This window comes from Erwinia persicina NBRC 102418 (genome assembly GCF_001571305.1).
Lineage (GTDB): Bacteria > Pseudomonadota > Gammaproteobacteria > Enterobacterales > Enterobacteriaceae > Erwinia > Erwinia persicina.
This window is the reverse complement of sequence record NZ_BCTN01000001.1, coordinates 228,484-343,826: the sequence shown is the minus strand read 5'-3', so window position 1 is coordinate 343,826 and position 115,343 is coordinate 228,484. Positions and strand designations below refer to the sequence as shown.

The window sequence follows — 115,343 nt, the reverse complement described above, 5'->3', positions numbered from 1 at the left end:
GTCGTACCAGGTATCAATGCCGACCACGATGCACTGCACGCCGAAGCGGTCAGCCAGGCGAGTGATCAGTTCAGGATCGGCCAGTGCCGGGGAGTTAATCGAAATTTTATCTGCGCCGAAAGAGAGCAGCAGGGCGGCATCTTCCACCGACTTAATCCCGCCCGCCACGCAGAAGGGAATATCAATCACCTCTGCCACGCGCGAGATCCAGCTCTTATCGACGACGCGTCCGTCGCTGGAGGCCGTAATATCATAAAAGACCAGTTCGTCCGCGCCTTCCTGCGCATAGCGCTGTGCCAGCGGCACGATATCACCGATGATCTCGTGGTTGCGGAACTGCACGCCTTTCACCACCTGGCCATCACGTACGTCCAGGCAGGGGATTATCCGTTTTGCCAGCATGAAATTGCCTCCGATACGGTAAATTTATCTTCCAGCAGGGCGCGACCGACGATCACACCCTGTGCGCCACAGCCGCGCAGGGCGGCAATGTCCTCCAGTGAGCCGATGCCACCAGAAGACTGGAAAGCAATGGTCGGGTAGCGCGTGGAAACTTCGCGATACAGCTCAACGTTAGACCCGCTCAGCGTGCCGTCACGAGAAATATCGGTACAGAGCACGTGTTTCAGCCCGAAGGGTAAGAACTGGTCAATGACATCTTCCAGTGTAATACCACTGGCTTCCTGCCAGCCGCTGATGGCCACGTCTTTACGGCCGCCGTTAATGCGTACGTCAAGGGCCAGCACAATGGCTTCTGCGCCATACTGCCGGAACCAGGCCTGCACGTCCTCCGGCTGTTTCACCGCCGTGGAGCCGACCACTACGCGCGTAGCGCCGGCATTCAGCAGGGCCTCTACATCCTCTTTCGTGCGGATGCCGCCCCCTACCTGCACCGGTACGCTGACGCCCGCCAGCAGTTTGGTCAGCAGCGGGATCTGACGCGCTGCCGGATTTTTCGCCCCGGTCAGGTCCACCAGGTGCAGCAGCTGCGCACCCTGTGCTTCATAATCCTGTAAGCGCGGCAGCGGGTCGCTGCCGTAGTCACGCTGCTGGCCGTAATCGCCCTGATGCAGACGTACCACGTTGCCATCAATTAAATCTAATGCCGGGATAATCATGCCGGTTACATCTCCAGGAAGTTTTTCAGCAGCTGCGCGCCGGCGGCACCGGAACGTTCCGGGTGGAACTGCACGCCAAAGAAGTTATCTTTCTGCACCGCGGCGGTAAAGGCTTCGCCGTAATGGCATTGGGCAATGGTGTACGCATTCACTGGCATGGCGTAGCCGTGGACAAAGTAGAAATACGCACCGTCATCAATGCCGCGAAACAGGTGATTACCCGCCTGGGCGGTGATCTGGTTCCAGCCCATATGCGGCAGCGGCAGACCATGGTCGGTCATCCGCTGCACCGGATGCTCAATAATATTCAGCGTGGTAATACCGCCGCTCTCGTCGCTGCCGCTTCCCAGTAGCTGCATGCCCAGGCAGATGCCCAGCACCGGTTGGGTACAGGCTTTGATCAGGTCAATCAGGTCGCGTTCGCGCAACTGATCCATTGCGGCCTGGGCCGTGCCCACGCCGGGCAGGAACAGCTTATCCGCGTTGAGTACCACATCGGCTTCTTTGCTGACGACGGGCTCATAGCCCAGTCTCTGCACCGCCCATTTAACGGAGGAGAGGTTGGCACAGCCGGTATCCAGGATCACCACATCCATCACAGCACTCCTTTTGAGCTGGGCAAGGTATTACCCTCTACGCGGATCGCCTGACGCAGTGTGCGGCCAAAGGCTTTAAACAGGCTTTCGACACGGTGATGATCGTTTTTGCCCTTAGTCCGCAGGTGCAGGGTACTGGCCATGGTGTAAGAGAGTGAGCGGAAGAAGTGTTCGACCATCTCGGTACTCAGGTCACCGACACGCTGATAGCTGAACTCGGCTTTATATTCGAGGTGCGGGCGGCCGGAGATATCCAGTGCACAGCGTGCCAGACATTCGTCCATCGGCAGGACAAAGCCGAAGCGGCCAATGCCGCGTTTGTCGCCCAGCGCCTTCAGCAGCGCCTCACCCAGCGCAAGGCCGGTGTCTTCGACCGTGTGGTGATCGTCGATATACAGATCGCCTTTCACATCGATGTTCATGCGGAAACCGCCGTGAGTGCAGATCTGGTCAAGCATGTGATCAAAGAAGCCCACGCCGGTATTAATTTTGCTGTCACCTTCACGATCCAGCCACACTTCGACTTTAATCTGTGTCTCTTTGGTGTTGCGCTGTACCAGTGCATAGCGGTCGCGCTTTGTCAGCTGCTGTTCAATAGCGTTCCAGTTAAGATCTTTGCCGTACAGCAGGCCGGTAATGCCCATGTTCTGCGCCAGCTGCACGTCGGTGGCACGGTCGCCAATCACATAGCTGTTGGCGGTATCGATCGCGCCTTCTGCCAGCCAGGCGTCGACCATTTTGGTTTTTGGCTTGCGGCAGTCGCAGTTATCTTCCGGCAGGTGAGGGCAGATCAGCACATCGCTAAAATTGACCCCCTGCGAGCGGAGGATCTGCATCATCAGATTGTGCGGACCGTCGAAGTCACTTTGCGGGAAACTGCGGGTGCCCAGACCATCCTGATTAGTGATCATCACCAGCTGGTAGCCTGCTTTCTGCAGGGACAGCAGGGCCGGGATCACGTCCGGCTCAAAGGCCAGTTTGTCCATACGGTCGACCTGATAATCTTCCGGTGGCTCAGAAATAAGGGTGCCATCGCGATCGATAAAAAGGACTTTCTGACTCATGCTTGCTCCTGAGAAACGGGGGGGCCGGGTAATAATTTTAGTGCAGCAACGGCGCGTTCGCACTCTGCGGGTGTACCGATTGAGATGCGCAGGCATCCGGCCAGACCTGGCTGCTTATTCTGGTCGCGCAGGATAATACCCTGGTTCCAGAGCGTCTTAAACACGCCAGCTGAGTCAGCGAAACGCGCCAGGATATAGTTGGTGTCGCTCTCAAACACCTGTTCAACACAAGGTAAGGTGCGCAGGTCGGCAATCATCCGCTCACGGGTGGCAATCAGCTCGCTGACATGCTGGCGCATCAGGGTAATCCCCTCGTCACTCAGCGCCTGACCCGCAATATCTGCGACCGGTGTAGAGAGCGGATAAGGAGCAATCACCTTCATCAGCAGCGCAATCACGTCCGCATTCGCCAGGGTGAAGCCACAGCGCAGGCCCGCCAGGGCAAAGGCCTTGGACAGCGTACGCAGGATCACAAGGTGTGGGTAATCCTTCAGCCAGCCGGCGAGAGACGCCTGCGGACAGAACTCAATGTAGGCCTCGTCGGCCACGACCAGGGCCTGACCTCGCGTCATTTCCAGCAACTGACGGAGATCGTCCGGGTTAATCAGGTTACCGGTCGGATTGTTCGGGCTGCAGACATACACCAGCTTTACGCCATCCAGCTGCCCGGCAATGGCCGGCAGGTTGAGCTGCCAGCCTTCACCGGCTTCCACCGTGCGGTATTCAATGCCAATGGTTTCGGCGCTGACGCTGTACATACCGTAAGTCGGCGGGCAGAACAGCACGGCATCGCGGCCGGGCTCACAGAAGGCGCGCATCAACAGTTCGATGCCTTCATCGGCCCCACGGCTGACCAGCACCTGCTGTGGCGTCAGGCCGGCGTAGGCGGCATACCGTTCGATCACCCGCTTTGGCTGACATTCCGGATAACGGTTCAGCGTCTGCTGACTGAGTTCAAACGGCACCGCCAGCGGATATTCGTTGGCATTCAGCCAGACGTCACCGTTACCCCCCAGGCGGCGTGCCGACTGATAGGGCGTCAGTGCGCGCACGTTAGCACGCGCCAGGTCTTCTATGCTGTTGCTCATGATGGCTCCCTGTTCAGTGCGGCCACCCGCAGGGTGACGGCGTTTTTGTGGGCGGTCAGCTGTTCGGCCGCCGCCAGGATCTCAATGGTCGCAGCCAGACCCATAAAGCCCTCGCGGGTCAGCTCCTGTACGGTCATCCGCTTCTGGAAATCCGCCAGCCCCAGGCTGGAGCAGGTCGCGGTATAACCGTAGGTCGGCAGCACGTGGTTGGTGCCTGATGCGTAATCCCCGGCAGATTCCGGTGACCAGTCACCGAGAAACACGGAGCCGGCGCTGGTGATGCTGTCCACCAGGTCGCGCGCCTGGCGCGTCTGGATAATCAGGTGCTCCGGCCCGTAGCGGTTGCTGATCTCGACGCACTGCTGCAGATCACGCGTGACGATCAGGCGGCTGCTCTGCAGCGCTTTCGCCGCCGTCGCGGCACGTGGCAGTTCAGCCAGCTGACGCTCAACGGCGTCTGCCACCCTTTCGGCCATCTTCTGTGACGGCGTCAGCAGGATCACCTGTGAGTCAGGGCCATGTTCTGCCTGCGATAGCAGGTCGGAGGCAACAAAGTCCGGCGTGGCACCGTCATCGGCAATCACCAGAACTTCAGAAGGCCCGGCCGGCATATCGATGGCGGCGCCATCCATACGCTGGCTCACCTGGCGTTTTGCTTCGGTGACCCAGGCATTGCCCGGGCCGAAGATTTTATCCACTTTCGGCACGGATTCGGTACCGAAGGCGAGAGCGGCAATAGCCTGGGCACCGCCCACCTGGAAGACTTCCGTCACGCCGCACAGCTGCGCCGCGTACAGAATTTCATCGGCTACCGGCGGCGGAGAGCAGAGCACCACGCGACCGCAGCCGGCGATACGCGCCGGGGTAGCCAGCATTAATACCGTGGAGAACAGTGGCGCTGATCCCCCCGGAATATAAAGGCCAACGGAGGCAACCGGGCGGGTCACCTGTTGACAGCGCACCCCGGGCTGCGTTTCGACATCCACTGCGGGCAGCTGCTGCGCAAGATGAAAGGTCGTGATGTTGGCGACCGCAACGGCCATCGCCTGTTTGATCTCGTCACCCAGTCGTGCACAGGCATCGGCGATCTGCTGTTCGCTGACGCGCAGCACATCGACCCGGGTTTTGTCGAAGGTCGCACTGTATTCACGCAGTGCGTCATCACCTTCCGTTGATACTCTGTCCAGGATGCCACGGACGGTAGCACTGATGCTGTCAGAGGCTTCCAGCGCCGGACGGCGCAGCAGCGCCTGCTGCTGTTCCGTACTGCAATCCTGCCAGGAAATCGGGGTCATCAGGGTCGCCATCGGGTTACTCCATCATCTTCTCAATCGGCAGTACCAGAATGGAACTGGCACCGAGCGCTTTCAGTTTTTCCATGGTTTCCCAGAACAGCGTTTCACTGCTCACCATGTGCATAGCCACGCGGCTTTTGTCACCGGCCAGGGGCAATACGGTCGGGCGCTCGGCACCGGGCAGCAGGGCGATGATATCGTCCAGACGCTCGCTGGGAGCGTGCAGCATGATGTATTTGGACTCACGCGCCTGGATCACGCCCTGGATGCGGGTCATCAGCTTATCAATCAGCTCCTGCTTGGCCGCCGGCATTTCACCGTCGCGCTGAATAAGGCAGGCTTTTGAACGGTAGATCACTTCCACTTCACGCAGGCCGTTGGCTTCCAGCGTGGCACCGGTGGACACCAGGTCACAGATCGCATCGGCCAGACCGGCACGCGGCGCGACTTCCACCGAACCGTTCAGCAGGCAGGATTTGAAGTTGACGCCCTGCTTATCCAGGTACTTTTTCAGCAGGTGAGGGTATGAGGTGGCGATGCGGGTATTTTGTAAGCACTGTGGGCCGGTATACTCATCGTCTACGTTCATTGCCAGCGACAGGCGGCAGCCGCCAAAATCAAGGCGGCGCAGCGTAAAGTAACGCGGATCGTCACCCTGGGCGCGGCGGGTCAGCAGCTCTTCTTCCAGCACGTTTTCCCCGATAATGCCCAGGTCAACCACACCGTCCATCACCAGACCCGGAATATCGTCATCACGCACCCGCAGAATATCGATGGGCATGTTTTCTGCGAAGGCAATCAGGCGCTGCTGCTGCAGGTTAATTTTGATACCGCAGCGGGCGAGCAATTCGCGTGATTCATCGCTTAAACGGCCAGATTTCTGCATAGCTATGCGTAAACGGGTGTTATCTAACATGGGTTATTATCCTTTTCCTGTCTGATGTTGTATCCGCGTTCTGCTTATCTCAGGGCATAAAAAAAGCCCCCGGAAGGCGATCTTCCGGGGGCTGAGTTTGCGTTCTGCACCACTGGAAGATCCTGATCGTCTTCCAGCACACATCGCCTGAAAGACTAGTCAGGGTGATGGTGATGATGGTGATTGAACTGAACGCGTTTCATAAAATTCTCTTGGATGAATGGATATTCATTTCGTGACAATTAACCTAACGAGATTAGGCGCGTGGCGCAACCCTTTTTTATGAATGTTGAAAAATTCTCTTATCATCTGTGGGTTGTCACCCGGGAAGGGCTGGCGTAGCCTGAGGGAATTACCGTCTGTATAAACAGGAGCTGAGGGATGAAACGAGTCGCAATAGTGGGGCTGGGATGGCTGGGAATGCCGCTGGCCATGTCGCTGACGGCCGCAGGCTGGCAGGTGACGGGGACGAAAACCACCCTTGACGGGGTGAATGCCGCCCGTAACAGCGGTATTGACAGCTACCAGCTGGAGTTGACGCCGGAGCTACACTGCGAGGCCGATGACCTTGACGCGCTTCTTGACGTGGATGCGCTGGTGATCACCCTGCCTGCCAGCCGGACCGCCGCCGGGGGTGAAAATTATCTGCTGGCGGTGCAGCAGCTGGTGGACAGCGCGCTGGCCTATAGCGTGCCACGCATTATTTTCACCAGTTCGACCTCGGTCTACGGCGATGGCCAGGGGCTGACGAAAGAGAGTCATGCGCTGGAGCCGGTCAGCGTGGCTGGGCAGACGCTGAGGACGCTGGAAAGCTGGCTGCATCAGCTGCCGAATACCTCTGTTGATATCCTCCGGCTGTCGGGACTGGTGGGGCCAGGGCGTCATCCCGGTCGTTTCCTGGCAGGGAAGACCGATCTGAACAATGGTTCGCAGGGGGTTAACCTCGTGCATCTGGACGATGTGATAGAGGCGATAACCCTGCTGCTGCAAACGCCCAAAGGCGGTCATATTTATAACCTCAGTGCACCCGCCCATCCGGCGCGTAAAGCATTTTATCCGCAGGTTGCCCGTCAGCTGGGCCTCGAGCCGCCTACCTTTGTTGACGACAGCGACAGCAACACCGGCAAGCTGATTGATGGCAGTAAAATCTGTCGCGAGCTGGGGTTTGAATATCAGTATCCTGACCCGAACCGAATGCCGCTGTCGTAATGAATGACGGCTGACCCAAACAGCAGGTCAGCCGGTACAACGGGGGAGGCCAGCCGCGCCATTGTCCGACCTTTTTTACGATCCCCCTTACACCCCCAACCTGTCTCTTAACGCATACCACGCCGCGCCGATAGCCGTTAACGGCACCCGCAGGCGGCGTCCCCCCGGGAAAGGCAGATGGGGAAGTTTTGCAAAGGCATCAAAGCGTTCCGCATCACCTCGCAGTGCTTCAGCAATCAGTTTGCCTGACAGGTGAGTGCTGGTGACTCCATGCCCGCTGTCCCCCTGCATATAATAGACGCCATTTTCCAGCCGCCCGAACTGCGGCATGCGCGACAGGGTCAGCAGAAAGTTGCCGCTCCAGGCATAGTCAAACTTTATTCCGGCCAGCTGCGGGAAGGTTTTCAGCAGCTTGGGGCGGATCAGGGCATCGATATCCCCCGGGTCGCGCGCGCCGTAGATCACGCCACCGCCGTACAGCAGTCGGTTATCGGCGGTCAGGCGAAAATAATCCAGCAGATAGTTGCAGTCTTCTACGCAGCGGTGATTGGGCAGCAGCGCCAGGGCCTGGTCAGCTGACAGCGGCTCGGTGGCGACAATCTGCGAGCCACAGGGCAGGCTTTTTTTCGCCAGGCGCGGCTCAAGATGCGGGGCAAGATAGGCATTGCCGGCAAAGATCACAAAGCGTGCGCTGACGCTTCCGCGTTCAGTACGGAGGCGGTGGGGAGAACCATAGTGCACTGCCGTGACTGCGGAGTGTTCATAAATACGCCCGCCGTGACGCCGCACCGCCTCCGCTTCACCCAGCGCCAGATTCAGCGGATGAATATGCCCGCCGCGCTTGTCCAGTAGCCCGCCGACGTAGCGTTCTGATCCCACTTCCCGGCGAATACCGCTCTGGTCAAGCAGCTCAACGTCATGATTACCATAGCGCTGCCACAGCTGATGCTGGGTCGTGAGATGCTGCATCTGACGGTTATTCAGCGCGGCAAATATCCCCCCGGGGCGATAGTCACAGTCAATGGCATAGCGATCGATACGATCGCGGATAATCGCCGCCCCCTCGAACATCATGCTACCCAGCAGGCGCGCTGTTTCTTTACCGTAGCGCTGCTCAATCACATCAACATCGCGGCTGTAAGAATTGACTACCTGACCGCCGTTGCGTCCGCTGGCACCGAAGCCTACGCGCGCGGCCTCCAGCAGGACCACATCGTAACCCGCTTCGGTCAGGAACAACGCGGATGACAGCCCGGTAAATCCGCCGCCAATGATGCAGACATCACACTGAATATCCTCTTCCAGCTGCGGCCAGGGAGCGTGTGCGTTGGCGGTGGCGGCATAGTAGCTGTGAATATGTTCCATGCGCTCTCCTTGATTCCGTAAATAAGTCAGAGTGTGGCCGGAGTATGTGCGCTGATAATTCGGCACGGCCGGGTGGACGAATTGGTAAAACTGTGGGGTTGACCGGTGTCGATGACATAGCTCTGACCGGTATGCAGCCTGTAGTTCTGGCCGCTGAGGGTCAGAACGATCTCGCCTTCCAGCACGGTACCGGTCTCTTCACCCTGATGGCGGATCCGCTCACCGGTGGTCGCCCCCGGCTCATACGTTTCCAGCAGCATCGCCAGCGTGCGCTGTGGATCCCCGTTATGGATCAGGCGCAGTGAGACGCCCTGACTGCCAATCTCAACCAGCTCGTGGGCATCAATGACCACTTTTGGCGCTGCATCGATGACCTTTTCGGCAAAAAACGCCGACAGCGACAGGCCATAGACCTTCAGGAGTTTTTGCAGGGTACTGACGGCCGGACTGACTTTGTCCTGTTCGATGGTGCTGATGGCGCTGTGCGTCAGCCCGGACAGCTCGGCCACGCGCCGCTGCGACAGCCCCATCTGCTGGCGAATTTCTGCCAGTCGCCGTCCGGGGGCGAGAGAGGTTTCGCTCATTGTCGTGCATCCGCTCTGGCCTGCTGACAGGCCGCAATAAAGCCCGCAAACAGCGGGCGGGAGAGGGGCGATGAGTCGCTATGCCATTCCGGATGCCACTGGACGGCGAGGGCAAACGGGTGCTGACGATGGCTGACCGCTTCAATCAGGCCGTCTGCGGCGCGGGCCTCAACGCGCAGGCAGTCACCCAACGTGCGGATACCCTGCTGATGTAATGAGTTGACCCGGAATGTCTCTCCGTCACCGGCCAGCGAAGCCAGCAGGCCACCGGGCGCAAGCCAGACTTCATGGGCCGGGGCATACTGCTGGTCAAGAGGGAGCGCTTCATCCTCGCGGTGTTCCTGCAGGCCCGGCACCTCGTGCAGCTGACGGTGCAGCGTGCCGCCGGTGGCCACCACCAGTTCCTGCAACCCCCGGCAGATCGCCAGCAGCGGCATGCGATGTTCAAGCGCGTAGCGGATCAGGGCAAAGGCGAGGCGGTCGCGCCCGGGGTCAGCCAGCGACTCCACACCACTTTCACCGTAGTGCCGGGGTTCAATGTTGCTGGGACTGCCGGTCAGCAGGATGCCATCCAGAACGGTCATCGCGTTTTCTAATAGATCAGGAGACGACATCAGCCCGTGGGGAAGGGCCAGCGGAACGCCGCCGTGCATCAGGATCGCGTCGAGATATTTGTTATGCACCATCTGCGTGGGATGGCCGCCTTTGTCAATCTGGCACATCACCACGCCAATCAATGGCTTGTCAAAAATAATGCCCATTACTCCCCCTGTCTGGCTGGTCAATATATCAACCACGCGGGCCCCGAAAGGCCGGAAACTGTGCAATATATTTTCAATCTAGCAATCACCTGCTTAATATTCAAACGCAATAAGGCCAGAAATAAAGCGCCCTGTAACATTTGCACACTTTTTCTGTTAGCGCTATGTTAAGAGAGTGGCTGTTATTTTGAGCAGTTTTCAACAACCTGAAAGGGTGACGTGATGACCAATATTGTCGAAGTAGAAGACTTCACGCGGCACAGTGAAGAGAAACGAACCAGCGCGTTCCGGAATGAGGTGAAGGCCTATCTGGAACGCTATCCTGACACGCAGTATGCCGATATTCTCCTCAACGATTTAAACGGCGTTTTTCGTGGAAAACGCATCCCCATCGCCAGCCTGAGCAAGCTTGATAAGGGCTGCTACTTCCCCGCCTCGGTTTACGCCATGGACATTCTGGGCAATACCGTAGAAGAAGCCGGACTCGGTCAGGCTATGGGGGAGCCCGACAATATTTGTATGCCGGTTGAAGGCTCGCTCACCCCCTCTGCCGCCGACCCGCAGCATCTTGCACAGGTCCTGCTGACCATGTGCAATCAAGATGGCACTCCCTTTGACGTTGAACCCCGAAATGTCCTCAATCACCTCTGGCAGCGCCTGCGCAACCGGGGACTGTTTCCGGTGGTAGCGGTAGAGCTGGAGTTCTATCTGGTCGATAAGCAGCGCGATGCGGAAGGGGATATTCAGCCGCCGTGTGCGCCGGGCAGCGACGAACGTAATATGCAGAATCAGGTTTACTCGGTCGATAATCTTGATCATTTCTCTGCGGTGCTCAGTGATATTGACGCGCTGGCACATTTACAGGGGATCCCCGCCGAGGGGGCGCTGGCGGAGGCCTCGCCCGGGCAGTTTGAAATCAACCTGCACCACACGCGCAATGTGCTTAATGCCTGCGACCATGCCGTACAGCTGAAAAGGCTGGTGCGTCAGGTGGCCGAGCAGCACGGCATGAACGCCACCTTTATGGCGAAACCTTATGAAGCCTATGCGGGTAGCGGAATGCATGTGCATATCAGCATGCTGGACGCGGCAGATCATAATGCCTTTGCCGGGGATGACGGCAGTGATTCACCGCTTCTCAGGCGCGCGCTGGCCGGGATGATCGATTTGATGCCCGCCTCCATGGCGCTGCTGGCCCCCAATGTAAATGCTTATCGCCGTTTTCTGCCGGATGCGTTTGTACCGCTGCAGGCCTCATGGGGCCACAATAACCGCACCGTGGCGCTACGCATCCCCTGCGGGGATCGTGACAACCACCGCGTCGAGTATCGGGTGGCCGGAGCGGATGCCAATCCTTATCTGGTGATGGCGGCGATACTGGCCGGCATTCTGCACGGTCTGGATAATCAGCTGCCGTTGCCCCCTGCGGTAAAAGGCAACGGGCATGAAGCGGAGGGGAACCCGCTGCCCATTCGTCAGAGCGATGCGCTGGTAGCCTTTGAGCAAAGCCATGCGATGCAGGCGCTGCTGGGCACGCGTTTTGGTTTTGTCTGGCATCAATGCAAACACCATGAACTGATGCAGTTTGAACGGCTGATTACGGCGACAGAAATTGACTGGATGCTGAAAAATGCCTGAGGTTTCCCCCCTGCAGGCGTGCCTGTCACGCCTGGCTTACTGTTGAGATAACAATTAATTGTAAGTGAAGCTCTCGGGGGGTTGTCTTCGTGCCTTAATCTGGTGCAAAATACGCGCCCTGCAAAACGATACCTGTAAACCGACGCTGATTTACCCGGCGGCGGTATTTTTTTATTCGTCGCTTAAGCAGGAACTTTTTTCGCCTTTAAAGAGGCCGGTCCAGAACCGGATAGATATTCGCTTTTAAATACACTTTGACGTGTCTTATTGAGGAAACAACCATGGGGCTTCACCTTCTTACTCCAGCGTTTGCTGGGATCCGCCAGCGCGATGACTACGGCGCCACAGCAGGTAATACCTTCACGCCTGCCTGTTATTCCCAGAATCCTCTTTTGAAAAGCTATCGCACCCTGCGTAGCTCCCCTGTGGTTCAACCCAGAACGGTTGATGCTATGGGGAGATTGAATCATGTCGCTTGATCACCTGAATCCCGCCGCCCAGCCGCGTGCAAAACTGAAAAAAACGCTGACGTTACTGCCTGTTGTCATGATGGGTCTGGCTTATATGCAGCCAATGACCTTGTTTGATACGTTTGGCATCGTTTCTGGCCTGACGGATGGCCACGTCGCGACCGCATACGCATTCGCGCTGATTGCTATTCTTTTTACCGCACTGAGCTACGGCCAGTTGGTACGTCGTTTCCCTTCTGCGGGTTCGGCTTATACCTATGCGCAGAAAGCGATCAGCCCGCACGTCGGCTTTATGGTCGGCTGGTCTTCGCTGCTTGATTATCTGTTTATGCCGATGATCAATATTTTACTGGCGAAAATTTACTGGGAAGCGCTGGTTCCCGGGGTTCCCTCGTGGATCTTTGTGGTGCTGCTGGTGGGCTTTATGACCCTCTCGAACCTCAAAGGCATTAAAACCGTTGCCAACTTCAACAGCGTGATTGTGGTGCTGCAGGTGGTGGTGATGGTCGCGATCATGGCGATGGTGGTCTGGGGTGTGGCGCACGGTGAAGGCGCAGGCACGCTGGTCAGCAGCAGGCCATTCTGGTCGGAAAACGCCAACGTGGTGCCGATGATCACCGGGGCGACCATACTCTGCTTCTCGTTCCTCGGTTTTGATGGCATCAGCTCGCTGTCCGAAGAGACGAAAGACGCAGAGCGCGTGATCCCAAAAGCGATCTTCCTGACCGCGCTGATCGGGGGCGTCATCTTTATCGTGGTGTCCTACTTCCTGCAGCTGTACTTCCCGGATATCTCGCGCTTTAAGGATCCGGACGCGTCACAGCCGGAAATCATGCTTTACGTGGCGGGCAAGGCCTTCCAGTTCGGCATTCTGATCTTCTCCTGTGTCACGGTGCTGGCTTCCGGTATGGCTGCGCATGCGGGCGTTTCGCGTCTGATGTATGTGATGGGGCGTGACGGGGTCTTCCCGGTCAGCTTCTTCGGCTACGTTCATCCGAAATGGCGTACGCCAGCGCTGAACGTGCTGTTGGTCGGCGTGATCGCGCTGTCCTCCATCACCTTCGATCTGGTGACCGCAACGGCGCTGATTAACTTTGGTGCGCTGGTGGCCTTCACCTTCGTTAACCTGTCGGTGATTTCACAGTTCTGGATCCGTGAGAAGCGCAACAAGACCTTCAAAGACAACATCAAGTTCCTGGTGCTGCCGCTGATGGGGGCGCTGACCGTCGGGGCACTGTGGGTTAACCTGGAAGAGAGCTCAATGATTCTTGGCCTGGTGTGGGGGGCGATTGGCCTGCTGTATCTGGCATTTGTTACCCGCAGCTTCCGTAACCCGGTGCCGCAGTGCAGTGAAGATCTGATGTAATCCTGCGGGGTCATCAATCTGTTTTAAGGGCGGGCCGCCTGTTGCGGTCCGCCTTTTTCATATCAGGACACCAGTTCCCTTGCATACTCAAACAGCGCCTTCAGCTGGCCGAGCTTCACCTGATCCCCTTCGTACTGATTAAATAGCATTTCCAGCTCCTGGACGTAGCGCTGTACCCGTTCCGGGTTCAGCATCTCGCGGCGATGCTGTAACCAGCGTTTCTGTTCCGCGTCGTCCAGCGTGCCGGGGAAGTTGCGTGCGCGGAAGCGGAACAGCAGCTTCTCAATACGCCCGTCATTAAAGGCTAAATCCAGTGCCGGCAGGTTTTCCGGGGCGGTCTGCCGAATGATATTCATCGCATTCCGGTCGGCGTCGCTGAAGAAACCGTTATAGAGCTGGGCATCTACGTCGTCCGACGGCGTAAAGGGTTCCGCTTCGGCAAACAGGGCCACCACTTTTTCGCGAATTTCCGGATGCTGGCGCAGCAGGGCAAGGTTGTCCAGGCAGCGCTGGCGGTCAATGCCGATGCGTTCGGCATCTTCCGGACGCAGCGTATTCGCCGGGGCCACCACCGGGCACTTATTGATATGCACCAGCTTTAACGGCACCGCAGAGGCACCATCCAGCTCGCTGCGCGGGGTATACAGCCGTTCGCGCAGCGCGTCGGCATCCAGCTCAAGCAGGGGGGCCATATCGCCGCCGAGATCGCAGGTAATCAGGGCATTGCGGTTATCCGGGTGCCAGGCCAGTGGCGCTATCCAGCTGGTGTTGCCGCGTGCGGCACCAAACATGCCCGAAATGTGCACCAGTGGCTTCATCTGGGGAATATCCACCAGTGCGCTGATCTTCTGTTTGTTGCGGTGGCTGAACAGGAAGTCATACAGGCGTGGCTGCTTCTCTTTAACCAGCTTCGCCATGGCAATAGTGGCGTAGACGTCCGACATGGCATCATGGGCGTTTTCGTGGGCGACGCCATTGGCTTTGGTCAGATGTTCCAGGCGGAAGCTGGGTAAACCGTCGTCATTTTCCGGCCATTCAATGCCGTCCGGGCGCAGAGCATAGCAGGCCCGCATCACGTCCAGCAGATCCCAGCGGCTGTTGCCGTACTGCCAGCTCCAGGCATAGGGATCGTAAAAATTGCGGTAGAGCAGATTACGGGTGACTTCATCGTCAAAACGCACGTTGTTATAGCCGACCACGCAGGTATTGGGCTCGCTGAACAACTGATGAATACGGCGGGTAAACTCCACTTCACTGACGCCGCGTTCGCGGGCAATCTGCGGAGTAATGCCGGTGATCATCACGGCTTCGGGCTGCGGCAGGTAATCATCCGCAGGCTGGCAGTAGAACACCTCCGGCTCACCGATAATATTAAAATCCATATCGGTACGGATACCGGCGAACTGCGCAGGGCGGTCCAGCGACGGGCTTTTACCGAAGGTTTCGTAATCATGGAAAAGGAAGGTCGGTTGGTTCGCTGTGTCTTTCACTGTTTCGCTGTCCACTTCTGTTTGTTAACTGTTGAAAACGCAGTGCCTGATTCCCTGTGTGAACCTTCCCGCATTGACATAGGCTGTCAGTGTAAACCATATCTGAAGATGCACGAAATGGGTCAGCGGCTGACCGCTCTGGCTCCCTGGCATTGCCTCGCGGCAGGACGGAAACATCCCGCAGGCAGGAGAGGGAGAGCCAGAAAAAAAATTTCCGCTAATCCCCTGATTTATTCATATTTTCTTGCAATTTAGTCACGCAAAGACATGGCGGATGCCGTACAACAGGCGCAGTTTTTTATTCTGGATATGTTGAGGATTGATCGTTGAAAAAGCATCAGCTTGTAAGTTTCTGTCTGGCCATGGCGCTGAGTCGTGTCGCCGTTGCTGAAGTCCAGCCCGCGCTGGCATTCCCGCTCACGTCCCCGGCGATTGATGCCGCCTCCTGGGTGCTGATGGATGCGACCACAGGCCAGATCCTGACCTCAGGCAACCCGGATGAACGCCGCAACCCGGCCAGCCTGACGAAGCTGATGACCGGCTATGTTGTGGATCGCGCCATTGATAAAAAGCGCATCACCCGTGACGATATTGTTACCGTTGGTAAGGACGCCTGGGCCGGGGGCAATCCGGTGTTTAAAGGCTCTTCGCTGATGTTCCTTAAGCCGGGTGATAAAGTGTCCGTTCGCGACCTCAGCCGGGGGGTAATTATTGATTCAGGCAATGATGCCTGTGTTGCCCTGGCCGATTATGTTGCTGGCAGCCAGGCGAGTTTTGTCACGCTGATGAACCAGTACGTTGAAAAGCTGGGTTTGAGTAATACCCACTTTGAAACCGTACACGGGCTGGATGCGCCCGGACAGTTTACGACGGCTCGTGACCTCGCCATTCTCTCCCGGGCCATTATCAGCGGGGAACCGGATTTTTATCAGATGTACAGTGAAAAGTCGCTCACCTGGAACGGTATCACCCAGCAGAACCGCAACGGGCTGCTGTGGGACAAAACGCTGCACGTCGACGGCCTGAAAACCGGGCATACCGAAAGTGCCGGCTTTAATATCATCGCCTCCAGCGTCGACGGCCAGCGCCGCCTGATTGCGGTGATCATGGGCGGGAAAAGCTCAAAAGGGCGGGAAGAGCAGGCGCGTAAGCTGCTGACCTGGGGCCAGAATAACTTTGATACGGTACAGCTGTTCCACGCTGGCAAAGAGATTGGTCATGAAACCGTGTGGTACGGCAACCCGCACCGTATTTCTCTGGGCAGTGAAAAAGACGTTTTCCTGGCGCTGCCACGTGAAGAGGTGCAAAAGGTGAAAGCGAAATATGTCATTGACCGTAAGGATCTGGAAGCGCCAATCAAACTGCATGAGCAGGTGGGCACCATCCAACTGGTAGAAGGTGACAAAACGCTGGCCAGCTATCCGCTGGTGGCGCTGCAGCCGGTTGAGGAGGCTGGGATCGTGACCCGCATCAGCGACTGGATCAAGCTGAAGCTATGATCCTCGTTGTGATAAAAGTGTGAATGTCATCCGTCAGAAGAAAACGGTTGATTAATGCTATGTTTCCGCAGGGTAAGTTAAGTGTTTTCTGCTGCTTACCCTGATTAAATGAGAGGAAAAACAGCCGTAAAACGACGATTCTCCGTCTGCTCCCGTCCCCCGCTTCAGGTATGATGTCCCGCTCATTCTTCTTCTTTCGGAGCCACCTTTGCGACCGGACAAGCCGCTGACGGCCTTTGAATTCAGCCTGTATCGTAATTATCGCATCGTGCACGGCGTGCGTATCGCGCTGGCTTTCATTCTGACGTTCCTGCTGGTCAGGGTGATGGCGATCCCGGAAGGCAGCTGGCCGCTGATCACCCTGGTGGTGGTGATGGGGCCGATCTCCTCGTGGGGCAATGTTTTCCCCCGCGCGGTGCAGCGTATTGGCGGCACGATCTTTGGTTCTATCTCCGGACTGATTGCGCTCAAACTGGAGCTGATCTCCCTGCCGGTGATGCTGATATGGTGTGCAGCGGTAATGTTTATCAGTGGTTTTCTGACGCTGGGTAAGCACCCGTATATGGCGCTGCTGATTGGTATCACGCTGGCGGTGATCTGCGGCGGGGTGCCGGGCGATATGACCACCGCACTGTGGCGCGGGGGCGATGTGATCCTCGGGTCGCTGCTGGCGCTGCTGTTTACCAGCATCTATTCACAGAAGGCCTATACCCACTGGCGCATTCAGCTCTCCGACCTGCTGCTGGAAACCGCCCGCGTCTATCATGCCGGATTTTCGCCTAACCTGGTGGAGAAACCGCGCCTGACGCGTCCGCTGCAGCGTCTGCTGAGTAATGTGATCAAAATGCGGGCGCTGATTGAACCCTCCAGTAAAGAGACGCGCACGCCGCGCTCGGTGTTTGAGGGGATCCAGACCCTGAACCGTAACCTGGTCTGTACGCTCGAGCTTCAGCTGAATGCCTGGTGGGCATCGCGTCAGAGTCATCTGATTATGCTCAATGCCCCGGCGCTGCGCAGAACCCAGCAGATGACGGAAAATACCCTGCGCGCGCTGTCACGTGTGATCGTTGAAGGTGATACGGGTAAAATGGCGGCTAACAGCGAGGAACTGGCAGAGATCACCCGTGAATTGCGCCAGCTGATCGCGGAATCGGACAGCGATGAACTGGTTGAAACGCCCATCCACGGCTATGTCTGGCTGAGCCTGGAAATGGCCAGTCAGTTAGAAAGACTGACCGAGTTGATCCGCCTGACGTTGCGAAAATAGAATGTTCCAGCAACAACTTACTGCGAGCTGACTCGCTTCAGGGTAAGATAGGGGGAATCCGGTTCAGTAAGTTTAAAATTGCCATCGGCAGCGGCCCGCCGTTAAGCTGATAGCCACGATAATGATGCCTGTATGCGCAGGCCCAAATGAAAGGTGTCTTCATGGAAAATGCAAAACAATCATTTCAGGACGTACTGGAGTTCGTGCGTATGTTCCGTCGTAAAAACAAGCTTCAACGTGAAATTACCGACAATGAAAAGAAAATCCGTGATAACCAGAAGCGTGTGCTGCTGCTGGACAACCTCGGCGAATACATCAAGCCAGGCATGAGCGTAGAAGCTATCCAGGAAATCATCGCCAGCATGCGCAGCGATTATGAAGATCGCGTTGATGACTACATCATCAAAAATGCTGACCTGTCGAAAGAGCGTCGTGACCTGTCCAAGAAACTGAAATCTCTGGGCGAGCCGAAAGCGTAACAACGCACGGTCAGAGCAGAGCAGTACGATAAAGCCGGGCTTCAGCAGCCCGGCTTTTTTTATGGCACGTCATTGTCCAGCTGCTGCGCCAGTCGTCGCAGCTCAGTCGCAATCGGATGCGCGAGGCGTTTTGCCGCGCGCGGTGCGGCCGTGCTGGCGCGCACCACCAGATCGGTGGCAAAGGGCGGCAGCAGCGCCTGTCTGCCGGGTTGTTCAAGCTGCCCGGTCAGCCACTGAACGCTTCTTTCACCCAGATGGCGCATATCCTGGCGCACAGTGGTCAGGGGCGGCTGATACCAGGCACTGTCGGCCGTATCATCGTATCCCACCACGGATACCTCCGCAGGGACGGCCACGCCCATCTGATGCAGCGCCTGCATCGCCCCTAATGCCATCTGATCATTTGCCACCAGCAGGCCAGTCGGTAACGCCTGCCCTGCCAGCTGCATCACGGCCAGATAGCCCGACTGCGCACTCCAGTCACCTTCTAACTGCCGGAAGGGCGTCAGATGATGCTCCTCCAGCACCTGACGCCAGACTGCGGTGCGCGCGCGTGCCGCCACGGAGTCTGCCGGACCGTTGAGCAGTGCAATACGCTGGTGCCCGAGCTGCAACAGATGCTCCGCGCCCTGGCGCGCACCGGTATGGGCGCTGAAGCTACAGCTGGCCACATTGGCATCGTCAGCGACATCCAGAAACAGACAGGGCAGGGAGGCCGCCATTCGTTCTATCTGCTGCGCCGCCAGGGCATCCAGCGGCACATTGATTAACAGCGCATCCACGCGTTGAGAGAGCAAATCGCTGACCGCCTGCTGTGCGCCACCCTCGTCGGCCATGGCAATCACCAGATGATAGCCCAGCTGGCTGGTTCGCTGCTGGATGGCTGACGCGATCTGCGCCGGGGCCAGCAGCGCCAGATCGCTGGTGGCGAGACCGAGCGTACGGGTGTTTTTCCCGGCCAGCTGCTGCGCCACCCGGTTGGGCACGTAATTCAGCGCCTGCATGGCCGCTTCCACCCGTTTGCGGGTCTGTTCTGCAACCTGGTCTGAATGGTTCAGTACCCGGGAAACGGTCTGATAAGACACACCGGCGGCGCTGGCGACATCTTCCAGCGTCACAGAGCGGGATCTCATGGTTAACTCCTGTTTTTAATCGCGCAGTTTAGCAATAAAAGTGATCCGCATTCGGTGCTGCGTAGCGGCACCGGTTCTGTCCATCCGGTTGAACTCTGGTTTAATTTTGATTTAACCCCGGGAATATACTGTTCGCTAATCTCACAGGATCTTACCGCAGTCTATAAGGATATAATATGGCAGAACAATCGTTATCCCGGGAGCAGGTCATCTGTACGCTGCCCCTGACCCGCTGGGATGAGTTACTCCCAGACACCCACGCACTGGAGTCGCTGGAGCAGGGTAAAGTCCTGTTTCTACCCCGCCTGACGTTCTCCCTGCTGCCGGAGGAACAGGCGTTACTTACCCCCGCACTGACCGATCCTAAGCGTAAAAACATTAGCTTTAATGCCGGAAAAGGGCAGCTGCGCGGTCTTGCCCGTCCGGAAAATGCGCCTCAGGTCAGCCAGCTGCTGGCACGTTATTATCAGCACTGCCTGCAACTGGTGGATGCGCTTCTGCCCGAATACCGGCATGCGCTGCACTCGCCGGTCAATACGCTGCGCCTGCACCCGGTCACGGCGTGGCGGGAAAAGAGCTCATGGCGCAAAGATGACAGCCGCCTGCATGTTGATGCGTTTCCTTCCCGACCCATTCAGGGGGAGCGCATCCTGCGCATTTTTACCAATATCAATCCCGCAGGTGAGAGCCGCGAGTGGCGCGTCGGTGAGCCGTTCCCGGTGCTGGCGCAGCGCTTTATGCCGCATATGAAAGGCTATTCTCCCCTGAACAGCTGGCTGCAACACCGTCTGGGCATGACCAAATCCTACCGTACGCGCTATGACCATATGATGCTGCGGCTGCATGATGCGATGAAAGCTGACCAGGGCTATCAGGAGCAGGGGCCTCAGGTCGCTCTGACCTTACCTGCTGGCAGCAGTTGGGTCTGTTTTGCTGACCAGACGCCCCATGCCGCCATGCGCGGTCAGTTTATGCTGGAGCAGACGTTTTTACTGCCGCTTACCGGCATGAAACATCCTGAACAGGCCCCCGTCGCGGTGCTGGAAAAACTGTTGCACCGGCGGCTGCTGTAAAGGGACCGGGCGGCCCCGGGCCGCCGCCTTTTTTTGCCGTATTTTGAAACATAAAAAGACTTTGCATATTGACCGGTCTTTTACCATCATCTGGTTAGCGTAGGCTCATTTCTCCTGTGAAAAACTGGATCAATCTTGCAAAACCTCAGCGTTTCTCTGCAGCAGGCGATAAAGCGTACTGCATGGTATCCGAAAAGACGTTCTTCGCGGGTACTGTTCTGGCGTGAAATAACCCCTCTGGCCGTGCCTATCTTTTTTGAGAATCTTTGCGTCCTGCTGATGGGGGTACTCAGTACCTTCCTGGTAAGCTGGCTGGGCAAAGAAGCGATGGCCGGGGTCGGTCTGGCCGACAGTTTCAACATGGTGGTTATCTCCTTTTTTGCCGCTATCGACCTCGGTACCACGGTAGTCGTGGCGTTCAGCCTCGGTAAACTTAACCGGGAAAGAGCGGTCGCCGCAGCCCGACAGTCGCTGATTATTATGACGGTGTTTGCCGTCCTGCTGGCGCTGACGATTGAGTTTGCAGGCCCGCAGATCATCGATCTGATTGCCGGTGAAGCCGAGCCGCAGGTGAAAGCGCTGGCGCTCTCCTATTTGCAAACCACGGCCTGGAGCTACCCGGCTGCCGCCATTGCGCTGATCGGCTGCGGGGCTCTGCGCGGGGCGGGAAATACTAAAATTCCGATGCTGATCAACGGCGGGATGAATATCCTCAACATCATCATCAGCAGCATTCTTATCTACGGTTGTTTCTCATGGCACGGGCTGGGATTTGTCGGCGCGGGGTTAGGGCTGACCATCTCGCGCTATATCGGTGCGGCGGCAGTGATTTACGTGCTGGTGATTGGTTTTGTCCCGGCGCTGAAAATCTCGCTGAAAAGCTATTTCACCCGTCTGAATATGAGCATCCTGCGGGAAGTCCTCGGGATTGGTATTCCGGCCAGTATCGAATCCGTGCTGTTTAACGGCGGCAAGCTGTTAACCCAGATTTTTGTCGCCGGGATGGGCACGGATGTCATTGCCGGTAACTTCATTGCTTTCTCCATCGTGTCGCTGATTAACCTGCCGGGCAATGCGCTCGGCTCGGCCTCCACGATTATTGTCGGCACGCGCCTCGGACGCGGGCAGCTAGGCCAGCCGGAGCGCCAGCTGCGCTATATCTTCTGGATGTCGACCTTCTTTCTCTGCGCGCTGGCGCTGCTGACCGTGCCGTTTGCCGGACTGCTGGCGCAGTTCTACACCCGCGATGAAGAGGTCATCCATGTGGTGAAACTGCTGGTGTGGCTTAATGCCGCCTTTATGCCGCTGTGGGCGGCATCGTGGGTGCTTCCCGCCGGGTTGAAGGGCGCGCGGGATGCGCGCTATACCATGTGGGTATCCCTGCTGAGTATGTGGGGCGGACGGATTGTGGCTGGCTATCTGCTGGGTGTCGTGCTGGGCTTTGGCGTGGCGGGCATCTGGATGGGGATGTTCCTCGACTGGATGATCCGGGGCGCGTGTTTCTACCGCCGGATGAACAGCGGACGCTGGCTGTGGAAATACCGGCCACTCCCTGAAAAGCAATAGCGCACAGATTGCACCCTTTTCCCCCCGGAAACCGGCAGCCCGGGGTTGCTATCAAGATATATCATAGATATATTTTACCCTTAAATGAGAATGATTCCTGATTTCAACAAACACTAAGGGTAAACATGTCCACTGATTCTGTAAAAGCAAGCCGTGCGCCGCAGCGCGTGCGAAATGAGCTGCGTTTCCGCCAGCTGACTGTCACCGGTAAAACCCGGGTGGCCGAAAGCTTCTGGCGCATCGACTTTGGCGGTGAGGATCTGTCGGGCTTCACCTCGCCCGGTTTTGATGACCACATCAAAGTGTTCTTCCCGGACGCCAGCGGCACGCTGAACCTGCCCGAGGTCACGGAGGAAGGCGTGGTGTGGAAGGAGGGACAGCGTCCAATTTCCCGTGACTATACGCCGCTGTTTTTTGACGGGGTGGCGAACACCCTGACGCTGGATTTCTTTATTCATGACGGCGGCGTGGCCAGCGACTGGGCGGCACAGGCACAGCCTGGCGACAGGCTGGCCATTGGCGGGCCGCGCGGTTCGCTGGTGGTGCCGGATGATTATGCGTTCCAGCTGTATGTCTGTGATGAAAGCGGGCTGCCCGCCTTTAAACGCCGCCAGGAAACCCTCAGCGGTCAGCAGCATAAGCTGTTCGCGTGGGTGGATGAAGCCGTCGGTCAGGCTTACCTGGAAAAGCTGAACGGCGTTGATGTCACCTGGATGGGCAGCGGCAATATGCAGTCAGAAAATCTGGCTGCACTGATTGATACCTTCAATACGCTGCCGCTGCCGGCCGGGGATTACTTTATCTGGCTGACGGGTGAGGGTGAGTTTGTCAAAAAACTCAGTGATTACTTTATTGAACAGCGCGGCTGCGATGCGACCTATGTGCGTGCCGTCGCCTACTGGCACGACAAGTAAGATGCGGTCGGGATCCTCCGCCTGCCAGGCAGACAGCACAGCCCGCGTGGGCCGCAGGAAGCGTCGGGAAAAAATAGTGGATGCCAGCGATATCCGGCTGCTGCTGCTGCATTTTCTTCGTCAGCGGCCCGCGCACGGCTACGAGCTGATCAAAGCCATTGAGGAGCTGTCGAAGGGGGAATATACCCCCAGCCCGGGGATTATTTATCCTAACCTGACGCTGCTGGAGGAGATGGAGTGCATTGCCGTCGTCGATCCGCTGGCGGCACGTAAAGCCTACCGTCTGGAAGCGGCGGGACAGGCGCAGCTGGCGCAGCATCAGCCTGCCGTCACGGCGATCGTCCAGCGCCTTTCCACGCTGGCCGTACTGGTCAATAACCGCAGCCTGCCGGATGTGGAGCGCGCTATCCACAATATGAAGACGGCGCTCAACGTGCGCCTGTCGCAGGACGGGCTGTCACAGCAGACGCTGTTTGCCATTATTGATGCGCTGGATGAGGCCGCAAAGAAGATTGAACGTAGCTGAAGCAGATCGGGGCGGTCGGGGATGAACGCCCCGGTCTTCAGTGAACTACTCTTCTAAACGATAGCGTTGCAGCCAGTGCGCATAGGTCACAGGCAGAACCCCGGAAGGCTGCTCAACGTTAAGTTTTTTTGCCATGTAGTACGGATAGTGGGGGTTGGCGAGATGGGCGCGGCCAATCATCACCAGGTCCATCTGCTGTTCCGCAATGACCCGCTCGGCCACCTCTGGCACCTCAATGCCCCACGACGACGCCACGGGCAGATCCGCTTCACGACGCACGCGCGCTGCCACCGGAGCCAGGAAGGCAGACCCCCACGGGATCTCAGTTTCCGCAATCGAGAAACCGACGCTGACGTTAAGCATATCCAGGCCACCCTGCTTCATCAGCCGGGTCAGTTCAATGGATTCTGCCAGCGTCTGCTCGTCACGTCCGTCATATTCAATCACGCCAAAACGTGCCGTCAGCGGCAGGTTTTCCGGCCATACTTCACGGACGGCAGCCAGGGTTTCCAGCAGGAAGCGGCTACGTCCGGCGAAGTCACCGCCGTACTCGTCGGTGCGCTGGTTAGCGTGAACGGAGAAGAAGCTCTGAGCCAGATAACCGTGGGCGAAGTGCAGCTCCAGCCACTCAAACCCGGCATCACGCGCGCGGCGCGCAGCAGCGACAAAATCCCTTTTCACCCGGGCAATATCCTCCAGGGTCATCGCCTTTGGCACCTGCGGCAGATGATGGCCGAACGCCACGGCGGAAGGGGCGAGAGTCTGCCAGCTGCGCGGATCTCCGGCGGCGATATGATCGTCGCCTTCCCACGGACGATTGGCACTGGCTTTACGCCCGGCGTGCCCAATCTGGATACCCGGTACGGCACCTGCGGCTTTAATCGATGCGGCAATCCGGGCCATGCCCTCTGCTTGCTGGTCATTCCACAGTCCGGTACATCCCGGGGTGATACGCCCTTCCGGTGATACTGCGGTCGCTTCCACGATCACCAGAGCGGCACCGCCGCGTGCCATGGCCGGATAGTGAACCTGGTGCCAGTCAGTGGTCAGGCCCTCTTCGGCGCTGTACTGGCACATAGGGGGGACGGCAATGCGGTTACGTAACGTGACATCTTTCAGGGTAAACGGCGTAAACAGTGCGGACATAATCAACCTGTAATATTAATGGGTTAGAGAGACAGTCAATAACATTACGCCACGAAGCACGCGGGCTGATAAGCGTCGCGTGCTAATCACGCCGACAGCGTAGCGAACAGCAGCGCCCGCAGCCAGCGGTGTCCCGCATCGCGGTGGCTGCGCTCATGCCAGGCTAGGGTTTTACTGAATCCGCTAAGGGTGACGGGCGGGACCATCTGCACCAGATCGGGAGCGCTGGCTGCCAGACGCTGCGGCACAACGGCGATCAGGTCACTGCTGCGCAGGATCTCCGGCAATACCAGAAAGCTGCTGACCGCCAGCGTCACCCGGCGCTGCCGGCCGACAGCCGCCAGCGCCTCATCGGTGACGCCACGAAACTGCGTTCCGCTGTGTGAGACCAGCGCATGATCGAGCGCGCAAAAACGATCTAAGGGCAGGGTGCCTGCTGCCGCATCCGGGTGCCCGGAGCGCAGCAGGCAGACGTACTGCTCGTCAAACAGGTGGCGGGCATGCAGCTCCGGCGGCGTGGTGTCCGGAGTGACCAGTGCCAGGTCGGTTTCACCCCGGGCCATCTGCTCTGCCAGCCGCCCGTCGATCACCGGCTGCACGCTGACGCGCACGCCGGGTGCCTGCTGGCGCAGCGCGGCAATAAAGGGGACGACAACGGCACTGAGCGCATAGTCGGTAGCGGCAATGTGCAGTGACATCTGTGCGCTGGCAGGCTGGAAAACCGTCGGCTGCAGCAGCAGGCTGACTTCGCCGAGGATCTGTTTCACCGGCGTAGCCAGTTCCAGCGCACGCAGGGTAGGGGTGATGCCGTGACGGGTACGGGTAAACAGCGGGTCATCAAAACACTCGCGCAGCCGGGTCAGCATCCCGCTGACCGCCGGCTGCGTCAGGGCCAGCCGCTGCGCGGCGCGGGTCACGCTACGTTCATTCAGCAGCGCGTCCAGAGTTTTCAGCAGGTTAAGATCCAGCGTGCGGATATCGGTCATGATGGCAGGCTCACAGATTAAGATATTTGTTTTGATGATATCTTAAATACAAGATGGCGATTGGTTTTATGTCTCAGGCGGGCGCAGCATAGCCTCAACTTCACAACGAAAAGGCATCTTCCTGATGAACAGCATTATCTGGCCACAAGGCTATATTCCCGGTTTTAGCGATAACTTTGCCTCCAATGAAATGATCATCACCGGGGTCAGCGTTGAGGCGCTGTGGGACAAGCTGACCGATACGGCGGCATGGCCGGGTTACTACAGCAATGCCAGTGATATACGTTTCTACGATGGCACTGGCCCACGTCTGACGGATGGCGCACGCTTTCGCTTCACCACCTTTGGTTTCCAGGTTGAGGCCGAAGTAAACGAATTTGAGCCGCCGCTGGCGGGGCGGGCAGGACGCATCGCCTGGCATGGCTGGTGCGGAGACGACAGCGAAAGCCGCCTGGATGTGCATCATGCCTGGCTGATTGAAGCACTGCCGGGCGCCCGCGTCCGCTTGCTGACGCAGGAAACACAGAACGGTAAACCTGCCCGCGATCTGGCGTCTGTACGCCCCAATCCGATGACCAATGGTCATCAGGCGTGGCTGGACGGCATGATTGCAGCAGCCCGCGCGGTCTGAAACGGACCGGACGCGGCTGCGGAAAACCGCAGTCTGATCCTTGCCGGGGGGCCGCCACGCGGTTTATTCACCAAAACATGAGAGCCAGATCCCAATCTGTTATGGGAGTCATTGCCAGTTAACGCCGGAAATGATGATAATCGCGGCGCAACGGTTTGACAGGTTGCGCCCTTTTTTATTGCGGCATGTCACTGGTAAAGCAGGCAAGACCAAAATGAAAATGCACGTCCTCTTTGATGAGGCGCATTTTTATTTTGGTCTTTTTTTTTGGTTTTTTTTGAGGGAATACCGTGGATTACAAACAACTCGGCCATGAGATCCTGGCGCTCACCGGCGGTAAAAATAATATCAGCAGGCTGACGCACTGCGCCACGCGCCTGCGCCTGGAGTTCAGTGACCCCCGTCTCGTACAGAAGGAGAAGATCGAAAAACTCCCCGGCGTGATCGGTGTGGTGGAGAGTGGCGGTCAGTTCCAGATTGTCATCGGCAACCAGGTGCAGCAAACCTATCGAACGCTGCTGGATGCCCTCGGCACGGCAGCCCCGGCGGGCAAACCGGCAGCGGCAAAGGGCGGTATTTTTAGCCAGATCATCAGCGTGATATCCACCACCTTCACGCCCGTTATTCCGGCCATCACCGGGGCCGGGATGATAAAGGCGCTGCTGGCCATTCTCAAACTCAGCGGTGCGATCGAAGCCAGCAGCACTACCTATCAGCTGCTGGACACCATTGCCGATGCGGCCTTTTTCTTCCTGCCGGTGCTGCTGGCATACGGGGCGGCGATCAAGTTCGCCTGTAACCCCATCCTCGCCATGACCATTGCCGGCGCGCTGCTGCACCCGAATCTGGCCCAGATGCTGGCAAAAGGCGGGGAGATCACCTTTATCGGCATTGACGTTCGCCTGGCTGATTATGCCGGCTCGGTTCTGCCGATCATCTTTACCGTGTGGATCATGTCGTGGGTGGAACGCTTCGCAGAGCGTGTATCCCCCCCGATGATCACCTTCTTTACCAAGCCGATGATTGTGCTGCTGGTTACGGCACCGCTGGCGCTGGTGGCGATCGGGCCCTTCGGTATTCTTCTCAATGACCTTGTTGCCAGCGGCGCAGCGGCGATCAACGTCAAGGCCAGCTGGCTGATCCCGATGCTGATGGGCGGCCTGCAACCCTTCCTGGTGATCACCGGCACGGCCTGGGCGATGACCCCGATTGCCACCATGCAGTTAACCCGTCAGGGATTTGAAACCATTAACGGCCCGGGCATGCTGGCGTCCAATATCGCTCAGGGCGCTGCCACTCTCTGCGTTGCACTGAAAACGAAAAATAAAGATCTGAAGCAGCTGGCCTCTTCCGCCGGTTTTACCGCGCTGCTGGGCATTACCGAGCCCTCCCTGTACGGCGTGACGCTGAAGCTTAAACGCCCGCTGATTGCCGCGATGATTGGTGGCGGCTGCGCCGGGATTTACGCGGGACTGAGTGGCGTGGTGCGCTATGCCTTTGTCTCGCCGGGACTGGCCGCGCTGCCGGCGTTTATTGGCGAAAACCCGATGAATATCGTTCATGCGCTGGTGACCTGCCTGATTGCGATTGTGGTCACCTTTGCCCTGACCTGGGTGCTGGGTTTTGACGATCCGGTTAACCCTGATGAAGTGGTACACCCGGATGCGGCAGCCACACCGGCTGTTCCGGTGGCCGTGGCTCAGGTAAGCGAAACGCTACTCAGTCCGTTAAGCGGGCGCGTGTTGCCGCTGTCGGCGGTGCCGGATGACGTCTTTTCGAAGGGGCTGCTGGGGCAGGGTATCGCCATCGTTCCGGATCGCGGTGAGCTGCGCTCGCCGGTTAACGGCGTGGTGGTCACCTTCCTGCCGTCGAAACATGCCGTCGGGATCCTGTCAGACAGCGGTGCAGAAGTGCTGATCCATATCGGCATCGACACCGTTAACCTCAATGGCACCCATTTCACCTCCTCACTGCAGGTGGGCGATCGGGTACGCAGCGGCGAGGTACTGGTCACCTTTGACGCTGAGGCCGTGATCGCCGCCGGATATGCGCTGATCACCCCGGTGTTGATCGTCAACAGCGATGACTACTCGTCCGTGCAGGTGCTGGCCGGAGAGACGGCAGCGATGGGGACACCTTTATTAGCCCTGACCACCACAAAACAGGCGGATACCTTATGATTTATCAGCAGTCAGCGCCTTTCCCTGACGGGTTTTTATGGGGGGCATCGACCTCTGCGTATCAGGTCGAGGGCGCGTGGAATGAGGACGGAAAAAGCCCGTCGATCATTGATATGTGCCAGCACCCGCAGGAAACGGCCGACTTTACCGTCGCCAGCGATCATTATCATCACTGCCTGGAGGATGTGCAGCTGTTTGCGGAGCTGGGCCTGAAGGCCTACCGTTTCTCCATTGCCTGGACGCGGATCCTTCCCGACGGCGTTGGCGAGGTCAATCCCGCCGGTCTGGCCTTCTACGATCGTCTGATTGATGAGCTGAACCGCCACGGTATTGAGCCGGTAGCGACCCTCTATCACTTCGACCTGCCCTGGTGCCTGGAGCAGCAGGGCGGCTGGGAAGATCGCGCGACCATCGATGCCTTTGTGGCCTATGCGCGCACGCTGTTCAGCCACTTTGGTGGTAAGGTCAGACACTGGCTGACCATCAACGAACAGAACACGATGATCCTGCATCCTGGCGCTATCGGTCTGCCGCCGGGGGGCGAGCTGCCCTCAGCGGCCTCGCTGTGGCAGCAGAACCATCATATGATGCTGGCCCAGGCACGGGTGATGGCGCTGTGCCATCAGATGCTGCCCGGCAGCAAAATTGGTCCGGCTATCAATACTACCTCAATGTATCAGGCAACCTGCCGCCCTGAGGATGCGATTGCCGCTCACAACTGGGAAACCCTGCGCTGCTGGAGCTTTCTCGATGTGGCGGCACACGGGCGCTATAACTCGCTGGCCTGGCGTTATCTGCAGGATCGCGGCATCGCGCCACAGATGGCCGCAGGCGATGCCGAGATCCTGCTGGCCGGGAAACCGGATTTTCTGGCGATCAATTACTACTCGACGGCGACCATTGCCGCCAGCCGGGGCGATGCATCGGACATCAGTGCCCGGGCGGGTGATCAGCAAATCATGCTCGGTGAGCCCGGTGTCTATCGCGCAGCCGATAATCCATGGGTGGAGAAAACGCCTTATGGCTGGGTTGTTGACCCGGTGGGGCTGCGTCTGACGCTGCGAAAAACCTGGGAGCGCTATCATTTGCCGATTCTGATCACAGAAAACGGCATGGGCGCGCCGGATGTGCTGGAGGAGGGGGATATCATTGCCGATGATTACCGCATTGATTTCCTGCGTCGGCATATTGAGCAGATGCAGCTGGCAATAGACGATGGCGTGTCGCTGATGGGTTACTGCCCGTGGTCTGCCATTGACGTGGTCAGTACCCATCAGGGGTATGGCAAACGTTACGGGTTTATTTATGTCGATCGTGACGAGCAGGATCTGAAAGCATTACGGCGCATCCGCAAGGCCAGTTTCAGCTGGTATCAGCGGGTGATCGCCAGCAATGGTACGGTCCGTTAAGCACGGGCGCACAGCAAGCCGCACAGGGGCCGGGTGGCAGTACGATGAACAATATGACCGTAGAAAAGGTGCTTAACAACAGCCTGGTGTTATCCCGCAGCGCGCAGCATGGCGAAGTGATTGTCATGGGCAAGGGCATCGGCTTTAACAGCAAGGTGGGGGATACGCTGGACGCAGCGCAGATTGAAAAAATCTTCGTGGTGCAGGGTAGCCAGACCCGCCGCGATTATCTGCGGGTGATAGAAAACGCCCCGGAATCGCTGTTGCCGCTGGTGCAGAACCTCATTGACCGCGCCAGCGTGGCGCTGAACGCCACGCTGAGTGAGCAGCTGTTTTTTACGCTGGTGGATCACATCAGCTTTGCTATCGAACGTTTTGCCAGAGGAATCGCCATCCAGAACCGGCTGCTTTTCGAGGTGAAGCGCTTCTACCCGCGTGAATTCGCGGTGGCGCAGGCGGCGGTGCAGGAGATTAACCGGCAGCTGAAGATCGCGCTGCCGGAAGAAGAAGCCGGCAATATCGCCTTTCACCTGGTTAACGGACAGACCGATGTGCAAAACATGGAAACCACGCTGCAGTCGGTGAAGATGCTGAAGGATATTTTTACCCTGATAAAGTATCACTTTCGTACGGAAATTGATCAGGACTCACTGAACTATCAGCGTTTTGTCACCCATCTGCAGTTTTTTATTCAGCGGTTGATGGAGGGGCGGCAAATGGTCGCCACAGACGACTTTATTTTTACCCAGGTCAAAAGTCAGTATCCCGACCACTTCCGCGCCAGTCAGCTGATTGCCGGGTATGTCCATAACCAGCTGCAGGTGACGCTGACCCATGATGAACTGCTCTATCTGATGATCCATCTGGTGCGGATCGTCGGGCCGGATGACGATGAGCCGGACGCCGGATAAGGCCGGATAGCCTATTTTCTTTTATGGGCGACGGCCATCATGGTGCGGTTGAGCTGTTGCTCGGCGTGGGCATAGTCACTCTGGGCGACGACAACGAACAGGGCATCCAGAATGTTAAGCTGCGCCACGCGTGCGGCGGCATTTTCGCCGGTGAGGGGCGATCCCTGCGCGGTGGAGCAGAGCACGGTATCGGCCAGATTGGCGAGGGGAGAGCCGGAGTAGTTAGTGATGGCAATCACCGGCACGTGGTTCGCCTGGGCCGCCCTGACCGCCTCAAGGATATCTTTGGTCTGACCCGAGTGCGAGATCGCCAGCACCACATCATTTTTTCCCAGCAGTGAGGCCGACATCAGCATCATATGGGGATCGTCCCAGGCGGTGGCGCGCGCGCCAATGCGCAAAAACTTATGTACCGCATCGCGGGCAATCTGCGCTGACCCGCCAAAGCCGTAAAAATCCCGCTGCTGCGCTTTAGCCAGCAGCTCTGCGGCGCGTTCAAACGCTTTCATATCGAGGATCGCCAGCGTCTCCTCCAGCGCCTGGGCGGAGGTGCGGAACACTTTGGTGACAATTTCGGCCGCCGTATCTGTTGGCGAGAGTTCCTGATGCATCTCATTGATGGGCAGCCGGTTATATTCTGCTGCCTTACTGCGCAGCTCGCGGAAACCGCTAAAGCCCAGCTTTTTCGCCGTCTTGACCACCATCGCTTCCGACATCTCACACCGGGCGGCCACCTCTTTCAGGGCCACGCGTTCGTCGAAGTCGTTCGCCAGTACCGCGTTAACCAGCCGGGTCTCCAGGGGGGTCAGCACCGAGACCATCATCCGTAACCGGGGGCCAATCGAACTTGTATCATCGGCAATATTGACCATGAGATGACTTATTCCCTGACTAAGTGATTGTTAATTCATAAAGATATCATGCCATACCAGGAGGGGCTATTGATTTCCCGCACGGCTCCGTTGCCAGCCGTGCGGGAAAAATCAGCGCCTCAGACCGTCCGGGTACGCGTGGCGGTTTTCGCTTTTGACCGCTCTGACATCCACTCTCTCAGCACCAGCCCGCCCGAGGCCAGCAGCAGGATCGCCCCCCACAGGGCCAGGGTGATAAACTGGCTGAGGTCGAGCAGTATCGAGGCCGTAGACATCAGCTGCAGGATCAGCAGCGACAGGATCACGCCGCTCACCCGGCCAAACCCACCCAGCGGATCGACCCCGCCAAGCACGGCGGCAAGGATAGCGACCAGCAGATAGCTCTCCCCGTAGGCGGCATTGGCCGAGTCGAAGCGGGCCATCATGATAATCCCCGCCACTCCGGCCAGCAGAGCCGAAATCAGGTAGACCCACACCAGGCTGCGGCGCGTATTCACGCCGGAGTATTCTGCCGCGCGCTCGTTCGAGCCGATCATGGCGATGGCGCTGCCCAGCGGCGTTTTATTGACAAAAACGCTCAGGGGGAACACCACCGCTGCAAAGATGATCAGCGCCACCGGGATACCGAGCAGTGTTCCGTTGCCGATAAACACGATGGGTGCCGGGAAACCGGAGATCACATTACCGTGGCTGAAGCCAATGGCCAGGCCTTTGGCGGCAGTCATGGTGCCGAGCGTGGCCAGCATCGGCGGTACCCGTAGATAAGCCACCAGCACACCGTTAAGCAGGCCGACCAGCGCGGCCACCAGCAGACCGGCCACCAGCGCCCCCACCTGCAACATTCCCCAGCTGACGCCGTGGCTGTCCGGCATCAGCGGCATCAGCGCCGTCAGCGTCCAGGCCACGGTCAGGGCACACAGGTTAGCGGTGGCGATAATTGACAGATCGATGCCGCCGGACAGCATCGGGATCATCATTGCCAGCGCAAGGAAACCCAGTTCAGGCAGCTGAAAACCCATCGACTGCAGTCCGGCCACGCCAAACAGTTTGCTGCCTTCCAGCAGACCAAGGCCGGTGATCATCAGCGCCAGCATCACCAGCAGACGTGCATTGGTGGTACCAACGCGCCGCTGGATGCGGTCGGAGAGACGGTTAACGTTATGCTTCATGGCACCACTCCTGCTTCAGCCTGCTTATGACGTTGACGGGTTTCTCTGGCCATCATGATCATGGCAGCAATAATTACCAGCCCTGTGCTGAACAGAGACCAGTACGACGAGACCCCGAGAAGGATCAGCCCGTTCTGTAAGATGGCGATAAGCGCCAGGCCGAGCACAGTGCCGAGCACAGTGCCGGAACCGCCGGTCAGGCTGGCCCCGCCGATCACCACCGCCGCCACCACATCCAGCTCGCGCCCGACCAGGGCCGTGGGGGAGACCGACTGCACCAGCTGCGCCTGTACCAGCGAAGCGATCCCGGCCAGCGCACCCATGTAGCCGTATACCAGCATATTCAGGCGATAGACGTTGAAGCCCACGCGCTGGGCCGCATCGGGGTTGCCGCCCATGGCGTAAATCTGGCGGCCGACATTGCTGCGGTTAAGTAGCAGCCAGGTCAGCAGAAACACCAGGAACAGCGCCATAATCTGGAAGTTAATGGTATAGGGGATGCCCTGGGCGTCGGTATAAAAGACAAATTCAAAGCCGGCGGTAAACCAGTCCGGCAGGGCGAAGATATCCGCGCCACCGGTCACGGTGAGCAGAATGCCAAAGAAGACGTTCAGCGTGGCAATAGTGATAATCAGCGCTGAGGTTCTCAGTGCGTTCACCAGCAGGCCGTTAATCAAGCCCAGCACCACGCCGAGGCCGACCGCAATAGCAAACACCCCGACCCAGCCGATGCCAAAATGGTTAGCCACCGTCAGCGCAACAAACTGAGTAATCGATGCCACGGCGGCAAAGGAGAGATCGATGCCGCCAGTGATGATCACTACCAGCAGACCGGCGGCGAGAATACCGGTAAAGGCCGTGGCACCCAGCACATCCACCAGGTTTTGCAGAGAGGCAAACTCCGGCGTAGAGAAAGCCAGCAACAGCACCATCAGGGTGATGACAATCAGCAGCCGGCACTCATGCGTCGGGATAAAACGCTGGAAAAAATCACGCATTGACCGCCTCCTTCAGCTCGTCTTCAGAGCAGCGCCCTGGGATATATTCGCCGTTTAAGCGACCGGCACGCATGACCAGCACGCGGTCACTGTGGTAGTAAATTTCCGGAATTTCGTCGGAGATCATGATGATGGCCATACCGCTGGCGGCCAGGCTCCTGATGATGGCGTAAATGCCGTCTTTGGCATGAATGTCGACCCCCACGGTCGGACTGTCGAGGATCAGCAGGCAGGGATTGGTGGCCAGCCATTTGGCCAGCACCACGCGCTGCTGGTTTCCCCCGGACAGCGTTTTCACTTTATTGTCGGGGTTACCGGCTTTAATGGTCAGCGACTCGATGCCGTGACGCACAGTGCTCTCATACCAGTCATCGCGGATCAGGCCGCCTTTACCGACCAGTTGCTCCATCACGGACAGGGTGATATTGGCGCTGATCGACTGTTCCAGCACCAGACCCAGCGCCAGACGATCTTCGGATAAATAGGCCACCCCGCGCCGGATGGCATCGCGGTTTGACCGCAGTCGGGTGACCTCGCCGTTCAGCACAATCTCGCCCTGTTCAGGGCGGGTGAGGCCAAACAGCGACAGCGCCAGCTCCGTGCGTCCTGACCCAAGCAGCCCGGTCAGGCCTAAGATCTCCCCACGCCGCACATCGAAGTGAATATCCTGATATTCGCCGGAGCGCGACAGCCCGCGCACCTCCAGCACCGTTGCCGTTTCAGGGCGATCTTTGGCCGCGCACTGATAGCTGAACTCTTTGCCGGTCATCAGGGTCGCCAGCTTGCGGTCCGACATGTCACGGGCATCGTAAGTGCCGAGCATCTTTCCGTCACGCATTACGGTGACCCGGTCGGCAATTTCCAGCACCTCATCCAGACGATGGCTGACAAAAACAATGGTGATCCCGCTGGCCTTCAGCTGCAGGGTCAGTTTCAGCAGCGCGTCCACCTCATAGCGGGTTAAGGAGGAGGTGGGTTCATCCATGATCACCAGGCGCGCGTCGGCGGCCATGGCACGGCAGATCGCGACCAGTTGACGCTGGGCGATCGAGATATCCGCCACCTTATCGTTCAGCGGCAGCGATACGCCGATGCGCTGCATGGCATCGCTGGCCAGCTGCTGTACTTTTTTCCAGTTCACCCGGCGCAGCCCACCCACGTGCAGGCCGATGGCAATATTTTCCGCCACGGTCAGATTGGGAAACAGCGACAGATCCTGATAAATCACCTGCACGCCGAGGCGGGTGCTTTCGACCGGCGTCAGATGGGCGATCGGCTCCCCGGCGATCGTAATTTTGCCACCAGGTTCAGGCTGGTGGACGCCGGACATGATTTTGATCAGCGTGGATTTACCGCAGCCGTTCTGGCCGCACAGGCAGTGAACCTCGCCGGTTCTGAGCTGGAGCTCCACGTCAGACAGCGCATGGACGCCACCAAATATTTTCGAAATTCCATTTAGCTGTAAGAAAACGGACATCACGCGGCCCCTTGCAATAAGTGAGGGTACAGGGAGGCCGTCCCGGCGGGTCGCCGGGACGGTATCAGGCAAATGGAGTGGTTCAGAGGCCCAGTTTGATGAGCCCGGCGATGTTAGATTTGTTGATGGTCAGGATACGATCGACCATGACCACGTTGTTTTCGCTGTCGACGGTCGCTTTCCCCAGGCCGGGGATGGTCATACCGTTTTCAAATTTGGCATTATCCAGTGCCAGACGGGCAACGGAGGTCATGGCCAGGCCAGCTTCTTTCGGGTTCCACAGGAAGCCTTCACGGATTACGCCAGACATAATGTAAGCCCGGGCTTGCGAAGGGATGGTGGTGCCGACCAGCGCAATCTTTTTCTCCAGATGGCGTTTTTTCAGCACGTTACCCGCGCCGATAGGCCCGTTAGATCCCATCGACATGATGCCGGTCACTTTCGGATAGGCTTTCAGGATATCCTGGGTGACGCGCTCGGATTCATCAATAAAGTCCGCACCGGGGAAGCGGTCGGCCGCCAGTCGCATGTCAGGGTAGTGTGCTTTCTGATAGGCAATCGCCGCATCTGCCCACTGATTGTGTCCGGTGGTGGTCAGCGTGCCGACCAGTATCACGTAGTCACCCTTTTCACCCATCTCACGGGCCAGCGCCTTCATCTGCGCTTCCCCGTAGGCCTGCGCGCTCATCAACTCCACGTCCCAGGTTTTGCCCGGCTGATTGGGGCCTTCCTGGGTGATCACCATGATCCCGGCGTCACGCGCACGTTTCACCACCTGCGCCGTGACTTTGGTGTCCAGCGGCACCAGGCCAATCACGTCCACTTTCTTGGCAATCAAATCTTCAATCAGCTTAACCTGCTGCGCGGGGTCGGCGCGGGTTGGCCCGACCATAGAGGTTTTCAGGTTAAACTGCTTACCGCCTTCTTCCAGCCCCTGATTGAGGATGTTAAACCACGGCACGCCGACGGCTTTCACCACGGTGACCATGGTTTTGGTTTCCGCGGCAGCGGCGATAGTTGACCAGCCGAGACCGGCGCTCATCGAGATAAGCACGGATAAACTCATTGCTTTAACAAAAATGCGGCGATTCATGGTGTTACCTCTTCATTATCATAGTTATCTTCGCGCATCGTTCTCTGGCAATACGCCGCAGAGGAGTAGGGTGACAGGCTGGCCTGTCGCCCCGGATCCCGTCGGGACAGTGAACGTGGCTAAACGGTAAAAAAGGGAGAAGGTAAGAAGAGGAAGTCCCGTCTTCAGCACCCCTGGAAAACTGTCTCGTCTTCTCTCAGTGCCTGGAACAAACCGCATTAAATGTCCCGCTGGCAAAATTGACTTTACTCAAAAAAGTTTCAAAGTAAATTTTATTGCGTAACCAAAGTGTCCTTATTTGATTCAGCTCACAACTCGGATTTCCCAGAGTGATAAAAGCGCGCTAGCGTGACGCCTGCACCATTGCTGCTTCCAGAACGGCCTCCTGCGCGTTGAGATAGCCGAGCGTCAGGGTGAAGCTGGCCGACTCTCCCCCCCTGAGCGCGCGGACGTTGCCGCGCTGTTTTTCAGCCTGGTAACCTTCCACTCCACAGGTGGCGGGCATGGCAAAAGCGCACACTTTCTGCCGGTTGTTGGCGAGGATCCAGCGCACCAGATGGGAAAACTCTTCCGGGTGGTAACACATTGAAAAGGCGTCACCCTCTGGCCGGCGCAGCATCACATGCACCCGGCCGTCCGGCGCGGTCTTCAGGTTTTTCAGATAGAAAACCAGCTCGGGATCCACGCCGAGGCGGGCGCTGATGGTGCGGGTGACGGAGGGATCTTCCTGCAGCGTTTGCAGGTGGGCCAGGTAGCTGTCGCTGGCCCTGACGAGGGCGGGAACCGAGGTGCGGACCACCATGTCGGCGCTGCTGAAGCCGGTGGGCTGCAGGATTTCCCCCCCTTCAACAAAGGCAAAGTTGGCGTGGCACATGTACATCAGATCCATATCATCCGCGGAGAGGTTTTCCACCGCCATGCGCAGCTCAAAGGTGGCCGCCGCCGGGCGCAGCACCACGCGCGGGCGGGCCATGTAGTGATCGCCAAAGCCCATCAGATACTCCCGTTCGCCGGCCAGCGCCATCCACGGCCCGTGCTCATCCTCTCCGGTTTCAATGCTGGCGCTATCCATGGCCGCCAGCGGCATCTCACCGTGCAGCGCGTGGCTATCCTGCGGGCCGGGATTGCCATTGCGCAGCAGGCCGGAATGATACATAAAGCAGCCGTAGGTGCCGACAATGTCCGCTGCGGGCCGGGGTTCTTTGAAGGCGCTCTGCATGGTCAGGTCAACGCCATCAAACGTCGCCTGCCAGATCATCTGACCGTACCAGGGCAGGATCACCAGGTGCCCGCGGCGGTTACTCAGACGGACGGCCTCAATGCCGGACGTCGTGCGGTAGATTTCAGCGCGGCAGTCGCCTGACCGCACAATCTCACGCGGTGTGCTGCTGAAAAAGGACTTTTTAAGGGTGATTATGGTGTGTGACATCGCTTTCCCCGCGTGGTTTGAATACGTTAAAATTTACTGATGAGATTGAAACAGTAAATCTTTCCTCCCGGGCGCACAACGGCCAACGCTCCGCTCACGCCTTCCCCGATGTTCAAAATGCGACCTGCAACACAGTTACGCAGATTTTTGCCGTGGCCGGATTTCTGCCGCGCAGATTTCGTGAGGCAGCGCCCAAATTGCTGATGAAAACAGCGGCCGTGGTTGCGGGGAATTTTTGTTGGTGATAGTAATGCACTTGTTCACAAATAAATGTAAAGTTGTAAAGTAATTCACAACTCAACAACCAGGGACACCGATATGTCAGAACTGAAATTTGCTACCCGCCTCAACTCCTTTGCGTCCGGCGCGTGGCGCTACTGGCCAGAGCTGAAAGGCAAGCCTTCCGTGTTGCAGATGATTGAGCGTGCTGCTACGGCGAAAGGCCTGACCCATCTGGATCTGAACTATCCGCAGCACATCACCGATGATGTCAAAACCATGCGTCAGAAAATTGAAGACGTGGGGCTGGCGGTGAACGGCATGCAGATGCGCTGGGATGCACCGGAATTTAAAATCGGCGCGTATACCAACCCGGATGCCAAAATCCGTCGTCAGGCGATCGAACTGACCAAGCGCGGTATTGATGCCGGACGCGAATTTGGTGCCAGCATCATGACGCTGTGGATGGGGCAGGACGGTTTTGATTACTGCTTCCAGGTCGACTACAAAAAAGTCTGGGAAGATGCGGTCAGCGCGGTGCGTGAAGTGGCGGAATATGCCGGGGATATGGACGTCAGTATTGAGTACAAGCCCAACGAACCGCGGGCTTTCGCCATTTTCCCGAACGTCACCACCTGCCTGCTGGCGGTGGAGGAAGCCGGCTGCCCGAATCTGGGTATCACCCTCGACTTTGCCCACGTGCTGTATGCGAATGAGATCCCGGCCTATGCCGCCGCCATGGTGGCCCGCCGTTCACGCCTGCTCGGCCTCGATCTGAACGACGGCTGGGGCAAACGCGATGATGGTCTGATGGCCGCTTCCGTTAACCCGCGCGCTACGCTGGAGTTCCTCTGGCAGATGAAGCGTGACGGTTATAACGGCGCTTACTATTTTGACACCTTCCCGGATGCCAGCGGTCTTGACCCGGTGCGTGAAGCGGAAACCAACATTGCCACCGTTACCCGTTTACTGCGGCTCTGCGACAAGCTGGATAATAACCCGGCCCTGCTGGACGCCATCAGCCGCCAGGATGCCGTTACCTCTCAGCAGATTGTTAACGACATTATGCTGGCACCTTAATACGTCTCTCCCCCGGGTTATAAACCCTATAAAAATAACAGGATAGATTATGAAAAAGCACTTACTCTCTGTACTCACCGCGACACTGTTCTGCTCGACCGTTTATGCAGCGGATCTGCCGCCACTGCAGTCCGATACCGAAGCTGACCGCACCGACTGGACGCAGCTCACTGAAAAATACGGGCCGTTGCCGGCACCGGACAAAAAACTGAAAATCGGTGGCGTATCAAAAACGCTGACCAACGAATACTGGCGCTCGCTGGGTGAAGGCTACAAAGCCGCAGGCGCAAAATACGGCATCACCGTCGAATATCAGGCGGCCGCTAACGAAGACGATCAGCTGGGCCAGCTGTCGATCGCCGAAACCCTAATCTCACAAGGCTTTAACGGCCTGCTGGTCTCCCCGCAGACCGATGCTAACCTGCAACCGGCCTATGAAGAAGCGAAAAGCAAAAACATCCCGGTGGTCAACGTTAACGATGCGGTGATGCCGAATGCGGCCCACTACGTCGGCAACGTGCAGAAAGACAACGGCGTACGGGTGGCCAACTGGTTTATCCAGCACTATCCGAAGGGCGGCAAGGTCGCCGTCATTGAAGGGCAGCCGGGCGTTTACGCCGCCGCACAGCGGACGAAAGGCTTCCGTGAAACCATCACTAAAAACGGTAAGTTCACGCTGGTGGCCAGCGTGCCGGCCAACTGGAGCCGCGAAAATGCCTACAACGCCGCCTCGACCATTCTGCAGCAGCACCCGGATCTGATTGGCTTCTATGCCAACAATGACGGCATGGCGCTGGGCGTGGTAGAAGCCGTGCGCTCACAGGGTAAATCGGCGCAGACTGCCGTCTTCGGCACGGACGGTATTTCCGATGCCTACGCCTCGATCAAACGCGGTGAGCTGACCGGTACCGTTGACAGCTTCCCGGTGCTGACGGGCGAAGTGGCGATGGACGTGATGCTGCGCCTGGTCGCTGGCCAGAAACTGTCGCGCGTCGTCTCCACGCCGCAGGCGTTGATCACCAAAGACAATGCCGATGCCTTCTCGACCAAAGACAATAACAAGCTGCGTCAGCTTTTAGCACAGCAGTAATCACGGCGGAGGGTGTATGGAACAGTTTTGTCTGACGATGCGTGGCATCAGTAAAACCTACGGCAGTGCGGCAGCGTTACAGACGGTGGATTTCTCCGTCAGACCGGGTGAGGTGCATGCCTTAATCGGTGAGAACGGCGCTGGCAAGTCGACGCTACTGAATATTCTCTCCGGCGTGCGCCCCGCCGATGCCGGTGAGATCGCCGTCAACGGCGTGGTGGTGCAGATGAAAAATCCCCTGTCCGCGCGCCAGGCCGGGATTGCGATGATCCATCAGGAGTTGCAGCACGTTCCTGAGCTCTCCGTGGCTCAAAATATGTTTCTTGGCCGGCCACTGACGCGCTTTAAAGGCTGCTTTGTTGACCGTAAGGCACAGCGTAAGCGGGCAATCGCCATCCTGCGGCGTCTTGATCCGAGCATTGACCCGGACGAGCCGATTAAGAATCTGAAAGTGTCGCAGCAGCAGATAGTGGAAATCGCGCGTGCGCTGCTGGATGAGGCCAAAATCATTGCGATGGATGAGCCGACCTCCAGCCTGACGCCGCGCGAGTTCGACCGGCTGGCTGAGCTGATCTCCGATCTGAAGTCGATGAACGTGGCGCTGATCTACGTGTCGCACAAGATGAACGAGATCTTCAAGGTCTGCGACCGCGCCACTATTCTGCGCGATGGCCGACAGGTCGGGGTGGTGAACATCGGCGATGAAACCGAAGAAACCATCGTCACTAAAATGGTCGGACGCAAAATTGAAAAGGTACAGCATCAGTCTTACATCACCGGGAAAGAGGTGCTGCGGGTTGACGGACTGGGGCGCGATAAAGCGGTACAGTCCGCCAGCTTCAGCGTTAACGCGGGTGAAGTGCTGGGCATTGCCGGGCTGGTTGGGGCAGGGCGTACGGAACTGCTGAAGCTGATTGCCGGTATTGATACCTGCACCAGCGGCAGCGTACGGGTGGACGGCGTGGTGGTGAAAACGCTTAACGTCAGCACCGCCATCAAAGCCGGCATTGGCCTGGTGCCGGAGGATCGTAAAAAAGAGGGCATCATCAAACAGCGTGCGGTGAAAATGAATATGGCGCTGCCGTCGATGATGAAATTTACCCGAGCCGGACTGTTACGCCAGCGGCAGCTCGATAGAGTGGCGCTGGAAGTGATGAGCGATCTGAATCTGCGTCCGTTAAATATTGAAAAGCCGATTGGCACATTAAGCGGCGGTAATCAGCAGAAAGTGATTATCGGCCGCTGGGTGGCAGCGGATAATAAAGTGTTTCTTTTTGATGAGCCAACCCGGGGAATTGATATTGGTGCCAAATCAGAAATTTATAATCTGATAGAGAAATTAGCCCGCCAGGGCAAAGCGATTGTGGTGGTGTCTTCTGAAATGCCGGAAATTATGCGTATTTCAGATCGGGTGCTGGTCATGCGTGAAGGGAAGATCACCAAAGAACTGAGCGGTGAGGCTATCACCGAAGAAAACATCGCCCGTTACGCGATTAACGATCTGGCTTAAGACCGAATAAAGGTAATGATTATGATGACGCAAGAGAAAACTCAGCCAAAGGTGCCGGCCCCGGCACTGTTTAAATTTAATTTGCGCGACGCAGGAACGCTGATTGGTTTATTAATTATTGTGGTGACATTTTCATTTCTGTCACCGGTATTCTGGACCTTGCCAAACCTGCTGAATATTCTGCAGCAGTCATCCATTAATGCCATTATCGCGCTGGGCATGACGCTGGTGATTATTTCTGGCGGTATTGACCTCTCTGTCGGGCCAACGGCGGCATTATCAGCCGTACTGGGTGCCACGCTGATGGTGGCTGGCGTGCCGGTGCCGCTGGCGGTGATGGCGACGCTGGGCGTTGGTGCACTTTGCGGCGTGTTCAGCGGTACGCTGGTGGCCTATGCCGGACTGCAACCCTTTATCGTCACCCTGGGCGGGCTGTCACTGTTCCGTGCGCTGGCCCTGATTTTTACCAACGGCAACCCTGTTTTCGGCATTCCGATGGCGTTCCGAAACCTTATCAACAGCACGGTGTTTGGCATACCGACGCCGATTATCGTGGTGGTGGTGATTGCCCTGTTCCTGTGGGTGGTGATGAACAAAACCCCGCTGGGCGAATATATTCTCGCCGTCGGGGGCAATGAAGAAGCTGCGCGCGTGGCAGGTGTCCCGGTTAAGCGCACCAAAGTGACGGTGTTTGTTATTTCCGGCGTACTTGCCTCGCTGGCGGCACTGATTCTGATTGCCCGCCTGGGGGCGGCAGAACCCACCATCGGTAACCTCTGGGAGCTGGATGCGATTGCCGCGGCAGCCATCGGCGGTGCCTCGCTGATGGGTGGTAAAGGCAGTATTGTCGGCACGCTGATCGGCGCGGTTATCCTCGGCGCGTTACGTAACGGTCTGACACTTCTGAATATTCAGGCGTTTTATCAATTGCTTGCTACTGGCCTTATAATTATCATAGCGATGTTGATTGACAGAGCGACACGAGGCAAGTAATGAAGCAGGATCCGCGAGCCATAGGCGCTCAAATACGTATGCGATTACCCAGCCTGACCCCTCTGGAAAGAAAGGTGGTTGACTCCGTTACGTCGAAAACGGATTTGTCTGAGCAGACGTCAATTAAAGAAATTGCCCAGATGAATAATGTTTCTGAAGCCATGGTGGTCAAAATTGCCAAGAAGTTAAATTTTTCAGGGTTCAGGGATTTCAGAAGTAGTCTGATTTATTATAACTATTCTGAAGTGGCCGGGATGCATGCGGAAATTGAAGCGGATGACTCGTCGGAGCAATTACTGGCAAAAGTCTTCAGGACGTCAATTCAGGCAATAGAAGAAACACTGACTATTCTTGATGTCTCTGAATTTAACCGGGCAGCGGATATTCTGTTTAAAGCGCGTCACATTGATTTATATGCCGTCGGCGGTTCCGCGACGGTCGCGCGGGATTTATCCCATAAGATGTTAAAGATTGGGATTAAAACCACGGTGTACGATGATGCGCATATTATGCTGATGTCTGCGGCAGTGTTATCGGATGACGATGCAGTGATCGCCATCAGTCATTCCGGCGCAACGCGCGCGGTAAATGACCCGATAAAGCTGGCGGCGCGTAACGGGGCCAAAGTTATTGCAATTACGAACTATGCCGAGTCGCCCATTGCGCGCAGCGCGCATGTGGTGCTCAATTCAACCTCTCAGGGCTCGCATTTGTTGGGGGAAAACGCCGCGTCACGCATTGCCCAGTTGAACATACTGGATGCACTGTTTGTGGCGATTGCGCAGAAGGATCTGAAGACGGCGGAGAAGAACCTGAAGAAAACCCAACAGGCAGTCCAGGATCTCAGAGAATACTAGTATGAGCCACATCTTAGTCATCGGCAGTCTTCATTACGATATTCTGCTGCAGGCCGACCATCGCCCGGAAAAAGGGGAAACGGTGATTGGCAGCGGCTGTGCCTATAAGTTTGGCGGCAAGGGCGGTAATCAGGCCGTGTCGGCGGCGCTGGCCGGTGCCCGGGTGCGCTTTGCCGGGGCCGTAGGCGACGATGTGCAGGGGGCGTTTTTACTTGACGTGCTGCAACAACACGGCGTGGATACCACGCATGTCGCGATCGGCGCGGGTCTCTCCTCCGGGATGAGCGTCGCCATTCAGGATGCGGAAGGCGATTATGGCGCGGTGGTGGTGTCGAATGCCAACAATCACATAACCCTGGCGTCCCTCAGCGATGATGCTCTCTGGCAGCAGGTGAGTATGCTGCTGCTGCAGAATGAGGTGCCGGAGGCGGTAAATCATCAGGCCGCCGCCGAAGCGAAAAAGCGCGGCATCCGCGTGTGTCTGAATGCCGCCCCGGCGCGCCCGCTGACTCCGGAAATACTGGCCGGTGTGGATCTGCTGGTGGTCAATGCGGTGGAGGCCCGCGATCTCAGCCAGATTACCGTGGCCGATTTAAGCGCCGCCTGCCTGGCCGCAGAGAGCCTGGGGCGTGATTTCCCGGCGGTGGTGGTGACGGCGGGGGAACACGGTGTGGCGTTCTGCGAGCAGGGGGCAGACAGCCAGTCGCTGCCTGCCCGCAAAGTGCAGCTGGTCAGCACCCACGGGGCAGGCGACTGCTTTATGGGCATGCTCTGCACCACGTTGCTGAACGGTGAGCCGCTGGCGGTGGCGGTGGATAAAGCCAACCAGGCGGCCGCCGAACACGTATCGCGCCCGTTGCTGTAAAACGGGCTGACCGAAACAGAAGGTCAGCCCCTGCGGGAGATATCTCTGGCTGTATGAGGGATAATGTCCACCTGCCGGGGCCGACCTTTTTCCGGTCGACCCGTCTGCTCGTTCCGGCGGCTTAAAAATCCCGTAACCGATCGAACAGATCCATCATGGCGTGTCTGTCGAACCGTTCAGACGCGTCTTGCCCCAGCTGCTGCTCCATCTGGCAGAGCAGCCCGTAAATCACGTCGGCAATCTCTTCCCGCTCAATGGTTTCAATACTACTGCTGCGTCGATCCATCGCGTTGAAGGCCTCTGCCCAGCTGCGTACTAAGGTCTCCGCCGTGGCGTTAACGCTCGCGGCATCGCTGGAACCGTTGATCTCACGCAGGGAGATGCACGCCTGCTTATACAGCGCGGCGGCCTTTTTCGCATGGGCCGGGCTGATATTTTCGCGGCCGTCCCAGTCGCGAAAGGGATTGTTCAGATTTTCTGCCAGCCACTCTGGCTTGCGCGGTTTAGTGATGGACAGATCGACGCCATCCACCTTTTTCCAGCGCTTCTTCACCGACGTCGCCACATCAGCGGGCAGGCTGGTCATCCACAGCATCGCCATGTGGGGCAACGCCTCCGGTGACGGGACATCCTCCGGAGCGAAGCCGAACAGATCGACCGTGGTGAACATCTGCAGCGCAGACAGGCGCGCCAGGCTGTCCATATGGATCAGAACACCCGGTTTACCCCACAGCCTTAATTGCGCCAGCGCCGGGAAGCGGTCAGCAATGGCGGTGATATCGGCCTGAGCCACCTGGGTAAGATGCAGTCCGCGCAGCGCGTCCAGGCCCTGCAGTGAGGGCAGCGTCTGGCCGTGCATCAGCGTCAGATCCCGGCCCTGATGGCGGCTGTGGATCGTCAGATCGGGGGCCGGTGTAGCGCTCAGCGAGAGCAGGTTAAGCCCGTCGTTTACCCTGAGCGAGGTCAGCCCCGTCGGGTCAATAATCAGCCGCTTCAGCGGGCTGCCGCTCAGATCCAGCGCGGTCATACCGGCTGAAGAAGCCCAGTGCAGCTCCATGATAAACGGGTGCTGACGAAGATACGCGGCCAGCCCCTCGCTGCCCTGTGCTGTTTCGACCGTCGTCAGGCAGGGCAGCTGGTCCAGCAGCGCGTAATCCGTCAGGCCTGCCAGATGGGTATCGGTGATCTTTGTCGTATTCTCGGGCAGTACGCCAGCGGGCAGCGTCACCTGACGGTCGCGCGAGGCGGCTTTAAACCGGGCGCGCTTATCCGCATCAATGGCGTTCCAGTGCCGCTGATTATACAGACTGTTGCCGACGTTCCAGCCGCCTGCATAGCTGTTAACTTCTTCATTGACCAGCGGCGGGACATTCCCGACCAGTGTGTAATGGGGCGGTACGCTGGCCGGCAGGAACGAATGATCGTAGCGACCGCGCCAGAAATAGTAATCGCAGACCAGGGGCTGCATGGTCGCCAGCGCTGCCGCATCCGGCAGGGATGCGCCGCACCAGTCGAGATCGAGCACGGCGACCATAGTCTTGTCTTTCAGCGCTGTGATCTGACAGGCGACATACTGTTGAAGCAGGGGATGATAAACACAATAAATATCGCCTGGGGTGGGTTTCATACCGGCTCTGAGTTGTTGTTAATGTTGTGAAACTATAGCCAAAAACACCCTCTGCTGATAGCGAAAATCCTGGCTGGCGGAGCCAGACCGTTAACCGATAATCAGATAAAACCTTTCTTATTGTAGGGGGACGCTTTACTCCGGGCGAAAACGCCGTCATTGTCGTTATTCGCAGGGTGATGGCAAAAAACTCACATTCAGAGCTATCGAATACATAGGGTAATACTGGTGTGACCTGGTGAGCTCTGCGTATAAAGTAGCCATGACAATAAATAAGGGAGTGTGAGCATGAGCCATTCATTTGATGAAAAACCCGAAGAAGAAGCGAAGCCGATCGTTGAGGCTGACCGCGAAGCCCCGGCCGGGAAATGCCCTTTCCACGAAGGAAAGAGTAATAAAGCCTCCGGCGGCGGCACAACCAGCCGTGACTGGTGGCCTAATCAGCTTCGGGTCGACCTGCTAAATCAGCATTCCAGCCGCTCTAACCCGCTCGATGAAGGGTTTGACTACCGTAAAGAATTCGCCAAATTAGATTATTCTGCGCTTAAAGCCGATATTAAAGCACTGCTCACTGACTCACAGTCCTGGTGGCCTGCCGACTGGGGCAGCTACATCGGCCTGTTCATCCGCATGGCCTGGCACAGCGCCGGCACCTACCGCTCGGTTGACGGGCGTGGCGGTTCCGGGCGTGGCCAGCAGCGTTTCTCCCCGCTGAATGCCTGGCCAGATAACGTCAGCCTGGATAAGGCGCGCCGCCTGCTGTGGCCGGTGAAGCAAAAATACGGTCAGAAAATTTCCTGGGCCGATCTCTATATTCTGGCGGGTAATGTCGCGCTGGAAAACTCCGGTTTCCGCACCTTTGGCTTCGGTGCCGGGCGTGAAGACGTCTGGGAACCGGATCAGGACGTGAACTGGGGGGATGAAACCACCTGGCTTGAACACCGTCACCCGGAATCTTTAGCGGCTTCCCCGCTCGGTGCTACCGAAATGGGGCTGATTTACGTCAACCCTGAAGGCCCGGAGCACAGCGGCGACCCGGCGTCGGCCGCCCCGGCGATCCGCGCCACCTTCGGTAACATGGGGATGAACGATGAAGAGATCGTCGCCCTGATTGCCGGGGGACACACGCTGGGTAAAACGCACGGTGCCGGCGATGCCAAACACGTCGGTGACGACCCGGAAGCTGCGCCAATTGAAGCGCAGGGCTTGGGCTGGGCCAGCACCCACGGCAGCGGTGTCGGAGCCGATGCCATCACCTCCGGTCTGGAAGTGATCTGGTCGCAGACGCCAACGCAGTGGAGCAACTACTTCTTTGAGAACCTGTTCAAATATGACTGGGTGCAGACGCGCAGCCCGGCGGGTGCCATTCAGTTTGAAGCCGCTAACGCAGCGGATATTATTCCTGATGCGTTCGACAGTGGCAAAAAACACAAACCCACCATGCTGGTAACCGATCTGACGCTGCGTTTCGACCCGGAGTTTGAGAAAATTTCCCGTCGTTTCCACGGCGATCCGCAGGCGTTTAACGAAGCCTTTGCCCGCGCATGGTATAAGCTGACCCACCGCGATATGGGGCCAAAAGCCCGCTATATCGGCCCTGAAGTGCCGAAAGAGGATCTGATCTGGCAGGATCCGCTGCCGGTACCGGTGTATCACCCGACGGTGGCGGATATTGCGCTGCTGAAAGAGAACATTGCTACTTCCGGTCTGACCGTCAGTGAACTGGTCTCGGTTGCCTGGGCGTCGGCCTCAACCTTCCGTGGCGGTGACAAGCGCGGCGGGGCTAACGGCGCCCGTCTGGCCCTGCTGCCGCAAAGGGCGTGGGAGGTCAACGCCACGGCGGCCCGCGTCCTGCCGGTGCTGGAGGCGATCCAGCAGTCAACGCAGAAAGCCTCGCTGGCCGACATTATCGTGCTGGCGGGTGTGGTCGGTGTGGAACAGGCGGCGAAAGCCGTTGGCGTGACGATCGAAGTGCCGTTCATCCCGGGCCGCGTGGATGCGCGTCAGGAACAGACAGACATTGAGTCGTTTGAACTGTTGAAGCCGAAAGCCGACGGCTTCCGCAACTATCGCGGCGTTCACGGCCGCACGTCGACGGAAAATCTGCTGATCGACAAAGCGCAGCAGCTGACGCTGACCGTACCGGAGTTAACGGTGCTGATTGGCGGCATGCGTGCGCTGGGGGCCAACGCTGACGGCAGTCAGCACGGTATTTTCACCCAACGTGTCGGTGAGCTGAATACTGACTTCTTCGTCAATCTGCTGGATATGCGTACCGAATGGAAGGCGGCCGACGGCAGCGGAGAGCGCTTTGAAGGGCGTGACCGACTGAGCGGCGAGGTGAAGTTCACCGCGACCCGCGCCGATCTGGTGTTTGGCTCCAATGCGGTACTGCGTGCCTCTGCTGAGGTGTACGCCAGCAGCGACGCGAAAGAGAAGTTTGTAAAAGACTTCGTGGCTGCCTGGACGAAGGTCATGAATCTGGACCGTTTCGATATCTGAGCACGCTGACCCTGAAGGCCCGCTGGAGGAAACTTGAGCGGGCTTTTTTTGCGTTGGGCTTTTTGTCTGGCGTGGTGTAAAGCGTTATCTCAGAGAGCGCAGTCGCTGAGGGGAAAACCTGTCAACGATAAGAATCAGTGCTCACTTCCGCTTTTTGCTCTGCGTTTCACCAGATCCCACTTCTCTGTCAGATTTTTTCCTTCCTTAACTGCCCGTGTTGCTCAAGCTCATAGTCGATAAACGCGCCGATCATGGTTCGGTAGACTTTTTCGATAATGACGACGGGAAGGCCTTCCTCAACGGCTGTCTTACACACCTTATCAATAACCTGCTGGACGCGGTCCGGAGCGCGAACTGCCGAGGCGTCTTTTTTAAAAGACGCTGCCGCTTTCACACATTCGGCGCGTTGAGCGATGATGTGAACCAGTTCGCTATCAATCTGGTCAATACGCTGTCTGACCTCTTCGATGGTGGTAAAATTCACTGTTGATCTCCATGGCTAGTACGCAAGTACATAAGCATACACCAAACCCTGATTTATTCTATGACTTCATCGCCGTGATGTTCAGACCCCCTTAATCTGCCGATGCCTGTAGAATACCGCCATATTCTCCTGTCTTTTTAACAAGGAACGCCTGTATGAATGCCCGGAATATTTTCGATGCGATAAAGAGGGGGGATGCCGGAGAGGTCAGCGCGTGCATCGCTGCAGGCGCCAATCTTGCGGCAGTGAACGATTGGGGATTCACCGCGCTTCAGGCGGCGGCGATGGGCACTCACAACCTGATGGCGACTCAGCACACCGCGATGCTGGACATCCTGCGTATGCTTATTGATGCCGGCAGCCCGCTGGAGGCCAGGGGCCCCTCCGGAGGCACGGCGCTTTACTATGCAGCCGAATTCGCCAGTGACGTTGCACATGTCCAAATACTCCTCGACGCGGGGGCTGAGGCGGATATCTGCGATGTGTGTGGTAATCACATCATGACGAACGCTTTCTCTGATGAGGTCATCGCGCTGCTTGCTCATGTGACAGGCAGGTCCGTCCCCGTTAAACAGCCAGACCCGGACCCTGTCAGGATGACCGCCGGGCAGTGGCGAGCCGCTAAAGCGCGCCTTGATACCCTCTTTGTCACCCTTGAGCAGGAAGGGCTTATCGCGCTGCAGGATGCGGGTGACACCCAGAGTGACGCCTTTGCGTCCTGTACTGAGCGGTTTCACCAGCGTAATGGTGAAAAAACCGGCATACAGGGGTTCTGTTTCTACACCCGGCAAGATCAAAACCGTGCTAAACGCACAAGCTATCTTTCGCTGGGGTTTTGGGGCGCGCCAGAAGGCGCCGAGGCCGATTTACTGCGCGTTGGCACACTCATCACCGACTGCTGCAACAAGTGCGGCTTTGAGGTGCGCTGGAACGGATCGGCCTCCACGCGACCGGAAGTCAGTCTGTTATGACGGTGTGACGGGCTTTTCAGGCCGTGTTGAGTGCGAGGGGGGCTGTCGGGAGATGTGCCCCTCAAAGCTCAGTCCCCTTCACCTGGCACAGCCCCGGCAATTACAGGTATAATCCCGGCAAATTTACAGCGGATTCAGAAATCACCATGACAAAACTGACCTTACAAGAACAGATGCTGAAAGCAGGGCTCGTCAGCAGCAAAAAGATGGCCAAAGTGCAGAGAACGGTCAAAAAATCCAAAGCGCAGGCCCGTGAGGCCAGAGAAGCGGTGGAAGAGAATAAAAAAGCCCAGATCGAGCGTGATAAGCAGCTGAGCGAACAGCAGAAACAGGCTGCGTTATCCAAAGAGTACAAAGCACAGGTGAAGCAGCTGATCGAAATGAACAGGGTGGATATCTCAAGAGGCGATATCGGCTTTAACTTTACCGATGGCAACCTGATCAAAAAAATATCCGTTGATAAGCTCACCCAGTCCCAGCTGATCAGCGGCCGACTGGCCATTGCGCGTCTGGTGGCCGATAACAGCGGCGAGAGCCAGTACGCCATTATCCCGGCCAGCGTTGCCGACAAAATTGCCCAGCGGGATGCCAGCAGCATTGTCCTGAACAGCGCACTGAGTCAGGAAGAGCAGGACGAAGAAGATCCGTACGCTGACTTTAAGGTGCCGGACGACCTGATGTGGTAAACGGCGCTGGCGGCTGATACGGCATTCGCGCCGTATCAGCCCGTCACCGTCCTGTTATCGCCCGCTTGCGTCGGATGCTGCAGCTGTTTTCTCAGCATCAGGCAGAAAGCCTCACTGGCCGGATTATGGCGGTGTTCATTGACCCGCAGCAGGGCGTCTACCGCCGGCAGCGGCATCCTCTGTTCCAGCTCTGCAACCGGCTGGACGCCGCGATCCGCGCTGGCTTCATTCAGGATGCCGACGCCCAGACCGGCATGGATCGCCGCCAGCATCCCGGCGATGGAAGGGCACGCCAGCATCACCCTGTAAGGCAGGCCAGCCTGGTGCAGCTGTTCCTCCGCCAGGCGGCGGTAAAAACAGTCCGGCCCCCAGCTGATAAGCGGCAGGGGCCGTGCGGATGGATAGCGCCAGGTCGCTGGCGCGCACCAGTACAGCTTCTCACTCCACAGCACGCGGTCTTCCGCTGAACGAACGCCGGTGAAATCCTGATGCAGGATCAGGTCCCGCTCTCCCGCGTCATAACGCTGCCGCAGCACATGGCTTTGTTCCACCTCCAGCTGAATCTCTACCTCCGGATGATGATGGGTGAAACGCGCAATCGTCGCACACACCGCGGGTAGCGAGATCTGCTCCGTCACCCCAACGTGCAGCCTGCCCCGCAGCGCAGACGGGGAAAAAAAGGCCACGGCGTTGTCGTGTTCATGGAGTATTTTCTCCGCATGCTGCAACAGCACGCTGCCTTTTTCCGTCGGCGCGGCTCTGCCGGCGACCCGCGTCAGCAGCGGGCAGTGCAGCTGATCTTCAAGCCGCCGCAGCTTCCAGCTCACCGCCGACTGGCTCAGGTTGAGGAGCGAGGCGGCTTTGGTCATGCTGCCGGTTTGCACTACGGTTCTGAATACCCTGAGCGCATCCACTGAAAGACGTTTATTCATTTAAGTATGACAAAAGTGAGTTTTCATCGGTAAACAATGTCACTGGTGTCATACCCCGTCAAGCCGTAGCCTGCTGAGACCACGTTAATGTGACTCAGGAGCAGACAATGCCTCGCGAACATTCATTACTGAACCAGCACGTTGTGATTAATGGCTGCCGCATTGCGGCGGGCGTTCACGGTTCCGGTATCCCTCTGGTGCTGGTTCACGGCACCCCAGCCCATACGGTTATCTGGCAGGCGCTTGTGCCGCTATGGGTAGACGCCGGTTTTCAGGTACACCTGTATGACCTGCCCGGGTATGGCGCATCCGAGCGCCCATTGCATGCCGATACCTCAGTGGCGGCGCAGGTCGCGTTCCTGCACGATCTGCTGGATCACTGGCAGCTGGAAAAAACGCATCTTTTTGGTCACGATATCGGCGGGGCGATTGCCCTCCGGCTGGCCCTGGACGAACCGCAGCGTCTGCTGACCCTGACGGTTGCCGATGCGCCGTGCTACGACTCGTGGCCGTCGCCCACGTGGCGGGATATGCGGGATCGCTATGCAGAGTATGCGCTGACACCGGCCAGTGAGCATCGCAGCACAATGACGCGTCAGCTGAAGATGGCGGTTTTTAATAAGCCGTTGATGGCCGGTGAGCGGCTGGAACAGTTCCTCGCCCCCCTCTGTGGCACGCTGGGGCAGGCCTCCTTTTATCAGCACCAGGTGGCCCACTATAATGCCTGCTACACGGCAGACTTCGCGGAAAGGCTCCCGCAGCTCCGGCTGCCCGTGCAGATCCTATGGGGTGCAGACGATGAATGGCAGCCCGTCCACTATGCCCGACGCCTGCAGCACGATATTCCCGGCTCCACCCTGCATATTTATCAGCACGCCGGACACTTTTTGATGGAAGATATCCCCCAGCCTGTCGCTGCACAGGTTATAGCGTTCGTTAATCAATCTACCCGGAGGTAAGCCATGGTTTTGATCGGTATGCTGGATTCGCCCTATGTCAGACGCGTTGCCGTCTGTATGAATGTGCTCGGCCTGCAGTACGAACACCGCCCCCTGTCGGTATTTGGTGATTTTGAGGCGTTCGCTAAAATCAATCCGGCGGTCAAAGCCCCGACGCTGATAACGGATGACCAGCAGATCCTGATGGAATCTTCACTGATTATCCGTTATCTGCAGGATCTGTCGCCGCACACCTCTGCACTGGTGCCTGAATCCGCAGAGGACAGGGTGAGGGATGTGAGCCTGACCGGCCTGGCACTGGCGGCCTGTGAAAAAGCGGTACAGATCGTTTATGAACGGCGTCTGCGGCCGGAGGAAAAACAGCATCAGCCCTGGGTCGACAGGGTGACCCGACAGCTTCATGGCGTATGGCAGGCGCTGGAAGAGCAAGTGCAGGCACACCCCCCCGCGATCCTCACCGTCGGGGGGATCAGTATCGCCGTGGCGTGGCGTTTTACCTGCCTGATGCTGCCGGATGTGGTCAGCCGTGCGGATTACCCCGGAGTGGACAGCTTCAGTCAACAGGCCGAACAGCGACCGGCGTTTCTGGCTGCCCCGGCAAACTGAAACGGCAGGCCCGCCGGATGCTTTCCGGGCAGGATCAGAACGGGCTGGAGTGGCGGGCGGTCACCCGCTCTCCGCTGACGGGGTGAACAAAATCCAGCTCGCTGGCGTGCAGCATCAGCCGCGTGGTCTGCTCCGTTCCCGGCAGCAGAAGGCCGCCGTACAGGTCACATCCCAGGATGGGGTGACCAAGCTGCTGGCAGTGAATACGCAGCTGATGGGTTCGCCCGGTCTCCGGCATCAGCTGCACCCGCGTTAACGGCAGGAAGAAACCTTCCTGCGGCGCAGGGGACAGGCGCTCAATCACCCGATAGCGCGAGCGGGCGGGTTTGCCGTTAAGCGGGCAAATCGACATCCGGGGAAACAGCGCCGGATCTTTGGCAATCGCCGCGTCTATCACCCCTTCATTGTCCGCCAGATGTCCGCAGAGCAGGGCGCTGTAAACCTTGCTCACGGTGCGCTGGCTGAACTGATGGCAGAGGGCGGCATTCACTGCCTTATTGCGCGCCACGACCATCAGCCCGGAGGTCCCGAAATCCAGACGATGGACCAGAGTACAGCCGGGGAAGATCTTCACCAGACGGTGATGCACCGAATCGAGATTGTGCGCATTTTTCCCCGACAGGCTCAGCAGGCCGCCAGGCTTATTGATCAGCACCAGATGGTCATCCTGAAAGAGGATCTCAATGTCGTCATGGCAGGGTGGAGCAATAAAGTCATCAATAATGGCAGACATCAGGCGGCCCGGAGCGAGAGTGGGGGCAGGGATCACCCCGGCTGAAAGCGTAAATGAAAAAGCCCGCTTAAGTTTCCTTAAGCGGGCTTCTCGAATTTGGCTCCTCTGACTGGACTCGAACCAGTGACATACGGATTAACAGTCCGCCGTTCTACCGACTGAACTACAGAGGAATTGTTGGAACGGGGCGCATCATATCCAGCGGGGCAGGGGATGTCAAAGCCTGATTTCACGCTTTTGGTTCAACTGCTGAATAAAGCAGCATCTTCCTGACATCGGTGTGAGTTTCCCCACACTAATGATGCTTTTGCGGTGTGTCTTGCAGGGTGTGACGGGGCTTGCAGCCGTGTTGCACTGATTTTCGTCAGGGTGATCACGTTTATTTCATTTTGACGTTGATACGCTAAGTTTCGGTATATACATTCCATGGATGTTGAATGTTTGTTTCATTTTTCTCCCACCCTAAGGACCCACCATGAAAAAAGTCAGAATCGGGCTGATCGGTACCGGTTATATCGGACGCTGCCACGCAATCGCTTATGCTCAGGCCCCGACGGTCTTTAACCTGAAAGGGGAGCTGGTGCGTGAGATGCTGGCAGAGGTCAATCCGGAGCTGGCGAGCGCACAGGCGGCAACGCTGGGGTTTAACCGGTCGACCGGTGACTGGCGGGAGCTGGTGGCGGATGAGAATATTGATGTGGTCGATATCTGCGCGCCTAACTTCCTGCACAAAGAGATGGCGCTGGAGGCAATCCGGCACGGTAAGCATGTTTATTCTGAAAAACCGCTGGCGCTGGACGCGGCCGATGCTGAAGAAATGGTGCGGGCGGCGGAAAAAGCCGGGGTGAAAACGCTGGTCGGCTTCAACTATATGAAAAATCCGACCAGCCAGCTGGCGAAAGAGATCATCGCCCGGGGGGAAATTGGCGAGGTGGTGCATTTTTACGGCACCCACAACGAGGACTACCTGGCTGACCCGATGACGCCGCTGGACTGGCACTGCCAGAAAGCACTGGCCGGTCTGGGAGCGCTGGGCGACCTGGCGGCGCATATCGTGAATATGGCGCACTATCTGGTGGGCAATATTGATGAAGTCAGCGGCGATATGATGACGGTGATCAAACAGCGTCCGGACCCGAAAAATCGCTCCCTGATGCGCGATGTGGAAAACGAAGACCAGGCCAGTGCACTGCTGCGCTTTGCTAACGGTGCGCACGGGGTGATTGAAACCTCGCGCATTGCCTGCGGCAGCAAAATGGGCCTGACCTACGTGGTGACGGGCACCAAAGGCAGCCTTCGTTATACTCAGGAGCGCATGGCGGAACTGGCGCTGTATAGCCATGACGATCCGGCAGGCCGCCAGGGCTTCAAAACCATCCTCACCGGCCCGGCACACCCTGACTATGCGGCATTCTGCATCTCTGCCGGGCACGGCATCGGCTTTAACGACCAGAAAACCGTTGAAGTCCGCGATCTGATTAACGGTATTGCCGCCGGGGATCGCATGTGGCCTGATTTTGCAGAAGGCCTGCAGGTATCAAAAGTGCTGGAAGCGATAGCGGTTTCAGCCGCAGAGCGGCGCTGGATGAAAGTCTGACGCGCTGTCAGGCCGGGGGGACCCGGCCTTTTTCATTTCTCTTCCTGCCCGCCCGCCCTGCACCCGCGATAAGCCGTTTAATTTGTTCGCCATTAAATGTATGATAATAAGACTCATTTGCAACGTAATGGCCAAGATGAAAAAACCCTTCTCCTTCCCGGTACTGTGCGCAGTACTGGTTGCCGCCGCCCTGATCTTTGTGGTGTCTGTCCGTAGCTGTTCAACACAGCATATCGCCGATCGGCCGGACGCTTCGCAGGCGTCTGCGGTGCCTGCTCCAGCCTCAGCGGAAGCACAGCAAGGCTGGCCGCGCACCCTGCAAACCCCCAAAGGGCCTCTGACCCTGAAGCAGGCCCCTGAGCGTATCGTCTCTACCAGCGTGACCATCACCGGCACCCTGCTGGCCATTCACGCGCCGCTGGTCGGGTCGGGCGGCACCAGCCGTAACAGCACGGTGTCTGACGATCGCGGTTTTTTTAAGCAGTGGAGCGCCGAGGCCGCTCAGATCGGGCTGAAGCCGCTGTATATCACGGAACCCAACGCAGAGGCGATTGCCGCGGCCGCACCGGACCTGATCGTGATTTCCGCTACCGGGGGGGACTCGGCGCTGAAGCTGTACGATCAGCTCTCCGCTATCGCCCCGACGCTGGTGATCGACTACGGTGATAAAAGCTGGCAGCAGCTGGCGGTACAGCTGGGGGAGATCACCGGGCATGAGAAGGACGCCAGTGCGGTGATTGACCGTTTCGAACAGCGGGTGCAGGCGGTCAAACAGGCGATTGCGTTACCGCCGCAGCCGGTCTCGGCACTGGTTTACTACGAAGACGGCCGCGGCCTGAACCTGTGGACGGAGGCGTCTGCGCAGGGCAAGCTGCTGTCGGCGCTGGGCTTTACGCTGGCGATGCCACCCGCAGACGTACACGGTGGCACCAGCATGGGCAAGCGTAACGATATTATTCAGCTGTCAGGCGAAAATATGGCGGCAGGATTAACCGGGAAAAGTCTGCTACTGTTTGCCGCAGATGATGCCACGGTAGGCAGGGTACGGGCGAATCCGTTCCTGGAGCATCTTACCGCAGTAAAAAATAACCAGGTGTATGCGATGGGGCCGGATACCTTCCGCCTCGATTACTTCAGTGCCAGCAATATGCTGGACAGTATTGAACGGCACTTTAAAGCCCGCTAAGCGGGCCGTTTGAAGAAGGCCCGCCTGTTTGCCCGGCCGGCCCCTGTCAGATGATGCCGGTTACGAATGGGTTACCGGCTCTGACGCCTCCGACGGGGCAGAGGGCTCTGCCGTCAGCGTTGCCCGCCGCAGTGTCCCTACCAGGCCGGCCAGCACCAGCGCGACCCCGGCCGCTGCCGCACCGAACGACAGCACGCTCACCACCGGCGTTAACAGCTTACCTAATACGCCCAGGCCCAGCGCCCCCACGGAATCTCCCGTCACATCCTGAGCGGTACCCAGACTGTTGACGCGCCCCAGCAGGTGGTCAGGCGTATGGTGCTGAATCAGCATATATTGCAGCAGCGAAGCAATGGCATTGCAGTAGCCGTATACCACCAGGGCCAGCAGGGCAGGGATAAAGTGGCTGTAAAGCCCCAGTGAAGCAATCGCCAGGAACGCGCAGGTGGCGCTGACCAGCACCAGAATCCCCGGCCGTCCGTGACGCGGTACCCAGCCGCTGGTAAAGGCACCGATCATCGCCCCCAGCGGGACGGCGGAATACATCAGCCCAATGGCGGAGGCATCCGCGTGATAGCTGATGGCCAGCGCCGGAAAGAGGATGCGCACCGCGCCAACAATGCTGACCAGCATGCCCAACAGCACCACGGAACCCACCACTTTCTGCCGGCAGACAAACTGAATGCCGCTGGCCAGCGCGCGCAGCGGGTGTTCCGGCTCCTGCGCGTCCGGTTTCATCGTCGGCAGGCGTACCAGGGGGATCAGCGTGGCCAGCGTGCCGACGGCAGCAACGGCAAACGCCCAGCCGACGCCACCGGCGACAATGATCACCCCGCCAATCGCCGGGGAGAGGATCGCCCCGAGGCGCACGGTCACCATACTCAGCGCCCCTGCCGCACCGAGGTTTTCCCGGCCAACCAGCAGCGGGATCACCGCCATCAGTGCCGTCATCCCCAGCGCACCAAAGAAGCCATCCCACGCCGCCAGCACATACAGCGCCCACAGCGACGGTGCGGGAAGAAACGCATTGAGGCTCAGGGCGGCAAAGCCAATACCGCAGGTACCGCGGGCAAACAGGATCAGCTTACGCCGGTCAAGGCGGTCCGCAAGGATACCGCCGAGCATTAAGCCAATAAACATACCGACCCCATCCAGCATCACCGCGACCCCCACCTGCAGGGTGGAGCCGGTCATTGCCTGGATCTGGATCGGCACGCCGACGGCCAGCATGCCCAGCGAGAAGACGGACAGCATGCGGGCACAAAAGATGGCGCGGAAAGGGGCGTTATTTTTCAGCAGACTGAAATCAAGCAGGATGGAGGGCTTAGCCATGAGTGTCCATGTGTGTTGATGGGCCGGTGCCTGGCAGCCGGAACGCTGTCCGGTGCGGCGCGTAAGGATGCCGATGTTTTTCTGGCGGTGCGCATGGTAACATAATTGGTTTGTAACGTTAATGATAATAATACTCATATTCATTTGCATGTATGGAGGATCTGTCAGGGATGTCATTGCAGCACGCTTCCCCTCGTACCACTCCACTGCCGGCAGGCATTTCACGCGCCGGGGGTGTCATTATCTGCCTGGGCCTGCTGGCGGCCGTCAGCCTGGCAAGCCTGATGCTGGGGGCCAAATCCATTGCACCAGCGGTGGTGTGGCAGAGCCTGTCCGGTCAGCTGACCAGTGCTGACAGCATCATCATTCTCAATGCCCGCCTGCCGCGCACGCTGGCCGGGATCCTGGTCGGCCTGGCGCTGGGCGGTGCCGGGGCGGTGATCCAGGCGCTGACGCGCAATCCGCTGGCCGACCCCGGCATACTGGGTGTTAATGCCGGAGCCAGCTTTGCCATGGCCGTGGGCATCACCCTGTTTGGCGTCAGCGGCATGGCCGGCTGGCTGGGGTTTGCCTGGGGCGGTGCGCTGATTGCCAGTGTTGCCGTCTGGGCTATTGGTACCCTCAGCGGGGGACGGGTGAATCCGGTCCGCCTGACGCTGGCAGGGGTAGCGCTGAGTGCGGTACTGGGCGGACTGACCTCCTCACTGTCGCTGCTGAATCCGCAAACTACTGATCAGCTGCGCTTCTGGCAGGCGGGAACCCTGGATATCCGCACAATGGATAATCTGCTTATTGTTGCTCCGGCGATTGTAGCGGGAGCGGTGCTGGCGCTGGCAGTATCGCGTTCGCTGAACAGCCTGAGCATGGGCGAGGACATTGCCGCCGCGCTGGGCACAAGGGTGGTGCTGATCCGCCTGCTGGCGCTGCTGGCGGTGATGCTGCTCTGCGGATCGTCTACCGCGCTGGTGGGGCCGATTGGTTTTGTCGGCCTGATGGTGCCTCATGTGGCGCGCTGGTGGGTGGGGGCCGACCAGCGCTGGATACTGATCTATTCATTTTTAATGGCCCCGGTGCTGCTGCTCACCGCCGATATTGCCGGGCGGTTTATGGCGCAGGGCGAATTACGGGTGTCGATTGTCACCGCCCTGATTGGGGCACCTGTCCTGATCTGGCTGGTCCGTCAGCGCAGGCATTAGGCTTTGTTACCTGCCATTTTGCAGCCTGGTTGAGTTGAACCGGGGCTTTAAGGGAGATCTGCATGCACAGCAGAACGTTAATAATAGGGCGCCCGGACGGCTGGCTGAATCTGCGCCTGTCATCCCGGGTGATGTGGGTTAACCTGACGCTGCTGCTGCTGGCCGTCGCGCTGGCGCTGTTTGCCCTGTGCTACGGCACGCTCAGTATTCGCCCCGGGCAGGTGTGGCAGGCGCTGCAGGGAGAGGGGCCGCGCGGTATTATCACCGTCATCCGGCAGTGGCGTGCGCCGCGCGCAATGTTGGCGCTGGTGCTGGGGGCCGGCCTCGGCGTCAGCGGCGCAATCTTCCAGTCAGCCATTCGTAACCCGCTGGGCAGTCCGGACGTGGTCGGTTTTAATACCGGCGCTTTTACCGGCGCACTGGTGATGATTATCGCGTTTGGCGGCGGCTATTATCAGATTGCGGCAGGGGCACTGGTCGGCGGCATCGGTGCGGCGGCGCTGGTCTATCTGCTGGCCTGGCGTCAGGGCATTGTGGGTTTCCGCCTGATTATCGTCGGTATTGGCGTCGGCGCGGTGCTTTCCGCGCTGAATACCTGGCTGATTATCAGCGCTTCGCTGGAAAGTGCCATGAGTGCGGCGCTGTGGGGGGCCGGATCGCTGAACGGTATCACCTGGGCGAAAGGTCAGCCTGCGCTGCTGCTGGTGCCGCTGACGATTCTGGTCGCGCTGCTGCTCAGCCGCCGTCTGCAACTGATGGAGATGGGCGATGACAGTGCGCGGGCGCTGGGGATCAGTGCGGAATCCAGCCGCCTCTGGCTGATGCTGTGCGGCATTATCCTTACGGCGATTGCTACCGCCAGCGCCGGGCCCATCGCCTTTATCTCTCTGGCCGCCCCGCAGATCGCAAAGCGGCTGACCGGCGCACATGCTGTGCCGCTGTTCTCTGCCGCCACAACCGGGGCGCTGCTGCTGCTGCTGGCAGACGTCGTCGCGCAACATGCTTTTAACGGGATACAGCTGCCGGTGGGGGCCGTCACGGTCAGCATCGGCGGGCTGTATCTCATCGGGTTACTTATCAGGGAGTCACGTCGTTAACCATGGAACTTTCTTCCCCCTCACGCCTTCAGGCCAGTGGAGTGACGCTGGCCTACGACCAGAAGGTGATCGCCCGCGAACTCAGCGTGCAGATCCCCGACCGCAGGTTCACGGTGATCATTGGCCCGAACGCCTGTGGCAAATCAACGTTATTGCGCGCCCTGTGTCGTCTGCTGAAGCCGCGCAGCGGCCAGGTACTGCTTGATGGCGAGGATATTCACCAGATGGGCACCAAAGCGCTGGCGCGCCAGCTGGGTCTGCTGCCACAGCATGCCATTGTGCCGGAGGGGATCAGCGTGGCCGATCTGGTGGCGCGCGGGCGCTATCCGCACCAGAGCCTGCTGAAGCAGTGGAGCGAAGCCGATCGCCAGGCGGTGGCCGGCGCGATGCAGGCGACCAACGTCAGTGAACTGGCAGAGCGCAGCGTGGATGAGCTCTCCGGCGGACAGCGTCAGCGCGTATGGGTAGCGATGGTGCTGGCACAGCAAACGCCCCTGCTGTTACTGGACGAGCCGACCACCTGGCTGGATATCGCCCATCAGATCGAACTGCTGGATTTGTTCCGTCAGTTAAATCAGGAACGCGGGCATACGCTGGTGGCCGTGCTGCATGATTTGAATCAGGCCTGTCGCTATGCCGACCATCTGGTGGTGATGCAGGAAGGGCAGATCGTGGCCCAGGGCCAGCCAGCAGAGATCGTTGATGCGTCGCTGGTCCGGCAGGTCTTTGGCATGGAATGCGTGGTGATTGACGATCCGGTATCGCACACGCCGATGATCGTCCCCTGCGGACGTTATCACCGGCCATAAAAAAAGGCCGACCGTTATAAAAGGTCGACCTTGATACGAGGATCCCAGAGGCGGACCGGGTTTTGGGTCCGCCTCTGTTTTAGGCCAGGTCTTTACACTCCACCATCAGCTGCGCCAGCAAGGGCCCCAGTGTGACCAGGGATGCCGGGGACAGGATATCCATGTGATCGCAGTCCAGTTCGTGTACCCGTAACTGCTGCAGGTAAGGTGCCCAGCTTTTCTGCACATCCATCCCGACGGGCAGCGTCTTTTTCGCCACAAACAGCGTGGCCTGACCGGCAAAGCGCGGGGTAGAGGCGGTGCTCAGACGCTGGACCGCATCCGCGTAGTTCGCTACGATGGTACTGAACATCGCCGCTTTTTCCGCCTGTAACAGCGCATCGTCACTGTCGGTCGCTGCCATAAACTCCGCTTCCTCACGTTCGACTTCCGCGCGGGCCTCCTCCTCTGACGGCCGTGTCCAGTCCTGACCCTCTGGCGGATAGGTATCCAGCAGACCCAGGAAGCTTACCGTCTCCCCCTGCTGCTGCAGGCGGGCCGCTATCCCGTGGGCAAGGGTGCCGCCCAGCGAGTAACCCAGCAGATGGTACGGCCCCTGCGGCTGAATGCTGCGCAGTGTCGCCAGATGGCGATCGCACATTTCATCCACGCTGGCACAGGCGGCGATCACACCGTCAGGACGCGGCGACTGCAGGCCAACAATCGGGAAGTGACCGCCAAGATGACGCAGCATACCGGAATACTGCCACGCAAAGCCGGATGCCGGATGAATACAGAACAGCACCGGCCCGGTCCCGCTGCGGAAGGGCAGGCTTTCACCGTTGGCACGCGTCCCGGCGTTGGTGCCGTGGGCACCCTCATCCAGCAGACGGGCCATGTTCTCCACGCTGCGCGCAGCCATGATCTGCCCGATAGTGAGCGGCGTTGCCAGGCGACGACGCAGTTCGGCAGCCAGACGCATCGCCAGCAGCGAGTGCCCGCCCAGCGCGAAGAAATCATCATCGGCATACACGGTTTCACGCGCCAGCAGGCGGGCGAAAAGTTCCGCCAGCAGTTGCTCATGCTCACCGTGCGGCAGGCGGCCAGCCGACTGCGGGGCCTGTGGGGATGGCAGGGCCTTGCGGTCCAGCTTACCGTTGGCGCTCAGCGGGAAACGGTCGGTCAGCACGTAGCTGACCGGCAGCATATGCGCCGGCAGGCGCTGCGCCAGCTGCTGGTGCACGACCCGGGTATCCAGTGCCAGCCCCGGTTGGGCAATCAGCCAGGCTACCAGCTGACGGGCATCGGCCCCGACGGCGGCCACGCTGCCCAGTTCGCGCGCGCCAACTACCGCCTGCGCCACGCCGTCCAGGGCCAGCAGCGCCTGTTCAATTTCGCCCAGCTCAATGCGCTGACCGCGAATTTTCAGCTGATCGTCGCTGCGGCCGAGGTATTCCACGGCACCGCTGTCCAGCCAGCGGGCGATGTCGCCGGTGCGGTACATGCGCTCACCGTCGGCAAACGGATCGGCGACAAAGCGCTGGGCAGTCAGGTCGGCACGGTACAGATACCCCTCCGCCAGCTGCACACCGCAGAGATACAGGTCGCCCGCCACGCCGACAGGCACAGGGCGCAGCAGGGCATCAAGGATGCGCAGTTCGGTGTTCCACACCGGGTAGCCAATCGGTACGCCCGCGCCGCTGCACTGCTTCAGACTTTCACCGCTGGCCGGATGCCAGGTCACATCAACGGCGGCCTCGGTCGGGCCATACAGGTTATGCAGCGGGGCGGCGATCAGGGCTTCATAGCTGGCGGCCAGCTCGCAGGAAAGGGCTTCCCCGCTGCAGAACACGCGACGCAGGCTGTGACAGCCTTTATCCTCGCCGTCGCGGCTTTCCAGCGCCGTCACCCACGCCGCCAGCATCGATGGCACGAAGTGCATCGTGGTCACGGCGTAGTCTTCAATCAGCTGTACCAGTGCCTCCGGGTCGCGATGGGCTTCCGGCGGGGCCATCAGCAGCGGCGATCCGACCATCAGCGGCCAGAAGAATTCCCACACCGAGACGTCAAAACTGCACGGGGTTTTCTGTAACACCACGTCGCTGGCGTCCAGCGGGTATTCGTCCTGCATCCACCACAGGCGGTTAACGATAGCCTGCTGGCCCACCACCACGCCTTTCGGTCGCCCGGTGGAGCCGGAGGTGTAGAGGACATAGGCCGGGCGGGTGCTGTCTGCCGGTGGCAGCGGGTGCCGTGGCGAATGCGGTTCCTCTTCCAGCTGGTCAAAGGTCAGTATCGGCCCCATCACGGCAAAGCGCGCGGCTAAGGCGCTTTCGCTGATAATCAGACGCGGCCGCGCATCGTCCACCATATAACCCAGACGGTCATCCGGGTAGCCGGTATCCAGCGGCAGCCAGGCAGCGCCGGCCTGCAGAATAGCGGTCAGCGCCAGGCTCAGGCGTACCGAGCGCGGCAGGGCGACGGCGACGATATCCCCGGGTTTTACTCCGGCATCAATCAGGCGGTCGGCCAGCCGCCGCGCCTGCTGCTGCATCTGGCGATAGGTCAGACGATGTTCGCCGTCCAGCAGCGCCAGCGCATCCGGCGTGCGATTCACCTGCTGCTCAATGGCCCCCTGCAGCGTGCCGGGGGCGACCGGGTAAGCGGTGTTATTGATGCTGGCAATCAGCGCCCGTTCATCCGGCGTCTGCAGCTGCCAGCGCGCCAGCGGCAGGTCAGGCTGTGCCACCAGCTGGGCAATCAGCATCAGCAGGCGGTCGGCAAAACGCTGCGGGTGCGGCACCGCATCGCGATATTCCATCAGCAGGTGCAGGCGCTCGCCCGGTAGCACCAGCAGGGTGAGTGGGTAGTGGGTGTAGCCCCGGTTGCTGATGTGGTCGCAGCGCAGGCCGTTGTGCCCCTGCAACAGGTCGGTGTTATCCGGATAGTTCTCCACCACCAGCAGGGTGTCGAACAGCGTGCCGCTGCCGGCCAGCTGCTGGATCTCGCCCAGGCCCAGATCGTCATGTTCAATCAGCTGGATCTGCTGTGCCTGATGATCGGCCAGCTGCTCCAGCAGCGGTCGCTGGCTGTCAAAGCGAACCCGCACCGGCAGGGTGTTACTGAACAGGCCAACATGCTGATCCTGGCCGTCAATCTGACCGAAGCGGCCGGAGACCGGGGAGCCGAACACCACGTCCTGATGGCCGCTTTCAATCGCCAGCTGCATGCCCCAGAGGCCCTGCATAACGCTGTTCAGGGTCAGGCCACGGCGGCGGCACAGCGCCAGCAGGCCGCGTTCCAGCTCAGGCTCCAGCACCAGATCAAGGTCGTGCACCGGGCCGGTGTGGGCCTCACTGCCGAACAGCAGCGTCGGGCGTACGTCCTGTAATACCTGCTGCCACCGCTGACGCGAGGCCGCCGCGTCGCGCCCGGCAAGCTGACGGACGATATCCGCGTAGCTGAAGCGGTGCGGCGTCAGCGCCTGCGGGCCGTGCCACAGGGCGGTAAACAGGTCGGCTAAAATCACCGGCGTTGACCAGCCGTCCACCACCAGGTGATGGGCGTTCAGCATCAGGGTAAAGCGGTCGCCTCCGGCGTGCTCCACCAGCAGCGCGTGCAGCATCACCGGCTGGCTGAACAGGTCCCGCGCCAGCTCGCGTTTTTCCAGCGCCAGCAGGGCGTTTGTTTCGTCCTGCGGGGGGAGCACCGGCAGCGTATGGCGGTCGAGCGTCCAGACGGACTGGCCGACCGGCAACACCGGGATCAGCTGCAGCGGCTGAAGTGTCTGCTCGCTGTCAAAACGTGCTGCCAGCTGCGGATGGTGACGCACCACGGCATCCAGCGCCGCCCGCAGGCGATCCTCCTCCAGCGCGCCGCTAAAGGTCAGGCGGGTCAGGGAGTTATAGCTGCCGCTGTTATCGGCGGTGGCCGCATGGAACAGCAGCCCCTTCTGCAGCGGCAGCAGCGGCAGCACGGCGGCCAGCGGGCCGTGGCGGTCACCCAGCGCCACCAGATCCTGCTGGCTGACATCGGCCATCGCGACCTCGGCGGCCACTAAGGTATCGCATGCCTGCTGAGGATGGCGGCGGGCAAACCCGGCCAGCGCATCGCAGGCGTCTGCCATGGCCTGATGCAGGGCATCAATATCCTCTTCGCTGAATACGCCGCTGAGCCAGCCCCAGTTGATCGCCAGCTGCGGCATCGCGCCGTTTTCATCCACGAAGATATTCACCTCCAGCCCGTGCAGCTGCGGCATCGCCGGGGACTGATACACGGCAAAGGCGTCGCGGAACTGCCTGCGTGTGCGCTGGGGTGTCCAGAGTTCGTCCCCGGCGCTGAAGCGTCCGAGGTAGTTAAACAGCACTTCCGGTGCGTGCTGCTGCGCCAGTGTCTTAAGCTCTGGCCCACGGACGGCGTCGAGGTAGCGCAGCTGACCGTAGCCAATGCCGCGATCCGGTACGGCCCGCAGCACATGCTTGACCGCGCGGATGGCGTCGCGCAGCGTGCCGTTATCGCTATTTCCCAGCGTGATCAGCAGCGGGTATTCGGCGGTCAGCCAGCCGACAGTGCGGGCCAGGTCACGATCGCCTTCCAGCTCAGCGCGGCCATGTGACTCCAGGGTATAGCGCAGCTGGCGGACCTTAAAGCGATCGGCCAGCGCCAGCGACAGGGTGCAAAGCAGCGTCTCCTCCACACTGGCGCGGAACTGTTGCGGCAGCGTGGAGAGCAGGGCCTGCGTCTGACTGCCGTTCAGCAGCGTGCGCTTCTCTTTCATCTCACCGTGGGTATCCTGTTCGTGCACAGCGCGCTGGCCGAGCAGCGGAACAGGATCCTGCAACATGCTCTGCCAGAAGGGCAGCTCAGACACCCGGTGGGCGGTATCGCGCAACAGCGCCGCTGACCAGTCGTGCAGTGAGGTTTCTTCTGCCGGCAGGGTTACTGGCGTGCCGTTGATGACCGCTTCGGCCGCTTCGCGCAGATCTTCCAGCAGGACGCGCCACGAGACACCGTCCACGACCAGATGGTGGATCACCAGCACCAGACCGAACGTCTGTCCCTTATGCTGCAGGAGCGTCGCCTGTATCATCACGCCGTTCGCCGGATCAAGGCGGTGCACGGCCGCGTCAAACGCATCCTCAGCGCAGGCTTCCGGTGCATCATTCAGCCTCAGCGTACTGACCCGGGGGGGCGATCCGGCTGGAGGCGTTTCGCCGACCACCAGCTGGCCGTCGCGGGTAAAGGCGGCGAGTGCCGGATGCGCCTGGCTGAGGGTGGTCAGTGCCTGTTCAAGCTGCGCAGGCTGCAGCGCCGACGGCACCTGTAACCAGACGCCATGGGCAAAGCGTTGGTCAATACCGCCGTGTTCGTTAAACCAGTGCAGGATCGGCAGGCCAGCGATCGCCCCCTGCTGTTTCACCTGACTGACCGCCGTGCGGGTCGCCAGTGGCGGCATACTCTGTGCCATGCGCGCCGGGGTGCGCTGGGCAAAAATATCACGCGGGCGCAGCAGATAGCCTGCGCGGCGGGCGGCGGTGCCGAGCCCCATAGCAGATATGCTGTCGCCGCCGAGGGCGAAGAAATCATCGTCAGCGCCGACGCGCTCCATGCCCAGCAGGTCGGCCACCGCTTTGCAGATCAGCGTTTCTTCCGCTCCCTGCGGTTCGCGGCCGGGAGTAAAGGCCATCTGTTGCGGTTCAGGCAGCGCCTGACGGTCAATTTTGCCGTTGACGTTAAGCGGCAGCTCATCCATCACCATCAGAATGGCCGGCACCATATAGTCGGGCAGGGTCACGGCCAGCTTCGCCAGCAGCTTCGCTGAGAGCTGCGCGTCGGCGCGCAGGGCATCGTCAGACACCGAGCAGTAACCGATCAGCCGGTTTGTGGCGCCGACAGGCTGGGCGATCACCACGGCGGTACTGACTTCTTCCAGCGCCACCAGGGCATTTTCCACTTCCCCCAGCTCGATGCGGAACCCCCGCACTTTGATCTGATGATCGACGCGGCCAATAAACGCCAGCTGCCCGTCGCTGCGCCAGCGCATCAGATCGCCGCTGCGGTACATCACCTCGCCCTCAAGGAACGGGTTGGCGACGAAGCGGGCAGCAGTCAGATCCGGACGGCGGAGATAGCCACGCGCCATCCCGGTGCCGGAAATGTAAAGTTCACCGACACAGCCCACCGGGACGGGGCGCAGCCTGCTGTCCAGCAGCCAGACCCGGGTGTTACCCACCGGACGGCCGATCACCGGCTGGTCAGAAACCATCACGCTGGCACCCAGCGTATCGATGGTGTATTCGGACGGGCCGTAGTAGTTATGGATCTCCAGTTCCGGGTGCTGCTGCATCAGCTTCCACAGGGTCGGCGTGGCGGCTTCACCGCCGATCATCACAAACGCCGGACGGTGGCTGTCGGCCTCGAACAGACCGGCATCAATCATCTGCGAGAAGAACGACGGGGTGATATCCAGCAGGTCGACCGGCACCTGTTTCATTTTCTGTAACAGGCCCCACGCATCACGGCGCAGCTCTTCATCAAAAATGTTCAGCTCACAGCCCATCATCATGCAGAACAGCGGCTCCCATGACGAGTCGAAGGAGAACGAGGCGGTGTGGCCGGTGCGCATGCGGCGCGGCTGGCTGCGATGGAAGCGCTCAATGGCCGGGCCGAACAGGTTGGCCTGGTGCGACAGGAAGAGGTTCAGCAGGCCGGCGTGGGTGCTCATTACCCCTTTCGGGCGTCCGGTAGAGCCGGAGGTGTAGATCATATAGGCGAGGTGCTCACCCTGCTGGGCGACGCGGCGTTCGCTGTCGCTGACCGGGGTGGCGGCGCGGGCATGACAGCGGGCGCGCACGTCGGCATCATCAATACACAGACAGACCCCTTCCGGCATGCGAGCCGCCAGGCTGCTGTGCGTCAGCAGCAGCTGTGGCTGCGCATCGTCACACATCAGCGCCAGACGCTCGCGCGGATAGTCGAGATCCAGCGGCATATAGGCGGCCCCGCTGGCCAGTACGCCAAAAATGGCCACCAGCGAATCCACCGAGCGCGGGAGGCCAATCGCCACAACATCATCCGCACCCAGACCGCGGGCCATCAGCTCACGTGCCAGCTGCATTGCCCGGGCAGAAAGCTGTCCGTAGGTCAGGCTGATATCACCGCAGACGACGGCGGTGGCATCGGGCTGTGCTTCCACCTGGCGCTGCAGCATGGCCAGTATCGACACCACACCCTCCGGCGGCGTCACGGCGATCCCCTGCGACCACTCATCAATCTGCTGCTGCTCAAGCCCGGCAACCAGCGCCAGTCTGGCCAGCGGCAGACGCGGTTGCTGCGCCAGCTGTCTTGCCAGACAGACGATCCGTTCGCCGTGCCAGGCCAGCATCTGCGCGTCATATTTATCGGGATTGGCGACCAGCGTGACCTGAAGCTGGCCAAGCTGGAAGCCGATCTCAAACTCCAGATCGTCCACCGGCCCCATCGCCAGGGTGTGGCTGACGGCATCAATACCGTCAAATGCCAGGCTGTCGTGATAAATCTTGAGGTTAATAACCGGGCCATACAGGGGCTGGCCGCTACCGACCAGGCCGAGATCGCGACGCAGCTGCTCTGCTTCATAACGCTGGTGACGGCGCACCTGTTTGATTTCACTCTGCAGGGCCTGGCTGACATCGGCCAGCGTCATGCTGTCATCAATGTCAGGCAGCAGCGGCAGGACGTTGACCACCGGTCCCGTAGCGGCCAGCGCGGCCGAACCGATCCGGCGCATAAACGGGAAGCCGATGCTCAGACGGGATTCACCGCTGATGCGTGCCAGATAGGCAACCAGCAGGGCGCTGGCAATCTCCGCCGGCGCGGTTTCCCGCAGGCCTGGCTGCTGGGCCAGGGCCGCCAGCAGGGCGGGCGGCAGGGTGACCTGCTGTTTCAGCGGTGACGTGCGGCCGTGGTGGCTGAAGGTTTCACCCGACAGGGAGATCGCCGTCGGAAAGTCTTTACCGTGCTGCTGCCAGAACAACGCCGCACGCTCACAGGCCGGTGAGTGCTGCCAGGCCTGATATTCGGCAACCACCTCACCAAAGGAGATAAACGGCGAGGGCGACGGCGTCTGGCCCGCGCGCAGGGACTGATAGACTGCCGCCACGCGCCGGGTCAGCGCCTCGAAGCTGAAGCCGTCCAGCATCAGATGGTGATAACGCTGATACCAGAACCAGCGGTCAGCGCTGACGCGGATCATCAGCTGACGGTACAGCGGACGGTCACCGTCAGCAGGGAGGTCGGCAGCCAGGTCGGCCTGCATCAGATCCTGCGCCGCCTGCGCGGCATCGCTGTGCTGGCTGACATCTACCCATTCAACAGGCTGTACCTGCTCGGGAGTACGCGCATGAGGAAGGCGCTGAACGACACTGCCGTCTTCCGCCAGGCAGAAAACCGCCTGCACGGTATCAGCTTCGGACATCGCCTGGCGGATCGCGGCGTCCAGGCAGTAGCGGTCAATGTCGCCGTGCAGCTCACTGTAGTGGGCGACGGCATAGCTGTTTCCTGTCGGGGCGATCTGATCGGCGATCCAGATCCCCGGCTGCGCGGCAACCAGCGGATATTCGGTAAATTCAGCCTGTATTTCAGGCGCGATCTGAGCTTCTGACACGGTGGCAATTCCTGTCGATAGAAAAATGAAAATCCAGTGTGAAAGCGGCGGGGCCTGGGCTGACTGAAACAGCCGGTCAGCCTCTACGCGGTGGAAATATCTCCGGCTGCCCCGCCGGGCAACGACTGCACCATTAACCCGCCGTATTCAACCCGGCCGGGCGCATGTCCTGCCAGTGTTCTTCGATATAGGCGATACAGGCCACACGCGTCGTCGGGCCGGCCACGGTCTGCCAGCCGGCAGGCACATCGGAAAAAGCAGGCCACAGGCTGTACTGCTGGCGCGCATTCAGCAGCACCAGGAAGTCGAGGCTCTCATCATCGAAGGGATTGAGTTGTTCAGTCATGGTTGTTACCTGTTCCTGCCATAAATTGTGGAGAGTTTAAGTCGGCCAGCAGCCAGCGTAAGCCGTCAAGCAGCCCGCCGCGCCAGCACAGGGCATCATGCCCGCCGGAGAAAATACGGAAGTTAATGTCATGTCCGGCCGCCAGCAGCGCCTTGCGCATCTGCTGGTTGACCCAGGCCATATCGCCTTCGCGATCGCCCGCTTCCTGAAAGATTTTTAAGTGGCTGTCAGGCAGGGCCCCGTTGATCGCCTGTTCAGTCAGCCAGCCCATGTCGTGTTCCTGAGCGTCCGCAAAATGAGTTACCAGACGAACGTTGGGCCACCAGAACGATCCGGACTGACTGAGGATGCGGCCAAAGCGTTCAGGCCAGTGCAGCCCGGCATACATTGCGGCCAGCCCGCCATAGCTCTGGCCGGCCACCACCGTGCGGTCGCCCCGTTCGCTGAAGGCCGCATGACTGCGTGCCAGCGGCAGCAGCTCCTCCTGTACTGCCTGCCAGAACGCGGCATTGCAGGGCAGCTCTTTTTCCCGCCAGTCACCGTTGATCACATCGATAAACAGCCAGCAGGCGGCGGGCAGCTGGCCACTGCCGGTGGCGGCCTGCAGGGCAGAAAACAGCGGCTGTCCCTCTACCCAGTTCTGGCCATCCAGCAGGATCACCAGCGGGCGATCTTCCGCGACCGGGGACGTGCCGGTAGTAAAGAGCCAGATACGGCGCTGGTTGCCGAGCAGGGTGCTGTTCCAGGTGAAGGTGTGCAGGCTCTCAGCCTCTGGCTGCAGCGGATGACCGGCATCCAGCGCATGCCACAGCGACTGGTCAGGTGCCGCAGGCATATGGGCTGCGGACAGGGCCTGCCCGCGACTGTTGAAATGGGGGGCGCAGGGGTTAAGCGGGTCAGCGATCGCGTGCGGGAAAAGGGAGATCCACCACGCGCGCTGCTGTTTTCGCCGCGTGTCGTCGTCATCACTGAAGGCCGGAGGAAGCCGGGCGGCCTCTACCGGGATCAGGCTGTAGCTGCCGCGCCAGTGCTCATCAATCTCCGTTGACCAGTGCCAGACATCGGTGCCGGGTAAACGCTGCAAACTCTGTGGCTGCGGGCTGTGGTGATCGGTCACGCAGTTAATATCGATGTAGACCTGACGTGTGGCTGACCGGCTTTCGTCGCCGGCCGGATCGCGCCAGAAAAAGGTCATTCTGACGCATCCTTCACTCGCCGCTTCCACCAGTGGCGTACCGTGCGCGGCGATTTCCTGCCACCAGCGGTCTTCACCGGCATCAACGGCGGCCAGCCACTTTGCAGCGCGGCCTGCGGGCTGACTCTGCGGCCCGGGTCTGTGCCGTGTTGTCACGATAATTTTCCTTGTTTTACATTTAATGACTTAAACCGAGAGACTTTAATCGCTCTTACAGTAAATGACGCTAATGCAAATACTATTGAGAATAGTTTGCATTTGCAATAAGATGCGTCGCAACTTTCTAAAGAGCCTGATATTTGTACGTCATTACGGGTTTTCTTAAGAAGGGAAGAGGAACTGACGCCAGGAGTGGCAAAGGGGGTGCTTTCTGACCGCCGCAGCCAATCAGCGCAACTAATGAATTGGCGGGGTTTAACGTTTTTTTTATCGGCAAGTCTGTTCAGACGGGATAACAGAACATGTTTAATAAAATTAAAAAGCAGGCAACACCAGGCATTGCAGCATTCTCTGATAAATACAGCACGCGTTTATTACTGGCATCGGCACTGCTTATGGCCCCTGCCGTGCAGGCCGCCACCGGGGCCGACAGTACGATGACGGTCACGGCAGAAAGCCAGGAAAGTGTCACTGCGCCCAACAAAGGAATTGTGGCGAAAGCGAGCGCGTCCGGCACCAAGACCGCCACGGCACTGCGCAAAACCCCGCAGTCGATCTCCGTGGTGACGCGCGATCAAATGGACGACCAGGATGCACGCTCCGTGGCTGATGCATTGAGCTACACCAGCGGCGTGGTCGCCACCTATCGCGGTAACTCCAACCGTAATGACGAAGTGATCAGCCGCGGGTTTCGCTATGCTCCCAAGCTGCTGGATGGTCTGCACTTCGGTCTCTCTTCAGAAAACGGCGGGGCGGGGCAGCTCGATCCCTGGCTGTTAGAGCGCGTGGAACTGGTTCACGGCCCGGCCTCGGTGTTGTATGGCCAGGTCAGCCCGGGCGGCCTGGTGCTGATGACCAGCAAGCGCCCCACGGCAGAAAGCATTCATGAAGTTCAGCTCAGTACCGGTAACCGCCACTATGGCGAAGCGGCCTTTGATTTTGGTGGCAAGCTGAATGATGACAATACGCTGTTTTACCGCCTGAACGGCATTGGCAGTACCCAGAACGAGTTTGTGAAAAACAGCAAACAGCAGCGTATGGCGATTGCTCCGGCACTGACCTGGCTGCCAAACGAAGACACCAGCTTCACCCTGTTAACCAGCTACCAGGACGATCCGAAAGCGGGGTCACGTAACTTTCTGCCGCGTGCGGGGACGCTGTATCCCACTGCAGCGGGCTATGTTCCTTACGATCTGAACGTCAGCGATTCCGACTTTGCCAAATCAAAGCGCCAGCAGACCTCCATCGGTTACAGCCTGGAGCACAGTTTTAATGAGGCGGTATCATTTACCCAGAACCTGCGTTACACCCACCGTAACGAAGATTACAAATATCTGGTGTACAACGTCGACGACGGCGACCATACCCTGACGCGTATGGCCCAGCATGAAACGGAGATGACCAACGAGTTCAATGTCGATAACCAGCTGAAAGCCGTGTTCGACACCGGCGAGGTGCAGCATACGGTGCTGACCGGTTTTGATTATCGTTACTCGCATATCAACAGCAAGATGTACCGGGACTACGGCAGCAGCTACCCGATGGACTGGAGGACCCAGAGCCGCGTGGACGTGGATGAAAGTCTGTTAGCGCTGGCGACCAATAACAAAAAGACCCTGAATCAGTACGGCGTGTATCTGCAGGATCAGCTGGAATGGAATAACTGGAACCTGCTGCTGTCCGGTCGTAACGACTGGTCTCAGGTGCGCAATCAGGATCTGACCACCGGCGGATCGGATATCACCTATAACGACAGCGCCTTTACCGGTCGTGCAGGTCTGCTGTACGCCTTCGATAACGGCATCTCCCCTTATGTCAGCTACAGCACTTCGTTTGAGCCGGTGCTGGAACAGGCCGCACCGGGGGCTGACCCACTGAAGCCGACGACAGGGGAACAGACCGAAGTCGGGGTGAAATTCCAGCCGAAAGGCGTCGATGCCATGATGACCGTTTCCTGGTTTGATATTAACCAGAAGAACGTCTCCTCTTACAACCGTCTGACTAACGCCTATGAGCAGATTGGTAAGGTGAATTCTCAGGGGGTGGAAACCGAACTGCATATCCAGCCCACCCCGGAAATTAAGCTGATCGCGGCGTATACCTACACCGACGTGGTGACCAAAAGGTCCACTGACCCGGATGAAGTGGGCCACAGCCCGAACGCCATTCCACGCCATGCAGCGTCGGCCTGGGGCAGCTACAGCTTCCTGAACGGCGCACTGAATGGCCTGACTGTCGGCACCGGGGTTCGCTATGTCGGGAAAGCACCTGGGGATGACATTGGCGAGTACACTGTGCCGCATTACACGCTGTATGACGCGATGGTGAAGTATGATCTGGGCCAGGCCGTTACGGCGCTGAAAGGTACTACGCTGCAGTTTAATGCGCAAAACCTGACGGATAAGCACTACGTTTCATCCTGTGCCGGTCAGTATGCCTGCTTCTATGGGGCAGGGCGGACGTTTGTCGCCTCCGTTAACTACCGCTGGTAATCCCCGCTCAGACCAGCGTTTAGCCTCCTCATTCAGCCATCCCAACGGGGTGGCTTTTTTTTACCTGTCCTCTGTCTGTTGCCCCGCAGTTTGCGCATTCCGGCGCGCGCAAAGATCATCTCTCTTTTGACACGTTAATTTTCTTTATTTTACATGTCGTTGCATTTACCGGTGAGGACGGGGGCGGTGCGAAGGTAAGCAAAGCTAATGCAAATGCTATTGAGAGTGATTTACATTTGCATTACTATGCATCGCAACTTCGCTTAATGCCGCGATAACGCTGTATTTTGTCAGGTTTTTTACCCTGATCGCGGGGTGAGTGCGGGCAGGCATGACTCGCGCCACGCTGGGATTCAGCCCTCGCCGGTCAGAAATATTAATGGATGGGTGGGCTTTACCGGTGCTTTTCGCAGACAAGGCTGTTTCAGACGAGATGACAATTCATGACTAAAATGATGAAAGCCCAGGTACGACCTGGTGTGGCAGTAACCTCCGGCAAGGCCAGTTTGCGCCTGTTAGTGGCTTCAGCGCTGGTGGGCGTACCGGTGTCTCAGGCCGCCACAGAAAATACCCTGACCGTGACGGCAGAAACCCGTGAAAGCGTCACCGGACGTAACAGCGGGCTGGTGGCAAAGGAGAGTGCGGCAGGCACCAAAACGGCCACGCCGCTGCGCAAAACGCCGCAGTCGATCTCTGTCGTGACGCGCGAACAGATGGATGACCAGGCGGCCGCTTCGGTGTCTGATGCGCTGAGCTACACCAGCGGCGTGGTCACTAATTACCGCGGTAACTCCAATCGTAACGACGAAATTATCAGCCGGGGCTTTCGCTATGCGCCGAAACTGCTGGATGGCCTGCACTACGGCCTCTCCAGCTCCAGCGGTGGCGCAGGGCAAATCGACCCGTGGCTGTTAGAGCGCGTGGAGATGGTCCACGGCCCGGCAGGCGTGTTATACGGACAGGTCAGCCCCGGCGGGCTGGTGGTGATGACCAGCAAGCGGCCAACCGCGGAAACCGTGCGTGAAGTGCAGCTCAGTAGCGGTAATCATCATCAGGGGGAAGCTGCCTTTGACTTCGGCGGTCAGTTGGACGACGACAGCACGCTGTTCTATCGCCTGAACGGCATCGCCAGCACCCGGCATGAAGACGTCAAAAACAATAAGCAGGAGCGCGTAGCCATTGCCCCTGCCATCACCTGGCTGCCGGATGCCGACACCAGTTTCACCCTGCTCGCCAGCTACCAGAACGATCCGAAAGCCGGTTCGCGCAACTTCCTGCCGATGGCCGGGACGCTGAAAGCGGCCAGCACCGGCTATATTCCGTATGATTTCAATATCAACGACCCGAATTACTACGGCAACCGGCGGGAGCAGGCGTCCGTGGGCTATGAATTTGACCACAGTTTCAATGAGGCCGTGTCGTTCATCCAGAACCTCCGTTACACCCATCGTGATGAAGACTATAAATATATGGTCTACACCACCAGTTCTCCGGTGAACGATCACACTATTGAGCGTCGCCCCCAGCACGAAACGGTAATGACCAACGAAGTGGGGGTGGATAACCACCTGAAAGGGCTGTTTGCGACCGGTGACGTCGGGCATACGCTGCTGGGCGGGCTGGATTATCGCTGGAGCCGTGTTGCCAGCACCCTGTCCCGTCACACCTCCAGCCAGTATCAGCTTGACTGGGCGAACCCGACCCGGGTGGACGTGGACGAGAGTGATATGAGTGTAAGCAGTAATACGCTGAAGCAGCTCCACCAGGTGGGCGTTTATCTGCAGGATCAGATGGAGTGGAACCACTGGAACCTGGTGCTCTCCGGCCGGAATGACTGGTCCCAGATCCGCACGGTTAACCGTCTGTCTGCGACCGATGAGAAGCAGAACGACAATAAGCTGACCGGTCGCGCCGGGTTGCTGTATGCCTTTGACAACGGCCTGTCGCCTTACGTCAGTTACAGCACTTCGTTTGAGCCGAACCTCAGCACCGGCGAGCCGGGAAGCGATCCGTTCAAACCGACGACGGGTGAGCAGACCGAGCTGGGGGTGAAGTTCCAGCCTGTGGGCTCGAATACGGTGATGACCGTCTCCGTGTTTGATATTACGCAGAAAAATATCACCTCCGTTAACCCGGTAACCAAGTATAACGAGCAGATTGGTAAGGTTAAATCGAAGGGGGTCGAGGCTGAAATTCATGCGCAGCCGACGCCGGAAGTGAAGCTGATTGCCGCCTACACCTATACGGATGCAGTTACCAAAGAGACGTACAACGCCACGCAGCTGGGGCACAGCCCTGCCAGCATTCCACGCCATGCGGCCTCAGCATGGGGCAGCTACAGCTTCCAGGATGGCGTGTTAAGCGGCCTGACCGTGGGGACGGGCGTGCGCTACACGGGCGATGCCCCTGCCGACAGTACCGGGACTGACGAGGTGCCGCACTTCACACTGTACGACGCCATGGCAAAGTATGAACTGGGCGAGGCGGTGGCCAGCCTGAAAGGCACCACGGTTCAGCTTAACGTGCAGAACCTGACCGACAAGCACTACGTCGCCTCCTGCAGCGGCAGTGAGGCCTGCTTCTATGGTACCGGTCGCAACGTTGTCGCCTCAGTGAATTATCGCTGGTAATGGCCGCGACAGCGCTTACCGCTGCATGACGGCGAGACGCTGCAGTGCAGAATGATTGCCCGTTAACCACCCCGTTGGGGTGGTTTTTTTTGGGCGCTCTGTCAGACTGAGCGCAGCCGAAACAGGAGAAGACTATGTTGTCATTAACGGGCCGTCAGCGTGCAGGCGCACTCTGTTTTGCTGCGGGTGGGCTGCTGTATTTGCTGGCAGAACGCCTCAGCGCCCTGGCCTGGCATCACCCGGCCTATCGTTACAGCCACAACTATATCAGCGACCTGGGGATCCCGGGCTGCGGGCCACAAATCTGTTCCCCGCTGCACGACGTGATGAATGCTGGCTTTGCGGCGGAAGGGCTGCTGTTTATACTGGCCTGCGGGCTGCTGCGCCGGCAGATCCCCGGACTGACCGGTGGGGCCGCGCTGCTGGCAGGCGGTCTTCACGGCACCGGCGGAGTGTTAATTGCGCTGTTCCACAGCGGCGGCCCGGCGGCAGGCATCACGCTCCATCAGATTGGTGCAGTCATGGCGATTGGCGGCGGTAACCTCTGCCTGATCGCCGTGGGCCTGGCAGGGCGGCGAGTATCCTGGGTTTATGCGTCTTTCAGCCTGATACTGGGGGTCTGTGGCCTGGTCTGTATGCTGGCGATCCCCTGGGTACCCGTGCATGTCGGCCTGATTGAGCGGGCCGCTGTCTATCCCATCACCCTGTGGCAGATTGTCACCGGGGTGTCGTTGCTGCTGGCGGGATCCCGTTACCGTATTGATAAATAACGTCGGCAGCGGAGAGTCTGCCACCCCACTGCGCCTCCGCGCAGGTTCCTGAGGAGAGTGTCTTGAATCATAGCCAGCGTGAACATATCGCCGCCGTGGCCGCCACCGTCAGCCAGCACGCCTCTTCCCTGGCGCTGCGCCAGCACGATCGGACGATCCTTGACTCGTGGCAGCGCTGTGTCGACCATCACGGGCTGGATCCCAGCCGGATGCAGGCGGCGCGGATCCTGCCGTGGCATGAACTGCGTGAGCACCGCCAGCAGCTGGAGGAGTTTCGCCACATTGCCCGTCACTGCCTGGAGGCGCTCTACCGGCAGATTGCGCCGGCGGGCTATGTCCTGCTGCTGACGGATGCCACGGGGGTGACGGTCGACTATTACGGTGATGACAGTGCAGAAATCAGCCTGCGTCGCGCCGGGCTGTTTCTGGGCGCACACTGGTCGGAGGCCTGGGCGGGCACCTGTGCGGTCGGCACGGCGCTGGCAACCGGAAAAGCGCTGACCGTCCATCATAATGACCATTTCGATGCCACCCACATCGCGCTCTCCTGTTCGGCGGTGCCGCTGTTCGATCCCCAGGGACAGCTTTACGCCATCCTCGACGTCTCTGCGCTGACCTCGCCGCAGCCAAAAGCCGGTCAGCAGCTGGCGTTGCAGCTCGCCAGGCTCTGTGCGCAGCGGATAGAAAATGCGTGGTTTGAGTACCGGCACCGTCACGACTGGATACTGAAGCTCAGTGCGGAAACGCCGTTTGTGGAGGTCAGCCCGGATTATCTGATTGCCATCGACGCAGGCGGCCGGCTGGTGGGGCACAATCACCGTGCGCAGCGGATGCTGGAACAGGAGCTGGGCCTGACCGCGCCATCTCCCCACAGCCGCAGTGTGCTGCCGGGTATGCCAATCGAACAGCTGTTTCACACCTCGGTTGACCGCCTGCCGGACTGGCTGGCCAGCGCCAGCGGACGTCACGGCCAGCTGCAGCGGATCAACAGCGGGGAGCGACTGTACGTGACGGCGGTACAACCGGCAACGCGGCCTCAGCGGCAGGCTGTTAGCGTCCCTGCGCCGCTACCCGCCCCGCTGGCGTCACTGACCGGGGGCGATCCGGCTTTTCAACAGCAGTTACAGCGTGCGTCACGCCTGCTGAACGCGTCCCTGCACCTGGTGGTACACGGTGAAACCGGCTGTGGCAAAGAGTATTTTGCCCGGGCGTTTCACCAGGCCAGCGCGCGCCGGTCGCAGCCGTTTATTGCGGTGAACTGTGCTGCGATCGCCCCGACGCTGATTGAAAGTGAGCTGTTTGGCCACCTGCCGGGCAGTTTTTCGGGTGCCGGCAGCCGGGGCCGACGCGGGCTGATCCAGGAGGCCGATGGCGGCACGCTGTTCCTCGATGAAATCGGTGATATGCCGCTGGAGTTGCAGACGCGTCTGCTGCGCGTGGTGGCCGAACAGGAGGTGCTGCCGGTGGGGGCATCGCGTCCGGTGCCGGTCAATATCCGCATTATCTCCGCATCCCACCACGCGCTTGAGCAGCGGGTTGAACAGGGGCGTTTCCGTGCCGATCTGTTCTATCGTTTACAGGGGGCGCGGATCTCCCTGCCGGCGCTGCGTCACCGCGACGATCTCGACTGGTTGATTGATAAGCTGCTGGGCAACCGGGCTTCGCTGACGGTCGCAGCTCGCCAGTGTCTGCATCAGCATGAGTGGCCGGGCAACCTGCGCGAGCTCAGTAATGCGCTGGAGTATGCGGTGGCCATGAGCGACGGCGGTGAGATAACGGCGCAGGATCTGCCGGAAACCCTGACCGGCCCTGCTGAACCGGCGTCGCTCCTGACGGATATCCCACCGGAGGCCGTGCTTCTGCTGCAGTCCCTGCGGGCCGCACGCTGGAACCACAGCGCGGTCGCGCGTCAGATGGGCATCAGCCGCATGACGCTCTACCGCCGGATGCAGCGCTACGGCATTCAGTCGCCGAATACCGCCCCGAAACGCGGCGCAGAAGGAGAATGATGAAAGCATTTTCTCCTGTTACAGGTGAGGGGCCGTTTTCAGTTCCTGAAGGGGGACGGCAGCACTGTGCGGACCCGACTCAGGCTGAGAGTGGGCTGTTTGAGTTAGCCGCCGCCGGTCAGAAAGTCGCCCGCATCTGGTCCGGGCCAAAGTCACTGGTGGTGCCCGCCAGCTACCGGCGTTTTGCGCGGCTGGAGGCGGTGCGTGACGCCTTCGCGGCTGACGGCTGCCCGGTATTTTTACGTAAGTCCGGCGGCGGTCTGGTGCCGCAGGGGCCGGGGATCCTCAACCTCAGCCTGGCGTACCCGACGGCGCTCACGCTCGGCGAAGCCGCCGAAGGGGTGTATCACCATTTGTGTGGTATTTTGCGCGCCGCGCTGGCAGAGACAGGGGTGGCCACCCAGTGGCAGGCGGTGGAAGGATCGTTCTGCGACGGGCGGTTTAACCTTGCCTGCGGGGAGGGCACGGCGGCACGTAAAATTGCCGGCACTGCGCAGTACTGGCAGGCGATACCCGGCCAGTCCTTCGACGGGCCGCGTCGCCATGTAGTGCTGGCGCACGCGGTGCTGCTGGTGGACTGCGATCTGACGGCGGCGCATCGTCTGGCGAATCAGTTTGAAGCGGCACTCGGCAGTGGGCGCTTTTATCAGGCAGCGAAAACCGTCAGCGTGGCGCAGAGGCTGCCAGCGCCGTCTCCGCATCTGCGGGATGACGTCACGGAGGCGATCATCGCACAACTCGCGCAGGGATGACCCGGCTCATCCCGCACGGTCATTATCTGAACGACCGGAGGCCTGAGCGGGCGGGATGCCTGCGACAATAGCCCCCGGTTTACCGCTTTACCTGCCGGACACCGGCTTCTCATACCGCACAAAATACCCATACCTGACCCTTTATCCGGGGAAAAAGCTGCGCTACTCTTTTATCTAGCGCGCTAGATAATCAAGCAACAGATAAAAACCGGAAATGAAGATGCAGACACCACAGCAAATCGGTACCCAACTCTCCTTCGCGTTATACGGCGCGGCGAACCGCATGAACCGGCTGCATAAGCCTTTTCTCGATCCGCTGGGCCTCACGTTCCCTCAGTATCTGGTGATGCTTGAACTGTTTAACGGCACGCCGCGCACGGTGGGGGACATCGGAACCCAGCTCGGTATGGACACTGGCACCATCACGCCCGTTCTCAAACGGCTGGAGGCCGCCGGGCACATCTGCCGCACGCGGGACCGCAGCGATGAACGGCGGGTGCTGATTACCCTGACGGAGGCGGGGAGTGCCCTGCAAACCGAACTGTGGCGCATTACCGACCGCATTAAATCAGCCTGTCAGTTATCAGAGACAGAGCTGGTGGCGCTGCGCGACACCCTGAACAATTTCGCGCATCCTGCTGAAAAATAATATCTTTCCACTCAGACCAAAAGGTGTACTTATGAACATAGGCATTATTGGCGCGGGAAATATTGGCTCAACGCTGGCGCATAAACTCGCCGGGTGTGGTCACACCGTTAAGCTGGCGAATTCGAGAAGCCCGGATACCATCGCGGAACTGGCGCGTCAGCTGGGGGTAACGGCGGTAGAACGTCAGGAGGCCGTTCGCGATGTTGAGGTGATCATTCTCTCTACGCCTTTTGATAAACATGCTGAACTGGCCACCCTGTTGCGTGACGTGCCGCCAGCGGTGATTGTCATTGATACTGCCAACTACTATCCCTTCCGCGATGGCGACATTGAGGCGCTCCGCCAGGGCACCCCTGAGAGTGTTTACGCCAGTGGCCTCCTGCAGCGTCCCGTGGTGAAGGCGTGGAATGCTGTCCTTGCCGCGACGCTGAAGGAAAAAGGCGTGGCTGCCGGTTCTGCAACGCGTATCGCCATCCCGGTAGCTGGCGACAGTCCTGCAGCAAAATCCGTGGTGATGTCGCTGGTCAGTGACACCGGTTTTGATGCCGTTGACGGCGGCACGCTCAGTGAATCGTGGCGGCAGCAGCCCGGTACGCCTGCCTACTGCACGGAACTGGACAGTGACGGGCTGCGTGCGGCGCTTCAGGCGGCCGATAAAGATCGTGCCCCGCTGAACAGAGAGGCGTTGCTGCAGGAATTTATGTCAGCGGGCGACAGGCTCACGCATGAGGCCATTGTTGAACGTAACCGGGCGGTCACGGCCTGAGCATGAGGAACACAATATGAAACACACAGAAAATCTGCGTATCGGCATCCTCGGCACCGGTCACATCGGCAAAACGCTGGCGCGCACACTGGCCTCCGCCGGTCATCGCGTCAGGGTGGCCAATTCCCGCGGGCCAGAAACGATCGCCGCAGAGGTGCTTGCCACGGGCGCGGTTGCCACGGACGCCGCCGCTGCGCTGGCAGAGGTGCAGGTGGTGATCCTGTCGGTGCCGCTGACCCGGCTCAGCGATCTCGTCCCGCTTATTCAACAGTTGCCTGAAGACGTGATTATTGCCGATACCTCGAACTATTACCCGCATCGGGACGGCATCATCAGCGCGATCGTTAACGGGCAGGTTGAAAGCCTGTGGGTTGCCGGGCTGCTGGGGCGACCAATCGTCAAGGCGTGGAACGCAATCGGTTCGGACTCGTTGGTGAAGAAAGGCCTGCCTGGCAAAAGCGCGGCACGGCTGGCCATTCCCGTGGCGGGCGATACCCTGCAGCGCCGCACGGTGATTATGGATCTGGTGAATGACACCGGTTTCGATCCCTTCGATGCAGGAACGCTGGCCGAATCCTGGCGACAGCAGCCCGGTGCGCCCTGCTACTGTACCGATCTCACCCGGGAAGAGATGGGACCTGCACTGGCCTCTGCGGAGATAGCGCGTTTACCGGCCAGACGGGATCTGGCGGTGGCGGCGATTCAGGAGCGGATGGGGGACAACAAAACCAACCCAGATGCGGATTATCTCGTTCGCCTGCACCGGGCACTGTTCATGTAGCGCAGTCCGGCGGCCCGCCAGCGCATCGTCTTACATCTTGTCTTCTAAAAATGTCATAAAGGCCCTGACTTTTGAGTTCAGGGCCGAACGTTCATTGACGCAGGCATAAATATTCATGGGTGAAGACTCGGTGTAACGCCCGTCACGGTTGTCTGCGCTGAATAACGCTGTGAGCTGGCCGTTAGCGATCAGCGGCCGGGCAATAAAACTGGCCAGCCGGGCAATTCCCCCGCCGTTAACGGCTATATTGGCAATAATATCAATATCATCGCTGATGAATTCCGGATTAAGCTTCGCGTTAACAGGCTGGCCGTCGACGGTAAAATGCCAGGGAAGAAAACGCCCGTCTGTCGGATAGCGGAACACCAGACAGGCGTGGCGGCTGAGGTCTTCGGGTGAGCGGGGAAGGCCGGCGCGCGCCAGATAAGCGGGGGCCGCACAAACGATAAACGGCAGCGAGGCGATTTTCCTGGCGATCAGCTGATCGTTCAGCTGTGCCTCGATGCGGATACTGACGTCAACGCCTTCCAGCCGGTGATCGACGTTGCGATCGGTACTGATAAGCTCAATATCAATATCGGGAAAAGAGGCTTTAAATTCGGGCATCAGTGGCGCGATAACGTAGCGGCCAAACGCCGCTGTTGTCGCGATGCAAAGGGGCCCCTGTGGCCGGGACTCCATCGATGCTGCCTGCGAGGCCAGGTCGATATCATGCGGAATATGGCGCACTTTCTCAAAATAACGCTGCCCGCTTTCGGTCAATGTCATGCTGCGGGTGGTGCGCGACAGCAGACGCACGCCCAGATGGGTTTCCAGGCGGGAAAGACTCTGGCTTACCGCCGCCGGGCTCATCCCCCTGGCACGGGCCGCTGCGGCAATACTGCCGTTTTCCACCACGCGGATAAAATTGCCGATCAGCCCCAATACGTCCATCGATCCCTCCCTCTCTGATTCGTCACATTTGCTTAATAATGAATAAAGCATAACGGCTCTACCGCCGCCCGGGCCGGCTTGTTAGGTTAGTCGCTGTTTTTCACTCACCCACCAAAGGGACCCGATGATGACCCCTGTTATTGCGAAAAATAGTGCCCGCACCCGCCTGCCAAAACCGGCTTCACCCTATATATTTGCGCTGTATATGGCAACGATTATGGCGTTTTTAATGAGCCTGGTGATCACGTTGGCGGAATCGGGCCTCGGGCCACATTACATGGAAAATGTGATGAATGCTTATAAAGTCGCCATGCCGTCGGCTTTTGTCTGCATCCTTGTTGTACGTCCGATGGTGATGCGGCTGGTAGGGCTGACGGTGCACGGTCACTGAGTCAACCTGAGCTTCTGTTTGCTTTGCGGCAGGCTGTGAGCGTCGCGCACGTTAATGGCGCGGTAGATGAATGCCGTTGTGGACGGGGCCGGGCGGGAGAGTGGGGCAATCCCAGCGGGGGATTGCCCTGAGCAGTCAGTTACTGCGGTGGACGGACCAGGATTTTCACCTGGTTTTTCTCTTTCACCAGCGCGTCGAACCCTTCGGTCACCAAATCGTTCAGTTCAATGCGTTTGGTGACCAGCTTGTCGGCCTGGAAATACCCCTGGGTCATCAGCTCCATCACCGCCGGGAAAATATGGCGATAGGCGATGATGCCTTTCACACTGCGTTCGGCCAGTACCACCCTGTTCGGGTGGAACGAGGCTTCACCCTCCCAGATGGAAACGATGATGGTTTCGCCTTCGTAGCGGGTGGCATCAATACACTGCTTCAGCACCACCGGCACGCCGGTCACTTCGAACGACACGTCAACGCCGCCTTTGCTCAGTTCACGGATGGTGGCTACCGCATCCTGCTTGCCCGGGTCGATGACCACGTTAGCCCCCAGCTCGCGGGCTTTTTCGGCGCGCTGCGGCGACAGCTCGACGACGTAAATCTCCGAGGCTCCCGCCGCACGCAGGGCTTCGATCACCAGCAGACCAATCGGGCCGGCACCAAATACCGCCGCTTTATCCCCGGCTTTCAGTTTGCTCATGCGCACGGCATGCAGGGCCACGGCGGCAGGTTCCACCAGCGCGCCCTGTTCGTAAGACAGACCGTCCGGCATGCGGTGCACCATATGCTCATCGACCATGGTAAATGACGAGAACCCGCCACCGCCGCCGGACAGACCGTGGAAGCCCAGGTCGCCGCACAGATTGTATTTGCCCTCGCGGCAGGCTTCACATTCGCGGCACGCAAGGATTGGCTCGACCACCACACGGTCGCCCGCTTTAAATTTACTGACGCCAGCACCAACCTCAACCACTTCGCCCGAGAACTCGTGGCCCATCACGATAGGAGCAATGTCGTGGCTGATTTTGTGCGGCTTGCCGACCGGAACAAAGATCGGGCCGGCGAGGTATTCGTGCAGATCGCTGCCGCAGATGCCGGTCCAGGCCACTTTGATTTTCACCTTACCGGCTGAAACCTGAGGCTCTTCGATATCGTCAATGCGGATGTCATGTGCTTTATACCAACGTGCTGCTTTCATCTTCTTTTCCCTTGAGATTGGTCTACATCCTGTCCACTGCCACTGATGGGGCCGGATCAGGAACTCAGGGCTGCATAGTGCGAAAAGCGTGCCAGAAGTGAGAGTTTGGGTAACCTGTTGATTTTTTTGAGAAGAGGGTTGGCGTAGAAGCAGGAAAAGGCGTAAGGGTGTGACAGGTGTAACGGGGTGCGGGTGTAACAGGTGAGAGGCGGGGGAGGGGGAGATTGAGAGTGTTCGGGAAAAGTGCGGGTGTCTTCTTTTGTGCCAGGAGCGGAAATTGTCATTTTGGAATCATCAATACTGCTAATAGCTTTCGGTTGTGTTAAAAAATTACTTCAAGTCAGTAGTGTCTGAAATCTTATGGAGCAGAAATGAGAACGCAAAAGCGATGCATGGGGTATGTGGCTATCGTGGTCGACGACTATGACCGTGCAATTGATTACTACACCGACAAGCTGGGCTTTACGCTGGTAGAAGACACGCCCCAACCGGGTAAACGATGGGTCGTTGTGACGCCCAATCCCGAAAGCCACTGTAATCTTCTCCTGGCCCGTGCTTCAAACGAGCGTCAAGAAGGTTTTATCGGCAACCAGTGCGGCGGGCGGGTATTTCTGTTCCTGCAGACTGACGACTTCTGGCGCGACTATAACGCCATGAAGGAAAAGGGTGTTCACTTCTGCCAGGAACCGCGGGAGGAGGAGTACGGGATAGTCGTTGTGTTTGAGGACATCTACGGCAATCGCTGGGATCTTTACCAGAACAAGCAAAATTAAAGCCCTTTTACAGTTGGGGCGTCACGACTTTTCCGGCCCCACTACAATGTCCGCTTTTCGCTCTTACCCGCCATCCGTCCCCTAACACCCACACAAAAAAATGCCATCCCTCAACGGGATAGCATCCTGAATTTATCCAAACAGCGCTTACCTCAAAGGCATAAGCGGTTTTACCCTAAATATCGATCATCACCGGAACGGCGGTTCGTTGAACGTCCGCAGCTTGCGTGAGTGCAGGCGGTCGCCCTCGGCACGCAGCAGATCGATGGCGCGGATACCAATCTGCAGGTGCTCGGAGATCGCGCCTTCATAGAAGCGGTTGGCCTGACCCGGCAGCTTGATCTCGCCGTGCAGCGGTTTGTCAGAGACGCAGAGCAGGGTGCCGTAAGGCACGCGGAAGCGGTAGCCCTGGGCAGCAATGGTGGCGCTTTCCATATCGACCGCCACGGCGCGGCTGAGGTTGAAACGCAGCGCGGAAGCGGAATAGCGCAGCTCCCAGTTGCGATCGTCGGTGGTGACGACCGTGCCGGTGCGCAGCCGCTCTTTCACCGCTTCACCCGGCATGCCGCTCACCTGTTTGGTGGCGTCGTACAGCGCGCGCTGCACTTCGGCAATGCTCGGAATAGGGATATCCGGTGGCAGCACGGCGTCCAGAACGTGGTCGTCGCGCAGATAAGCATGTGCCAGTACGTAATCACCAATGGTCTGGCTTTCCCGCAGCCCGCCGCAGTGGCCAATCATCAGCCAGGCGTGCGGGCGCAGCACGGCGAGATGGTCACAGATGGTTTTGGCATTGGACGGACCCACGCCAATATTCACCAGCGTGATCCCCTGGCCGTCTTTGGCGATCAGATGCCAGGCCGGCATCTGGTGCTTTTTCCACGCCAGGTCGGAGATCGTTTGCTCCGGGTGCGGCGTGTCGTGAGTCAGGGTGGTGCCTCCGGCACAGGAGAGGGCCAGATAAGGGGAGTCCGGGTCTGCGATCTGTTCGCAGGCCCAGGAGACAAATTCATCCACATAGCGCGTGTAGTTGGTAAACAGCACGTAGGGCTGGAAATCTTCCACCGGGGTGCCGGTGTAATGGCGCAGGCGGGCCAGCGAGAAGTCGGTACGCAGCGCGTCGAAGTGGGACAGCGGAAACGTTTCGCCCGGCACCAGCAGCCCGTCGGCGTTCTCATCACCAATCTGCGACAGTTCGGTGGTGGGGAAATGCTGGGCGATGCCTGCGCTCATACTGCGATCCAGCGCCAGCCCGGACCCGTCAATCACATAGGGGAACGGGATCTCCTGCTGCGACGGCAGCACGTCGATCTGCACCTGATATTCACCGGTCAGCATGGTCAGCTGTTCGCTGAGGTAGTGGCGCAGCAGCGCCGGGCGGGTAATGGTGGTGCTGTAGCTTCCGGCGCGGGTAAAGCGGCCGAAGGCACGGGTCAGACGCTGCGAGGGTGCCACGCCATCCCAGGTGACGCGCAGCTGCGGGTAAACAAACAGCCCGGCGGCGCGCCGGGTCGCATCGGGCAGGCTGCCGTCAGCGACAAAAGCGGTGATCGCCTCGCGCAGGGCCTCAACGGCGGCGTTGTAATGGTTTTCCAGGCTATCCAGCGCTTCAGTGACCGTCAGGGATCGCGCTACGGGGTAAGTCATGGTATCTCCTTGAATCGTTTGCACGTTTGTCTCACAGACTACCTGAAGATAACAGCAAAAGGATAGCGCATGAAACCCCTCAGCTGCTGGCCCCGGGCTCCAGGCTGAATCTGACCTGTTCTTCCTGTGGCGACGGGGCATCATCCAGCATCGCCATCAGCTGCTGTCCCACCTGGTGTCCCAGCTTTTCGTAATTGAGGCGCATGGAGGTGAGGGCGGGGAAGGTGTGATCGCAGTTGTCAGAACCATCCAGACACGCCACGGCCAGGTCATAAGGCACCTTCAGCAGCCGGCGCTGGCACTCAGACAGCACGCCGAAGGCGATCTCCTCATGGCTGCAAATAATCGCGTCCAGATCCGGCTGGCTTTGCAACAACTGACCCAGCGCATAGCGGCCAAACTGCAGGCTTGGCGCATCCGGAACGGTGATCATCAGATCCGCATTCTGATAGTGCATCAGCATCGCTTTGTGCCAGCCATTAAGCTGCTGTTTGTGCAGGCGGTTATCTGTCTGCGCACCGATAAACCCGATACGGCGATAGCCTTTATCCAGCAGATGGGCGGTCAGACGTTCAGCGGCATCGCTGATGGCAATATCGAGGGTGATGTCGGCGGAAAACCGTTCCGCGCCGCAGACGTTCACCGTCACCAGTTCGGCGGATTCAATCAGCTCACAGGTCTTTTTCGACAGCTGCGCGCCAAACAGGACGAGGGCAGAGGGGCGGTTTTGCAGCAGTTTTTCCACCAGCGGCGTTTCGCCATACTGATGATATTCGTGGCAGGCCATAATCAGCTGGAAGGGCTGCTTACTCAGCGTCTGCTGCAGGGCCTGAACAAAGCGGGTGCTGGCGCGGTCGTGCTGAAAAGGATACAGCACCGCGACGGTGTGCAGCTGCGAGGAGGCCAGACTGCTCGCGGCCTGATTGGGCACATAGCCCAGTTCCTCCACGGCCTGGCGGATTTTCTCCAGCGAGGCCGCAGAGACCTGGCCTGGATCGCGTAGCGCACGGGAGACGGTCATCGGGCCGACACCGGCATGGCGCGCGACATCCTGTAGGGTCACGCGGTTTACCCCCTGCGCTGACAGCGCGCTGGCTTCCGTATTGGCTTCGTAGCCGAGCACGCTGACGGCCTGTTCTACTTTATTGCGGACTTTTTCAGAAACCAGCTCCGGCGTCCGCATGACGCGCGACACAGTCATGGCCCCGACACCGACATAATCGGCGATATCCTGCAACGTTACCCGGCCACTGCCGCGACGCTTGCGCATCCTGGTTTCTCCTTTACAACCCTGTTTATGGCACCTTCGCAGTGTGCCGATACCGACATCCGGCAACAACTTATTCTCCGGCAGATGATAGGCCGGTCACAATTAATGATAGTTATAACAGTTAGCGTTATCTTTTTAGATGCCCGTCACATTATTCCCTTTGCTCTGGCACTACTCTGCTCCTGCGATTAGAGAGAGGTGACAAACAATGCTTAAAGAATTACTGACAGCCGATGTTGTTCAGATTATCCCTGCCTGTGCTGACTGGCGTCAGGCTGTCTCACTTTCCTGCCAGCCGCTGCGTGATAACGGCACCATTGAAGCCCGCTATGTCGAAGCGATTTACCGCTCACATGAGGCCATTGGTCCATATTACGTGGTTGGCCCCGGCATCGCTATGCCTCATGCGCGTCCGGAAGACGGCGCGAACAAAATGGGCGTCAGCCTGACGGTGATCCGCGAGGGCGTTAACTTCGACTCAGAGGGTAACGACCCGGTGCATCTGCTGATCGTGCTGGCCGCGACCGACAGTAACAGCCATATCGGCATTATTACGGCGCTGGCCCATCTGTTCGATACCCCTGAGGACACCGCGTCGCTGATGGCGGCGACGCAGCCAGAGCAGATTTTATCCATTATTTCACGTTATTAATAATCTCCAGAGGACAATATGAAAATTACCGTGGTATGTGGCAATGGTTTAGGTACCAGCCTGATGATGGAAATGAGCATTAAGAGCATCGTTAAAGAACTGGGCGTGAATGCAGAAGTCGACCATGTTGACCTCGGTTCCGCCAAAGGGACCGCCAGCGACATCTTCGTCGGTACCTCCGACATTGCCGAGCAGCTGGTCGCCCAGCAGGTGGGCGGTAAGATTGTCTCCCTGAAAAACATGGTCGACAAAGTGGCAATGAAAGAGCGTATTTCAGCGGCTCTGACAGAGCTCGGCGCGTTATAACAGGGAGCCAAAAATGGAATTTTTCCGTTTTTTAATGAGTGATGTGTTATCGGAGCCGTCGATTCTGGTCGGCCTGATCGCGCTGATTGGCCTGGTGGCGCAAAAGAAACCGGCGACGGAAGTGATCAAAGGGACGGTGAAAACCGTCATGGGCTTCCTGATCCTCGGTGCCGGTGCGGGCCTGATTGTGTCATCGCTGGGTGACTTTGCGGCTATCTTCCATCATGCCTTTGGCATTCCGGGCGTTGTGCCGAACAACGAAGCGATTGTGGCGGTGGCGCAGAAGAGCTTCGGTACCGAAATGGCAATGATCATGTTCTTCGCCATGGTCATCAACATTGCGATTGCCCGTTTCACCCCGTGGAAATATATCTTCCTGACCGGTCACCACACGCTGTTTATGTCAATGATGGTGGCGGTGATCCTGGCCACGGCAGGTATGAAGGGCGTTCCGCTGATTGCCGTGGGTTCGCTGGTGGTGGGGGTCTCAATGGTCTTCTTCCCGGCGATTGTTCATCCGTACATGAAGAAGGTCACCGGCTCAGACGATGTCGCCTTCGGCCACTTCTCGGCCATTTCTCAGCTGCTTTCCGCCTGGATCGGCAGCAAGTTTGGTAACAAAGAGAAATCGACCGAAGATATGGAAGTGCCGAAAAGCCTGCTGTTCCTGCGTGATACGCCGGTGGCCATCGCCTTTACCATGTTCTTCATCTTTATCTTTACCTGCCTGGTCGCGGGCCCGTCAACGGTCAAGGAGATGAATGCCGGTGGTAAGAACTGGTTTATGTTCTCACTGATGCAGTCCATCACCTTTGCAGCCGGTGTTTATATCGTCCTGCAGGGCGTGCGCATGGTGATTGCAGAAATCGTCCCGGCCTTTAAGGGGATCTCTGACCGGCTGGTGCCGAATGCCAAACCGGCGCTCGACTGCCCGGTGGTGTTCCCGTACGCCCCGAATGCGGTACTGGTGGGCTTCCTCAGCAGCTTTGTGGCCGGTGTACTGGGCATGTTCCTGCTGTATGCGCTGAACATGACGGTGATTATTCCGGGCGTGGTACCACACTTCTTTGTTGGTGCTGCCGCCGGGGTGTTTGGTAATGCTACGGGGGGCCGCCGGGGAGCGATTCTCGGTGCCTTCACCAACGGTCTGCTGATCACCTTTATCCCGGTGTTCCTGCTGCCGGTACTGGGCAGTATTGGCCTGGCGAACACCACCTTCAGTGACTCTGACTTCGGTGCCGTCGGCATCCTGTTAGGCCTGATTGTGCGTTAATCTTCCCGCAAAGCCGGTCATCTGATGACCGGCTTTTTTTCACTCTTCACTGCCGTTCCCGCCTTTCGTACTTTCAAATGCCCGTAAAAGCACATGCATCGGGATCCTACGTTTTCTCTGGCTGAAACGGGGCGCAAGGCGGCCTGGGAAGGGGAGATTTTCTACGCTTTTCGGCAGGGCTCGCAGAAAAATGCCGCCAGAAGCTGAGGGGGGTTACCGATAACAATTCAAATAAAGTTGTGTTTATATCGGAATTTTTTAGTTAAATTAGTGTAAGTACGTTGTAATTATATGTCAGTTAATAATTACGCACTTTAACACTAAGGGATACCAATGCTTAACAAGATAACCGGTATAGTCATCGCAATCGTTGGGATTGCGCTGCTCTATATGGGGACAAAACTGCTGCTGGTCGGCGGAACACCTTTTTATGTGCTGATGGGTCTTGGCCTGTTAGTGACGGCCATCCTGCTGTTGATGAGAAAGAGAATCGCGCTGTCTCTGTACGCTCTTCTGATGTGGGCGGTACTGGCATGGATGATTTATGAAGTCGGTTTCGATAAATGGCAGTGGATCCCCCGAGGCGACATCATCGGGGTCATCGGCCTGTGGCTGGCGCTTCCCTGGGTGGTTCGTCCGCTGTACCCCCAGCAGGGACGCCGCTTTCATCCGTTCCTCGGCACTACGGTTATCCTGATCGTGGCGCTGGTGGTGGGAATGATGTTTTACGATCCGCTGCCGCAGGCAGGTACCATCACCACCCAGCGTCAGAGCAGCGATACTGAGGTGGCGGGCAGGGACTGGACGGCCTACGGCGGCACCAGCAATGGTCTGCGTTTCTCCGACCTGAAGCAGATCACCAAAGACAACGTCAGCCAGCTGGACGTCGCCTGGACGTACCATACTGGTGACGTGCGTGACGCGGCCAAAGATGCCACTGAGTACACCTTTGAAGCGACGCCGCTCAAGGTGAACAACACGGTCTATTTCTGTACCCCGCACAATGAGGTTCATGCGCTGAACCCGGAAACGGGCGCGCTGAAGTGGAAATATCAGCCAGCGAAAGAGGCCTCGTACCTGCAGCAGCATCAGACCTGCCGTGGCGTGAGCTATTATGACGGCAGCAGCGTGCAGGCGGAGGCGACGGCAGCCCAGCCTGCGATATGTCGCAAGCGCATCTACAACGCCAGCAACGATGCCCACCTGATCGCCCTGGATGCGGATACCGGCAAGCTGTGTGCCGACTTTGGCGATAATGGCGTGGTGGATCTGCACGCCAATATGGGTAAAGTCCGCCCTCATGCGCTGATGCAGACTGCGGCCCCGCTGGTGGCGGGTAACCTGGTGATTGTGGGCGGCTCAGTGATGGATAACGGCTTCAACAGCGGCAATCCGTCCGGCGTGATCCGCGCGTATGACGCGATAACCGGTAAGCTGGTATGGAACTTCGACCCGGCCAACCCGGAAAATACGCAGCCGATTGCCGCTGGCCAGGACTACCCGCAGGACACGCCTGTGGCCTGGGGAACGCTGAGTGCCGACCTGAAAAATGGCCTGGTGTATGTGCCGTTTGGCAATGCCTCGCCGGATGAAGTCGGTATCGGACGTGATGCCAGCAGTAACACCGAGAAATTCCGCGATACGCTGGTGGCGCTGGATCTGCAAACCGGCCGCTTTAAATGGCGCTTCCAGTCATCGAAAAATGATCTGTGGGATCGCGATAATCCGTCGCAGCCTTCGCTGCTGGATATCGACTATCAGGGCCAGAAACAGCCGGTGGTGATCCTGCCGACCAAAACCGGCAACCTGTTTGTGCTCAACCGTCTGACCGGGCAGCCGGTCTATCCGGTTAACCAGGTGGACGTCTCTACGCAGGGTATCAGCGGTGAGCAATACGCCCCGACGCAGCCGGTTTCCGCGCTGAACTTTATTCCGGCACCGCTGACCGAAAAAGCGATGTGGGGGCTGACCCCGTTTGACCAGATGGCCTGCCGCATCGACTTTAAGTCACTGCGTTATGACGGCAATCCGTGGACGCCAGCAACGGAAGCCGGGTCGATTATCTTCCCGGGTAACATTGGCGTGTTCAACTGGGGCTCGGTGGCGGTCGACCCTGAGCGTCAGATCCTCATCGCCTCGCCGGTGCGTCTGGCGTACAAATACAACCTGATCAAACGCACCCCGGCTAATGCGGATCAGCGCCTGTTCACCAAAGACGGTACGCCGTACTGGAATGAGAACTTTGACGGGGATTACGCAATCCACATCCAGCAGCTCTCCTCCAGCCTGGGCATTCCGTGCATTGCACCGCCGTGGGGTCGGATGGTGGGCGTGGATCTGAAAACCGGTAAAACCGAGTGGCTGCGCCGCGTGGGCACTACGAAGAACCTCAACACCAGCTTCCTGCCGGGCCGCTTCCCGATAGGCTTCCCGATGGGGATGGTGGCACACGGTGGGCCGTTAACCACGGCGGGGGACGTGGTGTTCCACGGTGCAACGGCAGATAACTTCTTCCGCGCATACGATGTCAGCACCGGTGAACTGCTGTGGCAGACTGAACTGCCAGCGGGGGGTCAGGCAACGCCGGCCACCTACATGGGCAGTGATAACAAACAGTATGTGGTGATTGCCGCAGGGGGACACGGTTCACTCGGAACCAAAGCGGGTGATGCCGTGGTGGCGTACCGTCTGAAATAACCGCTGTATCACGCGGGCTGACCGAAACAGCCGGCCAGCCTGAACCTGAAGGGCCGATCTTTCTCCGATCGGCCCTTATCTTTTTCAGTCAACAAGACAGATGCGGCAGGTATTCGCGCTGCCAACCTGCCCGACGCTGTCCCCCTGCGACAGCACGACCAGATCCCCTGAATTCAGATAACCTGCCTCTCGCAGCACGGCAATCGCGTCCTGCGCCGACTGCACCCCTTCGGCATGACCGTTAAACAGCACTGGCGTCACGCCACGGTACATCGCGGTGAGATTCAGCGTGGCCTGATGGCGGGAGAGGGCGAAGATCGGCAGAGGTGAGGTGATACGTGACATCATCCTTGCTGTCCGTCCCGACTCGGTCATGGCAATCACCGCTTTAACGCCGGTCAGGTGGTTAGCGGCGTACATGGCAGACATCGCCGTCATCTCTTCGATATTGCTGAACTCAACCTCCAGACGGTGTTTAGAGGTTGTCGTGCCGGGCACCCGTTCTGCCCCCAGGCAGACGTTATGCATGGCGGTTACCGCCTCTACCGGGAAGCTGCCTGCGGCGCTTTCCGCTGAGAGCATAACGGCATCGGTGCCGTCGAGAACGGCGTTCGCCACGTCCATCACCTCTGCGCGGGTGGGCATCGGATTGGTGATCATCGACTCCATCATCTGGGTCGCGGTGATCACCACGCGGTTAAGCTGACGGGAGCGGGCAATCAGGCGTTTCTGCACCGCGACCAGTGCGGCATCGCCAATTTCGACGCCCAGATCGCCGCGCGCCACCATAATCACGTCCGAGGCGAGGATCATATCATCCATGCTTTCCTCGCTGGCGACCACTTCGGCGCGCTCCACTTTCGCCACAATCAGCGCCTTACAGCCCGCTTCCCGCGCCAGCCGACGGGTGAGGCGAAGGTCTTCCCCGCTGCGTGGAAACGACACGGCCAGATAGTCGACGTTCATTCTGGCGGCAGTGAGAATATCGGCTTTGTCCTTTTCGGTCAGGGCATCGGCGGACAGCCCACCGCCCAGCTTATTCACCCCTTTGTTATTGGATAACACTCCGCCGACGGTAATCACGGTGAAAATTTCGCTACCCGCCACGCGCTGCACGCGCAGCTGAATGCGGCCGTCGTCCAGCAGTAAGATATCGCCGGGCACCACGTCGCCCGGCAGGGATTTATAGTCGATGCCGACGCGCTGGTTATCACCCAGCCCTTTTTCCAGCTGTGCATCGAGGATAAACACCTCGCCCACCGTCAGCATCGCCTTACCTTCTTTAAAGGTCGAAACGCGGATCTTCGGCCCCTGAAGATCGCCTAAAATCGCCACCTGACGGCCAAGGCGGTGGGCGACATCGCGGACCTGCTGTGCGCGGGCAATATGGTCATCGGCGGAGCCGTGAGAGAAATTCAGCCTGACGACGTTGGCCCCGGCCTGGATTATTTTCTCGAGGTTATTGTTACGATCGGTCGCGGGGCCTAAGGTGGCAACAATTTTCGTGCGTCTTAATACTTCAGACATGATCACATCCTTGGTTAAATTTCATGTTAGCGCCCCGGCTCGCTGACGGATCAGGCGGCGCGGGGTGTGAAGTCAGCTTGCAGTGGTTTTTTTAATTAAACGGCCAATGTTTTCGCAGGTGCGCGCCATATTTTGCTGGCCTTCCTGCATCAGCGAATGAATATCCGCCGCGTGCGGAATAATACCGAAAATCGCATCAATACCTGTGTCATAGAGTGACGCCACATCATCGCCAATACTGCCTGCCACGGCAATCACCGGCACATTATGCTGGCTGGCAATCCGGGCCACGCCGTAAGGCGTTTTGCCAAAACGGGTCTGGCTGTCAATACGGCCCTCACCGGTGAAGCAAAAATCGGCGCCGGCCATTTTGTCGCTCAGGCCACTGTACTCGACAACAATGTCAATTCCTTTACGCAGCGTGCAGGGGGTAAACGCCATCAGTCCGGCCCCCAGGCCGCCAGCGGCACCTGCGCCGGGCAGGGTGGCCACATCCTTACCCAACTGCTGTGACACAACTGCCGCGTAGTGTGCCAGGTTGCGATCCAGCAGGGCGACCATCTCCGGGGTGGCTCCTTTTTGCGGCCCGAAGACGGCGGATGCGCCTTCGGGGCCGCACAGCGGGCTGGTCACATCGCAGGCCACCTGAATGTCGACACCGGCCAGCCTGCTGTCCAGCGCGGTGATATCAATATGATGCAGCGCGCCCAGCCCGCCGCCTCCCGCTGGCAGCCGGTTGCCCTGGCGATCGAAAAAGCCGACACCCAGCGCCTCCGCCATCCCCGCACCGCCGTCGTTGGTGGCGCTGCCGCCCAGCCCGAGAATGATTTTTTTAATGCCGCGATCGAGGCAGGCCAGGATCAGCTCTCCGGTGCCCCGGCTGGTGGTCAGCAGCGGATTGCGGGTGTGCTGATCCACATAATGAATGCCGCTGGCCGAGGCCATCTCAATCACCGCGGTATCCCCCCGGCCCATGATGCCGAAGCAGGCGGTGACCGGGGTCCCGAGCGGGCCGGTCACCGAAAGCGAAATCAGCTGTCCGCCGGTGGCATCAATCAGCGACTGGGTGGTGCCTTCGCCGCCGTCTGCCATGGGAACGTGAAGATAGCGGGCATCAGGGAAGACGCGTCTGAGTCCGGTTTCCATCGCGATGCAGACCTGCTTTGCGGTCATGCTCTCTTTAAAGGAGTCAGGGGCTAATACAAAGGTCTTTTTCATCCGGGAGCCTTATTTTAATCTGCAAATCGTGGGGAGGATGATGATCAGCGTCATACGTTGCCGGAGGAATGTCAATAAACGCCCCGGTGGCTGCCCGTGGGATCATACGGCAGGACAGGGTCAGGCGGGCGCAGGGAGCCGCAGACGACAGCCCGTTTACCCGGCGTGGAGGGCTGTCAGAACAGAAAAGAGAATAAATTACAGGGAAAGAGAAAAGTGTTTATTCAGCTGTAAGCGGCCTTTTGCCGTCAGCGTCACCACCCGATAGCCAGGTGTTCGCGTCAGCCAGCCCTGTTTTTCGCCGTGCTGAAACAGTGCGGCCCCCACGTAGCCGCCCACGTGAAAGCATCGCTCACTCCAGTCCAGACAGGCGCAGCAGTTTTTACGCCGCGTGGCCGCCTCTGGTGGGATCCCCATGTCCGCCAGTTTCACTCTGCCAGCGGCGGTCAGCGCCTCGCCATCATCGCTCAGCCACTGTTCCCTGAGCATGGCATCATAAATCTGTACTGCCACTTCTCCCGCCAGATGGTCGTAACAGGTCCGGGCAAAACGCATATCAAGTGGGGTACGGGATACCGGGCCGGGGACGCGCCGCCATGAGACACCCATCATGGTTTCAATCAGCTGCGCAATATCACTGCCCGCCAGCCGGTAGTAGCGGTGCCGCCCCTGGGACAGGCAGACGATCAGCTGACTCTGTACCAGTCGCGCCAGGTGGGCGCTGGCGGTGGACGAGGCGACACCGGCCGCCGCGCTTAACTCGGTAGCCGTCCACGCCCGCCCGTCCATTAAGGCACAGAGCATTCTGACCCGGGATGTCTCGGCCAGGGCCGCCGCCACGGCGACCATAGCCGACTCCAGCAGGGGTTCATCATCGGTGACTACCGTCAGTTTCTGCATATTCACTCTGCTGTTACGGCCCAGGGTCGGGTCACGCGTTCGGCGACGGCGGGGTTATCCGTCACCAGGATTAACTGATTAGCATGATCGCTGTACTGCGTGCAAACGGAGACTCCGGCCCCGGCCAGCGCGGCGGCAATCTCGCCCAGTTCCCCCGGGCGAAGCTGCGGCAGCTTGCGGATCAGCGGCTGGCAGACATTCTCTACCTGAAATCCCGCCGCCTCAAGCACCTGACGCGCACGTGGGCCTTCTTCCACCAGAAAATGGGCATGGCTGACCTCGCCGGCGCTGAATACACCGCCGCCTTCCAGCCCGATGCCGTTGCGCCCCAGCAGGCCAGCCAGGGCGGCGAGGGCCCCGGGAGTATTGGGTAACAGGATATGGAGATCAAACATGCTGTAGTCCTTGCGTATCAGAGGCGTAGTCGCGCACTACCTGAGCAATGCGGATGCGGTAATAAGAGAAGATCGACTCGCGACCTTCACGCTGTGCAGCCTGGTGGAAAATATTCTCTTTCCAGGCCAGTACGGCGGCTTCATCCCGCCACCAGGACAGTGACAGGATCCGGTCTTCGCAGGCCAGGCTGCGAAAACGTTCGATGGCGATAAACCCGTCAATCTCCTCCAGCAGCGGTTTCAGTTCTGCGGCCAGATGCAGGTAACGTGTTTGCCCGTCAGGGCTTATTTCGGCTTCAAAAAGGACGGCGATCATCAGTACGCTCTCGTAGCAGGGGAGAGGCCACTTTACTGCGTATAAATATGAATACTTCGGTGAGGAACGAAACGTGGATGGAGGGGACGCTGCGTTTTACTGCAAGGGTGTGTTCAGGGAATAAAATGGAGTTTCAGAGGGAGAAGCGAATCACGGATTATTAATGTTTTATCGAGCCTGAGTTCTTGTCTTTTTTCACCAAACAACGATTGCTCTACAAAATGAAAAATCATGGGTCCAAACTTTATCAGCATGTTGATCATGATCTCTCTAGAATATTGATGAAGTTATCAAGAACAGCATCAAATGATTTTTTTTAGAATTAAAAATGCTCTCATAAATGGTTTAATGGTGTTTTTACTAAAAAGTAGAAAAGGTTCAGGTTGCCTAAATGACTCATTATCCAATAAATTACAGGGAACTCTACCATCAATACTCTTGAGGGGTAAACGACTCTTGATACCATAGATCCTAATCCTAAACATGAGGTGATAACAAAACTACTTGCTATTTTAAATTCTATTCTGGAAGAAAAAATGGCGTCAATCACTGATGCATAAGAAAAAATTCAGCCAGCAACCCCGTTTTTATGAGAATGAGGTGGATATCGATTGGAATCCAAAAATCGGTGCAGACTGGCAAAAAACTCCGTCAGCAAGACCGGGAATTGATTTTGGAATAAACTGAACGGTTACTATTAAATAAACCCAAAGCCGTAGTTGGTTTTAATGGGAAGTTACAGCATACATTTTCCAATCTAAATGATATGCTCAACCACTAAGGATATAACAGTTTATACAGGAGGTAATGTTATGTTTTTTGACTCTTTTGTTGCAATTTTTTTTGGCTGCATGTTCGCCATTACGCTAAGTGAAGTAACGCGATTTTTTTTCAGGATAAAACGGTGGGGTCATGCTCAAATGCTCCTGATCTCTCCGTTGCTATTAGCAATGCCAGTCTTGTTCTATGGAGTGATGGATTCCTATGAAGGTACTTTGAGTGGACTAGGGAGTATTACCCCTTTAACAGGCGCTATCTATGGAACAGGAATGTTTCTGATTGGCTGGTTGTTCAGTGCTATTGCAAATATAGGGGACAAGAAAAGATTTTTTTGCTGCCTTTTTCTTTACCTGTCCACCGCAACATATATGGTCTATCACTCGCTGATGGACGTCGCACGACCTGTTATTGGTTAAGGGCGTCTTCCCACGGTAACAGATGAGTTGATTTTATTTTTACCCAATCTACATCGGAGAACACGACAAAATCCCCTCCTAATCCAGTCGTTTCTCTGAAGGCAAGAAAATCTGAATTACGCACATCAGCGACTTTGAGCACATTCTTACCGCTGTATACGTTCATACCATTTATAGCCGCAGCGGCTGACCCGCCTCGCGTGAGGATACTGTCTTTTGTCCAAAAACCCAGACGCTGATCTGAGCCATCATCGTTGTTAAAATCATAAAAATCTTTGACATATACCCCAACATATTCTGATTCAATGTAAACTTTTCCGTCAGAATCACGAAATGCGGTACCTATTACGGCACATTTCATGTTGTACGTCCCAAGTGAGCCGAATACATCGTCAATCGTATCAAACAGTACGTGGGTGACGGCATTATCTCCGACCGCAAGGTAATTATTTTGATAATATTGCTCCAGTTCTCTTGCTGACATGCCTGGGCGATCAAGAATATTGCGTCTTCCAAAGATGTATGAATTTTGCCCATCCCATCCAAGAAGTTTCAATCTGTCAGCGATCATACGCAGGCCAGCAGGTGAGAAAGCTCGCTTTCGTATCAGTTCTTCAGCTGATTTCTTTGCGTAAGGATATTGCATAAGCCATGACATTTTTATTGTCATGTCATCACAGTGCTCATCCGGTAGATAAAGACCCTTTGGCAATGTCTGCCACGCTTCAGGACATTTCCATGCCGGGGACTTAAGCCAGCGTGTCATGAGCGCTGCTGACTTACTCCATCCCATCTTCCTCATAGCTGCCGGAATATCAGTAATCTTCAATGGTTCGATATTAACCTCGGAAGACGAACTCCGGCCGTTGGGTCTGGTTTTTTGCGACTCAATCAAAAAGAATGTATCTTTTTCGAGTGCGTTGTATGGGCCAAGATTGATCCTGACAGTCATATAACACTCCTTATTTTAAGGCTGGGCGAGGGGCTTTGATCGCCAGGTGTATTTTTTTAGATTCAGATAAATTAACCACTGAGGAAGTTCGGCAACTGAACTTGCTTTTTGTCGCTGTGCCAATATCAAGTAGATTCCCGTCACTGTATATAAGATACTCTACGGGGTGGTGGGAGTGATTGTTAATGGTGAAGCGGTGGGAATATCCACCGTCAGTCTGTTGGTTTTTTCGAGCCTGCACCCTTAATTGATTTCTTCTTCGAATTTTCGATGCTGCAAAACTTTCAGTGGTTTCTTCTATCCGATAGCTAAATCCAAGCCGATGAATGGCGACAGCGCCACAGGATGTTGAATGTCCCTCAAGTACACGTTGTTTACCCTGGACTCGATAACGGTTCGTTCCTTCAATAAATTTTGACCAGCATTGACATGTAGGGCATCAAAATTTATGACCGACTAATACTGCATTGTGTGATGAATTTTTTTCTCCCCAGGTGTTAGTGGGTTCCCCCTCAGTGAGGATCCCGCCGTGTGTGGTTGTGTCACCCGTCCAGATAGCATAGCGCATCATGTCATAAGCCTCTCGATGGGAGTCTGGTAAGTGATTCCTTATTTTTGATTAGCTTAGTGGTGGGTTTAGATGAAGAGATAATGTCCACTTCTACACTCCTTTGAGTTGTATTCAATTATCACTGGTGCAAGGTGTTTATAATCTTATAAAGGATGGATGGTAAGGTGATGTGGTAATTCCAACGCAAAACAGAGTTATCACTACGGGATGAATGTCATTGAAAGTGGATTTAATAATAATTTTGTTCATGAAGGTCTGCTTTGTGAGGGGAAGTGATTCTGTAAATTATATCGTTACAATGAAGTTAATTTAACATTGTGATATATAAGGCAGTATCAATATAAAGTCCATTTTAAAACTAATGTGAAGAATGTCTTATTTTTTATTTCAAACTCTGGGCTTGTTAAATATTAGCGTTATTAGAATAGACAACCGCAGCGCTATCGCGCTGATAGCGCTGCGGGAAAAATATTAAAGCCGGGCAATCCTCAGCAGATCGTCTCTGGCTCCCGGTGCCACCGCCAGCACCGGCGCTCCGCGCAGCAGGTGGTCACCCTCGGTGTTGAACGGGTGCGTCCAGCCGCCAGCTTCACTGACCAGGCAGTAACCCGCCAGGCAGTCCCAGGCGTGCATATAAGGTTCGTAATAGCCGACCAGGCGTCCGGCAGCCACATAAGCCAGCATCATCGCTCCTGACCCGTTACGGAAGAAATTACCGCCGACGGCGATAATCCCGGCGGCAATTTCACCCACCCGCTCCGGGGTGACATAGCTGTTGGCACCAAAACCGGTGACGTGGTTCTGCATGGTACGCGCCGGGTCCACGCGCAGCGGCCTGCCGTTGAGCGTTGCGCCCTGGCCACGGGCAGCGACAAAGCACTCCTGCTGACACGGGGCCATAATCACCCCAATCACCGGCTCACCGCCGGCAATCACCGCAATCGATACGCACCAGTTCGGCATGCCGTTAACAAACGGGCTGGTGCCGTCAATCGGATCCACCACCCAGGTGAAACCCGACTGACCCGCCTTTAAGCCGAACTCTTCACCGAGAAAACCGTCTTCCGGGAAGGCAGCGGCAATCTGCCCGCTGATCAGCTGCTCAACGTCGCGATCGGCAATCGACACCACATCCTGGGCATCGCGTTTTGTTTCAATCACCAGCTGGTCGCGACGGTTAAAAAAGTCCAGCGCTTTAGCGCCAGCCTCGCGTGCCACCCGTTCGGCCAGCGCCAGGCGGCGGGAAATATCGTCACTCATATGCAGTCCTTATTAAAGAGGGTTCACTGGGCAATCAGCGCCAGACCCTGAGGTTTGAAATCCACGGCGACACCGGTGCCCGGTGCCAGCTGGCCTTCCATCTGTACATCGATAATAAACAGTGCGCCCAGCGCGGTCTGAACTTCATATTCAATATGATCCCCCAGCCAGGTGCTGTGGGTGACTTCGCCGTTAAGCGCCCCGGTCGGATCGGTACGCAGCGTAATAAACTGCGGCCGCACCGACAGCTGCGCCGATCCGGGGCGGGCGTGAGCACCGGGAACGCGATACTCGCGGTTGCCCAGAGCCACTACGGCTTCATTGCCTTCTATCCGGCGAATATCGCAGGGCAGGATATTGGCTTCGCCCATAAAATCAGCGATAAACACCGAGGCGGGCGACTGATACAGCTCCTGCGGCGCACCCTGTTGGGCAATATGCCCCTCTTTCATGACAATTATCTTATCGGAAACCGCCAGTGCCTCTTCCTGATCGTGGGTAACGTACACCGCCGTAAAGCCCAGGCGCTGCTGCAGGTCGCGGATCTCGGTGCGCACGCGGCGGCGCAGGCGTTCATCCAGGTTAGAAAGCGGTTCGTCCAGCAGCAGCACCTGCGGCTCCAGCACCAGCGCACGCGCTACGGCGATACGCTGCTGCTGGCCACCCGACAGCTCCGCCGGTAAGCGCTGGCCCATGCTCTCCAGCCCGACCAGCTTCAGCCCTTCACGGGCGCGATCCTGCGCCTCTTTTTTGGACAGCCCGCCGGACAGCAGGCCGTACATCACGTTATCCAGCGCGTTCATGTGCGGGAAGAGGGCATAAGACTGAAACACCATCGCCACGTCGCGCTCGTTGGCGGGCAGATGGGTGACATCCTTACCGCCAATCAGAATCCGCCCGGAGGTGGGGTGCTCCAGCCCGGCCAGCAGGCGCAGCGTGGTGGTTTTGCCGCAGCCGCTGGGCCCGAGCAGCGTCACCAGCGTGCCCGGCTCCACGGTCATCGACAGGCCGGGCAGGGCGTTAAAATCGGCAAACTGTTTGGTGACATTGTCAAATACCACCGAGCCTGAGCGAATGGTCGTCATACGGCACTCTCCTGATGTAAAGCCGGGGGCGTGGCCACCGGGGCTGCAGCAATGCGGGTGGCGCGGCGCAGGCGGCGTTCACCGACCAGCAGCTGGAAAGTGATAATCACTGCCAGCATCACCACAATAAGAACGGAGGAGTAGGCGATAGCTACGCCGTATTCTCCGTTTTCGACCAGGCCTACGATGTACGAGGTGGCCATGTTGTACTGCGCGCTGACAAGGAAAATCACTGCGCTGATGGAGGTGATCGCGCGGACGAAGGCATACACCAGCGCGGCGCTGATCGCTGGTTTCAGCAGCGGCAGGATCACCTTCCGCAGCGTGCGGAAGCTGCTGGCCCCCAGCGTCAGCGAGGCTTCATCCAGGCTGCGGTCGAGCTGGCTCATCGCGGCAATCCCGCCGCGCACGCCCACCGGCATGTTACGGAAGACAAAGCACGCCACGAGGATCAGCGCGGTCCCGGTGATCTCCAGCGGCGGCAGGTTGTAGGCCATGATGTAGCTGACGCCAATGACCGTGCCGGGAATGGCAAAACTGAGCATCAGCATAAACTCGAAGGTCTGACGTCCGGCAAACTTCTGCCGCACGATCAGCCAGGCAGTCAGCAGGCCAACGATGGCAGTCAGTGGCGCGGCGATCAGGGCAATCTCCATCGTGGTCCAGAACGAGTTCCAGGCCACGCCGGTCCAGACCATTTGCCCTTCGCCCCAGTGGAAGCCAAAGGCCCGGGCGTAGTGCGCCAGCGTCAGGCTGCTGTCCAGGCCCCACGACTGCACAAAGCCGCCAATCAGAATCATGCCGTAGATCACCAGGGTAAACAGGCCCCACGGGATCACCAGCGCATAGACGCCGTAGCGCAGCGCGCGCGGCAGCCCGCAGTGCTGGCCGGAGTCTCCTTTGCCGGTGACGGTGGCAAAGTTTTTACCCGACAGCCACAGGCGCTGGAGAATAAAGGCGCTGAGGGTGAAGCACAGCAGGATCATTGCCAGCACCGCCGCCCGGCTCGGGTCGTTCTGCGCCCCGACCACCGAGAAGAAGATCTCCGTCGACAGTACGCCGTGGCTGCCGCCCAGCACCATTGGATTGCCGAAGTCGGCCATACTCTCGATAAAGCTGATCAGGAACGCATTGGCCAGCCCCGGGGCCATCAGCGGCAGGGACACATAGCGGAAGGTGCGCCAGCGGTTAGCGCGCAGCGTCTGGGAGGCTTCTTCCAGCGACGGGCTGACGCCTTCGACCACGCCAATCAGCACCAGGAAGGCGATGGGCGTAAACGACAGCACCTGGGCTATCCAGATGCCGGTCAGCCCGTACAGCCAGCGACCCGGTTCGATGCTAAACAGCGTTGCCAGCAGCTCGGTGACCACGCCAGCGCGACCGAACAGCAGCATCAGCGCGAGGCCAATAACAAACGGCGGCGTGATAATGGGCAGCACGGTCAGCATGCGCAGCGCTTTTTTAAACGGCAGCGGCGTACGGGTTGCCGCCAGTGCAAAGGCCAGACCGAGCAGCGTTGAGCCTCCGGCGGTCATCAGCGCCAGCCACAGCGTGCGCCAGGCGGTGCCACAGCCGCCGCTGCCGGTCAGGCAGCCGAGGCTCCAGATCGCCGGATCCTGAATACTGGCGATCATCCCGTCCGGTTTAAAGGAACCGTCCACGTCCTGTACTGAGGCGACAAACATGCTCAGTACCGGATACAGCACGAAGGTGGTAACCAGCGCCACCAGCAGCACGATGGCGGCCACCACAAAGGCGTCACCGCGCAGCACGCCGCGCTCTGCCAGCGCAAACGAGAACAGCAGCAAAAAGGTGGTCAGCAGCAGAATCGCTCCGGCACCAAAGGCAGGCTGCCCGTCGCTGAGTGCGCCAAACAGCTGTTCGCTCCACAGCCAGTTCCAGCCGGTATAGCCGATAGCATGGCCTTCAAACAGCAGGAACAGGACGCCAGCGGTCGCGGCCCCCATGATCAGCACGCTGCGCTTATTGCCGACGGGCAGCAGGCGGCCCAGCCCGGCGGTCAGCAGCATCAGCACGGCGACAGCCAGCCACGGACGCTGGAACAGCGCAATCTGCCACAGGGCCGGTGCGCTGTCGCGATCCATCCAGAGGGTTGTCACCCAGCTAAAATCGAAAAAACCGGCTTCCAGGCTGTACCAGGGCAACAGCAGGATGGCAAATGCGCCCAGCGCTAAAGCCCCGTTCAGGCGGCGGTTTTGAGCATTCATCATGACCTCGATCGTTCATTGCTCTGCCTCCCGCCAGGGCGGGAGGGGGAGGGGGCGGGATTATTGTGCGCTGGCACCGATCTCTTTGTCCCAGCGGCTGAGCAGGGCTTTGCGTTTAGTCGAGTCGCCATAGGTTTTAAAGTCGTAGTCGATCAGTTTGATGTTTTCGAAGCGCGGGGCATATTCAGAGATGGCCGCATTTTTGTTCGACGGGAGCTGGAAGGATTTAGCGTCTTTCATATGGGACTGCGCGTCAGCACTCAGCGCCCAGTCGTACCACACTTTGGCGGTCTTCAGGTTTCGCGCGCCTTTCACGATTGACATCGAACCGATCTCATAGCCGGTGCCTTCACAGGGGGCGACGGCTTTGATCGGGAAGCCATCCACCTGCATAGCGACGGCATCATGCATAAAGACGATGCCGATGGTGGTTTCGCCGCGTGCGGCCGCTTTCACCGGAGCCGAGCCGGATTTCGTGTACTGAGAGATATTGGCGTTGAGTTTTTTCAGATAGTCGAAGGCTTTCTCTTCGCCCATGATCTGCACCAGCGTGGCCAGCGTATTGTAGGCCGTACCGGAGGAGTTCGGATTAGCCATCTGGATTTCCCCTTTCCACGACGGGTCCAGCAGGTCGGCCCAGCATGCCGGGGCTTTGTGTTTTTTCTCTGCGACCAGTTTGGTGTTGTAACCCCAGCCCAGCGCCCCGGCATACACGCCGACGGTACGGTACTGTGCGCTTTCCGCCTGCTTGCGCGCCCAGTCCTGCTGCTGGTCGAGCAGCGGGGACTGATAGGCCTGAGTGAGGCCTTCATCGGCGGCCTGCATATGCGGGTCACCGGTGCCTGCCCACCAGATATCGGTGCGCGGGTTGCGGGCTTCGGTGCGGATACGGGCGTAGGCTTCCCCTGCGGAGAGGCGCACCATACTGACTTTGATATCCGGGTGCTGTTTTTCGAACAGGTTGGTCATCTGTTCACAGACAACCACATCGGCGGAGCAGATCATATTCAGCTTTTCTGCGGCCTGAGCCGGCAGGGCGGTGAGCGCAGAGCCGGCGGCGATGACCGCCATCAGAGTGATGCGATGCATGGTGTTCTCCTTCGGTGTAGGGTCGGCGATACGTTGTCGCCGGTTTTTATGTGCATATGTTTTGCACGTGTGTGCAATTAATTAATGGTTAATAATTACCCTGTCAATCGTGCTGTGATGCAATTCAGTTGCTGCGTCACAAAAATGAAACAATTACACAACATAAATAATTGCACAGCCGTGCAAAGTGCGACAGACTCACAGCAGGTCAACCCTGCGGACAACGTAAAACCATGGAAAAAGCAGCAGTCAGTGCGAAAGACGTCGCCGAGCGGGCGGGGGTATCCCGTTCGGCGGTCTCACGAACCTTTACGCCGGGAGCCAGCGTATCGGCAGCCACGCGTAAAAGGGTGATGCAGGCGGCCGAAGCCCTGGGCTATCACGTTAATCATCTGGCGCGAGGTCTGGTAAGTAACCGCAGTGGTATCGTCTGCCTGATTGTCTCGGATCTGGCGACCCCGTATCGTGCCAGCCTGGTACGGCTGGTCACCCAGCACCTGCAGGAAGCGGGGAAAATTGCCATGCTCATCAATACTGACCGCTCCGATGACAGCGTGTCTCAGGCGTTGCAGCAGGCGATTAACTTCCGCGCAGACGCCTCGTTTGTGCTCTCCGGGATGCCGGAAAGCGCCATCGCACGGCTGTGTCATAAGCACGGGCAGCGTCTGGTACTGATTAACCGTGACGACGTGCTGCCGGGATCACTGAGTATCAATCTTGATAACGGAGAGGCAGCCAGCCGGGTGGTGATGGCCTTTGCCCGGGCGGGCTGCCAGCACGTGGCCTTTGCCAACTCGCTGGCGGGAACGCCCAGCCTGATGGCGCGTGAAAATGGGTTTATCCAGGCCGCCGTTGCCGCGGGTATGAAGGTGAGCGTGGAACGTTTCGGTACCACCTCGTACGAGAGCGGGCAGATCCTCGCACATCGTCTGCTGACCCGCCGCGACCGCCCGCAGGCGGTATTCTGCGTCACCGATCTGCTGGCGTGCGGGTTTATGGATGAGGCGCGTCACCGCTTCTCGCTGCGTATTCCCGACGATCTCTGCGTGGCGGGTTACGATGATATTCCCCAGGCGGCCTGGTCCTCCTATCATCTGACCACCTTTACGCAGCCGGTCGAACAGTTTGCCCGCGACTCGGTTGCCTGGCTGGTGAGTGAGGAGCGGCGTGAAGACAGCCAGCCCCCGGCGCTGGAGCAGGAGATGCCGGGTGAAACGCGGATGTATCACGCGGACTTTATCTGGCGTGGGACGATACGCGGCGGGTAACCGGACAACACACGGACATTCCGTGTGGGCACCTCCCGCTCCCCACTCTCCGGGTGCCGCTGTGGTTTACCCCCCCGCAGAACGTGCTGCTGACGCCCGCCACCTTCAGTCGTTAACCGGTCTGTAGGTTATTATTCTCCTTTTCTCCCGGGCAATGAAACATCAACTTTAATATTATTTAAGAAAACGAAGATGCACGGTTTTTTATTTTTCTCTTTTTTTCGTGCTTTATTATTCGTGGTTTATTTATTATTTTTTTGACTGTCCTTATGCGGGATGGTTTTTTTATCTGTCGGTGAAATATAAGGTTTTTTATCAAAAGATATTTCCCACTCCAGACAGGTAACGGTGCCGGGAGGCATGAATAGAAAAGGCTTCTGTATTATGAAACAACCCCTCGCCAAGCAGGTCATTATTGTCTACTATCTAACTCAAGTCCTTACCTGATGAAGTTATTAAAATGGAAATAAAGAAAACAGACCCCAAGCCACGCACCAAACCGGCAGAAGTCCGTCTTGATGAACTGATGGATGCCGCACAGCATCTGTTTATCACCAAGGGATTTGAAGCAACGACCATCAGCGAGATCGTACGCGATGCGCAGGTGGCAAAGGGAACCTTCTATCATTACTTTCCGTCGAAAAATGAGATGCTCTCCGCACTGCGCGAGCGGTTTACCCGACACTTTATCGGGCAGATCCAGCAGGCAGTGGACGCCTGTCCACCCCGGGACAGCATAGCGCGGCTGCGCGCCTGGTGTGATGCCGGTATCACCGCCTATTTTGACGGCATGGCGCTGCATGACGCGTTGTATCACGACCACCATTATCACACGCGTGGCAATCAGGATCGGGATGCGGTGCTGGATCAGATACTGACGATTCTGAATGAGGGCAGCGCCTGTGGGGCATGGCAGCTGGATAATCCACGCCTGACCGCCATTCTGATGTATCACGGCATGCACGGGGCCGTTGATGACGCGGTCGTCAGCGTGGAAAGCGATAAAACCCGTCTGGGCCAGCAGCTGGCAGAGGAGTTTCTGCGCCTGTTGGGCCATCGTCCGTCCTAATCAGTCAAAGGGACGTCACCGCTACGTCTCTTTGCCCCTTCAGTGATTTCCCTCCCTCCTGTTCTGTGCCTTATACCCTTACAAGCATAAGTTTTATTAATTAATTCATTTTACATTGTGCCCCGCTTCCGTCATAAAAAAGGTGTTGACCGACTGGCGGTCAGTGATAATAATAATCACTTTCATTAACCTGTGAGGTGTATTGATTATGGATTTTAACGGTATCTTGGCCCTTCTTACTGACATTGGCATTCCGGAAGAGGTGCTGGGAGATGCTGACGGGAGCTGGCATCTGCGCAGCGATCTGGCGCTTTCCTCGGCAGAAACGGTCGCCTTGCAGGCACAGTTACAGCCGCTGGTGGGGGGGCCTGTTTCGTTGTGGGGCGGTCAGGATTTTACGCTGGATGATCTGGTGGCGCTGGTGAATGGCACGGAAAAAGCGGGGGTGAGCTAACTCCCTGAATCCTGAAGGCCAGGGGGCCGCAGTGCAAGGGGATTCAGGAAAATACATATAAAATTAATATATTTGATTGACTGACGGTCGGTCGTGGTGTTTAGTGTTGTCCATAAAATAATTAATAAAGACCAGTAAGTAAATTTGCCCTTCCATGTGAGTAAGCACAGCAGTGAGATCGACGTTCAGGCACGCCCGGAGAAGGTTGGATTCATGCATGATTGCCGTTGAAAAGTATTTCAAAACAATCAATTAGTTCGCACATCATGGAGTTAAAATGGTCAATTTTAGTGGTTCACTGAATCAGCGCCTGCTGGCTGCGCTGAGGGCAAACACACACCGTCCAGCGCTGTTTGAAGACGGCGGCATCATCACCCACGGCGAATTAGCCGATCGCGTTGCCTCCTGCAGCTTCCGCCTGCAGCAGCGCGGGGTGAAAAAGGCCGACCGGGTAGCGATGCAACTGGGCAATACCCATCAGGCCGTGGTGCTGATGCTGGCCACGCTGATGATCGGCGCGATACCTGTTCCCGTTCTTCCCTCATACCGTGAAAAAGAGCTGCGCCACATTCTGCAGATCACCCGGCCAAAAGTCGTGGCCCTGCAGCGCAGCACCCGCCGTTATCATCCGCTCTCCTGCCTGCAAACGTTACAGCAGGAAGGGATCTATGTTGATGTGGTGCTGGTGGGGGACGATAACGACAGCCAGCACGATACGCGTTACCTCAATCTCGGGGAATTTTGTTCGCGACTGACCCCCGTCCCGCCCCAAATCCTGACCCCACTGACGCCTGACGACACCGCGATGATGCTGTTGTCCAGCGGTACCACCGGCCTGCCAAAAGCGATTGCCCGTAAAAACGGCGGTTACAGTCATATGATTGACTGCGGATGTGACGTCTTTGGCCTGACCGAAAGCGCCGTGTATCTGGCCGTCATGCCCGTCTCTCATGGCTTTGTCATTAACTGCCCCGGTCTGCTTGGCACCCTGTCGCGCGGCGGTGCCGTGGCGCTGGCCGATGTGTCGTCTGCGGCACAGGCGCTGGATATTATCGCCCGGTGCGGCGTCACACATACCACCCTCGTGCCTGCGCTGCTGTCGCAGTGGGCGGAGACACAGCGTGAAAACCCGCGCGCGATTGACTCACTCTGGCATGTCCAGGTGGGCGGCGCTCGCGTCAGTCCGGAACTGGCGGCCTCGGCCTCTGCCGCACTGGGGATTACCCTTCAGCAGTGTTATGGCATGAGCGAAGGACTGCTCTGTTTCAACCACATCAGCGACGACGATCGCCTCCGCTTCCATTCTCAGGGGCGTCCGCTGTGTGCAGAGGATGAGGTGCGTATTGTTGACGGGCGGGGCGACGACCTGCCGGTAGGGCAGACCGGCGAACTGATCACCCGTGGGCCCTATACCATCACCGGTTACTACCAGAATCCTCAGGCGGACAGCCTGGCATTTACCGCTGACGGCTTCTACCGGACCGGCGATCTGGCCCATGTCGACCCGCAGGGCAACGTGTTTATTGACGGGCGGTTGAACGATGCCATTAACCGTGGCGGGGAGAAATTTTCCCCCCATGAAATTGAAGAGCTGGCGCTGCAGCACCCGGCGATCCGGCAGGCGGCCTGTGTCGGGATGGCAGATGCCCTGTATGGCGAAGTTCCCTGCCTGTTTGTCACCACGGCGGATGCCACCCTGACGCTGGGTGCGGTGCGACGGTTCTTTGAACAGCAGGGGCTGGCCTCGTTTAAAGCGCCGGAGAAGTTGGTTGTGCTGGAACACATTCCAATGAAGGGGATCGGTAAAATTGACCGGCTGGCCCTGCGGGCGCTGGTGGCTGACAACGATCGTCCCCGCTTAGCGGTGACCAGCGGGAGGGCATCATGATACTGACCGCTGTCAGTCATAACCGCACGGTGATGCGCTTCAGTCAGCGGCGCACGGCACCGGTAGCGCAGCAGCTGGTGGTGTTTCCTCACGCCGGGGGCGGTGCCGCGTTTTATCAGCCGTGGCGCGAAAGGCTGCCGGCAGAGTGCGACCTGCTGGTGGTGCAGTATCCGGGAAGGGAAGAGCGGCAGGGTGAGGCGCCATGGCAGAGTGCACAACAGGCCGTCACCGCCTGCTGTCACGGCCTCACGGAATTGCTGGGCGTCGCACCGGTGACTTTTTTTGGCCACAGTATGGGCGCCCTGCTGGCGCTGCAGGTAGCGTCGGCACTGTGGGCGTCACGCTTTTCCTGCCGTCGTGTGGTGCTCTCGTCACAGCATCCGCCTGAAGCCTTACTGATGCTGCAGCAGCCGGCGGCACGTCAGGATCTGCTCGCCTCCATCCTCAGCGACAGTGAACAAAGCGGGGTGATGCCGCTGGATACGCTGACGCGTCCGGCAGTAGCGGCGCTCATTTTGCAGGATCTGACCCTGCTCGGACAGCTGGCGGTGCTGCCGGTGGCTGACCTCCCGTTAGCCATCACCGGCGGAGACGACGACCCACTGGTCGGACGGGCGGCGCGTGAAGGCTGGTCAGCCCTTGTCACCCGGAGTGAGCAGCGCAGCTGGCCGGGCGGTCATTTCTACTTCCGGGAGGATCCGGATGCCTTTCTACACCAGCTTTTGCAGTAAACAGAAGGCTGGCTCACTCAACTGATGGTCAGATAAGGAATATGTGATGAACTTTGAGCTGTTTAATCCCCAACATGCTGCACCCGATACCGATAAGGCCTTTACCTTATTCCCGGTATTGAAAAAGTTTTATGCCTCGCTGGGTAAAACTCCGCTGATCCCCGTACCGGGCCCGCAGGGACAGGCGACGATCCTGGCCAAGTACGAATTTACTAATCCTTTTGGTTCAGTCAAAGACCGGACGGCCTTCGGCCTGTTTTGTGATGCCATCAACCAGCATGATTTTTCCCGTGGTGAACTGAAACTGCTCGATTCATCCGGTGGCAATATGGCCAAAGCGCTGGCGAAGCTGGGCAATATGTGTGGCATCACCGTGCAGGTGGTGATCCCGGACTCCTCCTCTGAACAGTTAATTGCCACCCTGAAAGCCGATAACGCGCTGGTGACGCTGGTGGACAAAAGCCAGTTTTTACTCGGCGTGATTGCCCGCAGCCAGCAGATTGCCCGCGACGATCCCAGCTGGACGCTGCTTTCCCAGCAGCTGAACCTGGTGAATACCGCCGTTCATCAGTATCAGACCGGGGCGGAAATCCTCCATCAGCTGAATGGCACCCGCGCCGACGGCTGGGTTTCGGCCGTGGGAACGGGCGGTACGATAACCGGCGTCTATGCTGCCCTGCGTCGCCACAATCCGGAGATTATCGCCTGGGGAACCACACCCGCTGAATTGCCGTATGGCACGCTGAATGCCCCTAATGGCGACGCTAAATTTGCCGGGGCGGGAGGGCTTGGTTTCGGCTTCCGTCAGCCTTTTATCAGCCAGATGATGCCGAAAAACCTGCCGTTTAATGAGGTCAGCTATCGGGAAGCGCTGGCCGCCATGTACGAGTTCTGGCATCTCACCGGGGTCAAAATTGGCGCCTCCTCTGCCGCCAACTGGAAAACCGCATGGAAGCTGGCCGCGACGCTGGCGAAAGGCCAGCAGGTGATCACGCTGTTTGCCGATGCCGGCAGCGATGTGGAAAGGGAAAAAGGCGAAGTCTGGTTTAAACAGTCGGAAATTGTCGTGGCATAACCGCACTTAATTTATAAAAAGGTCATTAAAATGGAAATAATACAAGGCAATAATAATGTATTGTCAGAGTTGATAATGCTCGCAAACTGGGTTCGTGCAGAGCTGGATAAAGGACTTGCGGTCAGTGATATTGAAAAAACACTGGCGTCAAATAAAGGGTATAAAAATGCCACGGTTATTTCTGTTACAGAAATGGCCAATATTCATTTCAACGCAAAAACGCAAAACGGGCCCACCGTCGGCGATGCAAATTCTCATGTCGATCAGTTTATTGATGACCAGGGAAAACCGGCGGGAACCATGACCGGCAGTGGCTGGAAAATTGCCGCCCTGGCCGATGACAGCGTGGTGTCTTACTACCATGAAACGGCAGAGACACCGCAGGGCCGCATCGAAACCTCAGGTATCTGGAATTCCAGCGCCATCTGGGCTTCACAGTGGCAATCGCTGCTGGCCGTGGGGGTCAGCGGGGATGTGATGGGGAAGGTGGGGGTGCGCCAGCTTTATCAGGAAATCCCCAGGGAGAAATACCGGACGCTACTGGTGCTGGTGCCGCTCGACCAGATTAAAACACTGACATCCTGATTTCCTGTTAAATAAGACATCAACCTGATAAGGGGTAGGTATGCGCACGTCTGAAGAGTGGGATGTTATTATTATTGGTGCAGGCCCGATAGGATTATCCAGTGCCTGGAATTACGCCCGAAATAATAAACAACATAACGTTTTGGTGCTGGATAAATATAGCCTGATGACGCAGCTCGCCGGAACCAGCGGCGAAGAGCGCCACTGGCGATTGCAGTATTCTGAAATTGATATTTTCCGCCTGACGCTGGCGGCCGATACATTGTGGCAGGCGCTGGAAAAAGAGGCCGATCGTCGGCTGATACATCGCACCGGCAGCCTGTGGTTCGGCGATGCCGATGTCTGGACCAATGAAGGGCAGATTACGCAGACCATGGCCTCCATGGATGAGATGGGCCTGCCGTATGAACGTCTGGGCATACGCGCTATTGAGCAGCGTTACGGCTTTTCGCATTTTGATGCGAACTACGAAGGCTTTCTGCAGCAGGATGGCGGCGTCATTGATGTCAGGGGGACGCTGTCTACGCTGTATGCGCTGGCCTCGGAACTTAATGTCAGCTTCGGTTTTGGCCAGGACGTGCTGGCGCTGGAACCGGACAGCCGGGGCGTCACGGTGATCGGCGCAAACCAGCGGTTCAGGGCGCGGAAAGTGCTGGTCGCCAGCGGACCGGGGAGCAAAAAACTGCTGCGCGGGCTGGATATTGACCTTGAGCTGGCCACCTATGAGATGGCCTGCATCAGTATGCTGCGCAGTCAGCGTACCCGGGCGAATGATCCGTTCTGGTTTGCCTTTCAGCAGCCGGTAGAAAGCGACAGCAATCTGTTTTATGGCTTCCCTCCTAATCCCTGGTCGGTGAACGGTTTTGATCGTCTGGGCACCGATTTCGAAGTGGACCCGATCGCCGGGAATCAGGAGCCAGCGTACCGGGCCAACCCGCAGCACGTCGCGCGCGCGCTGGAGTTTGCCCGTCGTCATATGCCTTTCCTCGCCCCGGATCGTCAACATTCTTCCTCCAGTTGCCTTGCGGTGTTACCCACTAACCCGCAGCGGCAGTTCTATCTGGACAGCGCCCGTGGGCGCTGCCACGGCGGTGAAAACGTGGTGGTCTCTGCCGGGGGCTGGGCGTTCAAATTTACCCCCCTGATGGGGCAGGTCTGCGCGGATCTGTTAAGTGATCACGCGCCCCGCTGGGATATCAGCGCCTTACGCTTCTGAAACCGGAGGGCAGTATGCAAGAGCAAAACGGCGTGAACCACAAAATAGCGCTGGTGGGAATGGCCTGCCGCTTCCCCGGTGCCGGTGATATCGAAACCTGGTGGCATAACCTGATTAATGGCGTTGAGTCGCTGGTGACAACGGATGAGCGTGCAGCGGACGAACCCGGTTTTGTCGGAGTTGCAGCGCCTCTGGCGCAGGACATTGCCCGCTTTGATGCCGGATTTTTCGGTCTCAGCGCCCGGGAAGCGGCGCTGATGGATCCGCAACATCGTCTGTTTCTGGAGTGTGCCTGGCACGCGCTGGAAAGTGCAGGGATTGTGCCCGGCGCTCTGCCGGAGGCGGCTCTGTTCGCCGGCTGCAGCAGTTCGGCGTATTTAAGAGAAAACGGCAGGGCACAGCGCTTTGCCGCGCTGGCACCGTCGGCCTTTGAACAGCAGATCACCAATGATAACGACTACCTCAGTACGCGTGCGGCATGGCATCTGGGGATCGGTGGCCCGGTAGTGAATGTTCAGGCCGCCTGTGCCACCTCGCTGGTGGCGGTGTGTGAGGCGGTGTACGCCCTGCGCAACAGACGCTGTGACCTGGCGCTGGCCGGCGCCTGTACGTTACGCATCCCGGAGCTGGCGGGCTACGTCAGCCAGCAGGGAATGATCTTTGCGACAGACGGACACTGCCGGCCATTTTCCGCGGATGCCAGCGGCACGGTATTTGGCAGCGGGGTTGGGGTCGTGGTGATGAAACGCCTGGAGGATGCGCTGGCGGCCGGTGATGAGGTGATCGCAGTGATTGACGGCGTGGCGATGAATAATGACGGCGCGGAAAAAGTCAGTTTTACCACCACCAGCCTGGCGGGGCAGCAGCGCTTATTGCGTCAGGCTCTGCAGGATGCGCACCGGCACCCGGAGACCTTTCGGGCGATGGAAGCGCACGGCACGGGCACGCTGGCCGGAGATCCG

General features: G+C 58.4%; 97 protein-coding genes, 1 tRNA gene, 2 pseudogenes and 1 other annotated feature (2 of these 101 only partly in view). Of the genes and pseudogenes, 56 read left to right on the top strand and 44 right to left on the bottom strand.

The annotated features are described in order from the left end of the window. The 8 genes from hisF to hisL form a co-directional block, all read right to left on the bottom strand. Positions 1–402, bottom strand: partial view of an imidazole glycerol phosphate synthase subunit HisF gene (gene hisF, locus EPE01S_RS01530; RefSeq protein WP_062742800.1) — the 5' portion only. 375 nt of this gene lie to the left of the window's left edge; only the first 402 of its 777 coding nucleotides appear in the window; its start codon is at positions 400–402; its stop codon lies off the left edge, out of view. Beyond that, complete coding sequence (hisA, locus tag EPE01S_RS01525; RefSeq protein ID WP_062742799.1) at positions 384–1,118, bottom strand: 1-(5-phosphoribosyl)-5-[(5-phosphoribosylamino)methylideneamino]imidazole-4-carboxamide isomerase; 735 nt, start codon at positions 1,116–1,118, stop codon at positions 384–386. Before hisA ends, hisF begins: the two co-directional genes overlap by 19 nt. Positions 1,119–1,123: 5 nt before the next feature. Further along, positions 1,124–1,714 (bottom strand): imidazole glycerol phosphate synthase subunit HisH, encoded by a 591-nt coding sequence (hisH, locus tag EPE01S_RS01520; RefSeq protein ID WP_062742798.1) that lies wholly within the window; start codon positions 1,712–1,714, stop codon positions 1,124–1,126. Further along, on the bottom strand, positions 1,714–2,778 hold the full coding sequence (gene hisB / locus EPE01S_RS01515) for a bifunctional histidinol-phosphatase/imidazoleglycerol-phosphate dehydratase HisB (RefSeq protein WP_062742797.1): 1,065 nt from the start codon (positions 2,776–2,778) through the stop codon (positions 1,714–1,716). Before hisB ends, hisH begins: the two co-directional genes overlap by 1 nt. Further along, the gene (hisC, locus tag EPE01S_RS01510) at positions 2,775–3,866 is read right to left on the bottom strand and encodes a histidinol-phosphate transaminase (protein ID WP_062742796.1); all 1,092 of its coding nucleotides are present in this window, start codon (positions 3,864–3,866) and stop codon (positions 2,775–2,777) included. Before hisC ends, hisB begins: the two co-directional genes overlap by 4 nt. After that, positions 3,863–5,173 carry a histidinol dehydrogenase gene (hisD, locus tag EPE01S_RS01505; protein ID WP_062742795.1) on the bottom strand — a complete coding sequence of 437 codons (1,311 nt, stop codon included), beginning with the start codon at positions 5,171–5,173 and terminating at the stop codon, positions 3,863–3,865. The genes hisC and hisD overlap by 4 nt, the downstream gene beginning before the upstream one ends. A 4-nt stretch (positions 5,174–5,177) precedes the next feature. After that, the gene (hisG, locus tag EPE01S_RS01500) at positions 5,178–6,077 is read right to left on the bottom strand and encodes an ATP phosphoribosyltransferase (RefSeq protein WP_062742794.1); all 900 of its coding nucleotides are present in this window, start codon (positions 6,075–6,077) and stop codon (positions 5,178–5,180) included. 57 nt (positions 6,078–6,134) lie between these two features. After that, positions 6,135–6,257 (bottom strand) — a sequence feature (His leader region). Next, entirely contained in the window at positions 6,233–6,280 is a 48-nt protein-coding gene (hisL, locus tag EPE01S_RS23320) for a his operon leader peptide (RefSeq protein WP_118665699.1), read from the bottom strand. (Overlaps the previous feature by 25 nt.) A gap of 178 nt (positions 6,281–6,458) precedes the next feature. Here hisL and EPE01S_RS01495 point away from each other — a divergent pair, with 178 nt between their 5' ends. Beyond that, positions 6,459–7,286 (top strand): SDR family oxidoreductase, encoded by an 828-nt coding sequence (locus tag EPE01S_RS01495; protein ID WP_062742793.1) that lies wholly within the window; start codon positions 6,459–6,461, stop codon positions 7,284–7,286. Between the two features lie 87 nt (positions 7,287–7,373). Here the strand turns inward: EPE01S_RS01495 and EPE01S_RS01490 are convergent, their stop codons facing one another. The 3 genes from EPE01S_RS01490 to puuD are packed head-to-tail and all read right to left on the bottom strand — an operon-like array spanning position 7,374 to position 9,996. Continuing rightward, a complete protein-coding gene (locus tag EPE01S_RS01490) occupies positions 7,374–8,651 on the bottom strand; it encodes an NAD(P)/FAD-dependent oxidoreductase (protein WP_062742792.1) in 1,278 nt (425 codons plus the stop codon). Between the two features lie 26 nt (positions 8,652–8,677). Then, a complete protein-coding gene (puuR, locus tag EPE01S_RS01485; protein ID WP_062742791.1) occupies positions 8,678–9,235 on the bottom strand; it encodes an HTH-type transcriptional regulator PuuR in 558 nt (185 codons plus the stop codon). Then, a complete protein-coding gene (puuD, locus tag EPE01S_RS01480; protein WP_062742790.1) occupies positions 9,232–9,996 on the bottom strand; it encodes a gamma-glutamyl-gamma-aminobutyrate hydrolase in 765 nt (254 codons plus the stop codon). Before puuD ends, puuR begins: the two co-directional genes overlap by 4 nt. Positions 9,997–10,215: 219 nt before the next feature. On the opposite strand from puuD, the gene EPE01S_RS01475 reads away from it, so the two are divergent. Further along, entirely contained in the window at positions 10,216–11,634 is a 1,419-nt protein-coding gene (locus EPE01S_RS01475; RefSeq protein ID WP_174522403.1) for a glutamine synthetase family protein, read from the top strand. Between the two features lie 468 nt (positions 11,635–12,102). After that, positions 12,103–13,470, top strand: a complete 1,368-nt coding sequence (locus tag EPE01S_RS01470) for an APC family permease (RefSeq protein ID WP_062742788.1) — start codon at positions 12,103–12,105, stop codon at positions 13,468–13,470. Between the two features lie 62 nt (positions 13,471–13,532). Here EPE01S_RS01470 and sbcB read toward each other — a convergent pair whose 3' ends face one another. Beyond that, positions 13,533–14,960, bottom strand: coding sequence for an exodeoxyribonuclease I (gene sbcB, locus EPE01S_RS01465; protein ID WP_062743094.1), 1,428 nt, complete (start codon positions 14,958–14,960; stop codon positions 13,533–13,535). 326 nt (positions 14,961–15,286) lie between these two features. Here sbcB and dacD point away from each other — a divergent pair, with 326 nt between their 5' ends. The 3 genes from dacD to EPE01S_RS01450 all read left to right on the top strand — a co-directional run bounded on the left by dacD (position 15,287) and on the right by EPE01S_RS01450 (position 18,205). Then, on the top strand, positions 15,287–16,459 hold the full coding sequence (dacD, locus tag EPE01S_RS01460) for a serine-type D-Ala-D-Ala carboxypeptidase DacD (RefSeq protein ID WP_072277376.1): 1,173 nt from the start codon (positions 15,287–15,289) through the stop codon (positions 16,457–16,459). A 208-nt stretch (positions 16,460–16,667) separates the two neighbouring features. Next, on the top strand, positions 16,668–17,726 hold the full coding sequence (locus tag EPE01S_RS01455) for an FUSC family protein (RefSeq protein ID WP_062742787.1): 1,059 nt from the start codon (positions 16,668–16,670) through the stop codon (positions 17,724–17,726). Between the two features lie 161 nt (positions 17,727–17,887). Beyond that, entirely contained in the window at positions 17,888–18,205 is a 318-nt protein-coding gene (locus EPE01S_RS01450) for a DUF496 family protein (protein WP_062742786.1), read from the top strand. Between the two features lie 59 nt (positions 18,206–18,264). Here EPE01S_RS01450 and EPE01S_RS01445 read toward each other — a convergent pair whose 3' ends face one another. Continuing rightward, on the bottom strand, positions 18,265–19,338 hold the full coding sequence (locus tag EPE01S_RS01445; protein ID WP_062742785.1) for a LacI family DNA-binding transcriptional regulator: 1,074 nt from the start codon (positions 19,336–19,338) through the stop codon (positions 18,265–18,267). A gap of 176 nt (positions 19,339–19,514) precedes the next feature. Between EPE01S_RS01445 and kdoO the strand changes: the two genes are divergently transcribed. From kdoO to EPE01S_RS01425, 4 genes are all read left to right on the top strand, one after another. Beyond that, positions 19,515–20,411 (top strand): Kdo hydroxylase KdoO, encoded by an 897-nt coding sequence (kdoO, locus tag EPE01S_RS01440; protein ID WP_062742784.1) that lies wholly within the window; start codon positions 19,515–19,517, stop codon positions 20,409–20,411. A gap of 135 nt (positions 20,412–20,546) precedes the next feature. Further along, complete coding sequence (locus EPE01S_RS01435) at positions 20,547–21,977, top strand: EmmdR/YeeO family multidrug/toxin efflux MATE transporter (RefSeq protein WP_062742783.1); 1,431 nt, start codon at positions 20,547–20,549, stop codon at positions 21,975–21,977. A 125-nt stretch (positions 21,978–22,102) separates the two neighbouring features. Beyond that, a complete protein-coding gene (locus EPE01S_RS01430; RefSeq protein ID WP_062742782.1) occupies positions 22,103–22,891 on the top strand; it encodes a siderophore-interacting protein in 789 nt (262 codons plus the stop codon). A gap of 1 nt (position 22,892) precedes the next feature. Next, positions 22,893–23,417, top strand: coding sequence for a PadR family transcriptional regulator (locus tag EPE01S_RS01425; RefSeq protein ID WP_062742781.1), 525 nt, complete (start codon positions 22,893–22,895; stop codon positions 23,415–23,417). Positions 23,418–23,546: 129 nt separating this feature from the next. Here the strand turns inward: EPE01S_RS01425 and EPE01S_RS01420 are convergent. Continuing rightward, positions 23,547–24,563: pseudogene (locus EPE01S_RS01420) on the bottom strand (NADH:flavin oxidoreductase/NADH oxidase); the annotation flags it as partial. Between the two features lie 86 nt (positions 24,564–24,649). Next, positions 24,650–25,552: a LysR family transcriptional regulator gene (locus EPE01S_RS01415; protein WP_062742779.1), complete on the bottom strand. Its 903-nt coding sequence runs from the start codon at positions 25,550–25,552 to the stop codon at positions 24,650–24,652. A 121-nt stretch (positions 25,553–25,673) separates the two neighbouring features. On the opposite strand from EPE01S_RS01415, the gene EPE01S_RS01410 reads away from it, so the two are divergent. From EPE01S_RS01410 to licT, 4 genes are all read left to right on the top strand, one after another. Continuing rightward, complete coding sequence (locus EPE01S_RS01410; protein WP_062742778.1) at positions 25,674–26,180, top strand: SRPBCC family protein; 507 nt, start codon at positions 25,674–25,676, stop codon at positions 26,178–26,180. A 290-nt stretch (positions 26,181–26,470) separates the two neighbouring features. Continuing rightward, positions 26,471–28,360: a beta-glucoside-specific PTS transporter subunit IIABC gene (locus EPE01S_RS01405; RefSeq protein WP_062742777.1), complete on the top strand. Its 1,890-nt coding sequence runs from the start codon at positions 26,471–26,473 to the stop codon at positions 28,358–28,360. Next, positions 28,357–29,769 carry a glycoside hydrolase family 1 protein gene (locus EPE01S_RS01400; protein WP_062742776.1) on the top strand — a complete coding sequence of 471 codons (1,413 nt, stop codon included), beginning with the start codon at positions 28,357–28,359 and terminating at the stop codon, positions 29,767–29,769. Before EPE01S_RS01405 ends, EPE01S_RS01400 begins: the two co-directional genes overlap by 4 nt. 53 nt (positions 29,770–29,822) lie before the next feature. Beyond that, complete coding sequence (licT, locus tag EPE01S_RS01395; RefSeq protein WP_062743092.1) at positions 29,823–30,680, top strand: BglG family transcription antiterminator LicT; 858 nt, start codon at positions 29,823–29,825, stop codon at positions 30,678–30,680. An 11-nt stretch (positions 30,681–30,691) separates the two neighbouring features. Here the strand turns inward: licT and EPE01S_RS01390 are convergent, their stop codons facing one another. The 6 genes from EPE01S_RS01390 to EPE01S_RS01365 form a co-directional block, all read right to left on the bottom strand. Then, the gene (locus tag EPE01S_RS01390) at positions 30,692–31,552 is read right to left on the bottom strand and encodes a MurR/RpiR family transcriptional regulator (protein ID WP_062742775.1); all 861 of its coding nucleotides are present in this window, start codon (positions 31,550–31,552) and stop codon (positions 30,692–30,694) included. A 119-nt stretch (positions 31,553–31,671) separates the two neighbouring features. Next, on the bottom strand, positions 31,672–32,721 hold the full coding sequence (locus EPE01S_RS01385) for an ABC transporter permease (RefSeq protein WP_062742774.1): 1,050 nt from the start codon (positions 32,719–32,721) through the stop codon (positions 31,672–31,674). Next, the gene (locus EPE01S_RS01380) at positions 32,718–33,719 is read right to left on the bottom strand and encodes an ABC transporter permease (RefSeq protein ID WP_062742773.1); all 1,002 of its coding nucleotides are present in this window, start codon (positions 33,717–33,719) and stop codon (positions 32,718–32,720) included. Before EPE01S_RS01380 ends, EPE01S_RS01385 begins: the two co-directional genes overlap by 4 nt. After that, on the bottom strand, positions 33,712–35,196 hold the full coding sequence (locus tag EPE01S_RS01375) for a sugar ABC transporter ATP-binding protein (RefSeq protein WP_062742772.1): 1,485 nt from the start codon (positions 35,194–35,196) through the stop codon (positions 33,712–33,714). Before EPE01S_RS01375 ends, EPE01S_RS01380 begins: the two co-directional genes overlap by 8 nt. Positions 35,197–35,278: 82 nt before the next feature. Then, positions 35,279–36,289 (bottom strand): substrate-binding domain-containing protein, encoded by a 1,011-nt coding sequence (locus EPE01S_RS01370; RefSeq protein ID WP_062742771.1) that lies wholly within the window; start codon positions 36,287–36,289, stop codon positions 35,279–35,281. Between the two features lie 343 nt (positions 36,290–36,632). Continuing rightward, positions 36,633–37,718: an aldose 1-epimerase family protein gene (locus EPE01S_RS01365; RefSeq protein WP_062742770.1), complete on the bottom strand. Its 1,086-nt coding sequence runs from the start codon at positions 37,716–37,718 to the stop codon at positions 36,633–36,635. Between EPE01S_RS01365 and EPE01S_RS23315 the strand changes: the two genes are divergently transcribed. The 7 genes from EPE01S_RS23315 (at position 37,712) to EPE01S_RS01335 (ending at position 44,332) form a co-directional block, all read left to right on the top strand. Next, positions 37,712–37,963, top strand: coding sequence for a hypothetical protein (locus EPE01S_RS23315; protein WP_137269417.1), 252 nt, complete (start codon positions 37,712–37,714; stop codon positions 37,961–37,963). The genes EPE01S_RS01365 and EPE01S_RS23315 overlap by 7 nt on opposite strands. A 73-nt stretch (positions 37,964–38,036) precedes the next feature. Then, complete coding sequence (locus EPE01S_RS01360; RefSeq protein WP_062742769.1) at positions 38,037–39,017, top strand: sugar phosphate isomerase/epimerase family protein; 981 nt, start codon at positions 38,037–38,039, stop codon at positions 39,015–39,017. A 49-nt stretch (positions 39,018–39,066) separates the two neighbouring features. Further along, entirely contained in the window at positions 39,067–40,107 is a 1,041-nt protein-coding gene (locus EPE01S_RS01355; protein ID WP_062742768.1) for a sugar ABC transporter substrate-binding protein, read from the top strand. Positions 40,108–40,123: 16 nt separating this feature from the next. After that, positions 40,124–41,617, top strand: coding sequence for a sugar ABC transporter ATP-binding protein (locus EPE01S_RS01350; RefSeq protein ID WP_062742767.1), 1,494 nt, complete (start codon positions 40,124–40,126; stop codon positions 41,615–41,617). A 21-nt stretch (positions 41,618–41,638) separates the two neighbouring features. Further along, positions 41,639–42,610: an ABC transporter permease gene (locus EPE01S_RS01345; protein WP_062742766.1), complete on the top strand. Its 972-nt coding sequence runs from the start codon at positions 41,639–41,641 to the stop codon at positions 42,608–42,610. Further along, complete coding sequence (locus EPE01S_RS01340) at positions 42,610–43,467, top strand: MurR/RpiR family transcriptional regulator (RefSeq protein ID WP_062742765.1); 858 nt, start codon at positions 42,610–42,612, stop codon at positions 43,465–43,467. The genes EPE01S_RS01345 and EPE01S_RS01340 overlap by 1 nt, the downstream gene beginning before the upstream one ends. A 1-nt stretch (position 43,468) precedes the next feature. Next, positions 43,469–44,332 (top strand): ribokinase, encoded by an 864-nt coding sequence (locus EPE01S_RS01335; RefSeq protein WP_062742764.1) that lies wholly within the window; start codon positions 43,469–43,471, stop codon positions 44,330–44,332. 121 nt (positions 44,333–44,453) lie between these two features. Here EPE01S_RS01335 and EPE01S_RS01330 read toward each other — a convergent pair whose 3' ends face one another. Then, on the bottom strand, positions 44,454–45,959 hold the full coding sequence (locus EPE01S_RS01330; RefSeq protein WP_062742763.1) for a hypothetical protein: 1,506 nt from the start codon (positions 45,957–45,959) through the stop codon (positions 44,454–44,456). 288 nt (positions 45,960–46,247) lie between these two features. On the opposite strand from EPE01S_RS01330, the gene katG reads away from it, so the two are divergent. Continuing rightward, positions 46,248–48,461, top strand: coding sequence for a catalase/peroxidase HPI (gene katG / locus EPE01S_RS01325; RefSeq protein WP_062742762.1), 2,214 nt, complete (start codon positions 46,248–46,250; stop codon positions 48,459–48,461). Positions 48,462–48,648: 187 nt separating this feature from the next. Here katG and EPE01S_RS01320 read toward each other — a convergent pair whose 3' ends face one another. After that, positions 48,649–48,945 (bottom strand): chorismate mutase, encoded by a 297-nt coding sequence (locus tag EPE01S_RS01320; protein WP_062742761.1) that lies wholly within the window; start codon positions 48,943–48,945, stop codon positions 48,649–48,651. A gap of 155 nt (positions 48,946–49,100) precedes the next feature. On the opposite strand from EPE01S_RS01320, the gene EPE01S_RS01315 reads away from it, so the two are divergent. After that, positions 49,101–49,916, top strand: a complete 816-nt coding sequence (locus tag EPE01S_RS01315) for an ankyrin repeat domain-containing protein (RefSeq protein ID WP_062742760.1) — start codon at positions 49,101–49,103, stop codon at positions 49,914–49,916. Between the two features lie 146 nt (positions 49,917–50,062). Continuing rightward, positions 50,063–50,602: a DUF2058 domain-containing protein gene (locus EPE01S_RS01310; protein WP_062742759.1), complete on the top strand. Its 540-nt coding sequence runs from the start codon at positions 50,063–50,065 to the stop codon at positions 50,600–50,602. Positions 50,603–50,637: 35 nt separating this feature from the next. Here EPE01S_RS01310 and EPE01S_RS01305 read toward each other — a convergent pair whose 3' ends face one another. Continuing rightward, on the bottom strand, positions 50,638–51,534 hold the full coding sequence (locus tag EPE01S_RS01305; RefSeq protein ID WP_062742758.1) for a LysR family transcriptional regulator: 897 nt from the start codon (positions 51,532–51,534) through the stop codon (positions 50,638–50,640). Positions 51,535–51,641: 107 nt separating this feature from the next. On the opposite strand from EPE01S_RS01305, the gene EPE01S_RS01300 reads away from it, so the two are divergent. Together EPE01S_RS01300 and EPE01S_RS01295 are read left to right on the top strand one after the other, a co-directional pair. Then, positions 51,642–52,493 carry an alpha/beta fold hydrolase gene (locus EPE01S_RS01300; protein ID WP_062742757.1) on the top strand — a complete coding sequence of 284 codons (852 nt, stop codon included), beginning with the start codon at positions 51,642–51,644 and terminating at the stop codon, positions 52,491–52,493. Between the two features lie 3 nt (positions 52,494–52,496). After that, positions 52,497–53,099, top strand: a complete 603-nt coding sequence (locus EPE01S_RS01295) for a glutathione S-transferase (RefSeq protein WP_062742756.1) — start codon at positions 52,497–52,499, stop codon at positions 53,097–53,099. A gap of 34 nt (positions 53,100–53,133) precedes the next feature. On the opposite strand, the gene EPE01S_RS01290 is transcribed toward EPE01S_RS01295, so the two are convergent. Then, entirely contained in the window at positions 53,134–53,832 is a 699-nt protein-coding gene (locus tag EPE01S_RS01290) for an RluA family pseudouridine synthase (protein ID WP_062742755.1), read from the bottom strand. A 97-nt stretch (positions 53,833–53,929) separates the two neighbouring features. Then, positions 53,930–54,005: transfer RNA gene (locus EPE01S_RS01285), tRNA-Asn, on the bottom strand. Between the two features lie 302 nt (positions 54,006–54,307). Between EPE01S_RS01285 and EPE01S_RS01280 the strand changes: the two genes are divergently transcribed. Then, the gene (locus EPE01S_RS01280; protein ID WP_062742754.1) at positions 54,308–55,429 is read left to right on the top strand and encodes a Gfo/Idh/MocA family protein; all 1,122 of its coding nucleotides are present in this window, start codon (positions 54,308–54,310) and stop codon (positions 55,427–55,429) included. Between the two features lie 127 nt (positions 55,430–55,556). After that, a complete protein-coding gene (gene fepB, locus EPE01S_RS01275; protein ID WP_244634650.1) occupies positions 55,557–56,615 on the top strand; it encodes a Fe2+-enterobactin ABC transporter substrate-binding protein in 1,059 nt (352 codons plus the stop codon). A gap of 60 nt (positions 56,616–56,675) precedes the next feature. On the opposite strand, the gene entS is transcribed toward fepB, so the two are convergent. Next, positions 56,676–57,947 carry an enterobactin transporter EntS gene (gene entS, locus EPE01S_RS01270; RefSeq protein WP_062742753.1) on the bottom strand — a complete coding sequence of 424 codons (1,272 nt, stop codon included), beginning with the start codon at positions 57,945–57,947 and terminating at the stop codon, positions 56,676–56,678. A 170-nt stretch (positions 57,948–58,117) separates the two neighbouring features. On the opposite strand from entS, the gene fepD reads away from it, so the two are divergent. From fepD to EPE01S_RS01255, 3 genes are all read left to right on the top strand, one after another. Continuing rightward, positions 58,118–59,143, top strand: coding sequence for a Fe(3+)-siderophore ABC transporter permease (gene fepD / locus EPE01S_RS01265; RefSeq protein WP_062742752.1), 1,026 nt, complete (start codon positions 58,118–58,120; stop codon positions 59,141–59,143). A gap of 62 nt (positions 59,144–59,205) precedes the next feature. Further along, entirely contained in the window at positions 59,206–60,240 is a 1,035-nt protein-coding gene (gene fepG, locus EPE01S_RS01260; protein ID WP_062742751.1) for an iron-enterobactin ABC transporter permease, read from the top strand. Positions 60,241–60,242: 2 nt separating this feature from the next. Next, positions 60,243–61,049 carry an ABC transporter ATP-binding protein gene (locus EPE01S_RS01255; protein ID WP_062742750.1) on the top strand — a complete coding sequence of 269 codons (807 nt, stop codon included), beginning with the start codon at positions 60,243–60,245 and terminating at the stop codon, positions 61,047–61,049. Between the two features lie 79 nt (positions 61,050–61,128). Here EPE01S_RS01255 and EPE01S_RS01250 read toward each other — a convergent pair whose 3' ends face one another. The 3 genes from EPE01S_RS01250 to fes form a co-directional block, all read right to left on the bottom strand. Further along, positions 61,129–69,672 carry a non-ribosomal peptide synthetase gene (locus EPE01S_RS01250; RefSeq protein WP_062742749.1) on the bottom strand — a complete coding sequence of 2,848 codons (8,544 nt, stop codon included), beginning with the start codon at positions 69,670–69,672 and terminating at the stop codon, positions 61,129–61,131. Between the two features lie 133 nt (positions 69,673–69,805). Beyond that, a complete protein-coding gene (locus EPE01S_RS01245) occupies positions 69,806–70,018 on the bottom strand; it encodes an MbtH family protein (RefSeq protein WP_062742748.1) in 213 nt (70 codons plus the stop codon). Continuing rightward, positions 70,011–71,369 (bottom strand): enterochelin esterase, encoded by a 1,359-nt coding sequence (gene fes, locus EPE01S_RS01240; RefSeq protein ID WP_062742747.1) that lies wholly within the window; start codon positions 71,367–71,369, stop codon positions 70,011–70,013. Before fes ends, EPE01S_RS01245 begins: the two co-directional genes overlap by 8 nt. Before the next feature lie 305 nt (positions 71,370–71,674). Here fes and EPE01S_RS01235 point away from each other — a divergent pair, with 305 nt between their 5' ends. The 8 genes from EPE01S_RS01235 to EPE01S_RS01200 all read left to right on the top strand — a co-directional run bounded on the left by EPE01S_RS01235 (position 71,675) and on the right by EPE01S_RS01200 (position 82,221). Continuing rightward, a complete protein-coding gene (locus EPE01S_RS01235) occupies positions 71,675–73,864 on the top strand; it encodes a TonB-dependent siderophore receptor (protein ID WP_062742746.1) in 2,190 nt (729 codons plus the stop codon). 452 nt (positions 73,865–74,316) lie between these two features. Then, positions 74,317–76,494, top strand: coding sequence for a TonB-dependent siderophore receptor (locus tag EPE01S_RS01230; protein ID WP_373279658.1), 2,178 nt, complete (start codon positions 74,317–74,319; stop codon positions 76,492–76,494). 134 nt (positions 76,495–76,628) lie between these two features. Beyond that, complete coding sequence (locus tag EPE01S_RS01225) at positions 76,629–77,264, top strand: DUF998 domain-containing protein (RefSeq protein ID WP_062742745.1); 636 nt, start codon at positions 76,629–76,631, stop codon at positions 77,262–77,264. A 62-nt stretch (positions 77,265–77,326) separates the two neighbouring features. Beyond that, positions 77,327–79,273, top strand: coding sequence for a sigma-54-dependent Fis family transcriptional regulator (locus EPE01S_RS01220; RefSeq protein WP_062742744.1), 1,947 nt, complete (start codon positions 77,327–77,329; stop codon positions 79,271–79,273). Continuing rightward, a complete protein-coding gene (locus EPE01S_RS01215) occupies positions 79,273–80,025 on the top strand; it encodes a lipoyl protein ligase domain-containing protein (RefSeq protein ID WP_240343608.1) in 753 nt (250 codons plus the stop codon). Before EPE01S_RS01220 ends, EPE01S_RS01215 begins: the two co-directional genes overlap by 1 nt. 220 nt (positions 80,026–80,245) lie before the next feature. Next, positions 80,246–80,674, top strand: coding sequence for a MarR family winged helix-turn-helix transcriptional regulator (locus tag EPE01S_RS01210; RefSeq protein ID WP_240043896.1), 429 nt, complete (start codon positions 80,246–80,248; stop codon positions 80,672–80,674). A 31-nt stretch (positions 80,675–80,705) separates the two neighbouring features. Then, entirely contained in the window at positions 80,706–81,440 is a 735-nt protein-coding gene (locus EPE01S_RS01205) for an NADPH-dependent F420 reductase (protein ID WP_062742743.1), read from the top strand. After that, entirely contained in the window at positions 81,400–82,221 is an 822-nt protein-coding gene (locus tag EPE01S_RS01200; RefSeq protein ID WP_222682141.1) for an NADPH-dependent F420 reductase, read from the top strand. The genes EPE01S_RS01205 and EPE01S_RS01200 overlap by 41 nt, the downstream gene beginning before the upstream one ends. A gap of 30 nt (positions 82,222–82,251) precedes the next feature. Here the strand turns inward: EPE01S_RS01200 and EPE01S_RS01195 are convergent, their stop codons facing one another. Then, on the bottom strand, positions 82,252–83,154 hold the full coding sequence (locus EPE01S_RS01195) for a LysR family transcriptional regulator (protein ID WP_062742742.1): 903 nt from the start codon (positions 83,152–83,154) through the stop codon (positions 82,252–82,254). A 127-nt stretch (positions 83,155–83,281) separates the two neighbouring features. Here EPE01S_RS01195 and EPE01S_RS01190 point away from each other — a divergent pair, with 127 nt between their 5' ends. Beyond that, positions 83,282–83,545 (top strand): DUF2798 domain-containing protein, encoded by a 264-nt coding sequence (locus EPE01S_RS01190; RefSeq protein WP_062742741.1) that lies wholly within the window; start codon positions 83,282–83,284, stop codon positions 83,543–83,545. 139 nt (positions 83,546–83,684) lie between these two features. Here EPE01S_RS01190 and EPE01S_RS01185 read toward each other — a convergent pair whose 3' ends face one another. Next, a complete protein-coding gene (locus EPE01S_RS01185) occupies positions 83,685–84,740 on the bottom strand; it encodes a 2,3-butanediol dehydrogenase (protein ID WP_062742740.1) in 1,056 nt (351 codons plus the stop codon). A 371-nt stretch (positions 84,741–85,111) separates the two neighbouring features. Here EPE01S_RS01185 and EPE01S_RS01180 point away from each other — a divergent pair, with 371 nt between their 5' ends. Beyond that, positions 85,112–85,513, top strand: coding sequence for a VOC family protein (locus tag EPE01S_RS01180; protein ID WP_062742739.1), 402 nt, complete (start codon positions 85,112–85,114; stop codon positions 85,511–85,513). 189 nt (positions 85,514–85,702) lie between these two features. Here the strand turns inward: EPE01S_RS01180 and EPE01S_RS01175 are convergent, their stop codons facing one another. Beyond that, entirely contained in the window at positions 85,703–87,160 is a 1,458-nt protein-coding gene (locus EPE01S_RS01175) for an AMP nucleosidase (protein WP_062742738.1), read from the bottom strand. Between the two features lie 79 nt (positions 87,161–87,239). Beyond that, positions 87,240–88,430 carry a LacI family DNA-binding transcriptional regulator gene (locus EPE01S_RS01170; protein ID WP_062742737.1) on the bottom strand — a complete coding sequence of 397 codons (1,191 nt, stop codon included), beginning with the start codon at positions 88,428–88,430 and terminating at the stop codon, positions 87,240–87,242. Positions 88,431–88,638: 208 nt separating this feature from the next. On the opposite strand from EPE01S_RS01170, the gene EPE01S_RS01165 reads away from it, so the two are divergent. From EPE01S_RS01165 to EPE01S_RS01150, 4 genes are all read left to right on the top strand, one after another. After that, positions 88,639–89,082 carry a PTS sugar transporter subunit IIA gene (locus EPE01S_RS01165; RefSeq protein ID WP_062742736.1) on the top strand — a complete coding sequence of 148 codons (444 nt, stop codon included), beginning with the start codon at positions 88,639–88,641 and terminating at the stop codon, positions 89,080–89,082. A gap of 18 nt (positions 89,083–89,100) precedes the next feature. Then, entirely contained in the window at positions 89,101–89,388 is a 288-nt protein-coding gene (locus EPE01S_RS01160; protein WP_062742735.1) for a PTS sugar transporter subunit IIB, read from the top strand. A gap of 13 nt (positions 89,389–89,401) precedes the next feature. Next, positions 89,402–90,661 carry a PTS ascorbate transporter subunit IIC gene (gene ulaA / locus EPE01S_RS01155; RefSeq protein ID WP_062742734.1) on the top strand — a complete coding sequence of 420 codons (1,260 nt, stop codon included), beginning with the start codon at positions 89,402–89,404 and terminating at the stop codon, positions 90,659–90,661. A 333-nt stretch (positions 90,662–90,994) separates the two neighbouring features. Continuing rightward, the gene (locus tag EPE01S_RS01150) at positions 90,995–93,358 is read left to right on the top strand and encodes a membrane-bound PQQ-dependent dehydrogenase, glucose/quinate/shikimate family (protein ID WP_062742733.1); all 2,364 of its coding nucleotides are present in this window, start codon (positions 90,995–90,997) and stop codon (positions 93,356–93,358) included. Positions 93,359–93,442: 84 nt separating this feature from the next. Here the strand turns inward: EPE01S_RS01150 and pyk are convergent, their stop codons facing one another. From pyk to EPE01S_RS01125, 5 genes are all read right to left on the bottom strand, one after another. Beyond that, complete coding sequence (gene pyk / locus EPE01S_RS01145; protein WP_062742732.1) at positions 93,443–94,885, bottom strand: pyruvate kinase; 1,443 nt, start codon at positions 94,883–94,885, stop codon at positions 93,443–93,445. Positions 94,886–94,957: 72 nt separating this feature from the next. Next, positions 94,958–96,103, bottom strand: a complete 1,146-nt coding sequence (locus EPE01S_RS01140; protein WP_062742731.1) for a glycerate kinase family protein — start codon at positions 96,101–96,103, stop codon at positions 94,958–94,960. 198 nt (positions 96,104–96,301) lie between these two features. After that, positions 96,302–97,003 carry an ArsR/SmtB family transcription factor gene (locus tag EPE01S_RS01135; RefSeq protein ID WP_062742730.1) on the bottom strand — a complete coding sequence of 234 codons (702 nt, stop codon included), beginning with the start codon at positions 97,001–97,003 and terminating at the stop codon, positions 96,302–96,304. 2 nt (positions 97,004–97,005) lie between these two features. After that, entirely contained in the window at positions 97,006–97,398 is a 393-nt protein-coding gene (locus EPE01S_RS01130) for a hypothetical protein (RefSeq protein ID WP_062742729.1), read from the bottom strand. Then, on the bottom strand, positions 97,391–97,714 hold the full coding sequence (locus EPE01S_RS01125) for an antibiotic biosynthesis monooxygenase family protein (RefSeq protein WP_062742728.1): 324 nt from the start codon (positions 97,712–97,714) through the stop codon (positions 97,391–97,393). The genes EPE01S_RS01130 and EPE01S_RS01125 overlap by 8 nt, the downstream gene beginning before the upstream one ends. Before the next feature lie 527 nt (positions 97,715–98,241). Between EPE01S_RS01125 and EPE01S_RS23855 the strand changes: the two are divergent. Together EPE01S_RS23855 and EPE01S_RS01120 are read left to right on the top strand one after the other, a co-directional pair. Continuing rightward, a pseudogene (locus EPE01S_RS23855) lies at positions 98,242–98,353 on the top strand (IS630 family transposase); the annotation flags it as partial. Between the two features lie 173 nt (positions 98,354–98,526). Next, positions 98,527–98,910, top strand: coding sequence for a hypothetical protein (locus EPE01S_RS01120; protein WP_062742727.1), 384 nt, complete (start codon positions 98,527–98,529; stop codon positions 98,908–98,910). Here the strand turns inward: EPE01S_RS01120 and EPE01S_RS01115 are convergent. The 5 genes from EPE01S_RS01115 to EPE01S_RS01095 form a co-directional block, all read right to left on the bottom strand. After that, complete coding sequence (locus tag EPE01S_RS01115) at positions 98,900–99,862, bottom strand: DUF6402 family protein (protein WP_062742726.1); 963 nt, start codon at positions 99,860–99,862, stop codon at positions 98,900–98,902. The genes EPE01S_RS01120 and EPE01S_RS01115 overlap by 11 nt on opposite strands. Positions 99,863–100,904: 1,042 nt before the next feature. Next, the gene (locus EPE01S_RS01110) at positions 100,905–101,693 is read right to left on the bottom strand and encodes an inositol monophosphatase family protein (RefSeq protein ID WP_062742725.1); all 789 of its coding nucleotides are present in this window, start codon (positions 101,691–101,693) and stop codon (positions 100,905–100,907) included. Between the two features lie 23 nt (positions 101,694–101,716). Next, complete coding sequence (locus EPE01S_RS01105) at positions 101,717–102,778, bottom strand: ABC transporter ATP-binding protein (RefSeq protein WP_062742724.1); 1,062 nt, start codon at positions 102,776–102,778, stop codon at positions 101,717–101,719. Continuing rightward, entirely contained in the window at positions 102,775–105,006 is a 2,232-nt protein-coding gene (locus tag EPE01S_RS01100) for an ABC transporter permease (RefSeq protein ID WP_062743087.1), read from the bottom strand. Before EPE01S_RS01100 ends, EPE01S_RS01105 begins: the two co-directional genes overlap by 4 nt. A 60-nt stretch (positions 105,007–105,066) precedes the next feature. Continuing rightward, complete coding sequence (locus EPE01S_RS01095; RefSeq protein ID WP_062742723.1) at positions 105,067–106,095, bottom strand: ABC transporter substrate-binding protein; 1,029 nt, start codon at positions 106,093–106,095, stop codon at positions 105,067–105,069. Between the two features lie 233 nt (positions 106,096–106,328). Between EPE01S_RS01095 and EPE01S_RS01090 the strand changes: the two genes are divergently transcribed. The 9 genes from EPE01S_RS01090 to EPE01S_RS01050 form a co-directional block, all read left to right on the top strand. Further along, positions 106,329–107,363 carry a LacI family DNA-binding transcriptional regulator gene (locus tag EPE01S_RS01090; RefSeq protein ID WP_062742722.1) on the top strand — a complete coding sequence of 345 codons (1,035 nt, stop codon included), beginning with the start codon at positions 106,329–106,331 and terminating at the stop codon, positions 107,361–107,363. Positions 107,364–107,823: 460 nt separating this feature from the next. Next, positions 107,824–108,432 carry a TetR/AcrR family transcriptional regulator gene (locus tag EPE01S_RS01085; protein ID WP_062742721.1) on the top strand — a complete coding sequence of 203 codons (609 nt, stop codon included), beginning with the start codon at positions 107,824–107,826 and terminating at the stop codon, positions 108,430–108,432. Between the two features lie 208 nt (positions 108,433–108,640). Then, positions 108,641–108,886: a hypothetical protein gene (locus tag EPE01S_RS01080; RefSeq protein WP_062742720.1), complete on the top strand. Its 246-nt coding sequence runs from the start codon at positions 108,641–108,643 to the stop codon at positions 108,884–108,886. Between the two features lie 277 nt (positions 108,887–109,163). Continuing rightward, a complete protein-coding gene (locus EPE01S_RS01075; RefSeq protein ID WP_062742719.1) occupies positions 109,164–110,774 on the top strand; it encodes an AMP-binding protein in 1,611 nt (536 codons plus the stop codon). Next, a complete protein-coding gene (locus tag EPE01S_RS01070) occupies positions 110,771–111,505 on the top strand; it encodes a thioesterase II family protein (protein ID WP_062742718.1) in 735 nt (244 codons plus the stop codon). Before EPE01S_RS01075 ends, EPE01S_RS01070 begins: the two co-directional genes overlap by 4 nt. 46 nt (positions 111,506–111,551) lie before the next feature. Further along, entirely contained in the window at positions 111,552–112,580 is a 1,029-nt protein-coding gene (locus EPE01S_RS01065; protein WP_062742717.1) for a PLP-dependent cysteine synthase family protein, read from the top strand. Positions 112,581–112,655: 75 nt separating this feature from the next. Further along, on the top strand, positions 112,656–113,165 hold the full coding sequence (locus EPE01S_RS01060; protein ID WP_062742716.1) for an allene oxide cyclase barrel-like domain-containing protein: 510 nt from the start codon (positions 112,656–112,658) through the stop codon (positions 113,163–113,165). A 40-nt stretch (positions 113,166–113,205) separates the two neighbouring features. Further along, positions 113,206–114,381 (top strand): NAD(P)/FAD-dependent oxidoreductase, encoded by a 1,176-nt coding sequence (locus tag EPE01S_RS01055; RefSeq protein WP_062742715.1) that lies wholly within the window; start codon positions 113,206–113,208, stop codon positions 114,379–114,381. A gap of 14 nt (positions 114,382–114,395) precedes the next feature. Next, positions 114,396–115,343: the 5' portion of a type I polyketide synthase gene (locus EPE01S_RS01050; RefSeq protein ID WP_062742714.1), read on the top strand. It continues 1,944 nt past the right edge of the window; the window shows 948 of its 2,892 coding nt (coding positions 1–948); it begins with the start codon at positions 114,396–114,398; the stop codon falls past the right edge of the window.

What these genes read in the sequence shown, in the direction of transcription:
- hisA (WP_062742799.1), bottom strand. Translation starts at nt 1,118, where the DNA reads ATGATTATCCCGGCATTAGATTTAATTGATGGCAACGTGGTACGTCTG.
- EPE01S_RS01470 (WP_062742788.1), top strand. Translation starts at nt 12,103, where the DNA reads ATGTCGCTTGATCACCTGAATCCCGCCGCCCAGCCGCGTGCAAAACTG.
- EPE01S_RS01370 (WP_062742771.1), bottom strand. Translation starts at nt 36,289, where the DNA reads ATGAATCGCCGCATTTTTGTTAAAGCAATGAGTTTATCCGTGCTTATC.
- hisH (WP_062742798.1), bottom strand. Translation starts at nt 1,714, where the DNA reads ATGGATGTGGTGATCCTGGATACCGGCTGTGCCAACCTCTCCTCCGTT.
- EPE01S_RS01245 (WP_062742748.1), bottom strand. Translation starts at nt 70,018, where the DNA reads ATGACTGAACAACTCAATCCCTTCGATGATGAGAGCCTCGACTTCCTG.
- EPE01S_RS01170 (WP_062742737.1), bottom strand. Translation starts at nt 88,430, where the DNA reads ATGCGCAAGCGTCGCGGCAGTGGCCGGGTAACGTTGCAGGATATCGCC.
- EPE01S_RS01075 (WP_062742719.1), top strand. Translation starts at nt 109,164, where the DNA reads ATGGTCAATTTTAGTGGTTCACTGAATCAGCGCCTGCTGGCTGCGCTG.
- EPE01S_RS01330 (WP_062742763.1), bottom strand. Translation starts at nt 45,959, where the DNA reads ATGAAACCCACCCCAGGCGATATTTATTGTGTTTATCATCCCCTGCTT.
- EPE01S_RS01380 (WP_062742773.1), bottom strand. Translation starts at nt 33,719, where the DNA reads ATGCGTGATTTTTTCCAGCGTTTTATCCCGACGCATGAGTGCCGGCTG.
- EPE01S_RS01165 (WP_062742736.1), top strand. Translation starts at nt 88,639, where the DNA reads ATGCTTAAAGAATTACTGACAGCCGATGTTGTTCAGATTATCCCTGCC.
- licT (WP_062743092.1), top strand. Translation starts at nt 29,823, where the DNA reads ATGACCGTAGAAAAGGTGCTTAACAACAGCCTGGTGTTATCCCGCAGC.
- EPE01S_RS01400 (WP_062742776.1), top strand. Translation starts at nt 28,357, where the DNA reads ATGATTTATCAGCAGTCAGCGCCTTTCCCTGACGGGTTTTTATGGGGG.
- EPE01S_RS01295 (WP_062742756.1), top strand. Translation starts at nt 52,497, where the DNA reads ATGGTTTTGATCGGTATGCTGGATTCGCCCTATGTCAGACGCGTTGCC.
- EPE01S_RS01225 (WP_062742745.1), top strand. Translation starts at nt 76,629, where the DNA reads ATGTTGTCATTAACGGGCCGTCAGCGTGCAGGCGCACTCTGTTTTGCT.
- EPE01S_RS01105 (WP_062742724.1), bottom strand. Translation starts at nt 102,778, where the DNA reads ATGACGACCATTCGCTCAGGCTCGGTGGTATTTGACAATGTCACCAAA.
- EPE01S_RS01355 (WP_062742768.1), top strand. Translation starts at nt 39,067, where the DNA reads ATGAAAAAGCACTTACTCTCTGTACTCACCGCGACACTGTTCTGCTCG.
- EPE01S_RS01130 (WP_062742729.1), bottom strand. Translation starts at nt 97,398, where the DNA reads ATGTTTGATCTCCATATCCTGTTACCCAATACTCCCGGGGCCCTCGCC.
- hisB (WP_062742797.1), bottom strand. Translation starts at nt 2,778, where the DNA reads ATGAGTCAGAAAGTCCTTTTTATCGATCGCGATGGCACCCTTATTTCT.
- EPE01S_RS01180 (WP_062742739.1), top strand. Translation starts at nt 85,112, where the DNA reads ATGAGAACGCAAAAGCGATGCATGGGGTATGTGGCTATCGTGGTCGAC.
- EPE01S_RS01095 (WP_062742723.1), bottom strand. Translation starts at nt 106,095, where the DNA reads ATGCATCGCATCACTCTGATGGCGGTCATCGCCGCCGGCTCTGCGCTC.
- EPE01S_RS01490 (WP_062742792.1), bottom strand. Translation starts at nt 8,651, where the DNA reads ATGGAACATATTCACAGCTACTATGCCGCCACCGCCAACGCACACGCT.
- EPE01S_RS01210 (WP_240043896.1), top strand. Translation starts at nt 80,246, where the DNA reads ATGCAGACACCACAGCAAATCGGTACCCAACTCTCCTTCGCGTTATAC.
- EPE01S_RS01385 (WP_062742774.1), bottom strand. Translation starts at nt 32,721, where the DNA reads ATGAAGCATAACGTTAACCGTCTCTCCGACCGCATCCAGCGGCGCGTT.
- ulaA (WP_062742734.1), top strand. Translation starts at nt 89,402, where the DNA reads ATGGAATTTTTCCGTTTTTTAATGAGTGATGTGTTATCGGAGCCGTCG.
- EPE01S_RS01450 (WP_062742786.1), top strand. Translation starts at nt 17,888, where the DNA reads ATGGAAAATGCAAAACAATCATTTCAGGACGTACTGGAGTTCGTGCGT.
- EPE01S_RS01335 (WP_062742764.1), top strand. Translation starts at nt 43,469, where the DNA reads ATGAGCCACATCTTAGTCATCGGCAGTCTTCATTACGATATTCTGCTG.
- puuD (WP_062742790.1), bottom strand. Translation starts at nt 9,996, where the DNA reads ATGGGCATTATTTTTGACAAGCCATTGATTGGCGTGGTGATGTGCCAG.
- pyk (WP_062742732.1), bottom strand. Translation starts at nt 94,885, where the DNA reads ATGTCTGAAGTATTAAGACGCACGAAAATTGTTGCCACCTTAGGCCCC.
- EPE01S_RS01150 (WP_062742733.1), top strand. Translation starts at nt 90,995, where the DNA reads ATGCTTAACAAGATAACCGGTATAGTCATCGCAATCGTTGGGATTGCG.
- katG (WP_062742762.1), top strand. Translation starts at nt 46,248, where the DNA reads ATGAGCCATTCATTTGATGAAAAACCCGAAGAAGAAGCGAAGCCGATC.
- kdoO (WP_062742784.1), top strand. Translation starts at nt 19,515, where the DNA reads ATGGCAGAACAATCGTTATCCCGGGAGCAGGTCATCTGTACGCTGCCC.
- hisC (WP_062742796.1), bottom strand. Translation starts at nt 3,866, where the DNA reads ATGAGCAACAGCATAGAAGACCTGGCGCGTGCTAACGTGCGCGCACTG.
- EPE01S_RS01205 (WP_062742743.1), top strand. Translation starts at nt 80,706, where the DNA reads ATGAACATAGGCATTATTGGCGCGGGAAATATTGGCTCAACGCTGGCG.
- EPE01S_RS01280 (WP_062742754.1), top strand. Translation starts at nt 54,308, where the DNA reads ATGAAAAAAGTCAGAATCGGGCTGATCGGTACCGGTTATATCGGACGC.
- EPE01S_RS01200 (WP_222682141.1), top strand. Translation starts at nt 81,400, where the DNA reads ATGAGGCCATTGTTGAACGTAACCGGGCGGTCACGGCCTGAGCATGAG.
- EPE01S_RS01315 (WP_062742760.1), top strand. Translation starts at nt 49,101, where the DNA reads ATGAATGCCCGGAATATTTTCGATGCGATAAAGAGGGGGGATGCCGGA.
- EPE01S_RS01055 (WP_062742715.1), top strand. Translation starts at nt 113,206, where the DNA reads ATGCGCACGTCTGAAGAGTGGGATGTTATTATTATTGGTGCAGGCCCG.
- EPE01S_RS01080 (WP_062742720.1), top strand. Translation starts at nt 108,641, where the DNA reads ATGGATTTTAACGGTATCTTGGCCCTTCTTACTGACATTGGCATTCCG.
- EPE01S_RS01135 (WP_062742730.1), bottom strand. Translation starts at nt 97,003, where the DNA reads ATGCAGAAACTGACGGTAGTCACCGATGATGAACCCCTGCTGGAGTCG.
- EPE01S_RS01065 (WP_062742717.1), top strand. Translation starts at nt 111,552, where the DNA reads ATGAACTTTGAGCTGTTTAATCCCCAACATGCTGCACCCGATACCGAT.
- EPE01S_RS01300 (WP_062742757.1), top strand. Translation starts at nt 51,642, where the DNA reads ATGCCTCGCGAACATTCATTACTGAACCAGCACGTTGTGATTAATGGC.
- EPE01S_RS01495 (WP_062742793.1), top strand. Translation starts at nt 6,459, where the DNA reads ATGAAACGAGTCGCAATAGTGGGGCTGGGATGGCTGGGAATGCCGCTG.
- EPE01S_RS01350 (WP_062742767.1), top strand. Translation starts at nt 40,124, where the DNA reads ATGGAACAGTTTTGTCTGACGATGCGTGGCATCAGTAAAACCTACGGC.
- EPE01S_RS01410 (WP_062742778.1), top strand. Translation starts at nt 25,674, where the DNA reads ATGAACAGCATTATCTGGCCACAAGGCTATATTCCCGGTTTTAGCGAT.
- EPE01S_RS01060 (WP_062742716.1), top strand. Translation starts at nt 112,656, where the DNA reads ATGCTCGCAAACTGGGTTCGTGCAGAGCTGGATAAAGGACTTGCGGTC.
- EPE01S_RS01230 (WP_373279658.1), top strand. Translation starts at nt 74,317, where the DNA reads ATGATGAAAGCCCAGGTACGACCTGGTGTGGCAGTAACCTCCGGCAAG.
- EPE01S_RS01365 (WP_062742770.1), bottom strand. Translation starts at nt 37,718, where the DNA reads ATGTCACACACCATAATCACCCTTAAAAAGTCCTTTTTCAGCAGCACA.
- EPE01S_RS01195 (WP_062742742.1), bottom strand. Translation starts at nt 83,154, where the DNA reads ATGGACGTATTGGGGCTGATCGGCAATTTTATCCGCGTGGTGGAAAAC.
- EPE01S_RS01175 (WP_062742738.1), bottom strand. Translation starts at nt 87,160, where the DNA reads ATGACTTACCCCGTAGCGCGATCCCTGACGGTCACTGAAGCGCTGGAT.
- EPE01S_RS01290 (WP_062742755.1), bottom strand. Translation starts at nt 53,832, where the DNA reads ATGTCTGCCATTATTGATGACTTTATTGCTCCACCCTGCCATGACGAC.
- EPE01S_RS01345 (WP_062742766.1), top strand. Translation starts at nt 41,639, where the DNA reads ATGATGACGCAAGAGAAAACTCAGCCAAAGGTGCCGGCCCCGGCACTG.
- EPE01S_RS01110 (WP_062742725.1), bottom strand. Translation starts at nt 101,693, where the DNA reads ATGAGTGACGATATTTCCCGCCGCCTGGCGCTGGCCGAACGGGTGGCA.
- EPE01S_RS01070 (WP_062742718.1), top strand. Translation starts at nt 110,771, where the DNA reads ATGATACTGACCGCTGTCAGTCATAACCGCACGGTGATGCGCTTCAGT.
- EPE01S_RS01190 (WP_062742741.1), top strand. Translation starts at nt 83,282, where the DNA reads ATGACCCCTGTTATTGCGAAAAATAGTGCCCGCACCCGCCTGCCAAAA.
- EPE01S_RS01090 (WP_062742722.1), top strand. Translation starts at nt 106,329, where the DNA reads ATGGAAAAAGCAGCAGTCAGTGCGAAAGACGTCGCCGAGCGGGCGGGG.
- EPE01S_RS01115 (WP_062742726.1), bottom strand. Translation starts at nt 99,862, where the DNA reads ATGACTGTCAGGATCAATCTTGGCCCATACAACGCACTCGAAAAAGAT.
- EPE01S_RS01310 (WP_062742759.1), top strand. Translation starts at nt 50,063, where the DNA reads ATGACAAAACTGACCTTACAAGAACAGATGCTGAAAGCAGGGCTCGTC.
- EPE01S_RS01120 (WP_062742727.1), top strand. Translation starts at nt 98,527, where the DNA reads ATGTTTTTTGACTCTTTTGTTGCAATTTTTTTTGGCTGCATGTTCGCC.
- EPE01S_RS01390 (WP_062742775.1), bottom strand. Translation starts at nt 31,552, where the DNA reads ATGGTCAATATTGCCGATGATACAAGTTCGATTGGCCCCCGGTTACGG.
- EPE01S_RS01430 (WP_062742782.1), top strand. Translation starts at nt 22,103, where the DNA reads ATGTCCACTGATTCTGTAAAAGCAAGCCGTGCGCCGCAGCGCGTGCGA.
- EPE01S_RS01100 (WP_062743087.1), bottom strand. Translation starts at nt 105,006, where the DNA reads ATGAATGCTCAAAACCGCCGCCTGAACGGGGCTTTAGCGCTGGGCGCA.
- EPE01S_RS01215 (WP_240343608.1), top strand. Translation starts at nt 79,273, where the DNA reads ATGAAAGCATTTTCTCCTGTTACAGGTGAGGGGCCGTTTTCAGTTCCT.
- entS (WP_062742753.1), bottom strand. Translation starts at nt 57,947, where the DNA reads ATGGCTAAGCCCTCCATCCTGCTTGATTTCAGTCTGCTGAAAAATAAC.
- EPE01S_RS01340 (WP_062742765.1), top strand. Translation starts at nt 42,610, where the DNA reads ATGAAGCAGGATCCGCGAGCCATAGGCGCTCAAATACGTATGCGATTA.
- EPE01S_RS01255 (WP_062742750.1), top strand. Translation starts at nt 60,243, where the DNA reads ATGGAACTTTCTTCCCCCTCACGCCTTCAGGCCAGTGGAGTGACGCTG.
- EPE01S_RS01085 (WP_062742721.1), top strand. Translation starts at nt 107,824, where the DNA reads ATGGAAATAAAGAAAACAGACCCCAAGCCACGCACCAAACCGGCAGAA.
- fepB (WP_244634650.1), top strand. Translation starts at nt 55,557, where the DNA reads ATGGCCAAGATGAAAAAACCCTTCTCCTTCCCGGTACTGTGCGCAGTA.
- EPE01S_RS01235 (WP_062742746.1), top strand. Translation starts at nt 71,675, where the DNA reads ATGTTTAATAAAATTAAAAAGCAGGCAACACCAGGCATTGCAGCATTC.
- EPE01S_RS01425 (WP_062742781.1), top strand. Translation starts at nt 22,893, where the DNA reads ATGCGGTCGGGATCCTCCGCCTGCCAGGCAGACAGCACAGCCCGCGTG.
- EPE01S_RS01185 (WP_062742740.1), bottom strand. Translation starts at nt 84,740, where the DNA reads ATGAAAGCAGCACGTTGGTATAAAGCACATGACATCCGCATTGACGAT.
- EPE01S_RS01140 (WP_062742731.1), bottom strand. Translation starts at nt 96,103, where the DNA reads ATGAAAAAGACCTTTGTATTAGCCCCTGACTCCTTTAAAGAGAGCATG.
- EPE01S_RS01125 (WP_062742728.1), bottom strand. Translation starts at nt 97,714, where the DNA reads ATGATCGCCGTCCTTTTTGAAGCCGAAATAAGCCCTGACGGGCAAACA.
- hisD (WP_062742795.1), bottom strand. Translation starts at nt 5,173, where the DNA reads ATGGCGACCCTGATGACCCCGATTTCCTGGCAGGATTGCAGTACGGAA.
- puuR (WP_062742791.1), bottom strand. Translation starts at nt 9,235, where the DNA reads ATGAGCGAAACCTCTCTCGCCCCCGGACGGCGACTGGCAGAAATTCGC.
- EPE01S_RS01360 (WP_062742769.1), top strand. Translation starts at nt 38,037, where the DNA reads ATGTCAGAACTGAAATTTGCTACCCGCCTCAACTCCTTTGCGTCCGGC.
- EPE01S_RS01305 (WP_062742758.1), bottom strand. Translation starts at nt 51,534, where the DNA reads ATGAATAAACGTCTTTCAGTGGATGCGCTCAGGGTATTCAGAACCGTA.
- fepG (WP_062742751.1), top strand. Translation starts at nt 59,206, where the DNA reads ATGCACAGCAGAACGTTAATAATAGGGCGCCCGGACGGCTGGCTGAAT.
- EPE01S_RS01160 (WP_062742735.1), top strand. Translation starts at nt 89,101, where the DNA reads ATGAAAATTACCGTGGTATGTGGCAATGGTTTAGGTACCAGCCTGATG.
- hisG (WP_062742794.1), bottom strand. Translation starts at nt 6,077, where the DNA reads ATGTTAGATAACACCCGTTTACGCATAGCTATGCAGAAATCTGGCCGT.
- EPE01S_RS01445 (WP_062742785.1), bottom strand. Translation starts at nt 19,338, where the DNA reads ATGAGATCCCGCTCTGTGACGCTGGAAGATGTCGCCAGCGCCGCCGGT.
- fepD (WP_062742752.1), top strand. Translation starts at nt 58,118, where the DNA reads ATGTCATTGCAGCACGCTTCCCCTCGTACCACTCCACTGCCGGCAGGC.
- EPE01S_RS01375 (WP_062742772.1), bottom strand. Translation starts at nt 35,196, where the DNA reads ATGTCCGTTTTCTTACAGCTAAATGGAATTTCGAAAATATTTGGTGGC.